The 112,631-nt window shown below is 69.0% G+C and carries 100 protein-coding genes and 1 tRNA gene (2 of these 101 running past the window's edge); 54 read left to right on the forward strand and 47 right to left on the reverse strand.

Features of this window, described 5'->3' with window-relative positions:
* Positions 1-898: the 5' portion of an IlvD/Edd family dehydratase gene (locus ABFG95_RS25555; protein ID WP_068949884.1), read on the reverse strand. 878 nt of this gene lie to the left of the window's left edge; the window shows 898 of its 1,776 coding nt (coding positions 1-898); it begins with the start codon at positions 896-898; its stop codon lies beyond the left edge, outside the window.
* A gap of 219 nt (positions 899-1,117) precedes the next feature.
* Between ABFG95_RS25555 and ABFG95_RS25560 the strand changes: the two genes are divergently transcribed.
* Complete coding sequence (locus tag ABFG95_RS25560; RefSeq protein ID WP_049074687.1) at positions 1,118-2,113, forward strand: tripartite tricarboxylate transporter substrate binding protein; 996 nt, start codon at positions 1,118-1,120, stop codon at positions 2,111-2,113.
* A 312-nt stretch (positions 2,114-2,425) separates the two neighbouring features.
* On the forward strand, positions 2,426-4,423 hold the full coding sequence (gene pdeR / locus ABFG95_RS25565) for a cyclic di-GMP phosphodiesterase (protein ID WP_059269921.1): 1,998 nt from the start codon (positions 2,426-2,428) through the stop codon (positions 4,421-4,423).
* Between the two features lie 21 nt (positions 4,424-4,444).
* Here the strand turns inward: pdeR and ABFG95_RS25570 are convergent, their stop codons facing one another.
* The gene (locus tag ABFG95_RS25570) at positions 4,445-5,329 is read right to left on the reverse strand and encodes a crotonase/enoyl-CoA hydratase family protein (protein WP_049074682.1); all 885 of its coding nucleotides are present in this window, start codon (positions 5,327-5,329) and stop codon (positions 4,445-4,447) included.
* 435 nt (positions 5,330-5,764) lie between these two features.
* Here ABFG95_RS25570 and ABFG95_RS25575 point away from each other — a divergent pair, with 435 nt between their 5' ends.
* From ABFG95_RS25575 to ABFG95_RS25585, 3 genes are all read left to right on the forward strand, one after another.
* A complete protein-coding gene (locus tag ABFG95_RS25575; RefSeq protein WP_348995055.1) occupies positions 5,765-7,864 on the forward strand; it encodes a TonB-dependent siderophore receptor in 2,100 nt (699 codons plus the stop codon).
* Positions 7,865-8,045: 181 nt separating this feature from the next.
* On the forward strand, positions 8,046-8,390 hold the full coding sequence (locus ABFG95_RS25580) for a type II toxin-antitoxin system RelE/ParE family toxin (protein WP_348995056.1): 345 nt from the start codon (positions 8,046-8,048) through the stop codon (positions 8,388-8,390).
* Complete coding sequence (locus ABFG95_RS25585; protein ID WP_024068535.1) at positions 8,371-8,691, forward strand: transcriptional regulator; 321 nt, start codon at positions 8,371-8,373, stop codon at positions 8,689-8,691. The genes ABFG95_RS25580 and ABFG95_RS25585 overlap by 20 nt, the downstream gene beginning before the upstream one ends.
* Positions 8,692-8,706: 15 nt before the next feature.
* Here ABFG95_RS25585 and ABFG95_RS25590 read toward each other — a convergent pair whose 3' ends face one another.
* From ABFG95_RS25590 to ABFG95_RS25605, 4 genes are all read right to left on the reverse strand, one after another.
* Positions 8,707-9,690 carry a tripartite tricarboxylate transporter substrate binding protein gene (locus tag ABFG95_RS25590; RefSeq protein ID WP_068979709.1) on the reverse strand — a complete coding sequence of 328 codons (984 nt, stop codon included), beginning with the start codon at positions 9,688-9,690 and terminating at the stop codon, positions 8,707-8,709.
* 159 nt (positions 9,691-9,849) lie between these two features.
* Positions 9,850-10,794, reverse strand: a complete 945-nt coding sequence (locus ABFG95_RS25595; RefSeq protein WP_059269925.1) for a LysR family transcriptional regulator — start codon at positions 10,792-10,794, stop codon at positions 9,850-9,852.
* A gap of 73 nt (positions 10,795-10,867) precedes the next feature.
* A complete protein-coding gene (locus ABFG95_RS25600) occupies positions 10,868-12,019 on the reverse strand; it encodes a CoA transferase (RefSeq protein WP_348995057.1) in 1,152 nt (383 codons plus the stop codon).
* On the reverse strand, positions 12,016-12,810 hold the full coding sequence (locus tag ABFG95_RS25605) for an enoyl-CoA hydratase (protein ID WP_054416227.1): 795 nt from the start codon (positions 12,808-12,810) through the stop codon (positions 12,016-12,018). The genes ABFG95_RS25600 and ABFG95_RS25605 overlap by 4 nt, the downstream gene beginning before the upstream one ends.
* Before the next feature lie 204 nt (positions 12,811-13,014).
* On the opposite strand from ABFG95_RS25605, the gene ABFG95_RS25610 reads away from it, so the two are divergent.
* The gene (locus tag ABFG95_RS25610; RefSeq protein ID WP_167352785.1) at positions 13,015-13,896 is read left to right on the forward strand and encodes a dienelactone hydrolase family protein; all 882 of its coding nucleotides are present in this window, start codon (positions 13,015-13,017) and stop codon (positions 13,894-13,896) included.
* A 63-nt stretch (positions 13,897-13,959) separates the two neighbouring features.
* Here the strand turns inward: ABFG95_RS25610 and ABFG95_RS25615 are convergent, their stop codons facing one another.
* The gene (locus ABFG95_RS25615) at positions 13,960-14,547 is read right to left on the reverse strand and encodes a YiiX family permuted papain-like enzyme (RefSeq protein WP_254597055.1); all 588 of its coding nucleotides are present in this window, start codon (positions 14,545-14,547) and stop codon (positions 13,960-13,962) included.
* A 155-nt stretch (positions 14,548-14,702) separates the two neighbouring features.
* Positions 14,703-15,446, reverse strand: coding sequence for an SDR family oxidoreductase (locus tag ABFG95_RS25620; RefSeq protein WP_049074672.1), 744 nt, complete (start codon positions 15,444-15,446; stop codon positions 14,703-14,705).
* A 126-nt stretch (positions 15,447-15,572) separates the two neighbouring features.
* On the opposite strand from ABFG95_RS25620, the gene ABFG95_RS25625 reads away from it, so the two are divergent.
* Positions 15,573-16,493 carry a LysR family transcriptional regulator gene (locus ABFG95_RS25625; RefSeq protein ID WP_063569025.1) on the forward strand — a complete coding sequence of 307 codons (921 nt, stop codon included), beginning with the start codon at positions 15,573-15,575 and terminating at the stop codon, positions 16,491-16,493.
* Here ABFG95_RS25625 and ABFG95_RS25630 read toward each other — a convergent pair.
* Both ABFG95_RS25630 and ABFG95_RS25635 read right to left on the reverse strand, forming a co-directional pair.
* Positions 16,472-17,866, reverse strand: coding sequence for a GntP family permease (locus ABFG95_RS25630; RefSeq protein ID WP_175145552.1), 1,395 nt, complete (start codon positions 17,864-17,866; stop codon positions 16,472-16,474). The two genes, ABFG95_RS25625 and ABFG95_RS25630, sit on opposite strands and share 22 nt — an antisense overlap.
* Positions 17,867-17,985: 119 nt before the next feature.
* A complete protein-coding gene (locus ABFG95_RS25635; RefSeq protein WP_278992779.1) occupies positions 17,986-20,145 on the reverse strand; it encodes a TonB-dependent siderophore receptor in 2,160 nt (719 codons plus the stop codon).
* 138 nt (positions 20,146-20,283) lie between these two features.
* Between ABFG95_RS25635 and ABFG95_RS25640 the strand changes: the two genes are divergently transcribed.
* The gene (locus ABFG95_RS25640) at positions 20,284-21,042 is read left to right on the forward strand and encodes a helix-turn-helix transcriptional regulator (RefSeq protein ID WP_049074666.1); all 759 of its coding nucleotides are present in this window, start codon (positions 20,284-20,286) and stop codon (positions 21,040-21,042) included.
* 55 nt (positions 21,043-21,097) lie between these two features.
* Here ABFG95_RS25640 and ABFG95_RS25645 read toward each other — a convergent pair whose 3' ends face one another.
* The 3 genes from ABFG95_RS25645 to ABFG95_RS25655 all read right to left on the reverse strand — a co-directional run bounded on the left by ABFG95_RS25645 (position 21,098) and on the right by ABFG95_RS25655 (position 22,806).
* Positions 21,098-21,349: a hypothetical protein gene (locus ABFG95_RS25645; protein WP_175145732.1), complete on the reverse strand. Its 252-nt coding sequence runs from the start codon at positions 21,347-21,349 to the stop codon at positions 21,098-21,100.
* 150 nt (positions 21,350-21,499) lie between these two features.
* Positions 21,500-22,309, reverse strand: coding sequence for an aminoglycoside phosphotransferase family protein (locus ABFG95_RS25650; RefSeq protein ID WP_238908685.1), 810 nt, complete (start codon positions 22,307-22,309; stop codon positions 21,500-21,502).
* Positions 22,310-22,359: 50 nt separating this feature from the next.
* Positions 22,360-22,806 (reverse strand): NUDIX hydrolase, encoded by a 447-nt coding sequence (locus tag ABFG95_RS25655; RefSeq protein WP_175145545.1) that lies wholly within the window; start codon positions 22,804-22,806, stop codon positions 22,360-22,362.
* Positions 22,807-23,093: 287 nt separating this feature from the next.
* On the opposite strand from ABFG95_RS25655, the gene ABFG95_RS25660 reads away from it, so the two are divergent.
* The 4 genes from ABFG95_RS25660 (at position 23,094) to ABFG95_RS25675 (ending at position 26,914) form a co-directional block, all read left to right on the forward strand.
* On the forward strand, positions 23,094-23,969 hold the full coding sequence (locus ABFG95_RS25660) for a LysR family transcriptional regulator (RefSeq protein ID WP_049074654.1): 876 nt from the start codon (positions 23,094-23,096) through the stop codon (positions 23,967-23,969).
* A gap of 186 nt (positions 23,970-24,155) precedes the next feature.
* Positions 24,156-24,935 carry an aldolase gene (locus ABFG95_RS25665; protein ID WP_049074652.1) on the forward strand — a complete coding sequence of 260 codons (780 nt, stop codon included), beginning with the start codon at positions 24,156-24,158 and terminating at the stop codon, positions 24,933-24,935.
* A 43-nt stretch (positions 24,936-24,978) separates the two neighbouring features.
* Entirely contained in the window at positions 24,979-26,307 is a 1,329-nt protein-coding gene (locus ABFG95_RS25670; RefSeq protein WP_116793352.1) for an MFS transporter, read from the forward strand.
* 7 nt (positions 26,308-26,314) lie between these two features.
* On the forward strand, positions 26,315-26,914 hold the full coding sequence (locus tag ABFG95_RS25675; RefSeq protein ID WP_238908684.1) for a 2-hydroxychromene-2-carboxylate isomerase: 600 nt from the start codon (positions 26,315-26,317) through the stop codon (positions 26,912-26,914).
* A gap of 112 nt (positions 26,915-27,026) precedes the next feature.
* Here the strand turns inward: ABFG95_RS25675 and ABFG95_RS25680 are convergent, their stop codons facing one another.
* The 4 genes from ABFG95_RS25680 to ABFG95_RS25695 form a co-directional block, all read right to left on the reverse strand.
* On the reverse strand, positions 27,027-28,322 hold the full coding sequence (locus tag ABFG95_RS25680; protein ID WP_211485722.1) for an ABC transporter substrate-binding protein: 1,296 nt from the start codon (positions 28,320-28,322) through the stop codon (positions 27,027-27,029).
* A 150-nt stretch (positions 28,323-28,472) separates the two neighbouring features.
* On the reverse strand, positions 28,473-29,216 hold the full coding sequence (locus ABFG95_RS25685; protein ID WP_049074647.1) for a GntR family transcriptional regulator: 744 nt from the start codon (positions 29,214-29,216) through the stop codon (positions 28,473-28,475).
* A gap of 12 nt (positions 29,217-29,228) precedes the next feature.
* Positions 29,229-30,836 carry an AMP-binding protein gene (locus ABFG95_RS25690; protein WP_336728907.1) on the reverse strand — a complete coding sequence of 536 codons (1,608 nt, stop codon included), beginning with the start codon at positions 30,834-30,836 and terminating at the stop codon, positions 29,229-29,231.
* Between the two features lie 4 nt (positions 30,837-30,840).
* Positions 30,841-31,875: a cyclase family protein gene (locus tag ABFG95_RS25695; protein WP_348995058.1), complete on the reverse strand. Its 1,035-nt coding sequence runs from the start codon at positions 31,873-31,875 to the stop codon at positions 30,841-30,843.
* A 158-nt stretch (positions 31,876-32,033) separates the two neighbouring features.
* Here ABFG95_RS25695 and ABFG95_RS25700 point away from each other — a divergent pair, with 158 nt between their 5' ends.
* Both ABFG95_RS25700 and ABFG95_RS25705 read left to right on the forward strand, forming a co-directional pair.
* Positions 32,034-33,038 carry a tripartite tricarboxylate transporter substrate binding protein gene (locus ABFG95_RS25700; protein WP_063580526.1) on the forward strand — a complete coding sequence of 335 codons (1,005 nt, stop codon included), beginning with the start codon at positions 32,034-32,036 and terminating at the stop codon, positions 33,036-33,038.
* Positions 33,035-33,757, forward strand: coding sequence for an SDR family oxidoreductase (locus ABFG95_RS25705; RefSeq protein WP_348995059.1), 723 nt, complete (start codon positions 33,035-33,037; stop codon positions 33,755-33,757). The genes ABFG95_RS25700 and ABFG95_RS25705 overlap by 4 nt, the downstream gene beginning before the upstream one ends.
* Positions 33,758-33,799: 42 nt before the next feature.
* Here ABFG95_RS25705 and ABFG95_RS25710 read toward each other — a convergent pair whose 3' ends face one another.
* On the reverse strand, positions 33,800-34,180 hold the full coding sequence (locus ABFG95_RS25710) for a hypothetical protein (protein WP_348995060.1): 381 nt from the start codon (positions 34,178-34,180) through the stop codon (positions 33,800-33,802).
* Positions 34,177-35,169, reverse strand: coding sequence for an AraC family transcriptional regulator (locus tag ABFG95_RS25715; protein ID WP_080977450.1), 993 nt, complete (start codon positions 35,167-35,169; stop codon positions 34,177-34,179). Before ABFG95_RS25715 ends, ABFG95_RS25710 begins: the two co-directional genes overlap by 4 nt.
* On the opposite strand from ABFG95_RS25715, the gene ABFG95_RS25720 reads away from it, so the two are divergent.
* Entirely contained in the window at positions 35,164-35,868 is a 705-nt protein-coding gene (locus tag ABFG95_RS25720; protein ID WP_063580529.1) for a DJ-1/PfpI family protein, read from the forward strand. The genes ABFG95_RS25715 and ABFG95_RS25720 overlap by 6 nt on opposite strands.
* Here the strand turns inward: ABFG95_RS25720 and ABFG95_RS25725 are convergent.
* Positions 35,825-36,307, reverse strand: a complete 483-nt coding sequence (locus ABFG95_RS25725; protein ID WP_054416050.1) for an Lrp/AsnC family transcriptional regulator — start codon at positions 36,305-36,307, stop codon at positions 35,825-35,827. The genes ABFG95_RS25720 and ABFG95_RS25725 overlap by 44 nt on opposite strands.
* A 135-nt stretch (positions 36,308-36,442) precedes the next feature.
* Here ABFG95_RS25725 and ABFG95_RS25730 point away from each other — a divergent pair, with 135 nt between their 5' ends.
* Positions 36,443-37,072: a LysE family translocator gene (locus tag ABFG95_RS25730; protein WP_049074629.1), complete on the forward strand. Its 630-nt coding sequence runs from the start codon at positions 36,443-36,445 to the stop codon at positions 37,070-37,072.
* A gap of 65 nt (positions 37,073-37,137) precedes the next feature.
* Here the strand turns inward: ABFG95_RS25730 and ABFG95_RS25735 are convergent, their stop codons facing one another.
* The 3 genes from ABFG95_RS25735 to ABFG95_RS25745 form a co-directional block, all read right to left on the reverse strand.
* On the reverse strand, positions 37,138-39,036 hold the full coding sequence (locus ABFG95_RS25735; RefSeq protein WP_100508248.1) for an ABC transporter ATP-binding protein: 1,899 nt from the start codon (positions 39,034-39,036) through the stop codon (positions 37,138-37,140).
* A gap of 527 nt (positions 39,037-39,563) precedes the next feature.
* Entirely contained in the window at positions 39,564-41,456 is a 1,893-nt protein-coding gene (locus tag ABFG95_RS25740) for a TRAP transporter large permease subunit (protein ID WP_068950057.1), read from the reverse strand.
* Positions 41,453-42,466, reverse strand: a complete 1,014-nt coding sequence (locus tag ABFG95_RS25745; protein ID WP_348995061.1) for a TRAP transporter substrate-binding protein — start codon at positions 42,464-42,466, stop codon at positions 41,453-41,455. Before ABFG95_RS25745 ends, ABFG95_RS25740 begins: the two co-directional genes overlap by 4 nt.
* Before the next feature lie 235 nt (positions 42,467-42,701).
* Here ABFG95_RS25745 and ABFG95_RS25750 point away from each other — a divergent pair, with 235 nt between their 5' ends.
* The 6 genes from ABFG95_RS25750 (at position 42,702) to ABFG95_RS25775 (ending at position 48,237) form a co-directional block, all read left to right on the forward strand.
* Positions 42,702-43,529: an IclR family transcriptional regulator gene (locus tag ABFG95_RS25750; RefSeq protein WP_240317412.1), complete on the forward strand. Its 828-nt coding sequence runs from the start codon at positions 42,702-42,704 to the stop codon at positions 43,527-43,529.
* A gap of 44 nt (positions 43,530-43,573) precedes the next feature.
* On the forward strand, positions 43,574-44,746 hold the full coding sequence (locus ABFG95_RS25755; RefSeq protein ID WP_278992809.1) for an acetyl-CoA acetyltransferase: 1,173 nt from the start codon (positions 43,574-43,576) through the stop codon (positions 44,744-44,746).
* Positions 44,743-46,374 carry an acyl-CoA synthetase gene (locus ABFG95_RS25760; RefSeq protein WP_175203350.1) on the forward strand — a complete coding sequence of 544 codons (1,632 nt, stop codon included), beginning with the start codon at positions 44,743-44,745 and terminating at the stop codon, positions 46,372-46,374. Before ABFG95_RS25755 ends, ABFG95_RS25760 begins: the two co-directional genes overlap by 4 nt.
* Positions 46,375-46,458: 84 nt before the next feature.
* On the forward strand, positions 46,459-47,223 hold the full coding sequence (locus ABFG95_RS25765) for an SDR family oxidoreductase (protein ID WP_054416046.1): 765 nt from the start codon (positions 46,459-46,461) through the stop codon (positions 47,221-47,223).
* Positions 47,224-47,281: 58 nt separating this feature from the next.
* Positions 47,282-47,845: a DUF296 domain-containing protein gene (locus ABFG95_RS25770; protein WP_054416045.1), complete on the forward strand. Its 564-nt coding sequence runs from the start codon at positions 47,282-47,284 to the stop codon at positions 47,843-47,845.
* 2 nt (positions 47,846-47,847) lie between these two features.
* Positions 47,848-48,237, forward strand: coding sequence for a PPC domain-containing DNA-binding protein (locus ABFG95_RS25775; protein ID WP_049074612.1), 390 nt, complete (start codon positions 47,848-47,850; stop codon positions 48,235-48,237).
* Positions 48,238-48,298: 61 nt separating this feature from the next.
* On the opposite strand, the gene chrA is transcribed toward ABFG95_RS25775, so the two are convergent.
* The 3 genes from chrA to ABFG95_RS25790 all read right to left on the reverse strand — a co-directional run bounded on the left by chrA (position 48,299) and on the right by ABFG95_RS25790 (position 51,906).
* Positions 48,299-49,735 (reverse strand): chromate efflux transporter, encoded by a 1,437-nt coding sequence (chrA, locus tag ABFG95_RS25780; RefSeq protein WP_175203349.1) that lies wholly within the window; start codon positions 49,733-49,735, stop codon positions 48,299-48,301.
* 120 nt (positions 49,736-49,855) lie between these two features.
* Complete coding sequence (locus tag ABFG95_RS25785) at positions 49,856-50,824, reverse strand: chromate resistance protein ChrB domain-containing protein (RefSeq protein ID WP_348995062.1); 969 nt, start codon at positions 50,822-50,824, stop codon at positions 49,856-49,858.
* A 113-nt stretch (positions 50,825-50,937) separates the two neighbouring features.
* On the reverse strand, positions 50,938-51,906 hold the full coding sequence (locus ABFG95_RS25790; RefSeq protein ID WP_348995063.1) for a LysR family transcriptional regulator: 969 nt from the start codon (positions 51,904-51,906) through the stop codon (positions 50,938-50,940).
* 150 nt (positions 51,907-52,056) lie between these two features.
* On the opposite strand from ABFG95_RS25790, the gene ABFG95_RS25795 reads away from it, so the two are divergent.
* On the forward strand, positions 52,057-54,660 hold the full coding sequence (locus ABFG95_RS25795; RefSeq protein WP_348995064.1) for a penicillin G acylase: 2,604 nt from the start codon (positions 52,057-52,059) through the stop codon (positions 54,658-54,660).
* On the opposite strand, the gene ABFG95_RS25800 is transcribed toward ABFG95_RS25795, so the two are convergent.
* The gene (locus tag ABFG95_RS25800) at positions 54,626-58,246 is read right to left on the reverse strand and encodes an ABC transporter ATP-binding protein (RefSeq protein WP_348995065.1); all 3,621 of its coding nucleotides are present in this window, start codon (positions 58,244-58,246) and stop codon (positions 54,626-54,628) included. The two genes, ABFG95_RS25795 and ABFG95_RS25800, sit on opposite strands and share 35 nt — an antisense overlap.
* Before the next feature lie 93 nt (positions 58,247-58,339).
* Here ABFG95_RS25800 and ABFG95_RS25805 point away from each other — a divergent pair, with 93 nt between their 5' ends.
* The 3 genes from ABFG95_RS25805 (at position 58,340) to ABFG95_RS25815 (ending at position 61,306) form a co-directional block, all read left to right on the forward strand.
* Positions 58,340-59,350, forward strand: coding sequence for a LysR substrate-binding domain-containing protein (locus ABFG95_RS25805; protein ID WP_278992806.1), 1,011 nt, complete (start codon positions 58,340-58,342; stop codon positions 59,348-59,350).
* 162 nt (positions 59,351-59,512) lie between these two features.
* Positions 59,513-59,965: a DUF4952 domain-containing protein gene (locus ABFG95_RS25810; protein WP_175146694.1), complete on the forward strand. Its 453-nt coding sequence runs from the start codon at positions 59,513-59,515 to the stop codon at positions 59,963-59,965.
* 153 nt (positions 59,966-60,118) lie between these two features.
* Positions 60,119-61,306, forward strand: a complete 1,188-nt coding sequence (locus ABFG95_RS25815) for an FAD-binding oxidoreductase (protein ID WP_348995066.1) — start codon at positions 60,119-60,121, stop codon at positions 61,304-61,306.
* A 37-nt stretch (positions 61,307-61,343) separates the two neighbouring features.
* Here the strand turns inward: ABFG95_RS25815 and ABFG95_RS25820 are convergent, their stop codons facing one another.
* The 3 genes from ABFG95_RS25820 to ABFG95_RS25830 all read right to left on the reverse strand — a co-directional run bounded on the left by ABFG95_RS25820 (position 61,344) and on the right by ABFG95_RS25830 (position 64,259).
* Entirely contained in the window at positions 61,344-62,354 is a 1,011-nt protein-coding gene (locus ABFG95_RS25820) for a LysR family transcriptional regulator (RefSeq protein ID WP_068958531.1), read from the reverse strand.
* Between the two features lie 25 nt (positions 62,355-62,379).
* Entirely contained in the window at positions 62,380-63,180 is an 801-nt protein-coding gene (gene hutG / locus ABFG95_RS25825; protein WP_336728934.1) for an N-formylglutamate deformylase, read from the reverse strand.
* Between the two features lie 119 nt (positions 63,181-63,299).
* A complete protein-coding gene (locus ABFG95_RS25830; RefSeq protein ID WP_063580815.1) occupies positions 63,300-64,259 on the reverse strand; it encodes a LysR family transcriptional regulator in 960 nt (319 codons plus the stop codon).
* Positions 64,260-64,467: 208 nt separating this feature from the next.
* Between ABFG95_RS25830 and ABFG95_RS25835 the strand changes: the two genes are divergently transcribed.
* Complete coding sequence (locus tag ABFG95_RS25835; protein ID WP_348995067.1) at positions 64,468-65,661, forward strand: MFS transporter; 1,194 nt, start codon at positions 64,468-64,470, stop codon at positions 65,659-65,661.
* 45 nt (positions 65,662-65,706) lie between these two features.
* On the opposite strand, the gene ABFG95_RS25840 is transcribed toward ABFG95_RS25835, so the two are convergent.
* The 4 genes from ABFG95_RS25840 to ABFG95_RS25855 form a co-directional block, all read right to left on the reverse strand.
* Positions 65,707-66,915 carry an MFS transporter gene (locus ABFG95_RS25840; RefSeq protein WP_054416030.1) on the reverse strand — a complete coding sequence of 403 codons (1,209 nt, stop codon included), beginning with the start codon at positions 66,913-66,915 and terminating at the stop codon, positions 65,707-65,709.
* Positions 66,916-67,000: 85 nt separating this feature from the next.
* Positions 67,001-67,591, reverse strand: a complete 591-nt coding sequence (locus ABFG95_RS25845; RefSeq protein WP_348995068.1) for a TetR/AcrR family transcriptional regulator — start codon at positions 67,589-67,591, stop codon at positions 67,001-67,003.
* 212 nt (positions 67,592-67,803) lie between these two features.
* Positions 67,804-68,184 (reverse strand): DUF4180 domain-containing protein, encoded by a 381-nt coding sequence (locus ABFG95_RS25850; protein WP_336728940.1) that lies wholly within the window; start codon positions 68,182-68,184, stop codon positions 67,804-67,806.
* A gap of 132 nt (positions 68,185-68,316) precedes the next feature.
* Positions 68,317-69,357, reverse strand: a complete 1,041-nt coding sequence (locus ABFG95_RS25855) for a substrate-binding domain-containing protein (protein ID WP_063583880.1) — start codon at positions 69,355-69,357, stop codon at positions 68,317-68,319.
* Positions 69,358-69,497: 140 nt separating this feature from the next.
* Here ABFG95_RS25855 and ABFG95_RS25860 point away from each other — a divergent pair, with 140 nt between their 5' ends.
* Positions 69,498-70,838: an MFS transporter gene (locus tag ABFG95_RS25860; protein WP_064523665.1), complete on the forward strand. Its 1,341-nt coding sequence runs from the start codon at positions 69,498-69,500 to the stop codon at positions 70,836-70,838.
* Positions 70,835-72,217, forward strand: coding sequence for an amidase (locus tag ABFG95_RS25865; protein WP_348995069.1), 1,383 nt, complete (start codon positions 70,835-70,837; stop codon positions 72,215-72,217). Before ABFG95_RS25860 ends, ABFG95_RS25865 begins: the two co-directional genes overlap by 4 nt.
* On the opposite strand, the gene ABFG95_RS25870 is transcribed toward ABFG95_RS25865, so the two are convergent.
* Complete coding sequence (locus ABFG95_RS25870) at positions 72,214-73,611, reverse strand: lysozyme inhibitor LprI family protein (RefSeq protein WP_348995070.1); 1,398 nt, start codon at positions 73,609-73,611, stop codon at positions 72,214-72,216. The two genes, ABFG95_RS25865 and ABFG95_RS25870, sit on opposite strands and share 4 nt — an antisense overlap.
* Before the next feature lie 183 nt (positions 73,612-73,794).
* Between ABFG95_RS25870 and ABFG95_RS25875 the strand changes: the two genes are divergently transcribed.
* Genes ABFG95_RS25875 through ABFG95_RS25885 form a run of 3 tightly spaced genes read left to right on the forward strand, consistent with a single transcriptional unit; the run spans position 73,795 to position 75,741 of the window.
* Positions 73,795-74,493 (forward strand): MarC family NAAT transporter, encoded by a 699-nt coding sequence (locus tag ABFG95_RS25875; protein ID WP_080977447.1) that lies wholly within the window; start codon positions 73,795-73,797, stop codon positions 74,491-74,493.
* Positions 74,477-75,541, forward strand: coding sequence for a DUF4105 domain-containing protein (locus tag ABFG95_RS25880; RefSeq protein WP_049074567.1), 1,065 nt, complete (start codon positions 74,477-74,479; stop codon positions 75,539-75,541). The genes ABFG95_RS25875 and ABFG95_RS25880 overlap by 17 nt, the downstream gene beginning before the upstream one ends.
* Complete coding sequence (locus ABFG95_RS25885; protein ID WP_054416025.1) at positions 75,538-75,741, forward strand: hypothetical protein; 204 nt, start codon at positions 75,538-75,540, stop codon at positions 75,739-75,741. The genes ABFG95_RS25880 and ABFG95_RS25885 overlap by 4 nt, the downstream gene beginning before the upstream one ends.
* Here the strand turns inward: ABFG95_RS25885 and ABFG95_RS25890 are convergent.
* A complete protein-coding gene (locus ABFG95_RS25890) occupies positions 75,729-76,430 on the reverse strand; it encodes a YoaK family protein (RefSeq protein ID WP_047992824.1) in 702 nt (233 codons plus the stop codon). The two genes, ABFG95_RS25885 and ABFG95_RS25890, sit on opposite strands and share 13 nt — an antisense overlap.
* A 123-nt stretch (positions 76,431-76,553) precedes the next feature.
* Positions 76,554-77,579 (reverse strand): sulfite exporter TauE/SafE family protein, encoded by a 1,026-nt coding sequence (locus ABFG95_RS25895; protein WP_236747468.1) that lies wholly within the window; start codon positions 77,577-77,579, stop codon positions 76,554-76,556.
* Positions 77,580-77,655: 76 nt separating this feature from the next.
* Here ABFG95_RS25895 and ABFG95_RS25900 point away from each other — a divergent pair, with 76 nt between their 5' ends.
* The 7 genes from ABFG95_RS25900 to ABFG95_RS25930 are packed head-to-tail and all read left to right on the forward strand — an operon-like array spanning position 77,656 to position 82,676.
* On the forward strand, positions 77,656-78,645 hold the full coding sequence (locus tag ABFG95_RS25900) for a methyltransferase (protein WP_063583877.1): 990 nt from the start codon (positions 77,656-77,658) through the stop codon (positions 78,643-78,645).
* 31 nt (positions 78,646-78,676) lie between these two features.
* Positions 78,677-78,931: an acyl carrier protein gene (locus ABFG95_RS25905; RefSeq protein ID WP_049074555.1), complete on the forward strand. Its 255-nt coding sequence runs from the start codon at positions 78,677-78,679 to the stop codon at positions 78,929-78,931.
* Between the two features lie 19 nt (positions 78,932-78,950).
* Positions 78,951-79,844: a diiron oxygenase gene (locus ABFG95_RS25910; protein ID WP_049074553.1), complete on the forward strand. Its 894-nt coding sequence runs from the start codon at positions 78,951-78,953 to the stop codon at positions 79,842-79,844.
* Positions 79,845-79,857: 13 nt separating this feature from the next.
* Positions 79,858-80,814 (forward strand): nitronate monooxygenase, encoded by a 957-nt coding sequence (locus tag ABFG95_RS25915; protein WP_059269986.1) that lies wholly within the window; start codon positions 79,858-79,860, stop codon positions 80,812-80,814.
* 58 nt (positions 80,815-80,872) lie between these two features.
* Positions 80,873-81,658 (forward strand): hypothetical protein, encoded by a 786-nt coding sequence (locus ABFG95_RS25920; RefSeq protein ID WP_054416018.1) that lies wholly within the window; start codon positions 80,873-80,875, stop codon positions 81,656-81,658.
* Positions 81,659-82,042, forward strand: a complete 384-nt coding sequence (locus ABFG95_RS25925; protein WP_063580805.1) for a hotdog domain-containing protein — start codon at positions 81,659-81,661, stop codon at positions 82,040-82,042. It begins immediately after the preceding gene.
* A complete protein-coding gene (locus tag ABFG95_RS25930) occupies positions 82,017-82,676 on the forward strand; it encodes a hypothetical protein (protein ID WP_348995071.1) in 660 nt (219 codons plus the stop codon). Before ABFG95_RS25925 ends, ABFG95_RS25930 begins: the two co-directional genes overlap by 26 nt.
* 143 nt (positions 82,677-82,819) lie before the next feature.
* Here ABFG95_RS25930 and ABFG95_RS25935 read toward each other — a convergent pair.
* The 4 genes from ABFG95_RS25935 to ABFG95_RS25950 all read right to left on the reverse strand — a co-directional run bounded on the left by ABFG95_RS25935 (position 82,820) and on the right by ABFG95_RS25950 (position 85,603).
* Positions 82,820-82,895: transfer RNA gene (locus ABFG95_RS25935), tRNA-Ala, on the reverse strand.
* Positions 82,896-82,965: 70 nt separating this feature from the next.
* Positions 82,966-83,748: an exodeoxyribonuclease III gene (gene xth / locus ABFG95_RS25940; protein ID WP_068951276.1), complete on the reverse strand. Its 783-nt coding sequence runs from the start codon at positions 83,746-83,748 to the stop codon at positions 82,966-82,968.
* A 166-nt stretch (positions 83,749-83,914) separates the two neighbouring features.
* Entirely contained in the window at positions 83,915-84,691 is a 777-nt protein-coding gene (locus ABFG95_RS25945; RefSeq protein WP_278992417.1) for a 3-oxoacyl-ACP reductase, read from the reverse strand.
* A 108-nt stretch (positions 84,692-84,799) separates the two neighbouring features.
* Positions 84,800-85,603: a FadR/GntR family transcriptional regulator gene (locus ABFG95_RS25950; RefSeq protein WP_049074539.1), complete on the reverse strand. Its 804-nt coding sequence runs from the start codon at positions 85,601-85,603 to the stop codon at positions 84,800-84,802.
* Between the two features lie 336 nt (positions 85,604-85,939).
* Here ABFG95_RS25950 and ABFG95_RS25955 point away from each other — a divergent pair, with 336 nt between their 5' ends.
* Complete coding sequence (locus tag ABFG95_RS25955; RefSeq protein WP_100508378.1) at positions 85,940-87,373, forward strand: aldehyde dehydrogenase family protein; 1,434 nt, start codon at positions 85,940-85,942, stop codon at positions 87,371-87,373.
* Positions 87,374-87,483: 110 nt separating this feature from the next.
* The gene (locus tag ABFG95_RS25960; RefSeq protein ID WP_100502500.1) at positions 87,484-88,188 is read left to right on the forward strand and encodes a riboflavin synthase subunit alpha; all 705 of its coding nucleotides are present in this window, start codon (positions 87,484-87,486) and stop codon (positions 88,186-88,188) included.
* Between the two features lie 169 nt (positions 88,189-88,357).
* Here the strand turns inward: ABFG95_RS25960 and ABFG95_RS25965 are convergent, their stop codons facing one another.
* Both ABFG95_RS25965 and ABFG95_RS25970 read right to left on the reverse strand, forming a co-directional pair.
* Positions 88,358-89,851 (reverse strand): M81 family metallopeptidase, encoded by a 1,494-nt coding sequence (locus ABFG95_RS25965; protein WP_348995073.1) that lies wholly within the window; start codon positions 89,849-89,851, stop codon positions 88,358-88,360.
* An 18-nt stretch (positions 89,852-89,869) separates the two neighbouring features.
* Positions 89,870-91,171: an MFS transporter gene (locus ABFG95_RS25970; RefSeq protein WP_348995074.1), complete on the reverse strand. Its 1,302-nt coding sequence runs from the start codon at positions 91,169-91,171 to the stop codon at positions 89,870-89,872.
* A gap of 249 nt (positions 91,172-91,420) precedes the next feature.
* Here ABFG95_RS25970 and ABFG95_RS25975 point away from each other — a divergent pair, with 249 nt between their 5' ends.
* Positions 91,421-92,335, forward strand: coding sequence for a LysR family transcriptional regulator (locus ABFG95_RS25975; RefSeq protein WP_059269996.1), 915 nt, complete (start codon positions 91,421-91,423; stop codon positions 92,333-92,335).
* A 226-nt stretch (positions 92,336-92,561) separates the two neighbouring features.
* Positions 92,562-93,146 carry a spermidine N1-acetyltransferase gene (gene speG, locus ABFG95_RS25980; protein WP_049074529.1) on the forward strand — a complete coding sequence of 195 codons (585 nt, stop codon included), beginning with the start codon at positions 92,562-92,564 and terminating at the stop codon, positions 93,144-93,146.
* A gap of 170 nt (positions 93,147-93,316) precedes the next feature.
* On the opposite strand, the gene ABFG95_RS25985 is transcribed toward speG, so the two are convergent.
* Positions 93,317-95,476: a heavy metal translocating P-type ATPase gene (locus ABFG95_RS25985; RefSeq protein WP_348996063.1), complete on the reverse strand. Its 2,160-nt coding sequence runs from the start codon at positions 95,474-95,476 to the stop codon at positions 93,317-93,319.
* A gap of 421 nt (positions 95,477-95,897) precedes the next feature.
* Between ABFG95_RS25985 and cadR the strand changes: the two genes are divergently transcribed.
* Positions 95,898-96,332, forward strand: coding sequence for a Cd(II)/Pb(II)-responsive transcriptional regulator (gene cadR / locus ABFG95_RS25990; RefSeq protein WP_006386392.1), 435 nt, complete (start codon positions 95,898-95,900; stop codon positions 96,330-96,332).
* 125 nt (positions 96,333-96,457) lie between these two features.
* Positions 96,458-97,051 (forward strand): nitroreductase, encoded by a 594-nt coding sequence (locus ABFG95_RS25995; protein ID WP_054415999.1) that lies wholly within the window; start codon positions 96,458-96,460, stop codon positions 97,049-97,051.
* A gap of 123 nt (positions 97,052-97,174) precedes the next feature.
* Here the strand turns inward: ABFG95_RS25995 and ABFG95_RS26000 are convergent, their stop codons facing one another.
* On the reverse strand, positions 97,175-97,501 hold the full coding sequence (locus ABFG95_RS26000; RefSeq protein WP_175146706.1) for a hypothetical protein: 327 nt from the start codon (positions 97,499-97,501) through the stop codon (positions 97,175-97,177).
* Between the two features lie 247 nt (positions 97,502-97,748).
* Between ABFG95_RS26000 and ABFG95_RS26005 the strand changes: the two genes are divergently transcribed.
* The 7 genes from ABFG95_RS26005 to lpdA all read left to right on the forward strand — a co-directional run bounded on the left by ABFG95_RS26005 (position 97,749) and on the right by lpdA (position 106,970).
* The gene (locus ABFG95_RS26005; RefSeq protein WP_348995075.1) at positions 97,749-98,261 is read left to right on the forward strand and encodes a sigma-70 family RNA polymerase sigma factor; all 513 of its coding nucleotides are present in this window, start codon (positions 97,749-97,751) and stop codon (positions 98,259-98,261) included.
* Positions 98,258-99,229: a FecR domain-containing protein gene (locus ABFG95_RS26010; RefSeq protein ID WP_348995076.1), complete on the forward strand. Its 972-nt coding sequence runs from the start codon at positions 98,258-98,260 to the stop codon at positions 99,227-99,229. The genes ABFG95_RS26005 and ABFG95_RS26010 overlap by 4 nt, the downstream gene beginning before the upstream one ends.
* A 61-nt stretch (positions 99,230-99,290) precedes the next feature.
* Positions 99,291-101,681: a TonB-dependent siderophore receptor gene (locus ABFG95_RS26015; protein WP_348995077.1), complete on the forward strand. Its 2,391-nt coding sequence runs from the start codon at positions 99,291-99,293 to the stop codon at positions 101,679-101,681.
* Positions 101,682-101,921: 240 nt separating this feature from the next.
* A complete protein-coding gene (locus tag ABFG95_RS26020; RefSeq protein WP_006386387.1) occupies positions 101,922-103,154 on the forward strand; it encodes a 3-methyl-2-oxobutanoate dehydrogenase (2-methylpropanoyl-transferring) subunit alpha in 1,233 nt (410 codons plus the stop codon).
* 3 nt (positions 103,155-103,157) lie between these two features.
* On the forward strand, positions 103,158-104,201 hold the full coding sequence (locus ABFG95_RS26025; protein ID WP_049074516.1) for an alpha-ketoacid dehydrogenase subunit beta: 1,044 nt from the start codon (positions 103,158-103,160) through the stop codon (positions 104,199-104,201).
* Between the two features lies 1 nt (position 104,202).
* Positions 104,203-105,564 (forward strand): dihydrolipoamide acetyltransferase family protein, encoded by a 1,362-nt coding sequence (locus ABFG95_RS26030; protein ID WP_059270008.1) that lies wholly within the window; start codon positions 104,203-104,205, stop codon positions 105,562-105,564.
* A gap of 2 nt (positions 105,565-105,566) precedes the next feature.
* Positions 105,567-106,970 (forward strand): dihydrolipoyl dehydrogenase, encoded by a 1,404-nt coding sequence (gene lpdA, locus ABFG95_RS26035; protein WP_049074512.1) that lies wholly within the window; start codon positions 105,567-105,569, stop codon positions 106,968-106,970.
* A gap of 394 nt (positions 106,971-107,364) precedes the next feature.
* Here the strand turns inward: lpdA and ABFG95_RS26040 are convergent, their stop codons facing one another.
* Positions 107,365-109,404 (reverse strand): PEP/pyruvate-binding domain-containing protein, encoded by a 2,040-nt coding sequence (locus ABFG95_RS26040; RefSeq protein WP_348995078.1) that lies wholly within the window; start codon positions 109,402-109,404, stop codon positions 107,365-107,367.
* Positions 109,405-109,597: 193 nt separating this feature from the next.
* On the opposite strand from ABFG95_RS26040, the gene ABFG95_RS26045 reads away from it, so the two are divergent.
* Positions 109,598-110,017 carry a type II toxin-antitoxin system HicB family antitoxin gene (locus tag ABFG95_RS26045; protein ID WP_348995079.1) on the forward strand — a complete coding sequence of 140 codons (420 nt, stop codon included), beginning with the start codon at positions 109,598-109,600 and terminating at the stop codon, positions 110,015-110,017.
* An 88-nt stretch (positions 110,018-110,105) separates the two neighbouring features.
* Here ABFG95_RS26045 and argH read toward each other — a convergent pair whose 3' ends face one another.
* Positions 110,106-111,527, reverse strand: a complete 1,422-nt coding sequence (gene argH / locus ABFG95_RS26050; protein WP_020927273.1) for an argininosuccinate lyase — start codon at positions 111,525-111,527, stop codon at positions 110,106-110,108.
* Positions 111,528-111,788: 261 nt separating this feature from the next.
* Here argH and ABFG95_RS26055 point away from each other — a divergent pair, with 261 nt between their 5' ends.
* A protein-coding gene (locus ABFG95_RS26055; protein ID WP_054504113.1) for a mechanosensitive ion channel domain-containing protein crosses the window boundary here: on the forward strand, positions 111,789-112,631 show its 5' portion. Its footprint extends 489 nt past the window's final position; 843 of the gene's 1,332 nt are visible here — the first part of the coding sequence; the start codon lies at positions 111,789-111,791; the stop codon falls past the right edge of the window.

Below are 112,631 nucleotides of genomic sequence, written 5' to 3' on the forward strand. Positions count from 1 at the left end.
TGGCGGTCAGGTGCACGATGCCGTTGGTCGAGCCGCCGATGGCCAGCAGCACGCGCAGCGCGTTCTCGATGGACTTGCCGGTGATGATGCGGTCGGGCGTCAGGCGCGCGGCCGCCATGGCGACGGCGGTGGCGCCGGTGCGCTCGGCCACGCGCACGCGGTCGGCGGTGACGGCGGGGGCGGACGCGCCGCCGGACACCATCATGCCCATGGCTTCGGTCAGGCAGGCCATGGTGCTGGCGGTGCCCATCACCGAACAGGTGCCGACGCTGGCCACCAGCTGGTTGTTGACGTCGGCGATCTCGGGCGCGTCGATTTCCTCGGCGCGGTAGCGGCCCCAGTAGCGGCGGCAATCGGTGCAGGCGCCGACCCGTTCGCCGCGATGCGAGCCGGTCAGCATCGAGCCGGTCACCAGCTGGATCGCGGGCACGCCGGCGGACGAAGCGCCCATCAGCTGCGCCGGCACGGTCTTGTCGCAGCCGCCGATCAGCACCACCGCGTCCATCGGCTGGGCGCGGATCATTTCCTCGGTGTCCATCGACATGAGGTTGCGCAGGTACATGCTGGTGGGCTGCGAGAAGCTCTCGTGCACCGAGATGGTGGGGAAGTCCATCGGCAGGCCGCCGGCCAGCATCACGCCGCGCTTGACCGCCTCGATCAGCTGCGGCGCGTTGCCATGGCACGGGTTGTAGCTGCTGCCGGTGTTGACGATGCCGATGATGGGACGCGCCAGCGCGTCGTCGGACAGGCCCGCGCCCTTGATGAAGGCCTTGCGCAGGAACAGCGAAAAGCCGGTGTCGCCGTAGTTGGTCAGCCCGCGCGCCACGCCGGTGCTGCGCGCGCCATCGCTGTCGAAGGGGCCCTTGGCGGGCTTGCCGCCCTTGGTCTCGTCCGTCATTTTTGTTCCCGATAATATTATTGATAATCCAGGCCGAAGATCATATACAGCCTGGGAAACGCCCGGCAAGCGCTTTTGCATAAATATTTATTGATCTTCAAATAAGATCAGTCGATAGAAAAATTCTGATTCATCAATCAAGATTGGCCTCCTACACTGGCGCGGTTGACGAGCCGGGCGTCCGTTCCATTCCTATACCCATCCCGGCAGGAGACCTACATGTCAGACCTGCGTCTGCGGCCCCGCCGCGCCTTGCTGCTTTCCCTGTTGGCCTTGTGTACCGGCGCCGCGGCGCCCGCCGTGGCCGCCGACGCCTATCCCGACAAGCCCATCCGCCTGATCGTGCCGTACCCGCCCGGGGGCGCCACCGACGTGATCGGCCGCGTGCTGGCGCAGGAACTGACCGGCGCGCTGGGCCAGTCGGTGATCGTCGAGAACCGCGCCGGCGCCGCCGGCAACATCGGCGCCGACCAGGTCGCCAAGGCCCAGCCCGACGGCTACACGCTGCTGATGGGCGCGCTCACCAGCCATTCGATCAACGCGGCGCTGTACCGCGGCCGCGTCACCTACGACGTGGAAAAGAGCTTCGCGCCGGTGTCCATCGTCGGCACCGTGCCGCTGGTGTTCGTGGTCAACCCGTCGGTGCAGGCCAATGACCTGAAGCAGCTGATCGCGCTGGCCAAGTCGCGCCCGGGCTACGTCACCATGGCCTCGGCCGGCAACGGCTCGCCGCAGCACCTGGCCGGCGAAATGTTCAAGCGCACGGCCGGCGTGGACATCCTGCACGTGCCCTACAAGGGCAGCGGTCCGGCCATGACCGACCTGATGGGCGGGCAGGTGCTCAGCATGATCGAGACCGTGCCGGCCTCGCAGGCCAGCATCAAGGCCGGCAAGCTGCGCGCGCTGGCGGTGACGTCGGCGCAACGCGTCGAGGCGCTACCGGAGGTGCCGACCGCGGCCGAGGCCGGCCTGCCCGGTTTCGAGGTCAGCTCCATGTTCGGCATCGTGGCGCCGGCCGGCACGCCGGCCCCGGTGATCGAGCGCCTGAACGGCGAGCTCAAGAAGATCCTGGCCAAGCCGGCGGTGAAGGCCTCGCTGCTTAACCAGGGCGCCATCGCCGAGTGGACCAGCCCGGCCGATGCCGGCGCCCGCGTGTCGGCCGAGCTGGCGCGCTGGACCAAGGTGATCGACGAGGCCGGGGTCAAGCCCGAGTAAGCCTTGCGGGCGAGGGGCGCCGAGGCCGGCGCGCCCCGCCCCGGTGCTTCATTTGCGCCACACCAGGGAAATGGTCACAAATTTTCGACGTTATTGTTTGCATGGCAGATACCGGCAGGCGCAATACGCGTGAAGTCATCGTTCTCCCCGCGAATCATCCATAGCGCGGGGGGCGGGGCGCGCGCCACGGTTGCCGAACGAGATGAAATAATCCGCAATACAGCCCAAACGCTGTTCACGCAGGTGGTTGACCCCGAACTGCCTAAGCCGTAATGTTTCCGGCAGGCCTTCCTAGGACGGCGGGGGATACCAATGACTCAGACTCAGGACGACAAATCGATCCTGTACCTGCATTTCGGTACGTCGAGCCCCTATTGGAGGCTGCCGGCGGATAGCGACGCGATCGAGCTGTCCGCCGTCAAGGGCGCCACCAATATCGCGATGGCGCTCAAGCCCGAGCAGGCGCAGGCCATCCGCGCCCTGACTGGCATCACCGCCAGCCTGCGCATCGACATCGTCCTGTACGGCGACCCGATACAGCTGCGGCTGGTCGGCCGCAAGATCAATCCCAACGAATGGGCCGGCACGGCCTCGGCGCATACTGACACCGATTCGGTGGCGCGCGACCTGGTCGAGGGCCTGTCGTTCGCCGAGACCGTGGTGTCCGAAGCCAATTCGGTCATCGTCATCGTCGACCAGCACGGGCGCGTGCAGCGCTTCAACAAGGTCAGCGAGGAATACACGGGTAAGCGCGAGCAGGACATCGTCGGCCGCAGCGTGTTCGACATGTTCATGACGCGCGAAGAGGCCGCCGCCTCGCGCCGCAACATCGCCGAGTTCTACAAGCGCGGGCAGTCGTACGAGGTCGAGCGCCTGATCAACACGGTCAAGGGGCCGCGCCTGTTCCTGTTCCGCAACAAGTTCGTCACCAGCGGCAGCGGCGAAAAGCGCGTCTACCTGATCTGCTCGGGCACCGACATCACCGAGGAACGCCAGGCGCAGGAACGCCTGCGGGTGCTGGCCAACACCGACGTGCTGACCAACCTGCCCAACCGCCACGCCATCACCACGCGCCTGAAGGCGGCGCTGGCCGAAGGCGAGGGTGCCCGCGGCGGCGTGCTGTTCCTGGACCTGGACAACTTCAAGCGCATCAACGACCACTATGGCCATGGCTTTGGCGACCGCCTGCTCAAGTCGGTGGCGATCGCCATTTCCAGCTGCCTGGCGCCCGGCCAGACGCTGGCGCGCCTGGGCGGCGACGAATTCCTGGTGTTGCAGGAACACGCTGAAGCCTGGCAGCTGGAGGCCACCGCGGGCCGCATCATCGACCGCCTGCGCGAGCCGTTCCGCCAGGAACTGATCGAGGTCTACACCAGCTGTTCCATCGGCATCGCCATGTACCCCGAACACGGCGACGACCTGGACAGCGTGGTGCGCAGCGCCGACATCGCCATGTACGTGGCCAAGGAGGCCGGTCGCCATACCTATCGCGTGTTCCAGCCCGAGATGGACCGCCGCAACGCCGACTACGTGTGGCTGGACACCAACCTGCGCAAGGCGCTGGCCGAGGGCCACCTGATGCTGTACTACCAGCCCAAGCTGGCCGGCCGCGGCGGCGAGGTCGACGGGGTCGAGGCGCTGCTGCGCTGGCGTTCGCCCGAACGAGGCATGATCTGCCCCAGCGTGTTCATTCCCTACGCCGAGGAATCCGGCCTGATCTCGCAACTGGGCGTGTGGGTGATGCGCGAGGCCGCGCGCCAGGCCGCGGCCTGGAAGCGCGAGGGCCTGAACCTGCGGGTGGCGGTGAACGTGTCGGCGCGCCAGCTGGACGACAAGGGCGTGGTCAGCGAATTCATGCGGGCGGTCAACGACGCCGGCCTGGATCCGTGCCTGCTGGACATCGAACTCACCGAAAGCTGCCTGATCGAGGACGAGGTCGCCGCGATCGAGCTGATGAAGCAGTTCCGCCAACTCGGCGCGCGGGTCCACCTGGACGACTTCGGCACCGGTTATTCGTCGCTGTCGCAACTGGCCCGCATTCCACTGGACGCGATCAAGCTGGACGCCAGCTTCGTGCGCGGCGTCAACGAGAACCCCGTGTCGCAGGCCCTGGCGCGGGCCATCGTGGCGGTGGCCCGCACGCTCGAACTCCAGGTGATCGCCGAAGGCGTCGAGACCCAGGAAGAAACCGCCTTCCTGGACACGCTGGGGGTGGACGCCAAGCAGGGCTATCTGTATGCCAAGCCCATGCCCGCGGCGGAACTGAGCACCTGGCTGGCGCAGCGGCGCCGGCTGCATCTGATTGCCTGAGGCGGCCGGCGCGCGCCGGCCTCAATGCATGGTGGCGTCCATCAGCCCGTCGGGGCCGGCGGGCGAACGGCGGTTCTGCGCCATCACCAGTCGTTCCATGTAGGCGCGGTCCTTCGGGTCGATGTTGAAGGCGGCCTCGACCCAGTCCTCGGTGATGTCCATCAGTTCGGAGCGGGTCAGTTGCAGCACGCGCTGGCGCGCCCGCAGCATGGCGCGCATGCCGTTGAGCTTGGGCCGCATCACGTCGATGAAGGTGCGGGTGGCCTTGTAGGCGTCGCCCGGCTCGAACAGCACGTCCACCAGGCCGCGCGCCTGGAACCATTCGGCGGTGTGCGATTCGCCCGTGCCGATCAGTTCCTCGGCCAGCTTCATGCCCGAGCGCCGCGCCACCAGCGAATAGCCGCCCATGCCCGGGAACAGGTTGAAGGCCATTTCAGGGAAGCCCATGCGGGCGTTGTTCTGCGCCAGCACGAAGTGGTGCGCCAGCGCCGCCTCGAAGCCGCCGCCCAGCGCCGTGCCCTCGATCATGGCCAGCGACACCGCGCCGGTATCGAAACCCCGTGTGGCCGCGTGCACGCAGTCGACGCAGGCGCGGGCGTAGGCGCGCAGCGCCTCGCGGCGACCGGTGCGAATGGCCTCGGCGAAGAAGTTGAGGTCGCCGCCGACGTTGTAGATCTGCGGCACCAGTGAACCCGTGACCCAGAAGTCGATGGGCAGGCCGGAGTCCTTGGCGGCGCGCGCCAGGGTCATGATTTCGTCGATCAGTTCATGGTTAAAGCAGGGGCGCGGCTGGGCGCGCAGCATCATCCACATGACACGTCGTCCTTCCTCATAGAACGCGGAGACTTGCTTCAGGTTGCCTGCGGCGGTAAAGGGATGGCAGTCCGGATGAATGAGTTGATTCATTTGCTTTCGTCCAATCGATCAAGGTGAGTCGGAGTACTGCCGGGCCAGCCTAATACAGCGACAGCCCTGTCCCTCTCATGCAAAGCTCGTCCGACTGGCCAGACTTGTCCGTAGTGCAAACATCGGAGTGATTGTTTGGAAAACATGACGCCGGGGGAGGGCGCGTCGTGCCGTTGGATGAGGCCGGCATCGTCGACTTGGACGATGAACCTCGCAGATTCGCGAGGATTCGGACCGCCCCGATCGGGATGACGGCGTCATGCAAATGTCGGGGGCCGGGGGCGGGCAGGGCGCGCGCAGGGGCGCGGCGCAACGGGCGCGTTGTCGCCCCGCAACACAAGCACGGGTGTGGAGGTAAATGAGAATAATCTCATATACAAATGAGATTCATTGTCGATATGATCGCGGCTCGATAAAACTTACAGATAGCTTGCGATGCCTGTTTTTCCTGTTCCGCGTACCCTGACCGTGGCGATTGCGCTGGCCGCGATCGCGCCCCTTGCGTCCGTCCACGCTGAACCCGCGCACCTTTCCCCGATCAGCGTGGAAGGCGTCAGCGTTGACGATCCGCGGGTGCCCGAGGTCACCACCGCCACCCGCACCCAGACCCCCGCGCGCTACGTGCCGCAGGCCATCGACACGGTCAAGGTCGAGAGCCTGCAGAACTATGGCATCAGCACGCTGGGCGAGGCGCTGTCCGGCATTCCCAACGTCAGCAATGCGTCGGACACCCGTTTCGATTCGCTGCGCATCCGCGGCTTCGACGCCAGCAACGACTTCTACCTGGACGGCATCCGCGACGACAGCCAGTACGTGCGCGACCTGCACAACATCGAGCGGATCGAGGTGCTCAAGGGGCCCGCCGCGGTGCTGTACGGCCGCGGCAGCCAGGGCGGCATCGTCAACCGCGTCAGCAAGGCGCCGCAGCCGGGCCGCGAATCCACGCTTGAAGCCCAGGCCGGCAGCTGGGACCTGCGCAGCTTCTACGGCGACCTGAGCGCCGACCCCGGCGAGCACGTCAGCGTCCGCCTGAACATCGGCCAGGAAGACAGCAACAGCTTCCGTCACAAGATCGGCGGCACCCGTCAACTGGTGGCGCCGTCGCTGAACTGGCGCATCACGCCCGACCTGGACTGGCTGGTGCAGTACGAGTACAGCCGCTACGACCGCACCCCGGACCGCGGCATCCCCAGCGTCAACGGCCGGCCGGCCGACGTCGGCCGCTCGACCGTCTACGGCGACCCGGACCGCGACTACATCGACGACCGCGCGCAATCATTCCGCTCGCGCCTGGCCTACGCGCTGGCGCCGGGCTGGCAGCTGCGCTACACGCTGGGCGTGTTCGCGCTGGACAGCAAGTTCGACAACACCTACCTGACCGGCTACAGCGCCGCCACCGGCAAGGTCACGCGTACCCGTTGGCAGCAGGACCTGAGCACGCGCAGCATCAACAACAACCTGGAAGCCGAGGGCCTGTTCCATACCGGCGGCGTCGAGCACCGGGTGCTGTTCGGCTTCGAGTTCGCCAACCAGGAGCGTTCGCCCGATCTCTACAACATGCTGGCGCGCGGCGCGGGCGCGCAGGCCATGCCAGCGCTGGACCTTTACGATCCGGACCTGTCGCGGCAGCACGAAGGCGCCATGACGCTCAGCAGTTCGGCCCGGCACAAGACCCGCAGCCAGGGCTATTACGTGCAGGACCAGATCAAGCTGGACGACGCCTGGCAGGTGCTGCTGGGTCTGCGCATGGACCGCTTCAATGTCGAGTCGACCAATCGCATGCTCGACCTCTCGGCCCGCCGCGACAGCCGGGGCGTGAGCCCGCGCGCCGGCGTGGTGTGGACGCCGCTGCGCGACCATTCCGTGTACGCCTCGTACAGCAAGACCTTCTCGCCCGTGGGCGGCAGCCTGATCGGCATCACCCCGAACGCGCGCGGCAACACCAATGACGTCGACCCCGAGCACACGCGCCAATACGAAGTGGGCGTCAAGAGCGACTGGCTCGACGGCCAACTGAGCACCACGCTGGCGCTGTACCAGCTCGAACTCTACAACCGCCGCACCACCGATCCGGTCGATCCGACGCTTGTGCTGCTGACCGGCAAGCAGCGTTCGCGCGGGATCGAGCTGACGGCGGCCGGGCGCCTGACGGGCAACTGGTATCTGCGCGGTGGCATCGGCCTGCAGAACGCCTCCATCGTCCAGGACAACAACGGCCTGGCCGGCAACCGCGTCAGCAATGTGGCGCGGCGCAACGGCAGCGTGTTCCTGACCTACAAGCCGGCCGAAGGCCTGTATGGCGAGACCGGCCTGACCTTTGTCGGCCAGCGCTACGCCGACAACGCCAACACCGCGGTATTGCCCGGCTATGCCACCTGGGACGCGCTGGTCGGCTACCGCGCCGGCCAGTGGGACTGGCGCCTGGCGGTGCGCAACATTACCGACAAGACCTACTACGCCTCGGCCACCAGCGCCGGCCAGATCCGCGTGGGCGAGCCGCGCACGGTGATCGCCACGGCGCAGTATCGGTTCTGACGGGTAGGCAGGATCCAGGCAGGACGGACGGGCGCTTTGGCGCCCGTTTTTTGTTGGGAGAAGGCATGAGTGGGGGAGGAAAAGATCACGCACCGTCCAGCAGGAACCAAGGGAGTGTCCTATCTTGTTGGCGAACGGACTGCACTGACTTGACTGAAATTCGTCTATGGACGAATATCGGATGTACCGAATCGAACACTACCTCACCCCTGGAAAACTCAAGGATTCTTATGCCACCTGGCTACGCGGCCTGCGCGGCCTGCGCGACAAGGTGGCGGTCATCCGCCGTGTAGCGCGTCTGGCATCGGGGAATTTCGGCGATCACCGGTTCTGCCGCGAGGGCGTCTGGGAATTGCGTATCGATACGGGGCCGGGCCTGCGCGTCTACTACGCGCTGTCCGGTGAACGGCTGGTGTTGTTGCTGGCTGGAGGCAGCAAGCGCACGCAGGATGCCGACATCCGCCGCGCGGTGGAATATTGGCATGACTGGCAACGGAGAACGGATGATGAGAAGCAAGCCCCATGATGAAGCAATGGTCGAGGTCTATCGCAGCGACCCCGCCCTTGCGCTGGAGACGATCAACAGCATCCTGGCCGATGGCGACCAGGGCGAACTGCTGGTGGTGCTGCGCCAGATGACCCAGGCGTTCGGCGGCATGCAGGCCGTGGCGGAGCAGGCGCGGCTGAACCCGACCCAGCTCTACCGCACGCTGTCGCCCAAGGGCAATCCGTCGCTGGCCAGCCTGCTGGCGATTCTCAAGGCGATGGGCCTGCGGCTGGCCGTGATGCCGCTGGCCAATGCGGCCGCCCCGGTCCGGATGGGCTGAGGCCGCCGGGCGCGTTTATTGCGGCTCGATCTTCGCGTCGATCGCGCGCTGGGTCCAGATCTGGCGCTGCGACTGGGCAAAGGCCTGGTGTTCGGCCAGCGTGTTGGGCGCGACCTGCATGCCCAGCGTCTCGAACTTGGCGATGCTGTCGGGCTCGCTCAGGATGCGCGTGATCTCGCCGTTCAGGCGCTCGACCACCGGCGCCGGCGTGTCCTTGGGCGCGGCTACGCCCACCCACACCACCAGGTCGAAATTCTTGTAGCCCAGTTCGGCCAGCGTCGGCACGTCGGGGAAGTCCTTCGAGCGCGCCTGGCCGGTGAAGGCGATGCCCTTGAGCTTGCCGCTGTGCATGAACGACGTCACCACCGACAGGTCGGCGAACAGGTAGTCGACGTGACCACCCAGCAGGTCGGTGACGGCGGGCGGCTGGCTCTTGTAGGGCACGGCGTTGGCGGCGGCGCCGGCGACGCTGTTGAAGGTGGCCCCGGCGATCTGGCTGGTGGGCGAGCCGTAGGCATAGTTCAGCGGCCTGGCGCGGGTGGCCTGCACCAGCTGCGACACGGAGCCGTAGGGCGAATCGGCGCGCACCACCAGCATCATCGGGATGGTGGCGATGCGGATGACGTGGATGAAATCGCCGGTGGGATCGTACGGCAGCTTGCGGAACAGGGCCGGCGTGGCCGAGTGCGTCGAGCTGCTGGTCAGGATCAGGGTGTAGCCGTCGGGCGCGGCGCGCGCCGCGGTCGAGGAACCGATGGTGCCGGACGCGCCGGGCTTGTTCTCGATCACGATCGGGACCCCCAGGCGCGGGCCGAGCTTTTCGGTCAGGATGCGGGCGCTGGTGTCGGTGGCGCTGCCGGGCGAGAACGGCACCACGATGGTGATGGGCTTGTCGGGGTAGGCGTCGTTGGCCTGCGCGGCGCCGGTGGCGGCGGCCAGGGCCAGGGCGCAGCTGGCGGCGAACTGGCGCGTGCGGCTGCGTTGCGGGGATCGGGTCATGAAAGTCTCCTGTGTTTTTCTGCGGCCGCGATGGCAGGTGGCGGCCGCGATTTCCGCCATCATGCGGCCGCGCGGCTTATCGCAACAAGGGACTAATTTTCATAGACCTATTCCGTATCCGGATAAGTCCCGCGCCGTGCGCCTCGGTCCGGCGCGGCCTCACTGGCCGGCGGCGTCCTCGTCGTAGCGGGTGGGGTCTGGGGCGGCCTCGCGCGCGCGCAGTGTCTTTTCCAGGTCGGCCAGGAACGCGTCCGCCGCCCGCGACAGGCGCGCGTTGTGGCGCTGGATCAGCCACAGCGCGTGGCCGCGCTGGCCGGCGCCGCCGATGGGCGCGGTGACCAGGCCCAACTGGCGCGCGAAGGCGCAGACGTAGCCGGGCACCACGGTGATGCCCAGGCCGGCGCGCACCAGATTCAGCACCGAGGTCAGCATGCCGGCCTCGATGCCGGACTGGAATTGCAGGTCGAGTTCGCCGCTGATGCGGTCCACCGCGCGGCGCACGCTGTAGACGTTGCGCAGCGTAATGTGTTCGTGGGCGGCCAGGTCGGCCCAGCGCACCTGCTTGCGGCGCGCCAGCGGATGGCCGGGCGCGAAGGCGGCATGCATGGTGTCGCGGTAGATGACGCGCGCGGCCAGTTCGTCGCCCTCGATGTCGGTGGAGACGATGCCGAAATCGGCGCGCCCGTGGCGCACGTGCTCGATGGTCTCGTCGGTGTTCAGTTCGAACAGGTCCAGCTTCACGCCCGGATGGCGCCGGTGGTAGCGCGCGATCACCCCGCCCAGCAGGCCGACCATCATCATCGGCGAGCAGGCCACGCCGACCACGCCGCGCTCCAGCGAGCGCAGGCCGGACATGCTGCGCTCGGCCGCTCGCACCGTGCCCAGGATCTCCTGGGCATAGGCATAGAAGTCGGCCGCGCCCTCGCACGGCGTGACGCTGCGGGTCGAGCGCTCAAATAGCGGCTGGCCGACCTCGGCTTCAAGTTCGGCGCACAGCTTGCTGACCGCCGATTGCGTGACGAAGGCGGCGCGGGCGGCGGCGGTGAAGCTGCGCAACTCGTAGAGCGCGCAGAACACGCGCAACTGCTTCAGGGTGATGTTCATGATCGGGACGGAAAGGGGGCGGGCGCCCCGGGGGCCGGCGCGCGCAAGCCCGCATCCGCCGCGTCCCGGGGAATCAATCCGGATCGAGCATATCGCGATCCGCGTCCTGACGTGGCGCCAGGCGGCGGATCGACCCGGGCGTGCGCGAGAAGCGCACCGGGATCGCGGTGGCCGTGAGCGCGCCCTCGGTGGGATGCTCGACCCGCTGGAAAAAGCCGGTGGCGGCCAGGTGCGGGTCGTCGAACAGCGCCTCGGGCGGGTTGACGCGCGAATGAGGAATGTCGGCGTCCGCCAGCAGCGCCAGCCAGTCGTCGGTGCCGCGCAGCGCGACGATGGCCGCCAGGTCGGCGTACAGCGCGTCGAAGTGGCGGGCGCGGGTCCGGGCGCTGGCGTAGCGCGGGTCGGCGGCCAGGTCGGCGCGTTCGGCCAGGGTGAAGAAGCGTTGCCATTGCGCGTCGGTATACGGCAGCAGCGCCAGGAAGCCGTCGCGGGTGCGGTAGGGCCGGCGCTCGGGCGACAGCACGCGGCTGTAGCCCATGCCGCCGCGCGGCGGGTCGAAGGTGCGCCCGCCCAGGTGCTCGATCAGGGTGAAGGACACCAGCGTCTCGAACATGGGCACCTCGATCGCCTGGCCCTGGCCGGATTTCTCGCGCTCGTACAGCGCCATCGGGATGGCGTAGGCCAGCGTCAGCCCGGCCACCTTGTCGGCCATGATGGTGTTGATGTAGGCCGGCGCGCCGCTGTTGCGGCCCTGCAGGTCGGCCAGGCCGCTCATGGCCTGGATGATGTCGTCGAAGGCCGGCCGGGCGGCGTAGGGGCCGTCCTGGCCGAAGCCCACCGCCGAGCAATAGATCAGGCGCGGGTTGCGCGCGCGCAGGCTGGCGGCGTCCAGGCCGATCCGCGCCAGCGCGCGCGGCCGCACGTTGGAGATGAAGACGTCGGCGCCGTCGACCAGCCGCAGCAGCCGTTGCCGGTCGTCCGCGTCCTTGGCGTTCAGGGTGACGCTGCGCTTGTTGCGGTTCAGGTTCAGGTAGACCGCGCCCATGCCGGGCGAGGCGGCCGGCGCCGAGGCGCGGAACACGTCGCCCTCGGGCGCTTCGACCTTGATGATCTCGGCGCCCATGTCGCCCAGGATCTGGGTGGCGTAGGGGCCCATGCCGACCGAGGTCATGTCGACCACCCGCACGCCGGCCAGCGGGCCGGTGGCCGCGGCCGCCGCCGTCATTGCGCCTCCCGCGCGCGCTTGCGGGCCAGGAACGGCGCCATGTAGCGGCTCGGCTCGTCGGTGGTGAAGGCGGCGCCGAAGGCGTCCACACTGCGGTCCAGGCCGGCCTCGACCGTGGACGTCTCCCAGTAGCGCAGCAGCGCTTTCTGTGACCGCACCGCCAGCGGCCCGCTGTGGGCGATGGGCGCGACGGTGCGCTCGACCAGCGCGTCCAGCTCGCCGGCCTCGCACAGGAATTGCAGGAAGCCCCAGCGCAGCGCCTGCTCGGCATCGACCGTGGCGCCGGTCAGCAGCAGCCAGTGGGTGGCGCCCGGGCCGATCAGTGACGGCAGCAGCACGGCGTGGATCACCGATGGAATGCCGACCTGCACTTCGGGCATGCCGAAGACGCCGTCGCGTGAACCCAGGCGGATGTCGCAGGCCGCCGCCAGTTCCATGCCGGCGCCCAGGCAGAAGCCGGGCAGGCGGGCGATGGTCGGCACCGGCACCGCGCGCACCGCTTCGCACAGGTCGCGCAGGCGGGTGATGAAGGCGCGGCCGCCGTCCGGATCCAGCTCGGCCATTTCATAGATGTTGGCGCCGCCGACGAAGGCCTTGTCGCCGCTGCCGCGCAGCACCAGCGCGCGGGCGTCGGCCTGCGCGGCGATCCAGCGCACGGCGGCGGTCAGGCCCAGCGTGACCGGCGAGGCCAGGATGTTCAGGCTCTTGGCGTCGTCGATCCGCAGCGTGTAGACGCCGCGCGCGTCGCGTTCGATGTGGCTGTGGGGAAAGGCGGGAATCGGGGCGCTCATGGGCTTGCTGTCTCCGTTGGAATCGTGGGCGATGCCGGTCATGCTAGGCCCGGTCGTTGATCACGACAAACAAGTAATTTTCATGGAATGAGTCCGGCCTGGAATAAATCGCCGCGAGCCGGGTTCGCGACGATGGCGGGGCGGGCGCGCTCGGAGTATCTTGCGCTCACCCGGGCGGCGAGCCTATTCCTGACGAGGGGCAACATGGGTGTTCTGGCAAGAATCACGATGATCGGCGGACTGGGACTCTTGACGGCGTGCGCCGCGCCGCCGCCCAAGCTGGCCGCCAACGAAAGCGTGCAGAAGGTGCCGGTGCGGGTGGCGCTGGAGAACGGCGGCACCGCCACGGGCGAAGTCGTGGTGACCGTCTTCACGCCGGCCGGCGAGGGCCGTCATCCGCTGATCGTGATCAACCATGGCCGGGCCGGCGACGCCGCCGGCCGCGCCAAGCTGGGACGGGCGCGCTACGCGGCGGCGTCCAGGTTCTTCACCGATGCCGGCTTCGTGGTCGCGCTGCCGGTGCGCCTGGGCTATGGCGTCACCGGCGGGCCGGACCTGGAGAACAGCGGCCCCTGCGGCGAGCGCCGCTTCACCCCGATGTTCGACCGCGCCGCCAGCCAGATCGACCAGGTGCTGCGGGTCATGGCGCAGCGTCCGGACGTGGACCCGGCCAGGGTGGTGGTGCTGGGGCAGTCGGTGGGCGGCGGCTCGACCGTGGCGCTGGCGGCGCAGAACCCCGCCGGGGTGAAGACCGCCATCAACTTCGCCGGCGGCTCGGGCGGCGATCCGGTGCGCTCGCCCGGCAAGCCGTGCGGCCCCGAGCGCCTGCAGGCCACGTACGCGGGCTATGGCCAGGCCACGCGGCTGCCGATGTTGTGGATCTATACCGAGAACGACCTGTACTGGGGGCCGGACTGGCCCAGACGCTGGGTCGAAGCCTACAACCAGGCCGGCGGCCACGCCACCTTCGTGCCCATGGGGCCCGACGGCGAGAACGGCCACAGCCTGTTCACCCACGCGCCGCAGAAGTGGCAGCCGGTGGTGGCCAAGTACCTGCGCGAGCAGGGCTTCGACATGCCGCAATAGGCGTGGCCCGGGCGGCCGGTGGCGCCGCCGCCGATTGCGCGACCGGTCGCGCCACCCGCCGCGTCAGCGGTCCGGGACCGTGGCCAGCAGTGGCGAGTCGAACATCGCGGCCGGGGAGATGATGGGTTCCTCCCACGGGATGTCCTTGCCATAGCGCGCCTGCATCGTGGCGCGCACGGTGGGCGAGCTCAGGTCGAACTGCTTCAGGGGTTGCAGCGCGCCGATCTGCAGGCCCAGCGTGCGCTGGTAGATCTTCCAGACCAGCTCGGAGCAATAGATCCGGTCGTCCGACCAGCCGAAGGCCGCATCGTACGGCTTGCCGAGATAGCGCGCGCCGGTGCTGGCCAACTGTTCGCGCGTCTCGGGCGTCAGCCGCGACGCGTCGCGCAGGCGCTTGACGACGTATTTTCCGTTTTCGCCCTGCGCCGCCCATTGGGCCAGCGGCGTGTAGCTGACCGTGGCGGCGGCTTCCAGCACATAGGGCGCGCCCTGGCGCATCACGATCATGCCCATGTGGCTGTAGGGCGAATGGGTGGCCTGCTGGATCGCCTGGCTTTGGGCGGAGCGGGATTGCTGGAAGATCAGGTCGCCGGTGCGCACGTCGGGCGCGGCCAGCGCGGCCAGCGGGGCCAGGCACAGTGCCGCGGCCACGACGGCGCTGGCCCGCGGGCCGGCCGCGGGGCGGCGAGCGCCGCGCCGGGCGTTTTCTGGATGGGGAGCGCGGATTGCGCGGAGCATTGTCGTCGGGTCCATTGCGTCGATTCCTGGCACAGACGCAACAGTAGCATCCGCGCCGGCCCGGCGCGTCAGGCGATGCCGCCGTTGGCGCGCAGCACCTGGCCGTTGATCCAGCCGCCGTCGGCCCCGGCCAGGAATGACACGATGCCGGCGATGTCCTCCGGTTCGCCCAGGCGTTCCAGCGGCGGCATCTTGGCGTAGTGCTCGATCAGCTCGGGGCTCTTGCCCTGCTTGAACAGGTCGGTGGCGACCGGGCCCGGCGCCACGGCGTTGACCGTGATGCGGCGGCCGCGCAGTTCCTTGGCGAACACGCGGGTAAAGCCTTCCACCGCCGCCTTGCTGGCGATGTAGAGGCCGTAGGTGGGCAGGTTCAGCGCCAGCGTGGTGCTGGAGACGTTGACGATGCTGCCGCCATCGGCCAGCCGCGTGCCGGCCTCGCGCAGGGTGTTGAAGGTGCCGCGGGTGTTGATGTCGAAGGTCTGGTCGTAGACCTCGTCGGTGGCTTCGGCCAGCGCCTGCAGCTTCAGCACGCCGGCGCTGTTGACCAGCACGTCGATGCGTCCCAGGCCGGCCTCGACCTGGTCGAACATGGCGCGCACCTCGGCGGCTTTGGACACGTCGGCCCGCACCGCCAGCGCCCGGCCGCCCGCGGCGCGGATCTCGCCGGCCAGGGCGTCGGCTTCGGCCGCGCTGGCGGCGTAGTTGATGGCGACGGCGAAACCGTCGGCGGCCAGGCGGCGCGCGATCGCGGCGCCGATGCCGCGCGAAGCGCCGGTGACCAGGGCGACGCGTTGGGAAAGCTGCGAATTCATGGAGACTCCTGGAGGGATGTAAGACGGCTCATGGGGGTGAGGCGAATCATGGACTATTCCAAGGCAAAGATAATTACCCGTGTTTTGCTAACATAATTTCATTGGCATTAATAATAGGGCGAACGCATGGATCGCTTCCAGGAAATGCAGGTATTCGTCCGCATCGCCGAACGGCGCAGTTTCTCCAAGGCGTCGGAAGACCTGCGGATTCCCCGCGCGACCGTCACCAACCTGGTCAAGCGCATGGAAAAACGCCTGGGGGCGCGGCTGCTGGAACGCACCACGCGCCAGGTGCGGTTGACCCATGACGGCGAGGCCTATTACCGCCGCTGCGTGCGCCTGCTGGCCGACCTGGAGGAAGCGGATGGCGCCTTCCTGAACACCGCGCCCAAGGGCCTGCTGCGGGTCAACCTGCAAGGCACGCTGGCGCGGGTGTTCGTCATGCCGGCGTTGCCGGGCTTCCTGGAGCGCTATCCCGATCTGGTGCTGCACCTGGGCGAAGACGACCGGCTGGTGGACCTGGTGCGGGAGGGCGTGGACTGCGTGCTGCGCGCCGGCGCGCTGCAGGATTCGTCGCTGGTGGGCCGCCAGATCGCGCTGATGCCGCAGGTCACCGTCGCCAGCCCGGCCTACCTGGCGCGATACGGCGAGCCGGCCACGGTCGACGACCTGGAAGGGCACCGCGCGGTGGATTACGTGTCGTCTTCCACCGGCCGCAGCGTGCCGCTGGATTTCATGGTGGACGGGCGCAATGTGCTGGCTCGGCCGGGCTCGGTCGTCAGCGTCAATGGCGCCGAACTCTATGCCAGCGCGGCGCTGGCCGGCCTGGGGCTGATCCAGGTGCCGCGCTACCGGGTGGCCGACGACCTGGCCGCCGGGCGGCTCAAGGAGGTGCTGCCGGGGGCGCCGCCGGCGCCCATGCCGGTGTCGGTGCTGTACCCGCAGAACCGCCAGGTGTCGGCGCGGGTGCGGGTGTTCAGCCAGTGGCTGGCCGAGATCTTCGGCCAGGCCTTCGGGCCGGCCGCTCAGACGATGCCGGTCAGGTAGTACACGGCGATCACCAGGAACACCGATAGCGTCGAGATCAGCGTGATGGCGAAGATGTCGCCGTAGGACTGGCGATGGGTCAGGCCGGTGACGGCCAGCAGCGTGATGACGGCGCCGTTATGCGGCAGCGTGTCCATGCCGCCGCTGGCCATGGCGGCGATGCGGTGCAGCACTTCCATGGGAATGCCGGCCGCCTGGGCGCTGTCGATGAAGGTCTGCGCCATGGCCGCCAGCGCAATGCTCATGCCGCCCGAGGCCGAGCCGGTGATGCCGGCCAGCGAGGTCACCGCCACCGCCTCGCCCACCAGCGGGTCCGGAATCGCCTTGAGCGCGCTGGCCACCATCAGGAAGCCGGGCAGCGCCGCGATCACGCCGCCGAAGCCGTATTCAGCGGCGGTATTCATGGACGCCAGCAGCGCGCCCGAGACCGCGCTCTTGCTGCCCTCGGCGAAATGCGCCTTGATGTGCGAGAACGAGAACAGCAGGATGGTGACGATGCCGGCGATCAGCGCGCCCATCACCGCCCACAGCGCCACCTGGTCCTGGGCGTTGACCGGCATGGGCTGCGGCAGGCCGGGCAGGTCGACCTGCGAGCCGGCCGGGTACCAGCCGGGAACCCAGCGCGTCAGCAGGTAGTTGGCCACGCCCACCACCACCAGCGGCAGCAGCGCGACCAGCGGGTGATGCTCGCGTCCGCCGGCCGGCGTGTCCGGCTCGTTGCGCAGCTCGGTGCCGTAGCCTTCGCCCGCCAGCGCGGCGCGCTTGCGGCGCCATTCCAGGTAGGCCACCCCGACGGTCAGCGTGAAGGCCGCGCCGATCAGCCCCAGCCAGGGCGCGGCCCAGGTGGTGGTCTCGAAGAAGGTGGTGGGGATGATGTTCTGGATCTGCGGCGTGCCCGGCAGCGCCGTCATGGTGAAGGTGAACGCGCCCAGCGCGATCGCGCCCGGCATCAGCCGCTTGGGAATGCCGCCCTGGCGGAACATCTCGGCCGCGAACGGGTAGACCGCGAACACCACCACGAACAGCGACACGCCGCCGTAGGTCAGTACCGCGCACACCAGCACGATGGCGATGATGGCGCGCTCGGCGCCGATCAGCCGCAGCACCGCCTGCACGATGGCGCGCGAGAAACCAGACAGCTCGATCAGCTTGCCGAACACCGCGCCCAGCAGGAACACCGGGAAATAGAGCTTGGCGAAACCCGCCATGCGCTCCATGAAGATGCCCGAGAACACCGGCGCCAGCGCCGACGGGTCGGTCAGCAGCACCGCGCCCATGGCCGCGATGGGCGCGCACAGGATGACGCTGTAGCCTCGATACGCCGCCAGCATCAGGAATGCCAGCGCCGCCACCACGATAATCAATCCGGTCATTCATTACTCCAGGAATGAAGGGTTAAGGGGTGTGGGGCTACACCTTAACCGATCAATCCCGGCGGCCGTTTGACAGGGCGGAGCGCCGGCCCGTTGTCGGACCGGACCCCATGCGCGCGTCAGTACGTGGCGCGCAGCGTCAGCATCACGTTGCGCGGTTCGCCGTAGATGCCGTAGAAGTTGGACGGCACGCGGGCGTAGTAGTGGCGGTCGAAGACGTTGTTCAGCGTCAGCGAGGCGTCCAGGTTGCGGTTCACCTTGTAGCCGATCTGCGCGTCGACCACCGCGTAGCCGCCTTGCCAGGAGACGTTGTTGCGGCTGGTGCGGCTCTGCGTGCGCACGCCGCCGCCGACGCGCCAGCCCGGCAGCACGTCGGGCGTGAAACGATAGGTGGTCCAGACCTTGAACAGATGCTTGGGCGTTTCCGGGTTGACGATCTGGCCTTCCTGCGTCGGGTCGGACAGGTAGCGGGTCTGCAGGTAGGTGTAGCCGGCGTACAGGTCCCAGTTGGGCAGCAGGCGGCCGCTGACCTCGGCCTCGACGCCCTGGCTCTGGGCCTCGCCCTGCGCCAGGTAGCGGCCCGGATTGGCGTCGTCGGGCACCGCGCGGTCCTTGTCGCGGATGCGGAACAGCGCCAGCGAGGCATTGGCCGCGCCGTCCAGGAACTGGCCCTTCAGGCCGATCTCGTACTGCTTGCCGGTGCGCGGCTTGAGCGGCTTGCCGTCGGCCGTCATCTGCCAGGCTTCCGAGAAGGCGTAGATGTCCGAATAGCTGGCGTAGGCCGACAGCCACGAATTCAACTGCGCCACCGCGCCGTAGTAGGGCACGAACTTGCGCACCTCGGGATCGCGCTGCGTGTCGCCGGCCACCGGCAGGATGGCCTGGGTGGCGTTGCGGTACCAGCTCTGGCGTCCGCCCACGATCAGCGTCAGCGGGTCGGCCACGTTGAAGCTCAACTGGCCGTAGACGCCCATCTGGCTGGACTTGGAGTTGTCGCCCGAGGTGTAGGGCAGGTCCGGGTTGGGCACGTCGATGTCATGGATCGACACGTTGCCGAGGCTCATGCCGCCAGAGCGGCTGTCCTGGCGCCGTTCGGCGTAGTTGGCGCCGATCATGGCCTGGTGGGTGCGGCCCAGCAGGCTGAAGGGGCCCGAGGCATGGGTGTCGAAGCCGATCCAGCGGATCTGGTCCTTCTGCGTCTGCAGGCGGTAGCCGGCGCGATCGTTGGCGGGATTGACCGGGCCGTTGACGTAGCCGTAGCGGCTGTCCATGTCGGTCGAGCGGTAGTTCATCGACACCTGGCCGGTCCAGCCATTGGCGAAGCGGTGGCTCAGCTCCGAATAGATTTCCGACAGGGTGGTGTCGCCGCGCGACCAGTCGGTGCCGTAGAAGCCCTTGCGCGGCGAGTCGATGATGTGGCCGTTCGAGTAGATCGACAGGCCGTAGTCGAACGGCGCCTCGCGCTGGCGCTGGTAGGCCGCCGACAGCGTCAGGGTGGTGTTGGCGGTCAGATCGAATTCGAGCGAGCCGTAGGCCAGGCCCTGGCGGTTGTGGGCCTTGTCGAAGAAGAAGTCGCGGTCCTGCGCGGCGAAGCCGGCGCGGGCGCGCACCCGGCCGTCGGCCGTGATGGGGCCGGTCGCGTCCAGCTCGGTGCGGTAGTTGTTCCACGAGCCGGCCATTACCGCGCCGGTCAGGCTGAAGGTGTCCAGCGGCCGCTTGCGCTCCAGGTTGACGGTGCCGGCCGGGCTGCCGAAGCCCTGCAGCAGGCCGGCCGGGCCGCGCAGCACCTCGACGCGGTCGTACAGCGCCAGGTCGAACTGGGGCAGGTATTGCAGCGCGCCGTTGGCGGGCACGCCGTCGAACTGCACGTCGGTCTCGTAGCCGCGCGCGGTGAAGTAGGCGGTGCCGTCGCCATAAGTCATGGCGCTGACGCCGGTGGTTTCGCGCAGCGCGTCCTCCACCGTGACCATGTTCTGGTCGTCCATGCGCTGGCGCGTCACCACCGACACCGAGTTGGGGATGTCGCGCACGTTGGCGCCGGTCTTGCCGACGGTGACGGTATTGGCGGTGTAGGACTGGGAACCCTCTGTCTGGCCGGGATCCGAGAGTTTCTCGGCCGCGCCGGTGACCCGCACGGGACTCAGTTGCGGGACATCGTCGGCGGCGCGGGCCAGGACGGGCAGGCCGGCCTGGGCCAGCAGGGCGGCGGCGAGGGTCAGGCGGAAGGCGGGAAGGCGGCGTGGGACAAATGCGACAGGGGGAAGTGCGGCGGGCGTCATTTTCTTTTGAAAACAATGGGAATCATTTGCATTAATGATAAAAAGCAAGTTCCCTGTTTGCTGGACAGAAAATGTCGAAAAACGGACATAACTGGCTGGATTGCGGTTCTCTCAACCCTTGCTATCGAAATCCCGCCAATGCGTGAGTTTCCCGTCGAGGCGCCGCCGGTGGTGGCGCGCTCGTTCCACTACGAAGATGGCCAGCGGCAAGAGCCGCATTCGCACGAGCGCATCCAGCTGATGTATTCGCCCACCGGCATCATGCGCGTCATGACCGAGGACGGCGCCTGGCTGCTGGCGCCGATGCGCGCGCTGTGGATTCCGCCCGGCGTGGCCCACGAGGTGCGCATGGTCGGCCAGGTGACGATGCGCTCGGCCTTCATCGCGCCGGACGCCGCGCCCTGGCTGTGGAAAGATACCTGCGCGCTGGACGTGGCGCCGCTGATGCGCGAACTGATCCTGGCGCTGAACCAGCCGGCGGCGCGCCACGGGCCGGTGCAGCGGCTGAGCGCCGAGCTGCTGCTGAACCTGCTGGCCGGCACCGAGCGGCAGCATCGCCAGTTGCCGCTGCCGTTCGACCGGCGCCTGCGCAAGGTCTGCGCCGCCGTGCTGCAGGCGCCCGGCAACGACGACACGCTGGAGCAGTGGGGCGAACGGATGGGCGCCAGCGCGCGCACGCTGGCGCGGCGCATGAAGGACGAGACCGGCATGAGCTTTCACAACTGGCGCCTGCAGGTGCGCATCGACGAAGGCATCTGCCGGCTGCTGCAGGGGCAGTCGGTGGTGAGCGTGGCGCGGGCGCTGGGATATGCCAGCGCCAGCGCCTTTGTCTACATGTTCCGCAACGTCATGGGCGTGTCGCCGACCCGGTATCTGGAGCAGATCGCGGGCGGATGAGCCTCGGGCGGGACGGACGCGGCGTGACCGGCGCGCTCAGGGGGGCGGGCCCGGGTCAGTTGGTGTTGATCCATTCCTGCGTGTCGCGGATGAACCAGGGCAGGTTGAGCCGTTCTCCCTCGCCGGACTGGATGGTCAGGCGCTGGTCCGATGCGCCCGGGGCGCCCGCCGCGCCCTGCGCCTGCGGGGCCGGCCGACTGCGGTATTGCAGGTCGGTCTGCGCGGGCGTCCGGCTCGCGCACGCGGTGATCGACGCGCAGGCGATCACCGCGAGGAGGGGCCGCAGTGTTGAACGTAGGGTATTTATGATTCGGGTTCCTGCTGGCGGCACCGGCCGACGTGCCAGGCAATCAAGGCCGCTTTTCCATACCCTACTCGCAATACGCGCCGGATCACACCGGCTGGTCGTTTCATCGTATTTCCGCGCCGGCGGCGCGCGCGTCCTTGACGGGCCGCGCTAGCCTTCCAGCAACGACAGCGCCTGCCGCGCGATCTCCAGGTCGATGGCGGCGTCGTCGCCGTCGCCCATGTACCAGGCCGCCGAGAGCCCGCACCAGGCCACCACCCATTGCAGCAGCCGGCGGCGCTCCAGTCCCGACTCCTCCAGCACGATCCCGAGCCTGCGTTCGAAACGGCCCGGCACGATGGCCACGGGCGGCTCCGGGTCGGCCAGGTCGGGGTTGCAGAAGATGTTGGCGTAGTCGAAGGCGCGCTCGCCATGGAGCCGCTTGGGGTCGATCACCAGCCAGCCGCGCGTGCCGAAGTCGAGGATGTTGTCATGGTGCACGTCGCCGTGCAGCACCACCGGGTCGCGCGGATCGTCCAGCAGCGCGCGGGCGTGGCGCGCGCTGTGCGCCAGGATGCCGCCGCGGGCCCGCGCCATCGGCCACAGTTCGACGAACCATTCCTCCAGCGGCCGCAGCGGCGGCAGCGGCCGGGCGCGCGGCGCGTGCAGTTCGCGCAGCACGCCGCAGAGGATGCGGGTGGCCTCGTCGTCGCGGCCGTTGCGGGCGTACTCGGCGAGCGAACGCGTGCCCGTGGCGCGTTCGAGCAGGATCGCGTCGCCCTCGTGCGCCAGCACTTGCGCGGCGCCTTGGCCGTCCCACCAGGTCATCAGCACGCCGCCCTGGCGCTCGTCTTCCTCGACCGCGACCTTCAGCATCGCGGGCACGCCGGCCTGGCGCACTGGCAGCAGCCGGGCGGCATGGGTCGTGATGGGAGCGCCGTCGGGCACGAGGTTCCAGCGGGACAGGTAGGGTTCGAACATGGGGCGGACGCGGAGGGCGCCGGATCGTCGGCAACGGAACGGCTACGGTATCAGAGAATGCCGGCCTCCGCGGCCAGCGCCGCCGCCTTGCGCGCCAGCGCCGCTACGCCGAAGCTGGTGGCCAGGGTGTGGCCGTCCAGTTCAGCCAGCGGCACCCAGCGCGCGTCCATCGCATCATCGCCGGCCACCGGCTCGCCGGCCTGCCAGCGGCACAGCACCGCGATCAGGATGTAGTGCCGCCGCAGCGCGCCGGCCTCGTCATGGTCGAACACGTCGACCGCGTCGAAGACTTGCAGCGGCCGCGCGCGCACCCCGCATTCCTCGAACAGTTCGCGCGCGGCGGCATCCTCGAGCCGTTCGGCGGCTTCGATCTTGCCGCCGGGAAAGGCCCAGCGGCCCTGGTCGGGCGGGTTGGCGCGCCGCACCAGCAGCACATGGCCATCGCGCACCACGGCGGCGATGGTGGCGGGGATGGGACGCGAGGCGGGGGTTGTCATGTCGGTTGTCCTTGGGCGTGGGCCGTTGGCGCTGGGCGGGGAGCCCCGCCGTCCACGCCCACTTCGTCGAGGCATTCGAGCGCGTTGGCGGTGGCGGCATCGCGCTGCGATTGGGCCATGAACGTTCCGGCCCGGCTTGATGAATTATGCCTTCCTGCCCGGCTGAACAGGCGTTAGCGCAAATCCCGGTAGTGGCGGCGCGGCCCTTGATGCACACTGTCTCTGCCGCGCCGATTCGAGCGCGATGAATAACGACAGGGCCCGCGCGGGCCCGCAGGGGAAGCAGCATGGACACGCCGGACCGGCAATTGCGCTATTTCGTGCGCATTGCCGAATTGAAATCGCTCTCGCGCGCCGCCGAGGACCTGGACCAGACCCAGTCCGGCCTGAGCCGGCAGTTGGCGGCGCTGGAGGCCCACGTGGGCAAGCCGCTGTTCGTGCGCACCGGCCGCGGGGTCGAGCTGACCGAGGCGGGTGCGCGCTTGCTGCAAGGCATCCAGCCCGCCTACCGCGCCATCGACCAGGCGCTGGAGGCGGTGCGCCAGCGCGAGGGCGTGACGCAGGGATCGGTGCGGCTGGCCACCGTCCACACGCTCAGCTACTACTTCATGGCCGACGTGGTGGCGCAGTTCGTCAGCAGCCGCGAGCACGTCAACCTGTCGGTCATGGGCCGCAGTTCGCCCGAGGTGGTGACGCTGGTGGAAAGCGGCAAGGCCGACATCGGCTTCGTCTACGACGCCGCCGTGGCGTCGGATGCGCTGGCCTCGACGCCGCTGTTCGACGACGACATGTGCCTGATCGTGCGCGACGGCGTCGCGGCCGAGGACGGCGTGGACCTGGGCGCGATGGCGCTGCGGCTGGTGGGCTTTCCCTCGCACTACGCGCTGCGCAAGATGATCCACAGCGCCGGGCTGCAGCCGGAATTCGTGGCCGAGGCCGAGACCATCGACGCCATGCTCAAGCTGGTGTCCTCGGGGGTGGGCGCCTGTATTCTGCCCTCGCGCATCCCGCAAAAGCTGCTGACCGATTACGGACTGCGCCAGGTCGCCATTGGCAGCCCGGTGCTGCGCCGGCGCGTGGTGGCCATCACGCTGGCGCAACGCCAGCCGCTGCCGCTGGTGCGCGAGCTGCTGGACTGCGCCCGCCGCATCGCGCGGGGCTGAGTCCACGGGGCTGATCCCGCGGCCTCCTCGTTTACCCTCGGGCGGCGCGCTCGGCCCGGGGCGCGGCCGCGTCGAATAGCTGCTATGAGCCCGCCTGCATGGCTCGATGCGGGGGCGCTTTCCATACTGTGCGGCAAGGCGCGGCATCCGTCCGCGCCATCCCGAACCGCATCAGGAGGCGGCAGCATGGACAACACCCTGCGCGAAAAAGCGTACTTCGACACCCGCGCCACCCAGGAGATGGCGCAGCACCTGCGCGCCGTGCCGCGCAGCATCCAGGAGACCATGGCCTACGCCTGCCGCATCCTGGCGATGACCGAGCAGGAGGCCGGCCTGGCCGGCCAGATCAGCGTGCGCTCCGAGCGCCCCGGCGCCTACTGGACGCTGCGCTTCGGCCTGGGCTTCGACGAGGCCACGCCCGCCGACTTCATCGAGGTCGACCGCGACCTGCACACGCTCACGGGCGAAGGCATGGCCAATCCGGCGACGCGTTTCCACCTGTGGGTCTACGAGGCGCGGCCCGACGTGCAATCCATCATCCACACCCATTCGCCCTGGGCCTCGGCGCTGGCGGCGGCGCGCCAGCCGCTGGTGATCGCGCAGATGGACATGACGCCGCTGCACGACGACTGTGCCTTCCTGGGCGAATGGCCCGGGGTGCCGATCGCCGACCAGGAGGGCGTCATCATCTCGGGCGCGCTGGGCGCCAAGCGCGCCATCATCCTGGCGCACCACGGCTACCTGACGGCCGGCGCCAGCTGCGAGGAGGCGACCTACCTGTCGGTCTACCTGGAGCGCGCGGCCCGCATGCAGATCCGCGCGCAGGCCTTCGGTCCGCTGACGCCGGTGGACGACGCGCTGGCGCGCGAGGCGCACGACTACCTGCTCAAGCCGTCGATCGTGCGCGCCACCTTCGACTACTGGTGCCGCCAGACCCACGGCATCGCGCCGCTGCCGGCCCGCTGATACCCAGCCGTACCCATAACGATACTTTCAAGGGGAAGTCACGATGATGACGACCAAGACGCCGCGCGCGCGTTCGCGCCGGGACTACGTAACGGCCGGCCTGGCCAGCATGATGGGCACCACCATCGAGTGGTACGACTTTTTTCTCTACGGCACGGCCGCCGCGCTGATCTTCAACAAGATCTTCTTTCCGTCGTTCGATCCGCTGACCGGCACGCTGGCCGCGTTCGCCACCTATTCGGTGGGCTTTTTCGCGCGGCCGCTGGGCGGGGTGATCTTCGGCCACTACGGCGACAAGATCGGCCGCAAATCGATGCTGCTGATCACGCTGCTGCTGATGGGCGTGCCCACCATCCTGATCGGCCTGATTCCCTCCTACGACCAGATCGGCTACTGGGCCGCGGTGCTGCTGGTGCTGATGCGCTTCCTGCAGGGCATCGCGGTGGGCGGCGAGTGGGGCGGGGCGGTGCTGATGGCGGTCGAGCACGCGCCCGAGGGCAAGAAGGGTTTCTTCGGCAGCCTGCCGCAGGCCGGCGTGGCGCCGGGCCTGATCCTGTCGTCGCTGGCGATGGGCGCGGTGGCCGGCTTGCCGGAGCAGGACATGCTGTCCTGGGGCTGGCGCCTGCCGTTCCTGGCCAGCGTGGTGCTGCTGGCGGTGGGCTGGTTCATCCGCGTCAAGGTGGCCGAGTCGCCCGACTTCGAGCGGATGCGCGAGCAGGGCGCCAAGGTCGAGGTGCCGGTGGCCGAAGTCCTCAAGCACCACCGGCGCGCGCTGTGGACGGTGGTGGGCGCGCGGCTGGCCGAAGTCACCTGGTTCTATACCGTGGTCACGTTTTCGCTGGCGTACGCCACCGGCACGCTGGGCATCCCCCGTTCGGTGATGCTGGACGCCACCATTTGGGGCGCGGCGCTGGCGTTGTTCACCATGCCGCTGTTCGGCATGCTGGGCGACCGCGTCGGCCACAAATGGGTGTTCATGGCCGGCTCGGTCGGCATCCTGGCGTGCGCGCCGCTGTTCTTCCAGTTGCTGGCCACGGGCCAGACCGGCTGGATCATCGTCGCGGTATGCCTGGCGGTGGGATTGGTCTACGCTTGCCTGTACGGCCCGGAGGGCACGCTGTTCTCCAGCCAGTTCCCGGCCGAGGTGCGCTACACCGGCATTTCGCTCGCGGTGCAGGTGTCGGGGGCGATCGGCGGCGGCCTGGCGCCGATCGTCGCGACCTGGCTGCTGGCGCGCGCCGGCGGCGATCCGAAATACGTGGTGTGGTACCTGAGCGCGCTGGGCGTGATCGCGGTGTTCAGCGCCTGGCGCATGCGCGGCGATGCGCCGGCGCGGGCCGAGCTGGGCCTGCCGGCCGGCGCGCGGACCTGAGGACGACATGAAGACCATCGACTATTACTTCTGGATGAATTCCGACTGGGCCTATCTGGGCGCAGACCGGCTGGAGGCCCTGGCGGCGCGCCACCAGGCGCGCATCCGCTACCTGCCGGTGGACCTGCCCGATGTCTACGCACGCACCGGCGGCGTGCTGCTGGGCCAGCGCGCGCCCGAGCGCCAGGCCTACCGGGTGACCGAGCTGGCGCGCTGGTGCCGCAAGCTCGGCATCCACGTCAATCCGACGCCGGCCTACATGTGCCCGGACGCGGGGCTGGCCTCGCGCCTCGTGATCGCGGCCGATGCGCGAGGCCTGCCCGTGGCGGCCTTGTACAAGGCCATCCTGGCGGCCGAATGGTGCGAGGACCGGGATATCTCGTCGCCGGACACGCTGCGCGCCGTCCTGCGGGAACACGGGCTGGATGCCGAGGCGCTGATGGCCGCCGCCGAACAACCGGCGGCGCATCAGGCCTACCGCGACAATACCGACGCGGCGGTGGCGGCTGGCGTGTTCGGTTCGCCGTCGTACATGCATCGCGGCGAACTGTTCTGGGGGCAGGACCGGCTGGATATGCTGGAAGAGGCGATCGCCCGGCCGGCATGAGTCGCGCGCCAGCCCGCCACGCGGTCGCGGCGCGGGCCCGGGCGCGCGGGCAACCGTGTCGGCGCCAGCGCTTCGGGCGGGCCGCCGCCGCGATGGCGGCGCCCGCCGTCGTTCACTTCGCCGCCGCTTTCACCAGCGGGCAGGTGGACTTGGACAGCGGCATGAAGGCCTCGTCGCCCGGCAGCGTCGCCACCAGCTTGTAGTAGTCCCAGGGCCGCTTGGATTCGGCCGGGGTCTTGACCTCGAACAGGTACATGTCGTGCACCATGCGGCCGTCCTCGCGGATGCGGCCGTTGGTGGCGAAGAAGTCATTGATCGGCATGGCCTTCATCTGCTTCATCACCGCGTCCGGCGCGTCGGTGCCGGCCGCCTGCACCGCCTTCAGGTAGTGCATCACCGAGGAATAGGTGCCGGCCTGGCTCATGTTGGGCATTTTCTTGAGCTTGTCGTAGTAGCGCTGCGACCAGGCGCGGGTCTGGTCATTCATGTCCCAGTAGAAGGCCTCGGTCAGCATCAGGCCGGCGGCCGCGTCCAGGCCGATGGCGTGGATGTCGTTGATGTACAGCAGCAGGCCGGCCATCTTCTGGCCGCCTTGTGTCAGGCCGAATTCGCGCGCCGCCTTGATGGCGTTGACCGTGTCGCCGCCGGCGTTGGCCAGGCCGACGACCTGGGCGCGGCTGGCCTGCGCCTGCAGCAGGTACGAGGCGAAATCGCTGGTGCCGAGCGGGTGGCGCGCCGCGCCCAGCACCGTGCCGCCGCGGGCCTTCACCACTTCGGTGGCCGAGGCCTGCAGGGTGTGGCCGAATGCATAGTCGGCGGTCAGGAAGTACCAGCTCTTGCCGCCGCGGTCGACGGTGGCGCGGGCGGTGGTGTTGGCCAGCGACCAGGTGTCGTAGGTGTAGTGCACCGAATAGGGCGAACACAGGTCGTTGGTGATGCGTTCGGTGCCGGGGCCGCTGAAGACCACGATCTTCTTTTTCTCGCGCGCCACCTCCAGCACCGCCAGCGCGGGCGCCGAGCCGGCCACGTCCAGGATGGCGTCGACCTTCTGCGTGTCGTACCACTCGCGGGCGCGGGCGGCGGCGATGTCGGCCTTGTTCTGGTGGTCGACCGCCAGCAGCTCGATCTTCTTGCCCAGCACCGTGCCGCCGAAGTCGTCGATGGCCATCTGCGCGGCGGTGGCGCTGCCCTTGCCGGTCACGTCGGCGTAGACGCCGCTCATGTCCAGGATCAGGCCGAGGCGGACGATGTCGTCGGAGATGGCGGCGGGCGCGGCCTGCGCCAGGGCCGCGCCGCTGAACAGCAGGCTGGCGCCGCAGGCGGCGGCCACGGCTGCCAGGGGTTTGGCCAGCGGGAGGCGGGTTGTCGGGTTACTGCGTTGCTGCGAAATCCGGGGCATGGGGGTCATGGTTGTCTCCATTTATGGTTATGCCGGATGCTTGCGGGTACTGCGGCGCTTGGCTGGAGGGCGGCGCTTTTATAGTGGGATGATCGGATGGCGCGCGGGCAAAGCCGAGGTGTCCGCGCGGCCGCCTGGTGCCTCTGGTTGCGATGCGGCCTAGCGCTGGCTCAACAAGTCGAACTCCATGCGCACCTTGCGGAACGGGAATTCCAGCCGCGCGAAATACACCACGCGGCCGTCGATGCAGGCGTAGCGGCGCAGTTCGGCCACCGGCGAGGACACCGGGATGCGCAGCGATTCGGCCGATTCCTGGCCGGCCTCGATCACGTTGAGCACCTGGCGCGCCTCGCTGATGCGGGCGCCGTAGAACTGGTCCAGCACCGGCGCCACGGTGCTTTTCTGGATGCGGGCGCGGTGCTTGCGAAACAGGCTGCTTTCCAGGAATACCTCGCTGTAGCAGAACGGCCCGGCCTCGGTGGTGTGCACGCGCCGCAGGTACTGGAAACGGCCGCCGCGGTCCGCCGCGCACGGCATGCCCAGGGTGTCGGGCAGCGGCGAGTCGGCGCTCGACTCCACCAGCGATACCGTGCCGAGCTGGTTGCTCAGTTCGACGGTTTCGGCCCAGGTCTTGGGAATCAGCAGCGTCGGCGTCTCGGGCAGGTCGGCGTTGACGAAGGTGCCGGAGCCGCGCGAGCGCCGGATCAGGCCGTCCTGTTCCAGCTGGCCGAGGGCCTGGCGGATGGTGGCGCGCGAGATGCCATAGGTTTCCATCAGCGCTTCCAGCGGCGGGATCTGCTGGCCCGGCCGCCAGGTGCGGTTCTGGATATGGCTGCGAAACAGCGCCGCCGCCTGCAGGTAGAGCGGCTGGGGGCTGTGCGAGAAAAGCGGGCGCGCGGGCATGGGTCGGATCGGTCAGGAGGTGGCGGGGGCGGCGAGCAGGGCGTCGGCCATCTCGCGCAGCCGGTGTTTCTGGATTTTGACCGAATTGGCGCTTTCCACCGAGGGGAACGCGTCCAGCACCGTGAAACCGGCCGGCACCTTGAAGCCGGCCATGGCCTGTCTGCAGGCCGCCGTCCAGCCGGGCGCATCGGCGCTGGCGCCGTCCCGCAGCAGCACGAAGGCGTAGGGCACGGTCTTGCCGTCGCGGATGGCGCCGACCACCTGGCAGGCGCGCACGCCGGGCAGCGACTCCACCATCTGCTCGATCTCGACCGGGTTCACCAGGAAGCCGGACAGGCGCAACGAGTCGCCCATGCGGGTCTGGAACACGAACTGGCGCGGGTTCAGGGTGTAGCCCAGGTCGCCGGTCTTGAAGTAACCGTCGTCGGTGCAGGCGCGGGCGGTGGCCTCGGGGTTGTCCAGGTAGCCGCGCATCAGGCTGGGCGACAGGATTTCCAGTTCGCCCGATTCGCCGTGCGGCAGCACCTGGCCGCTGGCCGGGTCGCGCGCCCGCACGCGGGCCTCGGGATAGATCAGGGTGCCGCCGGGCTGGTGGCGCGCGGCCACGTCGCCTTCGGCGGGGTCGCGCGGCTGGCCGGCGACCAGGGCGATCAGTTCGCTTGACCCATACAGCCCGGTCAGCGGCACGCCGGCCTCGCGCGCCAGATCCAGCATGTGGTCCAGCGCCGGCGTGAAGCTGGCGAAGCCGAACAGCCGCGCCGAGGCGAACGCGCCGGGCGCGCCCGCCCGCATCATGGCGACCAGCGCCTCGTTGTTGGCGTAGGTGTGGGTGACCCGGTGGCGCTGGATCGCGGCGGCCGATTCGGCCGCGTCGAACACCGGCGCGCATACCACCGGCGCGCCGTGCGCCAGGCCGCCCGCCAGCGTGGCAAAGCCGAAGGCGCCGCAGAACGGCGCGCTGGCCAGCACGCGGCTGTGGTCGTCATAGCCGAAGGCGCGCGCCACCGCCGCGCCGTGGCGCAGCAGGGTGCGCTGGTCGTGCAGCACGAACTTGGGCTGTGAGGTGGTGCCGGACGTGGTGAAGCACAGCACGCCCGCGTCGGGCTGGGGCGGCGGGGGCGTGTCGGCGCAGGCGCGCAGCTCGGCGTAGCGGTGCACCGGCTTGCCGCGCAGCGAGGCGGCGATGGGCTCGTCCGTCTCGGACACGGCGACGATGCCTTGCAGCCGCGCCAGCGATTCGGGCGTGACGTCGTCCAGGATGCCCTGGAAGTCGATGCCCTTGAAGCCGGGCCAGAACACCAGCCAGTCGGCGCCGCCGCGGCCCAGGATGTCGGCCAGTTCCCGCGCGCGAAAGCGGGTGTTGACCGCCAGCACTAGCGCGCCCAGGTGGGCGCAGGCCAGGAAGGTCTCGACCCACGCGGCGCAGTTGGGCAGCCATACCGCCACGCGCTGGCCGGGCCGCACGCCGATGCGCGCCAGGCCGGCGGCCAGGGCGCGGCTGCGCGCGCGCAGGTCGGCGTGGCTGATGGCCTGATCGCGGTCGATCAGGGCGGGGCGGTCGGGGTGGTGCGCGGCCAGCGCGTCGAGGTGCCGCGAAAACAGGGCGGGGAGCGACGTCATGGGCCTACACCGTGGCGATGGGGGTCACGGGCGAGCCCACCGCGCCCGGCAGGCGCAGCGGCGGCGCGGTCAGCAGGAAGCGGGTGCGGCCCTGCGCGTGCAGCCAGTCGGCCAGCGCCTTCAGGTACCACAGCTCGGCCAGCGGCACGCCCAGCTTGAACAGGCAGTGATGATGCAGCGGCAGGATCGAATGGCCGGGGCCGGCGGTGCGGGCCGGATAGGCCTCGACCGCGTAGTTGTCGGCGCAGATCGCCGCGATGCCGCTGTCGGTGATCCAGTCCAGCAGCGCCGGATCAGCGCCGTCCAGCACCGCGCCGGTCTGCTCCAGGCGGTGCGGGTCGGGCTGGCCGGCCATCTCCACCAGTGTCTCGGCGAAACCGGTGCGCAGCACCAGCATGTCGCCCGGCTCGACCACCACGCGCTGCTCGCGCATCGCCGCCTGCAGCTGGGTATGGCCCACCAGGGTGCGGCCGGGGCCGAAGGCGCGCGCCAGGTCGACCAGCACGCCGCGGCCCTGCATGCCTTTCTCGGCGTAGCGGTTGATGCCGAGCTTGCGCGCGTACGAGCCGCCCGGCGGGCAGCAGGCGTCGGGCGCGGCATCATCGCCGCCGAACACGTCCACGCCCGCGGCATAACCGTTGTAGTAGACGCGGCGGGCCTGGCCGTCGCCCTGGATGTCGAACTGCGCGCCGACGTGGCACAGGCCGTCCCACTGGGTCGAGTATTGCAGGCTGAGCGTGACCTGGTCATCCGACAGCACGTCGACGGCCTCGGGCTGCAGGCGCGCCATGGCGAAGTTCAGGTAGGGCGTGCCGTCGCGGAAGGTCGGCTTGAGTTGCGGCGGATGGCGGCGCGGGTTGAGCACGTTGCCGCCGGGCAGGTCCAGCGGCAGCGACAGGCAGAAGACCTTGCCGGCCCGCACTTCGCGCACCGCTTGCAGCACTTTCTCTTCGGTCAGCAGGTTCAGGCGGCCGATCTCGTCGTCCGGCCCGAAGTCGCCCCAGGTCGATCCCTCGGGACGGCGCGTCCAGCGTTTCATGGTCTGTCTCCAATGTGTTTTTCGTGTTCTTGTGAATATAGTACGTATTTACGTACTATAGGAAGTGTCCGCATCCCGCGGACGCCCATCGACAGCATCCGCCCCCAGGCGGAGCCAGAAGAAATCCGCCCCGAGCGGATTCGCGAGGAGACAGATCCATGACGCATTCCCTGCACAGGCGCGCCGGGCGGCGCGCGCTGGCCGCTGCGGCGCTGGCCGTGCTGGCCGCCGCCTCGATCCCTGCGGTCCAGGCGGCCGGTTATCCGGAGCATCCCGTCACCGTGGTCGTGCCGTATCCGCCGGGCGGCGGCGCCGACATCTTTGGCCGCGCCATCGCCAACGCGCTGCAGCCGGCGCTCAAGCAGACCGTGCTGGTCGAGAACAAGCCGGGCGCGGGCGGCAACATCGGCATGGCCTACGTGGCGCGCGCCAAGGCCGACGGCTACACCCTGGGCCTGGGCACCATCGGCACCCAGACCATCAACCAGTTCCTCTACAGCAACATGACGTTCGACCCCGAGCGCGACCTGGTGCCGATCGCGCTGGTGTCGACCACGCCCAACGTCATTGCCGTCAGCGCCAAGTCGCCCTACAGGACGGTGGCCGACGTGATCCAGGCGGCGCGCCAGTCCAGGGACAGGAAGCTGACCTACGCCTCGCCGGGCGTGGGGTCGTCGGTGCACCTGACCGGCGCTTATTTCGAGGCCATGGCTGGCGTGACGATGCTGCACGTGCCGTTCAAGGGCACCTCGGCGTCGCTGCCGGCGGTGGCCGGCGGCCAGGTCGACCTGCTGTTCGACAACCTGCCCGGCGCGCTGGCGCAGATCAAGGACGGCAATCTGGTGCGCGGCGTGGCGGTCACGTCGGCCGCGCGCGATCCGTCGCTGCCGGACCTGCCTACCGTGGCCGAGTCCGGCCTGCCGGGTTTCGACGTGACGGCGTGGTTCGCGCTGTACGCGCCGCGCGGCACGCCCGAACCGGTGGTGCGCCAACTGATCGAGGCGGCGCGCAGCGGCCTGGCCACGTCCGCCATCGCCACCAATTTCGCTACCATGGGCGCCCGGCCCGGCACGCTGTTCGGCGCGGATCTGGCTGCGTTCGAGCGCCAGGAGCGCGCCAAGTGGGGCGGCCTCATCAAGGACAAGGGAATCACCGCGCAATGACAACCCCCCTCGCATTGGTCACCGGCGGCAGCCGGGGCATCGGCCGCGCCATCGTCGCGCGTCTGTTGCAGGACGGCTTCGAGGTCGTCAATTTCAGCCGCCGGCCGCCGGCATCGGCGTTGCCCGGCGAGCGCTTCCAGTCGGTGGACCTGGGCGACGCCGCCGCCACGGCCGCGGCGGCCACCGCGCTGGCGGCGGCGCGGCCGGTGCTGCACCTGGTCAACAACGCCGGCATGATCCAGGTCGCCGACATCGAGGCCGTGACCCAGGAGGAACTGGCGCGCATGGTGGCCGTGAACCTGACCGCGCCGCTGCTGTTGATGCAGGCGCTGCTGCCCGGCATGCGTCAGGCCGGCTACGGCCGGGTCGTCAACATCGGCAGCCGCGCCGGCCTGGGCAAGCCGGGCCGCACGGTCTACGGCGCCACCAAGTCCGGCCTGGTGGGCATGACGCGCACCTGGGCGCTGGAACTGGGCAAGGCCGGCATCACGGTCAACACCGTGGCGCCCGGGCCGATCGCCACCGAGCTGTTCGACCAGTCCAACCCGCCGGGCGACCCCAGGACCGTGGCGCTGGAAGCCGCCATTCCGGTCGGCCGCATCGGCCGGCCGGAAGACGTGGCGCACGCCGTGTCCTCGTTCCTGGACCGGCGCGCCGGTTTCATGACCGGGCAGGTGCTGTATGTCTGCGGCGGCATGTCGGTGGGGCTGGCGGGGTAGGACCTTGGCGCGGGCGGGGCGGACCCGGCGGGCGGCCTCGCGTCAGTCGCGCGGGTCCAGCGGCCAGCGGAAAGGCGGCGTGATCTCCACCTGCAACCCCGCGCCGGCCAGCACGGCATGCAGTCGGATGACCTCGAGCGCCAGGACGTTCTCGGCCACCGGCAGGCCCTGGGCGATCAGCGCGCGCGCCTGTTTGACGCCGATGCCCAGCGCCACCGCCAGGCGGGCGATGGCGCGGGCCGGGGCCAGGTCGCCGGGCCGCGCGCGCAGCGTGTAGCGCGTGCAGTCCATGATCGGGTGGTTGGGGTTGGTGGTCGCCACCATCCAGCCGCAGCTGCCGCAGCGCGCGATCAGGCTCAACCCCTGTTCGGTGATGACCTGGGGCTGGCCGCATTCGGGACACGGGGAGGCGGATGCGTTCATGGCGTGCGAGCCGATCCCGGCGGCTGGCCGGCGCTCCCGAGCGCATGGCGCAGGACCTTGCCCGAGGCCCGGCCCGCCGCGCGCAGCGCGCCGTCCCGTTCGCGCCGCAGCTGGCGCAGCACCTCGCTCGGCGTCACGCCGAAATGCGCCGCGAACTTGCGCTGGAAGGTGCGGCGCGACATATGGCAGGCATCGGCCATATCGTCGACGGACCAGCGCGCCGAGAGGCTGGCCTCGATTTTCTCGACCAGATCGCGAAACGGCGCCGCCAACCGGTCCTGCAGGCGCAGTGACTGGCTGTACTGGCGCTGGTCGCCGTCGCGGCGCATGAAGACCACCAGCCGGCGCGCCACATCCTGCGACACCTGGGCGCCCACGTCGCGCTCGATCAGGGCCAGCGCCAGGTCGATGCCGGCGGTCACGCCGGCCGAGGTCCAGATGGCGCCGCTCTCGATGTAGATGCGGTCGTCTTCCACCTTCAGGCCGGGATGCCGCTGGCGCAGGCGGTCCGCGGAGCGCCAGTGGGTGGTGACGCGGCGGCCGTCGAGCAGGCCGGCCGCGGCCAGCAGGAAGGCGCCGGTGCACACGCTGCAGGTGCGGCGCGCCTGCGGGCTGCGGCGGCGCAGCCAGGCCAGCGTCTCGCCGTGCGCGGCGGCCTGGTCGATGCCGGGGCCGCCCGGCACGAACAGCATGTCGATCGGCGCGTCGTCGTCGCTGGCGAAGGTGGCGTTGACCTGCATGCGCAGGCCCTGGTCCCAGGTGCCGACCACCGGCGTGGCCGCGACGGTGCTCAACTGATAGCCGGCGCCGCCTTCATCGTTGGCGCCGCTGAAGGCCTGCCAGGGGCCGGCCAGGTCGAGCGGTTGGAAACCGTCGTACAGCAGGAAGACAATGCGTTTTGGCGCGATCGCGCCCGCATTTGGCGCACGCGCGCCGGCGTGTCGGTCTACGCTGGCGGTTCCGATCCGTGAAGGAGCATCGTCGTGCATGTCAATATTCTCTTGTTCGAAGGGCTGACCCAGCTCGATATGACCGGGCCTTACGAGGTGCTCGCCGCCGCGCCCGGGTTCAGCGTCGATTTTGTCGCAAAAACGCCCGATCCGGTACGCAGCGACCGCGGTCTGCGTTTCGTGCCGACCCAGACCCTGGCGTCGGCGCCGCCCTGCGATCTGCTGGTGGTGCCCGGCGGGCCGGGGACGGATGATGCCATCCTCGACCCGGACTGGGTAGCCTTCACGCGCCGGCAAGCGTTGGGCGCGCGCTACGTCTTCGGCATCTGCACCGGTTCGCTGCTGCTGGGCGCGGCCGGCCTGCTGCGCGGCAAGCGCGCCTCCAGCCATTGGCGCGCGCGCGAACTGCTGGCGCATTTCGGCGCCGTGCCGACCGATGCGCGCTTGTGCGTGGACGGCAACGTCTTCACCGCCGGCGGCGTCACCTCGGGCATCGACATGGCCCTGAAAGTGGTGGCCACGCTGTGCGGCGACGAGGTCGCCAAGCTGATCCAGCTGCAGATCGAATACGACCCCGAGCCGCCATTTCCCGGCGGCACGCCCAGGACCTCGGAACCGGCCATCGTGCAGCGCTACCTGGCGCAGTCGCAGGCGCGCTTCGAACAGCGCAGCGCCAAGGTGCGGCAGGCGGCGCTCAATGTCCCAGGTGGTCCAGCGGCAGCGGACTCTGTGGCTTGACGGTCTGGATCGCGAAGTTGCTGCGGATGTCCTTGACGCCGGGCAGCTTGAGCAGCGTGCCAAGCAGGAAGCGTTCGTAGGCGCGCAGGTCGGGCAGCGCCACCTGCAGCAGGAAGTCGGATTCGCCCGATACCAAATGGGCCGCCACCACTTCCGGCAGGGCGCGGACTTCCTTGCGGAACTGCTCGGCGTCGCGCTCGTGGTGGCGCTCGACCTTGACGCCGACGAACACCGTCAGGCCCAGTCCGACCTCGTCCGGCGCCAGCCGGGCCTCGTAGCCCTGGATCACGCCGGCCTCCTCCAGCAGCCGCACCCGCCGTAGGCAGGGCGAGGGCGACAGGCCGATCTGTTCGGCCAGCTCGACGTTGGTGAGGCGGCCGTTGTGCTGCAGGGCCTCGAGAATGCGCCGGTCATAGGCGTCCAATTGGCGTTTTGGCATGAAATTGGAATTAGGAAGCGTTGATTGGTTCAGTATGCCAATCATGTTATTCCGGTTGGTATGAATAGCAAGCACATGCCGAGGCCTTTTCCCTAGAATGATCGCCATTTCCCGCAGCACGGAGCGTGGCGCATCATGGCCGATATGGCGTTGTTTCTTGGGGCATTGTTGATTGTCTATGTGGTGCCCGGGCCGGACATGATCCTGCTGCTCGAAACCGGGGCCCTGCGCGGGCGCGGTCAGGCGCTGGCGGTGGCCGGCGGGCTGGCCGTGGCGCGCGCCGCTCACGTGACGCTGGCGGCGTTGGGGCTGGCGGCGCTGTTCAAGGCCCATCCCTGGGCTTTCGATGTGGCGCGCACCGTGGGCGGGGGCTATCTGATCTGGCTGGGCGCGCGGTTGCTGCGCGCCGGACCGCTCTCTTATGGCGTGGCGCAGGCCGCGCAGGCGGCCGCGCATGGGCCGGGCCTGGGCGCGGCGTTTTTCAGCGGCGTGCTGACCAACTTCCTCAATCCCAAGGCATTGCTGTTCTGCTCGGTGCTGCTGCCGCAATTCATCTCGCCGGCGCAAGGGCCGATCGGCCGGCAGTTCGCGCTGCTGGGCGTGATCCTGGTGAGCCTGGGCCTGGCGTTCGACGTGCTGTGCGCCTTGGCGGGCGGCTCCTTGGGTCGCTGGATGCAAGCCCATCCGCGCGTGCAGAAGTGGCAGGGCGCCGTGTTCGGCGGCGCGCTGATCGCCTTCGGCCTGCGGCTGACGCTGAACCGCTGAGGCGGGCCGGCGCGCGCGGCGCGGCAACCATGAAAAAAGGGCCTGACTCGCGTCAGGCCCTTGCCTTATTTGCCGAAGGCGAAAGACGTTTCGTCCTCGTCCTGATCCTCGTCGTCGGCACGCGGCGGCAAGGCGCGCGCGCCGTCGGCCAGCATCTCCGCCTGCGTCAGGCCCTTGGTCAGCTCCAGGGCCTGGCGCTCGAACAGGCGCCGGTACAGGCCGCCCTTCAAGCGGATCAGCTGGTCATGGCTGCCTTCCTCGATGATGCGGCCGCGGTCCATCACCAGCAGGCGGTCCAGCGCGCGCACCGTCGACAGGCGATGCGCCACCACCAGCGTGGTGCGCCCCACCATCAGGCGTTCCATGGCCTGCTGGATCAGCACCTCGCTTTCGCTGTCCAGACTCGACGTGGCCTCGTCCAGGATCAGGATCGGCGCATCGGCCAGGAAGGCGCGGGCGATCGCCACGCGCTGGCGCTCGCCGCCCGACAGCTTCACGCCGCGCTCGCCCACCAGCGTCTCGTAGCCCTTGGGCAGCGCCATGATGAAGTCATGCGCGCTGGCCAGCCGCGCCGCCTGCTCGATCTCGGCCTGCGTCGCGCCGGGGCGGGCGTAGGCGATGTTCTCGGCCAGCGTGCGGTGAAACAGCACCGGCTCCTGCTGCACGATCGCGATCTGGCTGCGCAGCGACGCCTGCTTGACCTGGGCGATGTCCTGACCGTCGATGGTGATGCGGCCGCCGTTGACGTCATACAGGCGCTGGATCAGCTTGATGAACGTGGTCTTGCCCGAGCCCGAATGCCCGACCAGGCCGACCCGCTCGCCCGGCGCGATGCGCGCCGAGAAGCGGTCATACAGCGCCGCCTCGTGTCGGCCATAACGGAAGGTCACGTCCTCGAAGCGGATCTCGCCGGCCGTGACGCGGATTGCGCCCGCGCCAGCGCGATCGTCCACGCCCAGCGGCTGTTTCTCCAGCGCCACCAGTTCCTCCATGTCGTTGACCGAGCGCTGCAGATTGCGGATATGCATGCCCACGTCGCGCAGGTGGCCCTGCAGCATGAAGAACATCGTCAGCGCGAAGGTGATGTCGCCGACGCTGGCCTGGTTGCGCGACCACAGCAGCAGCGACGCGCCCAGGATGCCGGCCTGCATCGCCACCAGCATCGCGCCCTGGATGCCGCCGTTGATCGTGGCGCGAATCCAGGTGCGGCGCGTGCGGCGGCGCCACTTGTCGACCACGCGCCCCAGGCGCGCTTCCTCGCGCGTCTCGGCGCCGAAGGCCTTGACGACCGGGTTACAGCTGACCGCGTCGGCCAGCGCGCCGCCCATGCGCGTATCCCAGGCGTTGCCCAGCCGCGCCGCCGGGGCCACGTAGCCCAGCGACAGCGCCGCCGTCACCGCGATGTACAGCACCGAACCCAGGCCCACCACCAGGCCCATCACCGGCCAGTACACGCCCAGCAGCACGGTGGCGCCGACCAGCATCACCACCGAGGGCAGCAGCGCCACCAACAGCGTGTCGTTCAGCACGTCCACCGCCCACATGCCGCGCGTGATCTTGCGCACGGTCGAGCCGGCAAAGCTGTTGGCATGCCAATCGGTGGAAAAGCGCTGCACCCGGTAGAAGGCGTTGGAGACCATGCCGTTCATCATCTTCAGGGTGAAGACGATGATGTTCTGGAACACGCCCTGGCGCAGCAGCGTGCTGCCGATGCCCAGTGCGATCAGCAGCCAGAACGCGGTGACGGCCGCGCCCCACACCTGGGCGTCGGACGAGGCGCCGGAGGCCACCGCGTCGACCAGCCGGCCCGCGTACAGCGGTGTCAGCACGTCGGCCACGGCCGACAGCAGGGCCAGCGCGACGATAAGAGCGGTGCGCCAGGGCTGGGCGCGCCAATAGCGGAAGGTAAAGCCGAGGACGTCCTTGAAGGCTTGTCCTCGCAGATCGATTTTTGTTCGATTCATTGCGATCGCCCGGCAACGCGAAGGCGCCGGTTTCCTTGTGGGAAGAAGGTGATACGACCTGCGCCTCACGGCGCGGGCATTGCGTTCAGGGGTTTGGGGCGGGCACGGCGGACCAGTCGCCAGGTAGTCTGGCGATGGGGCCGCGCGGGCGACGACTTAATGGCGTCGCGGAGATACGCGCGGGATGGCGGTATGCGGATTCATCATCTTGCGCCTCCCAGGTGTAGGTGAAGGGAAAAAAGAATGGGCACAGGCCCGAATTGAAGATTCTATAGAAGTGGTGTAGGTGGATCAACCGCGCGGGCGGTGGGGGATTGCGGGCGTGTGGGTTTTTCCCCACGGCGATGACGGGGCGCGCGTGGCGGGCGGCGCGGCCGTCGTGGGGAGCACGGGCGGCGCGCCGGTTGGCGGCGGAGCGCGGGCCGTCCGCCTTGAAGGAAGGAGGTAAAGGGAGGGGTAGAGAAAGGGGGATAAAGGAAGGGGGGAATGGCCGGCGCGCCACGAAGGCGCGGCGGCCGGCCACGTGGTTACTTCAGGAACCCTGTCGAGATCCACGGCACCGCGGCGATGACCACGATGCCGACCGCCATCGAACCCAGGTAGCCCAGGATGGGCCGGATGCCGGCTTCGGGCGCGACCCGGCCGATGGCGCAGGCGGCGTAGTAACCCACCCCGAACGGCGGCGCGAACAGGCCCAGGCCCATCGACAGGATCACCACCATCGCATAGTGCACCTCGTGGATGCCCATCTGGTGCGCGATGGGGAACAGTAGCGGACCGAACAGCACGATGGCGGGGATGCCTTCCAGCACGCTGCCCAGGATGACGAACGCCACGATCGACACCGCCATGAAGGTGGCGGCGCCGCCGGGCAGGCCGGCCATGGCTTGCGCCAGCTGGGTCGAGAAGCCCGATTGCGTCAGGGCCCAGGCCATGGCGGTGGCGGTGCCGATGATCAGCAGGATCGAGCCCGACAGGCAGGCCGTGTCGACCAGCATGGGCTTGAGCCGCTTGACGTCAAAGCAGCGGTAGACCAGCAGTCCGATCAGCGCGGCGTAGACGATGCCGATGGTCGAGACCTCGGTGGCGGTGGCCACGCCCTCGACCACCGCCGCCCGGATCACGAACGGCAGCGCCAGCGCCGGCAGCGCCACCAGCAGGGCGCGGCCGATCTGGCGGCCGCTGGCCTTGCGCACCGCGCTCAGGTCTTCGCGGCGGTTGCGCCACCAGACCACCAGGCACAGCATCACGCCCAGCACCAGCCCGGGCAGCAGGCCGCCCGTGAACAGCGCCGTGATCGACACGCCGGTGACCGAGCCGATGGTGATCAGCACCAGGCTGGGCGGCACGGTCTCGGTCTGCGCGCCGGTGGCCGACAGCAGCGCCACCAGGTCGCCCTCGTCGGCGCCGCGCTCGCGCATTTCCGGGAACAGCACCGGCGCCACCGCCGCCATGTCGGCGGCCTTGGCGCCCGAGATGCCCGAGACCACGTACATGGCGCCGATCAGCACGTAAGACAGGCCGCCGCGCACGTGCCCCAGCAGGCTGGCCAGGAACGCCACCATGCGCTTGGCCATGCCGGTCATCTCGATCAGCACGCCCAGGAACACGAACAGCGGCACCGCCAGCAGGATCAGGTGCGACATGCCTTCGTCCATGCGCCCGACCACCACCATCATCGGCACGTCGGTGGTCAGCGACAGATAGCCGAAGGTGGCCAGCCCGAACGAGAAGGCGATCGGCACGCCCGCGAACACCGTGGCCGCCACCACGCCGACGAAGAAGATCAGCAGGTTGAGGTTGCCCAGTCCCGCCAGTACCGGCTGCAGCGCCGTCAGGGCGGCCACCACGCCGCCGACCAGCAGCAGCGCCAGGCCGGTGACGCGCCACTGCGCGCGTTCGACCAGCCGCAGCAGCGCGATCAGCAGCATCAGCGCGGTGCCCACTGGCAAGGCCGCGGCGCGCCAGGCGTTGGGGATTTCCAGCGCGGCGGTGGTGACGTACTGTTCCTCCGAGGCGTACTCGTAGCCCGGCGCCTGCAGCAGCAGCAGGAACGCCAGCGCCGCCGCCACGGCCACCATGTCCAGCAGCGCGCGGGTGCCAGGCGAGGCGCGGTTGACCAGCGCGCCCATGCGCATGTGCTCGCCACGGCGAAAGGCGATCACCGCGCCCAGCATGGCCAGCCACAGGAACAGGATCGAGGCCAGTTCGTCGGACCACACCAGCGGCGTGTGCAGCACGTAGCGCGCCACGATGCCCGAGAACAGGATGACGATTTCCGCGACCACCAGGATGGCCGCCGGAATCTCCACCAGGTGACCCAGGGCGTTGTCCAGCGTGATGGCCCAGGGGCGGCGCGCGCCGGGCGCCGGGCCCGCCTCGGCCCGCAGCGCCGCCGGATGCGTCAGCGCAGCCCTCATGACAGACTCCCGGCCGCCTGCTCCAGCAGGCCCCAGGCCTTGTCGCCGTACTTTTCCTTCCAGCTGGCGTAGAAGCCGGCGCGGCGCAGCGCGTCGCGGATGGGGGTGGGGTCGGGGGTGTTGAAGGCCAGGCCCTGCTCGGCCAGCTTGGTCTGCAGCTGATTGTTGAGTGCCAGCACGTCGGCGCGCTCGGCCATGCCGGCGGCGTTGATGTGTTTGGCGACGACCTCGCGGATGTCGGCCGGCAGCTTTTCCCAGGCGCGGCGGTTGCCCAGGAACCAGAAGCCGTCCCACATGTGGTTGGTCATCGAGCAGTATTTCTGCACTTCGTACAGCTTGGCGGTCTGGATGATGGCCAGCGGGTTTTCCTGCGCGTCCACCACGCGGGTCTGCAGGGCGGAATAGGTTTCGTTGAAGTTGATGCTGGCCGGCGACGAGCCCAGCGCCTTGAACATCGAGGTCCACAGCGGGCTGACCGGCACGCGGATCTTCAGGTCGCGGAAGTCGTCCGGGCCGCTGATGGCGCGCGAGCTGGTGGTGACCTGGCGAAAGCCGTTGTCCCAGATGCGGTCCATGACGAACAGGCCCTTGCCATTGATGTCGGCGCGGATGTGGGCGCCCAGGTCGCCGTCCATGGCCTTCCAGACCGAGGCGTAGTCGGGAAAGGCGAAGCCGACGCCGCTGATCGAGGCGCTGGGCACCAGGGTCGACAGGATCAGCCCCGACAGGGTGAAGAACTCGACGGCGCCGGCGCGCAGCTGGCTCAGGGTGTCGGTGTCGGAGCCCAGCTGGCTGCTGGGGAACACCGCCAGTTCGAAGCGGCCGCCGGTGTCCTTGAGGATGTTCTGCGCGGCCTCGTTGGCGCGCAGGTTCATCGGGTGCGAGGGCGGCAGGTTGTTGGCGTACTTGTAACGGAACTGGGGCGCCGCCAGCGTGCGCTGGAACGGGGCCAGGGCGAGCAGCGCGCCGCCTCCCGCGGCGCGCATGAGGTTGCGTCGAGTCGTGTTCATGCTGTCTCCTTGGTTATGAGATCCGGCCGCCGTCGAGGACGGCCGGATAAAGCGCCTTGCCAGGCCTGTTGCTTTATCTTTGCATGAGGTCCATTATGTGGACCTACGTACTACCCTTAAATTTATTTAATCACATTGATTCACTAGCGTAAATCAATAAAACTGGTGCAGAATGAAAAAACAAAATCAGGTTAATGGTCCACAAAATGGACCTGATGAAAACACAGGCGGAGACGTGACGGAGACCTCATCCCAGGTCGGTGGCGCCCAGGCGATATCCCGCGCCATGCTGGTGCTGCGCGCGGTGTCGCGCACCCGCGGCGAAGGCGCGGGCCTGCTGGCGTTGACGCGCGACACAGGCATGAGCAAGCCCACCGTGCACCGCATCCTGGCCGCCCTGGCCGCCGAAGGCATGGTCGAACAGGACCTGGCCAGCCGCCGCTACTTTCTGGGCCCCGAATGCCACGTGCTGGGCAACATCGCCAGCGAGCGCTTCGGCATCAACCGCCTGGCCGCGCCGGTGGTGGCGCGACTGGCGCACGAGTGCGGCGATTCCGCCTTCTTTTCGCTGCGCCGCGACGTGTTCGCGGTCTGCGTGCTGCGCGAGGACGGCGACTATCCGCTCAAGACCCACGTGCTGCTGCCGGGCGACCGGCATCCGCTGGGCATCGGCGCCGGCAGCCTGGCGATCCTGGCGGCGTTGCCCGACGACGAGGTCGACGCCTGCCTGCAGGCCAATGCGGCCCTGATCGAGCGGCGCTATCCGCATTACTCCGTGGCGCTGATCCGCACCCTGGTCGATGAGGTGCGCGAGCAGGGCTATGCCGTCAACCGCGGCCTGGTGGTGCCGGGCTCGTGGGGCATCGGCATGCCGCTGCGCGATGAGCAGGGCCACGTGCTGGGCGCCCTGAGCATCGCCGCAGTCGAATCGCGCATGGACGAGGAAAGACAGTTCCAGCTGGCCAAGCTGTTGTCACGCGAGGCCAAACGCCTGCTTGCGCAGGCCAACCCGGCAGGCCGCGAGGCGCGGGCGCGCCCGCAGGCCGCCAAGCCCAGGCCCTGATCCGCCGTGCCGGCGGGGCGGGGCTGCCAACAGAGGAGACAGCAATGAGCAAGCGTGCCGTCATCGTGGGGTGGTCGCACACCCCGTTCGGCAAACTCGACGACCCCGACACCGAAAGCCTGATGGCGCGGGTATCCGGCGCCGCGCTGGAGCATGCGGGCATCAGCCCGGAGGCGGTGGACGGCATCTATGCCGGCGTCATGAACAGCGGTTTCCAGAAACAGGATTTCCAGGCCGCGCTGGTGGCGCTGTCCGACCCGGCGCTGGCGTATGTGCCGGCGACGCGGCTGGAGAATGCCTGCGCCACCGGCTCGGCCGCGCTGTACGCGGCCATGGATTTCATCGAGGCCGGACGCGGCCGCGTGGCGCTGGTGGTGGGGGCCGAGAAGATGACCGCGCGTTCCACCGAGGACACCGGCGACATCCTGCTCAATGCCAGCTACCGCAAGGAAGAGGCCAACCTGCCGGGCGGCTTTGCCGGCGTGTTCAGCCGCATCGCCACCGCCTATTTCGAGCGCCATGGCGACCACGGCGAGGCGCTGGCCCGCATCGCGGCCAAGAACCACGCCAATGCGCTGGACAACCCTTACGCGCAGATCCGCAAGGACCTCGGCTTCGCGTTCTGCAATACCGTCTCCGAGAAAAACCCTTATGTGTCGGCGCCGTTGCGCCGCACCGATTGCTCGCCCATTTCCGACGGCGCGGCGGCGCTGGTGCTGGCCGACGCGGAAACCGCGGCGGGCCTGCGCCGCGCCATCGGCTTTCGCGCCCGGCGCCACGTCAATGACTTCCTGCCGCTGAGCCGGCGCGATCCGATCGCGTTCGAGGGCGCGGCGCGCGCCTGGCGCGAGGCGCTGGCCGATGCCGGCGCGACTCTGGACGACCTGAGCCTGGTGGAGACGCATGACTGCTTCACCATCGCCGAACTGATCGAGTACGAGGCCATGGGCCTGGCGCCGCGCGGCCACGGCGTACGGGCGCTGCGGGAGGGCTGGGTGCAGAAGGGCGGACGCCTGCCGGTCAACCCGTCGGGCGGACTCAAGGCCAAGGGCCATCCGGTGGGCGCCACCGGGGTGTCGCTGCACGTCATGGCGTGTCTGCAACTGGCCGGCGAGGCCGGCGCCATGCAGGTGCCGGACGCGACGCTGGCCGGCGTCTTCAACATGGGCGGCGCGGCCGTGGCCAATTACGTCAGCATCCTGGAGCGCGTCAAATGAGCGGCCCGCTGGAGCAGGCCCTGGCGCCGCCGGGCGGGGTGGCGCCGGTGTCGCGCCGGGCCATGAACCTGGCGCATTTCCTGGTGCAGGCGGCGCGCCGCCACCCCACGCGCGCAGCGCTGGTCTGCGGCGAGGCCCGCCTGAACTGGCGCGAGCTGGACACGCGCACGGCCGCCCTGGCGCGGGCGCTGGCCGAGCGCGGCGTGAGCAAGGGCGACCGGGTGCTGGTGCACGCGCGCAACAGCTTCGCGTTCGCCGAAACCCTGTTCGCCGTGCTGCGGCTGGGCGCGGTCTGGGTGCCGACCAATTGCCGCATCTCGCCGGACGAGGCGGTCTATCTGGCGCGGGCGGCCGGGATCAAGGCTTTCCTGTGCGAAGGCCAGTCTCCCGGGCACGCGGCGGCCGTGGCGCAGGCCATGCCCGACCTGGCCTTGCTGGCGCGGCTGGGCCCCGGCGAGTTCGGCGAGGCCGACACCGCTTCCCTGATCGCGGCGCATCTGGATGACGCGCCGGCGGCCTGCGCCGACGTGGACTATGACGATCCCTGCTGGTTCTTCTTTACTTCCGGCACCACCGGGCATCCGAAGGCGGCGGTGCTGACGCATGGCCAGATGGCGTTCGTGCTGACCAACCACCTGTGCGACCTGATGCCGGGCACCACCGAGCACGACGTCAGCCTGGTGGTGGCGCCGCTGTCGCATGGCGCGGGCATCCATTTCCTGACCCAGGTGGCGCGCGCCGCCGCCACCGTGCTGCCCGAGGGCGAGCGCTTCGACCCGGAAGAGGCCTGGCGCCTGGTGCAGGCGCACCGGGTGACCAACATGTTCACCGTGCCGACCATCGTCAAGCTGCTGGTCGAGCATCCGGCGGTGGACGCCTTTGACCACTCCAGCCTGCGCTACGTGATCTACGCCGGCGCGCCCATGTACCGCGAAGACCAGAAGCGCGCGCTGGCCAAGCTGGGCCGGGTGCTGGTGCAGTACTTCGGGCTGGGCGAGGTCACGGGCAACATCACTGTGCTGCCGCCGCAACAGCACCATGACGGCGACGGCCCCGAGGCGCGCGTGGGCACCTGCGGCTACGAGCGCATCGGCATGCAGGTCAGCATCCAGGACGAGGCCGGCAATCCGTTGCCGGCGGGCCGGACGGGCGAGATCTGCGTCTGCGGGCCGGCGGTGTTCGCCGGCTATTACGACAACCCGGGCGCCAATGCCAAGGCCTTCCGCAACGGCTGGTTCCGCACCGGCGACCTGGGCTACCTGGACGACGCGGGCTACCTCTACATCACCGGCCGCGAATCCGATATGTACATCTCGGGCGGCTCCAATATCTATCCGCGCGAGGTCGAGGAGAAGGTGCTGGCGCATCCGGCGATCGCGGAGGCGGCCGTGCTGGGGGTGCCGGACCCGGTGTGGGGCGAGGTGGGGGTGATGGTGTGCGTGCTGCGACCCGGCGAGACACTGGAAGAGGAGGCCCTGCTGGCCTGGCTCGGATCGCGCATGGCGCGCTACAAGCTGCCGCGCCAAGTGTTCTTCTGGGATGCGCTGCCGCGGTCGGGCTACGGCAAGATCACCAAGAAGCTGGTGCGCGAGGCCCTGCGCGAGCGGGGCTGCCTGGCGCCCGCCTAGGAAACGGCGCCGCCGCGCGGCGGCCGCCCAAGAGGGTGCGGACATCGCGAACACATCGCGAGCACACAACGAGGAGACCGAATCATGGATGGAGCGCAGGAAGCGGTGCTGGTCACGGGGGGCGCGTCGGGCATTGGCCTGGCCGTCGCGCGTGGCCTGCTGGGCGCGGGACGCCGGGTGCTGGTGGCCGACGTGTCGCAGGAACGGCTGGACGAGGTGCGAGGCCTGGCGCCGGCGGATCGGTTGGGCTGCGTGCGGATGGATGTGTCCGACGAGGCGCAGGTGAGCGAGGCGATCGCGAGGCTGGAGTCCGACTTCGGGCCGATCGCCGGGCTGGTCAATTCGGCGGGTATCGGCCGCGACGTGCCGTTCCTGGAGACGGACACGGCGTTGCTGCGGCGGATCCTGGAAGTTAACCTGGTGGGGTCGTTCGTGGTGGCGCGCGAGGCGGCCCGGCGCATGCGCGATCGCGGCCGCGGGTCGATCGTGAACATCGCGTCCGTGTCGGGCATCCGCGGCAACGCGGGCCGGGCGGCGTACGGCGCTTCCAAGGGAGGCGTGGTGACGCTGACCCGGGTGATGGCGGTGGAGCTGGCCGCCTACGGCATCCGCGTGAACGCGGTTGCGCCCGGGCCGATCGAGACGCCGCTGGTGAGCCAGATGCACACGGATGAGGCGCGCGCGGCCTGGCGCCGGGTGGTGCCGCAGCATCGCTACGCGGCGCCGGAGGAACTGAACGGCACCATCGGCTGGCTGCTGGACGAGTCGCAGTCCAGCTACGTGACCGGGCAGGTGATTTGTGTGGACGGCGGCTTCACCGCGGCGGGCATGCTGCCGGCGGTGCATTGACGCCCGCGTTTTCAGCTTTCATTCCCATCTTGCGCCACAAGCGCACGGAGTGCACATCATGCGAACCACCACCGTGGATCGTTCGTTGCGGGGATCACCGGTATTGCCCCGCCCCAGGACGCTGATACACCCGGGAGCCTTCAACCCGGTCCGGATACACAGCCGCTGCGCGCGGCGCGGCCGCCATGTCCGGCTGGCGCTGCAGCCCGGCGCCAGTCTGTTCGAGGCGCTGGTCAATGGCCTGGCGCCGCTGGGCGTGGAGAACGCCTCGATGACGCTGCTGAGCGGCGAATTCAGCCATCTCGACTACTGCACCGCGCCGCCGGACCCGGCGCATCTGCGGGTGGTGGCGTACACCGCGCCGATCGCGGCGGGCGCGGCCACGCTGATCTTCGGCAACGCCACGTTGGGCAAGGGCGACAACGGCGAGCCGCTGGTGCACTGTCACGCGGCGTTCTGCGATCAGGGCGGGGCGCTGCTGGGCGGCCACCTGATTCCGCAGACATCGATCGTGGGCGCGGGGCCGGTGACGGTACTGGTGACGGCGCTGGAAGGCTTCGAACTGCGCGCCACTTATGACCCCGAAACCAATTTGCGGCTATTGCAGCCGCGGGAGATCTGACGATGATGCCGGCCGAGGTCGAAAGCGGAAGCATGGGGCGGGTGGCGTATGCGCGCATCGGGCCCAACGAGGATCTGGTGCAGGGGGTCGAGAAGCTGTGCCTGGCGGAGGGGTTTCGCAACGCCTTCGTGCGCGGCGCGCTTGGGAGCCTGGTGGATGCCTGCCTGTATGCGCGGGGCGGGGAGGTGCGGCAGCTGGAGGGGCCGGCGGTGGAGATCGTGAGCCTGGCGGGAGAGGTGCGCGCGCAGGCGGACGGGTCGGTGGTGGCCTCGTTGTCGGGGGTGGTGGCGGACCCGGCGGGGCGGGTGCACGGCGGGGTGTTCGTCCCGGGGGCGAACCCTGTCTGCATGACGTTCGAGGTGACGTTGGAGGAGTGGCTGCCGGACGGGTGATTTGCGCGCGGGGTTGCTGCCGCCATTGGTCTTGCTGGCCGCCAGACGAGGGGGAGACGGGCTATGCCGACCATCCCAGCAGATGGATGGCGATACCCGCCACGCAACACACGCCTAGCGTGGCCATCATTCCCGCCTTGAAGCGAAAGAGCATGAACATGGCGACGGCGGCCAGCAGCAAGGACCACGGGTCCAGGCTTGCCAGGACGGGAATCTGCAGCGTGAAGCCATGCGCGTGCCTGACCTCGACCTGCCCGAACAAGGTGTGCAGGGCGAACCAGATCGCCAGGTTCAGGATGACGCCGACCACGGCGGCGGTGATGGTCGAGAGCGCCGCGCTCAGCGCCTTGTTGTTGCGCAGCGACTCCATGTACGGGGCGCCAACGAAGACCAGCAGGAAGGAGGGGGCGAACGTCGTCCATTTGGCGAGCACCCCTCCCAGCGTGCCCGCGAGGGCCGGATCGAGGGCGCCGGGCTGGCGGTAGGCGGCCATGAAGCCCACGAACTGCACCACGCTGATCAACGGGCCGGGCGTGGTTTCGGCCATGCCCAGGCCGGCCAGCATTTCCCCGGGCGCGAGCCAGTGATAGTGCTCGACCGCCTGTTGCGCCACGTAGGAGAGAATCGCATAGGCGCCGCCGAACGTGACCACCGCCATCTTGCTGAAGAACGCGGCGATTCGCGTATAGACGTTGTCGGTTCCCAGCAGCGTCACCAGGACGGCCAACGGAGCCAGCCAGGCGACCAGGTTGATGGCGAGAATCTTGATCGCCCGGGCCAGAGAGGGCTTTACGTGTTCCGGAACTTCGATGGCGAAGGCGGCGTCGATGGCGGCCGTCTGTCCTTCGTCCTTCGCGGCGGCGCCGTGGCCAGCCCCCGCCTTGATGCCCTGCCATCCCAGCGCGTTGCCGGCCAGGCCTGTCGCCGCGGCGGCGGCGATGATGAGGGGGAAGGGCGCGGCCAGGAAGAAAATGGCAATGAACGAGAGCCCCGCGACGCCCACCATCGTCCGCGTCTTGAGGGCTCGACGCCCCACCCGCTGGACGGCTTCCAGCACCACCGCCAGCACGGCCGCCTTCAAGCCGAAGAACAGCGCCTGGACCACGCCCACATCGCCGTAGCTCGCATAGATCCAGCTCAGGACGCCCAGGGCGATCAGGCCCGGAAAGATGAACAGAATGCCCGCGACCAACCCACCGCGGGTGCGGTGCAGCAGCCAGCCGATGTATACCGCCAGCTTGTGCGCTTCAGGGCCGGGAAGCAGCGTGCAGTAGTTCAGGGCGTGCAGGAATCGCGTTTCGCTGATCCAGCGCTTTTCCTCGACGAGAATCCGGTGCATCACCGCGATCTGCCCGGCAGGGCCGCCAAAGCTCAGGGCCGCGACGCGGCACCAGACCCAGAACGCCTCGCGGAAAGACACGCCGTGACGCTCGTGCGCCGGAACCCGTGGTTTTGTGGAATCGCCTGCGTCGAGCGGCTCGGCCGTTTTGGCTTGCATCTTTTCACCTGCTTGTTCTGTTCGTTGCCCGGTTTTTTCGGTGGGTCGTTGACTATGGGATATCGGCCAGGCGGTTCATGGCGGTTTCCGGCAGATAGCCCGCCGCGCCGATCGGTCGCGCTAGGTCTTGTGGCCGGTGGCGAAGTGGGCATAGAGGGAGTCCAGCACCGCGCCGATTTCGGCCAGCAGGGCATCATCGTCATCCTGAATGCGCTTGCGGGCGCCGGCCAGCATGGCTTCGAAACCGGCCGCTTCCGGCACCGGCGTGCCGCCGACGTCCAGGGCGTGCACCAGTGCGCCCAGGCGCGCCAGGCCGCGGTTCCCGTCCAGCCCAAAACTGGCGAGCAGGACCTCAAAGGAGACCCGATCGCCCACGTGGGTGAATGTCGCTCCATCGAAATCGAAGCCCAGCGCGTCGTGCGGGCAATCGGAGGGCGTTTCCAACCATAGGAAGCGAGCGGCCGGATCGATGAACCGCTGGATCAGCCACGCGGACGCGACACGGTCGACCCAGAGATGACGCCGGGTCGCCCATAGGCGCCCTCGGTAATGGGTCGGATCGCGGCGCGCAATGCTTGCATCGACGGCGCGAGGTTCGCTGGGCGACAGGAGGGACTCGATGGCGTGGGCGAAGTCACGCCATTGCGCTTGCGCGCGCAGGGAGGCTTCGTTGGGGAAGAAATCCATCCGCCGCAGCGCCTGGAAACTGCGCTCGTGCCGGCGCGCCAGCCGATTCAATTCGGCGGGCTGCAGGGCAGGCAAGGTGGTGCGGCCCTCCGACAGTTCGGCCAGCCAGCTTTCGTAGTCCTGGGTTCGGTCAAAACGTGAGACGAACGCCTCGGATTCCTCGGCATCTTTTGGCTGGACCTTCAGAAGCCAGGCTTGCCCGCCTTCATCTCGGGCCTCGGCGGCCAGGTCGGAAAGCTGGAAGGCCTGCTCGGCATGGGCGGGCAACAGGTAGGCCCCATCCCGCAACGCGGCGCAGCCCAGGGCTTTGACGGCTCGCCAGATCCGCATGCGCGCGGTGGCGCTGTCGGTCGGCAGGCTGACAATGAGGAGAAGCCAGGCAGGGGGGTGCGGCGCGTTCATGACGGCAGAATATGGCCGGATCGCGATCTCTGCAATGATGTAGAGATCGCTACAAAGACTGCTTCGTTCGCCGGCATCGCCGCCCGGCTACCGCACGGGCTTGCACGCTTGCGCTAGGGCCTTGCGCCCCTGGCCGCTGTTTCCGTTTTCGCCAATGCCGGCTGTTTGGGGCGGAAGCTGGCGAAATCCGCCCAGCGCTGCTGTGTGTAGCTGTAGAGCGCGTCCTGCGCCTTCAGCGGGCTGCGGCCGGCGAGGCGGGCGAGAACGTAGTGGCCCTGGCGCTGGGGGTCGGCAGGAAGAGGAACTTCGACCAGGTCGCCGGCCTGCTGCTCCTGGCGGGTGACGCAGATGACGCCCAGCAGCAGGGTGTCGGTGGCGAGGGCCAGGTGGACCAGGGGAGCCAGGCTTTCGCAGCGCACGCTGACCATCTGCTCGGGGGCGCCGGCGGGGCCGAGGGTTTCGGCCAGGCGCAGGGCGACCTCGGGGCTGAGGGTGCTGGAGGCGACGGGGTACTGGCGGATGTGATCGATGGTGGGGCGGCGGTGGGCCAGGATGGGGTGATCCTTGCGACAGACCATGCCGGCGCGCAGGGGCGCGAGGGGCCGGGTCTCGATGTCGGCGGCGCCGTACAGCATGCGGGCGTCGCAGACCATGGCGTCGATGCGTTCGGCGCGCAGCAGATCGAGCAGGGTGGCGGTGGTGCCGAGTTCGGCCGCCACGCGCACCTGCGGATGGCGAGCGGCCATGTGCGCCAGGAACGGCGTCAGCAACAGCGAAGCGGGGGTGGGACTGAGTCCGATAGACAGGGTGCCCGATTCGCCGCCGGCCAGCGTCTTGAGCTCGCGCCGCAGCTCGGCTTCTTCGTAGCGCATGCGGCGGGCGCGTTCCGCGACGCAGGCGCCGTAGGGCGTGAGGCGCACCTGGCGGGTGCCGCGGTCCAGCAGCGGCAGGCCAAGCTCGGCCTCCAGCGCCTGGATGCTGCGGCTGAGCGCGGGCTGGGACAGGTTGACCTTGTCGGCGGCGCGCGAAAAGGTGCCGTGTTCGACCACGGCGAGCAGATGCTTGAGTTTCTGGAAGTCCATGTTCCAACCGCATGAATCATATGAATCAAATGCATTGGAATTATAGATTGGGCCTCCGTATCATGGTCCGCGGACGGCGCCCGGCAGAGGCGCCGCCATCGCCCGCGGCCGGCTCGCGGCGCGGTCCCATTCGATACGGAGACAGATTCAATGAAGCAGCATGTGTTGTCGGCCGCCCTGTTGGCGGCCAGTTCGTGCCTGCCCGCGATGGCGGCGCAGGCCGTGGCGCAACCCGTGGCGCCCGCCGCCGGACAGGCCGCCGAGGCCGTCGCGGCGGCGCCGCGGGGCGCCGATGGCAAGGTCACGATCCGGCGTGACGCCTATGGCATGCCGCACATCTATGCGGACACGGTGTACGGCATCTTCTATGGCTACGGCTACGCGGTGGCGCAGGACCGGCTGTTCCAGATGGAGATGGCGCGCCGCAGCACCCAGGGCCGGGTGGCCGAGGTGCTGGGCGCGTCGATGGTGGGGTTCGACAAGTCGATCCGCGCCAATTTCTCGCCCGAGCGCATCCAACGCCAATTGGCGGCGCTGCCGGCCTCGGACCGCCAGGTGCTGGACGGCTACGCGGCCGGCATGAACGCCTGGCTGGCGCGGGTGCGGGCCGAGCCCGGCACGTTGATGCCCAAGGAGTTCAACGACCTGGGCTTCGCGCCGGCCGACTGGACCGCCTACGACGTGGCGATGATCTTCATCGGCACCATGGCCAACCGCTTCTCGGACGCCAACAGCGAGATCGACAACCTGGCGCTGCTGACGGCGCTCAAGGACAGGCACGGCGACGCCGAGGCCATGCGCATCTTCAACCAGCTGCGCTGGCTGACCGACAGCCGCGCGCCGACCACGGTGCCGCCCGAAGCGGGCAGCTACCAGCCGGCCGTGTTCCAGCCTGAAAGCGCGGACAAGCTGGCCTACGCGCTGCCGCGCTACGACGGCACGCCGCCGATGCTCGAACGCGTGGTGCGCGATCCGGCCACGCGCGGCGTGGTCGATGGCGCGCCCGCCACGCTGCGGGCTCGGCTGGCCGAGCAGTACGCGCAATCGGGCCAGCCGGGCATCGCCGGCTTTCCCACCACCAGCAACATGTGGATCGTGGGGCGCGACCATGCCAGGGACGCCCGTTCGATCCTGCTGAACGGCCCGCAGTTCGGCTGGTGGAACCCGGCCTACACCTACGGCATCGGCCTGCACGGCGCCGGCTTCGACGTGGTCGGCAACACGCCGTTCGCTTATCCCGGCATCCTGTTCGGCCACAATGCGCACGTGGCCTGGGGCTCGACCGCCGGTTTCGGCGATGACGTCGACATCTTCGCGGAAAAGCTCGATCCGGCCGACCGCACCCGTTATTTCCACGACGGGCAATGGAAGACGCTGGAAAAACGCACCGACCTGATCCTGGTGAAGGACGCGGCGCCGGTGACGCTGGACGTGTACCGCAGCGTGCACGGCCTGATCGTCAAGTTCGACGACGCGCAGCACGTGGCCTACGCCAAGGCGCGCGCCTGGGAAGGCTTTGAACTGCAATCGCTGATGGCCTGGACCCGCAAGACGCAGTCGGCCAACTGGGAACAATGGAAGGCGCAGGCGGCGCGCCACGCGCTGACCATCAACTGGTACTACGCCGACGACCGCGGCAACATCGGCTACGCCCATACCGGCTTCTATCCCAAGCGCCGCCCGGGCCACGACCCGCGCCTGCCGGTGCCGGGCACGGGCGAGATGGACTGGCAGGGCCTGCTGCCGTTCTCGACCAATCCGCAAATCTACAACCCGCGCCAGGGCTTCATCGCCAACTGGAACAATCAGCCGATGCGCGGCTACCCGTCCACCGACCTGTTCGCCATCGTGTGGGGCCAGGCCGACCGCTACGCCGAGATCGAGACGCGCCTGAAGGCCATGACCGCCAACGGCGGCAAGGTCAGCGCGCAGCAGATGTGGGACCTGATCCGCACCACCAGCTACGCCGACGTCAACCGCCGCCACTTCCTGCCGTTCCTGCAGCGCGCGGTGCAAGGGCTGCCGGCCGACGATCCGCGCGCGCGGCTGGTGGCGGGGCTGGCGGCGTGGGACGGCATGGCGACCAGCGAGCGCGAGCCGGGCTACTTCGACAACGCCGGTCCGGCGGTGATGGACGCCTGGCTGCGCGCCATGCTCAAGCGCACGCTGGCCGACGAGATGCCGGCCGAATTCTTCAAGTGGTACAGCGCCACCGGCTACCCGACGCCGCAGGCGCCGGCCACCGGTTCGCTCAACCTGACCGCCGGCGTCAAGGTGCTGTTCAACGCCCTGGCCGGCCCCGAGGCCGGGGTGCCGCAGCGCTATGACTTCTTCAATGGCGCGCGCGCCGATGACGTGATCCTGGCGGCGCTGGACGATGCGCTGGCGGCGCTGCGCCAGGCCTATGGGCAGGATCCGGCCGCGTGGAAGATCCCGGCGCCGCCGATGGTGTTCGCGCCCAAGAACTTCCTGGGCGTGCCGCAGGCCGACGCCAAGGCGGTGCTGAGCTACCCGGCCACGCAGAACCGCGGCACCGAGAACAACATGACGGTGTTCGACGGCAAGTCGGTGCGGGCGGTGGACGTGGTGGCGCCGGGGCAAAGCGGCTTCGTCGCCCCGGACGGGACCCCGTCGCCGCACACCCGCGACCAGTTCGACCTGTACAACACCTTCGGCAGCAAGCGGGTGTGGTTCACGGCGGACGAGGTGCGGCGCAACGCTACGTCGGAAGAGACGTTGCGCTACCGGCGGTAAGGTCGCGCGCGCCCTGGTGGCTGGCAAGCCGGGCGTACACGCCTTGCTTGCGCAGCAACTGGTCGTGGGTGCCGGCCTCGGCCAGGGTGCCGTTGTCCAGCACCAGGATCAGGTCGGCGTCGCGGATGGTGGCCAGGCGGTGCGCGATCACCAGCGTGGTCCGGTGCCGCATCAGCACGTCCAGCGCACCGCGCACCTGCATCTCCGACAGGGTGTCCAGGTGCGAGGTGGCTTCGTCCAGGATCAGCACTGGCGCGTTCTTCAGGAAGGCGCGCGCGATCGAGATGCGCTGGCGCTGGCCGCCCGACAACTGCATGCCGCGCTCGCCGACGCGCGTGGCCAGGCCCTCGGGCAGGCTGCGCACGAAATCGCCGAGCGCGGCCTGTTCCAGCGCCCGCGCCAGTTCCTCGCGGCTGGCGTCGGGGCGCGCCAGGCGGATGTTGCCTTCCAGCGTGTCGTTGAACAGGTAGGTGTCCTGCGTCACCAGCGCGACGCGTTCGCGCAGGCCGTCCAGCCGCAGCTGGCGCACGTCCACGCCGTCGAGCTTGACCGCGCCCTGGCGCGGATCCCAGAAGCGCAGCAGCAGGCTGGCCACGGTGCTCTTGCCCGCGCCCGAGGCGCCGACCACGGCCACGGTGGCGCTGGCCGGCACGGTGAAGCTCAGGTCGCGCAGCGTGTCCTGGCTCTTGCCGGGATAGATGAAATACACGTGGTCGAACGCCAGCGACAGGCCGTGCGGCGCCGCCGGCGGCGGCAGCGGGCCGTCGGTGACCGGCTCGGGTTCGTTGTTGACCACGTGCAGTCGGCGGGTGGCGGCGATGGTGTCGGCCAGTTGGCGGCTGACCTGCGAGATCTCCGAGACCGGCAGGAAGGTGGCCAGCGCGATCAGCACCAGCAGCGGCAGCATGCTGGCCGACAGCGCGCCGGCCGACACCTGCAGCGCGCCGACCACGGCCACGGCCAGGCCGCCCAGGCCCATGGCGGTCTCGAACCAGGCGGTCTGGCGCGACAGGTCGCGCAGGATGTCCAGGCGGCGCACGCGGTACTGGTCGGCGACCTTGAGGAATTCCGCGCGGCGGCGGCCGGTGGCCTGGAAGGCGGTCAGGTCGGCCAGGCCCTGGATGGTGTCGGTGGTGTGCGCGCTCATCTCGCCCAGGGCGTGGCGGGCGCGGTCGCCGAGCGCGTCGACCTTGCGGCGGCCGCGCACCGGCGACACCAGCGCATAGGCCAGGAACGGCAGCAGCGCCAGCGCCACCGGCCAGCTGTAGAAGGCCAGGAAGCCCAGCACCGACAGCGGCACCAGCACCGAGACGATGGCCGGGGCGATGGTGTGGGCGTAGAAGTACTCGACCATCTCCACGTCCTGCGTCGCCAGCGCCACCAGGTCGCCCGAGCGGCGTTGCAGCAGATAGGCGGGCGCCAGCCGCTCCAGCTTGTCGTAGAGCTTGACGCGCATGTCCGCCAGCAACTGGTAGGCCATGGCGTGCGCCAGCCACGATTCGAGCCAGTGGAACAGCGCGGCCAGCGGCGCGGCGATCAGCAGGCCGATGATCAGCGCCGACGTGTCGCGGCCGTCGCGGATGGCGGCCACCACCAGCGCGCTCAGCACGCCGACGCCGATGAAGGCGGCCACGCGCGCCACGCCCAGCAGGATGGTGGCGATCAGGGTGCCGCGCCACGGTTGCACCACCGATAGCAGCGTGGCCAGCGTGGCGCGCCAGCCGACCTGTTCGGCGTCGGCGTCCAGCGGGCGCAGCGCCGGGCCCTGGCCGCCGGATTCATCGTCAGTGGCGTGCGCGGCGGGCGTGGTATCGCGCGCCGTGGCGGCGGACGGCGCGTTTGGCGTGTTCGGCGCGCTCAAGGCCAGGGCCTGTTCGTGCATCAGGCGGTAGTACAGGCCATGCTGGCGCATCAGCGCATCATGCGGGCCTTGCTCGACCACGCGGCCCTGGTCCAGCACCAGGCAGCGGTCGGCGCCGATCACGCTGGCCAGGCGGTGCGCCAGGATCAGCGTGGTGCGGCCGGCCATGAGGCGGTCCAGCGCCTGCTGGATCAGCGCTTCGTTCTCGGTGTCAACCGACGACAGCGCTTCGTCCAGGATCAGGATGGGCGCGTCGCGCAGCAGCGCGCGGGCGATCGCCACGCGCTGGCGCTGGCCGCCCGACAGTTGCAGGCCGCGTTCGCCGATGCGGGTGGCGTAGCCCTGCGGCAGCGCCATGATGAAGTCGTCGATATTGGCGGCGCGGGCGGCGGCGCGCACCTGTTCGTGGCTGGCGTCGGGCCGGCCCAGCCGCAGGTTCTCGTCGATGGTGCCGTGGAACAGCGTGATGTCCTGGCTGACCAGCGCCATCTGGCCCAGCAGCGTCTGCGTGTCGAGCTGGTTGACGTCGTGGCCGCCGACGCGGATGGCGCCGGCCTGCGGCACGCATTCGCGCAGCAGCAGGCGCACGATGGTGGACTTGCCGGCGCCGCTGGGGCCGACGATGCCGACGCGTTCGCCAGCGGCGACGCGGAACGACAGGCCCTGGTGCGCCGGGCGCTGCGGCGAATACGAGAACGCCACCGCGTCGAATTCGATGGTGGGGTCGAGCCGCGCGGGGGCGGCGCCCGCCCGCACGGCGGGGGCGGCGGTCAGCGGCTGCGCATCCATCAGCGCGTGGATGCTGGCGGCGGCCGATTGGCCCAGCATGCCCCGGTGCAGCACGGAGCGCAGGTCGCGCAGCGGGCGGAAGATCTCGGTGCCGGCCATCAGCACGATCAGCAGCGCTTCCACGCTCATGTCGCCGGCGGCCACGCGCCAGGCGCCGACCGTCAGCGCCAGCGCGGCGCCCAGCGCCACGCCCAGGTCGCTGATGCCGCGCGTCAGCAGGCTCACCGACAGCACCCAGAAGGTGTTGTCCGACAGGGCGCGGGCGCGCGCGGCCAGGCGCTGGCCAAAGGTCTTGCCCTGGCCATACGACTTGAGCGTCGGCAGGCCCTGGACGGCGTCCAGGAATTCCTCGCCGAACTCGTTCAGCGAGCGCGTGCGCGCCAGGCTGGCGCGGCGGTCGAGCATATGCACGGCCATCGGCCCGAACAGCGCGAACAGCGCCGCCACCAGGAACACCAGCGCGGTCGGCACGTCCCAGAAGGCGATGACGGCGAAGATGGCGAACGGCGCGGCCGCGGCGATGGCGACCTGCGGCAGGTATTGGCCGAAGAAGGTCTGCAGTTGCTCCACGCCGTCCACCACCGTCAGCATCACGCCGCCGGTGCGCTGGTTGGCGAACCAGGCCGGCCCCAATGCCACGATGCGGTCGTAGAGCCGCGCGCGCAGCGTCTGCTGTACCTGGGCCGAGCAGCGGTTGGCCTGCACCGTGCGCAGGTGGTCGAGCAGGGCGCGCAGCAGCACCATGGCGCCGGCGCACAGGGCCGGCGCGAGCCAGTCCTGCCAGGACGCGCCGTCGAACACCCTTGCCAGCAACTGGCCCAGGAACACATAGCGGGCGATGCCCGCCGCCAATGCCAGCAGGCCGAGGAAAATGCCGCCCGCCATGCCGGCGCGCAGCCCCGCGGTCAGTTGCCAAAGCCTCGAATCGAAATACATATCAATGCTCCCTCCAGAGCCTGCATGGTCACGCATCCGGCGCGCTGGCGATAGCGATAGTTATTCAATCATGGGTTGAGATAAACTCAACCCATGCCGACCCTGCCCACCCATATGCCGCCGCTGGCGGCGCTGCGCGCCTTCGAGGCGGTCGCCCGCCTGGGCAGCCTCAGCCGCGCCGCGGCCGAACTCAATGTCACCAAGAGCGCCGTCAGCCACCAGTTGCGCGCGCTGGAGGCCGACCTGGGCGTGAGCCTGCTGCGCCGGGGCGGCACGGTGCGCCGCGCGGAAACCACCGAGGCCGGCGCCGCCTTGCTGGTTTCCGTACAACAGGCCTTGACCCTGCTGGAGACCGCCTGCCGCAACGCGCGGGCCAGCGCGCGCGGCACGCGGCGCTACAACCTGAACGTGTCGGCCAACCCGTCGCTGGCGGCGCTGTGGCTGGCGCCGCGCATCGGCCGCTTCATCGAATTGCACCCGGACATCGACATCCAGGTGTTCCTGCACGCCAGCCAGGACCCGGCCTGGAAGGCCCAGGACATCGACCTGGCGTTCCTGCACGTGCGCGCCCTGGGGCCGCACCTGGCCGCGCCCGGCGACATTCCGCTGATGACGGAAACCGTGGTGCCGGTGTGCAGCCCGGCGCTGGTCGCGCCTGACGAGCGCGACGATCCCGCCGTCTTCACGCGCCACCGCTGGCTCGAGGAAAAGCACATCGACAGCCCCGAGACCGACTGGCGCACCTGGCGTCCACGCCTGGGCCTGGCGGAAAGCGCCGGCCAGGATCCGCTGGTGCTGAGCGGCCTGAGCACGGTCGTGGCGGCCGCGGCGGCCGGCGTCGGCATCGCGCTGGGACGCGCGCCGCTGATCGACGAGGAACTGGCCAGCGGCCGGCTGGTGGCGCTGACGCCGGGCCTGCGCATGCCGGGCTCGTGGGGCTACGTGATGCGTATCCACGCCAATCGGCCGATGGACGCGTCGCTGCCGGCGCTGGTGGAATTCCTGGCGGAAGAAGGGCGTGGCGCGACGCTGTCTTGGCGCCAGCCGGCCGCGGCGCCGGCCCGTGGGGCGGCGAATGCCGAGGAGCCTGGCGCGCGCGGTTGAGCGGCCGCCGGTCGGACGCGACCGGCGTTCACCGCAGGCTTGAGGGATCGCGCGCCGGCTGCCATACTCCGATGGCCACGACGCGGCGACACCACAAAGGAAAGCGATGGGCGCGACGAATTCGGATGGATCGGCCGGTGTCATCGCCATGATGGAGCGCCCATGATGTCCCTGGCCCGCCGTGCGCGCCTCCTGCTGTTGCCGCTGCTCCTGCCCCTGATCATGCTGTTGCCCGCCGCCGCGCTGGCGCAGGCCGCGCCCACGCCGGGCTGCGAGGATTTCCTGGCCGCATGGGGCGACAAGCCGGCCGCCATCGAATACCAGGGGTGCCGCCAGGAGTTCGGCCAGGGCAGGCCGTTGGTGGCGCGCTACCGGTTGGACGGCGCCGCGGCGGCCGAGGTCGAGCGCTACCTGCAACGGCGCTTCGGCATCGAGGCCCTGCGGTTCCGCTGCTGTGGCTGGGAGGCGCCGCCCCATTCGTGGCGCGACCCGCGTACCGGGCACAACTACCTGATCGGCTTCGGCTCCGAGGAAACGCTGGTGTCCTCGCGGGCGCAGTGGGATCGCATCGACAACTTCCACATCCGCGTCGAACGGTTCACCGAGGATAGCTAAGGGCGCGCCGCCGCCCGCTGGACGGCGCCATGGCGTCGTTTTCCTTCCGTCGCCACCACGCTAGCGCTTCTACTCAATATTCGCCGCGCTGATATACCGCGCGCCGGGTCGCGCCCGCGCCACACTGCCGCCATTCCCATCTGGAGCATGGCCATGAAAAGTTATGACGTGATCGTGATCGGCGCGGGCGTGGTCGGCAGCTCGGTCGCCTTCCACCTGGCCGCCCTGGGCGCCCGCGATGTGCTGGTGCTGGACCGCGCTGCCATCGGCGCCGGCACCACGGCGCAATCGTCGGGCATCCTGCGCACCCATTACTCGGTGCGCGAGAACGTGGAACTGGCGCGGCGTTCATGGAGCGCCTTCAACGACTTCGCCGCCTATGTGGGCGATGACGACGCCGCCAGCGGCCTGGTCCGCTGCGGCTACCTGATCGCCGCGGCCGATGACGACAAGCGCGCGCCGCTGGCCGATGCGCTGGCGCAGCAGCGCGCGCTGGGCATCCCGGTGCACGAACTGGACGCGGCGCAGGCCCGCGAACTGCTGCCCATCGCCGACTTCGGCGACGCCGCGCTGATCGGTTTCGAGCCGGAGGCCGGCTTCGCCGACGCCTATCTGGTCGCCACCGGTTTCGCGCGCGCCGCGCGCCGGCGCGGCGTGACGATCCGCGAGAACGTCGCCGTGCGCGGCCTGCTGATGCGCAACGGACGCGTGGCCGGCGTGGCCACGTCGGAAGGCGATTACGCCAGCGCGGTGGTCGTCAGCACGCAAAACATCTGGACCGCCGAGCTGGCCGCCTGGACCGGGGTGGCGATGCCGCTGGCGCCCGAGCGCCACGCGGTGCTGGCGCTGGCGTGCGCCGCCGCGCCCTATGCCTACACCATGCCGGTCTTCAAGGACCTGGCCTCGCCCGGCATGCTCTATTGCCGCAGCTATGGCGGCAACCAGATGCTGGCCAGCGAAGGCACGTCGGGCGAAACGCTGGCGCCGGGGGAGGCCGAGCAGGGCGACGTGCCGCTGGACTACGTGGCCGACGTCGGCGCGCAGGTGGCGGCGCGCTTTCCGGCCTATGCCGAGGCCGGCCTGGCCGCGTCATGGACCGGCGTGTACGACGTCACGCCCGACTGGAATCCCGTGCTGGGGCGCATCGCGCAGGTGGAGGGGCTGGTGGCCGGCTTCGGATTTTCCGGACACGGCTTCAAGCTGTCGCCGGCGGTGGGACGGGTGCTGGCGCAGGAAGCGCTGGGGCTGGCGCCCGATGTGTCGTTGGCGCCCTATGCGCTGTCGCGTTTCGAGCGCGGCGCGCTGCTGACGGGACGCTATGGGCGCGGCGCGGTGTCGTGATGGCGGTGGCGCGCGCGACCAGGTCGCTCCGACGGAGTCAGCGGCGCAGGCTGCGCCACAGGGTGGCCGCTGGCAGGCCCAGCGCGGGCGCCACCTCGTGCTGCATCAGTCGTTCGACCGCCATCAGGATCACGTTGCGCGCCTCGGCCGGCAGCTTGCCGGCCTCGTGGGGCCGCGACGCGAGGTAGAAGGCGCGGGCCAGGTCGGGCGCGTCGGCGCGGGTCTTGTCCAGGCAGGACGCCAGCGGCAGCACCCGCAGCTGGTCGACGAAATGGCGCGATTGCCAGATGCACAGCGGCGTGCTGATCGCAAAGCCCAGGCCTGCGGTCACCAGGCTGAGCAGCGGATCGGTGTTGTCGAATTCGAAGGTGCGCTCGATGAAGATGCCGCGCGATTCCAGCAGCCGGTCGATGGCGGCGCCGATGTGCGAACGCGCGCTGTAGCGGATGAACGGGCTGCGGCGGGCCAATTCCGCCAGCTGGCCCGCCTGCGGCGGCGTGGCGCGTGGCAGCACCAGCAGGTAGGGTTCGCTGAACAGCCCGAGCTTGCGGATGGCGGGAGGATCGGCGGCGGCGCTGGTGCTGATGACCAGGTCCAGCTGGCGTTCCTCCAGCTGTTTGTCCAGGACCGGGGTGATGCCGGACCACAGCCGGATCTGGCGCGAGGCGCCGGACAGGCCATGGATCAGCGTCGGCCCCAGCGTGCCGGCGAACGAATCGACGCAGCCGAAGCGCACGATGTTGCGCCGCGCGCGACTCAGGTTGCGCACGCTTTCGGTCATGTCGCCGGCCTGGGCCAGGAGGCGCGAGGCATGGTCGAACAGCAGCTCGCCGGCCGGCGTTGGACGCGCCGGACGGGTGCTGCGGTCCAGCAGTTCGGTCGACAGCGCGGCCTCCAGCTGCTTGACCCGCTGCGACACCGCCGCCTGCGACAGTCCCAGCAAGCGGGCCGCGCCCGACACCGAGGCGGCCTGCACCACCGCGACCCAGGTCAGCAGCAGGCTCCACTCGGGATAGGCATCCGCGTCGCGGTGGGGCAGGCGGTTCATCGGGCGGCCCGGGGCGGCGGCCGGATCAGCGCTTGCGCGCCAGCGTCTGCGCCAGCGCGGCGCGCACCATGCTTTCGACCACCGGGATGACCTTGGCGGCCGCGTCGGTTTGGTAGGCGTAGGGATAGGTCTCGTCCATATAGGTGGACTGGCACATCTCCAACTGCACCGCATGGATGTCTTCGGCCGGCGATCCGTAGTGGCGCGTGATGTAGCCGCCTTTGAAGCGGCCGTTCACGGCGCTGGTGTAGCCGCAGCCGGGCAGGCGTTCGGCCAGCGCGTCCAGGATGTCGGGCGCGCAGCTGGCGCCGTCGGCGGTGCCCAGGTTCAGGTCGGGCAGCTTGCCTTCGAACAGGCGCGGCAGCACGCTGGCGATCGAATGGGCTTCCCACAGCAGTACCGTGCCGTGTTCGGCGCGGATGCGGTCGAGTTCCTCGCGCAGCTTGGCGTGGTACGGCTGCCAATAGGTCTGCAGGCGGTGCTCGCGTTCGTCGTCGGTCAGCGGCGCGTCGTTCAGGTACAGCGCCTCGCCCCGAAAGGTGTGGGTCGGGCACAGGCCGGTCTTGGTCTGGCCGGGGTACAGGCTTTCGTCGTTGGGCGGGCGGTTCAGGTCGACCACATAGCGCGAGTAGCGCGCGCCCAGCACGGACGCGCCCAGCGCGTCGGCGAACTGGTACAGGGTGTCCAGGTGCCAATCGGTGTCACCGGACTGCTGGCCGACGGCCGTCATGCGGGCGCGCTGCGTGTCGGGCAGCTGGCTGCCCAGGTGGGGTATGGAGATCAGCAGCGGCGCGGTGCCGCGGCTGAAGTGATAGATGTCGCTCAAGAAAAACTCCGGGGTAAGGCGGGCCAGACAGGCGCGGCGCGCGGGCTGGCTCAGTGCCGCGCTATGCTAGGCAGGCGGCCGGGCGCGGACATTTGCATCGAAAGTCACGATGCTGATCATCATGATATCTGATTCAAGTTGCGTGCCGGCCCGGCCTTGTCCCAGGGCGCCCCGTGTTGCCAGCGCGCGGCGATGTCGTCAATCAGCCGGCGCACCTTGGGAGCCAGGTGACGCCGGTGCGGATACACCGCGCAGACCGGCGCGCCGGGCGGCGCGTAGGCTTCCAACAGCGGCACCAGGCGGCCTTCCCGCAGGTCCGCGCCAACCAGGAAGGCGCCCAGCTGCACGATGCCGGCGCCATCGAGCGCGGCGTCGCGCAGCGCTTCGGTGTTGCCCAGCCGCAGCCGGCCGGCCACGGCGACGCCGCGGTCCTGGCCGTGGCTGGCGTAGCGCCAGGGCACCGGCGTGCCCATGTGGGTGTAGGCCAGCGTCTGGTGGCGCGCCAGTTCGTCGGGCGAGGCCGGCGCGCCATGGCGTGCCAGGTAGGCAGGCGCGGCGCAGGTGACGAGCCGGTGCGGCGCCAGCACGCGCCGCACCAGCCGGCTGTCTGCCTCGCCGCCGATGCGGATGGCGACGTCGATGCCGTCGCGCACCAGGTCGCTGTAGTCGTCGGTGAAGCTGATGTCGGCCTCGACCTCGGGCCATTGCCGCAGGTAGTCGGCCACCAGCGGCATGATGTGCAGCCGGCCCAAGGCCACCGGCAGGTCGATGCGCAGGCGGCCGCGCGGCGCCTCCTGGCGGCTGGCCATGGCGCCGGTGGCGTTGTCGACCTCGGCCAGGATGCGTTGCGCGTGTTCGTAGAACAGGCGGCCTTCGTCGCTGAGGCTGACACTGCGCGTACTGCGATGCAGCAGCCGCGCGCCCAGGCCTTGTTCGAGCCGCGCGATGCACTTGCCGATGGCCGAACGCGACAGGCCCAGCCGTTCCGAAGCCAGGGTGAAGCTTTGCGCGTCGGCGACGCGGACGAAGGCGATGACGTCGCCGATATGGTCGATGCCGGCGGCGGAGAGAGGCGTCATGGGGCGATTTCCACAGCAGCGGGAACGTACGTCGGATTGGCGACGATTTGTCCCTTTTGTTTGTCTCATCGCCTACTTTATCAGCGAATTGGAAACAGTAGACTGGCCAGCACTGACACCCCCCGAGCTTCGATCACGCCGGCCGGCATGCCGCCCGGCGCCTGCCTCCGAGGGTGTTTTCCTTGTTCCTTCAGGCGAGAGACCTTCCATGACCCGCAGTATTGCCCTCGATCCGCGGCCTCCCACGGCCGCCGGCCATCCGCCCGCTGCCTGGGCCGGCGTGTCGGCCGCCGGCCTGGCGACGTTCTGCGTCGTTACCACCGAAATGCTGCCGGTGGGCTTGCTGCCGCCCATCGCCGCCAGCCTGGGCGTGTCGACGGGCCGCGTCGGCTGGCTGATGGTGGTGCCCGGCATCCTGGCCGCCCTGTGCGCGCCGCTGGTGGTAATGGGCGCGCGCGGCGTCGACCGGCGCCGCATCCTGTGCGGCCTGTTGCTGCTGCTGGCCGGCGCCAACCTGGGCAGCGCGCTGGCGCCGCACCTGTGGGGGTTCCTGGCCGCGCGGGTGCTGGTCGGCGTCTGCATCGGCGGCATCTGGGCGGTGGCCGGCGGCCTGGCCGGCCGGCTGGTGCCGCCCGCCGCCGTCGGCATGGCCACGGCCGTGATCTTCGGCGGGGTGGCGGTGGCGTCGGTGCTGGGGGTGCCGCTGGGCGCCTGGATCGGCGACGTGGCGGGCTGGCGCAGCGCGTTCGGCGCCCTGGCGGCGCTGAGCGCGGCGGCGCTGCTGTTCGCCGCGCTGGCCTTGCCACCGCTGCCGGTGGCGCAGTCGGTCACGGCGCGCGAATTGGGCCGGCAGCTGCGCAATCCGGGCGTGCGGCGCGGTCTGTTCATCACGCTGTTCCTGGTGGCCGGGCATTTCATGGCCTACACCTTCGTGCGGCCTGTCCTGCAGACCATGGCGGGGTTCGCGCCCGGCTGGATCGGCCCGCTGCTGTTTGCCTATGGCGTGACCGGCATCGCCGGCAATTTCCTGGCCGGCGGCGCGGCGGGGCGGCACCCGCGCGCGACCCTGCTGGGCATCGTGCTGGGCCTGCTGGCGACGCTGGCGTCGCTGCCATGGCTGGGCGACATGCGCGGCGCCGTGGTGGCGCTGCTGTTGCTGTGGGGGCTGTCGTACGGCGGTGTTTCAGTAGCGCTGCAGACCTGGGTGATGCAGGCGGCGCGCGGCGCCGTCGAGGCGGCGACGTCCTGGTTCGTCGGGGTGTTCAACCTGGCGATCGCGTTGGGGGCGCTGGCGGGCGGCGTCAGCGTCGATCACCGGGGCCTGCCCGCCACCTTGCTGGCCGCCGCGGCGTGCATGCTGGCGCCGCTGGCGGCGATTGCCTGGCGCGGCGGCCGCGGGTAGGGGCGGGTTGCCAAATGGCGCCCGGCGTCGCGCCGGTTCATGGCGCTAGCGCCGGCGTCCCGGCCGGAAAGCGTGGCCGCGTGCGCTCCAGGCTGCCAGCAGCGCAATCACGGCCAGCGCGGTCACCGTCCAGGCGAACGAGCCCGCGCCGGCGGTGTCGAGCAACGCGCCGCCCAGCACGCCGCCGCTGGCGATGCCCAGGTTGAAGATGGTGACCAGCATCGATTGCGCCACGTCGGAATGCTCGCCGGCGGTGTCGGCCAGGGCGGTCTGCAGCAGCGTCGGCGCACCGCCGAAGCTCAGGCCCCACAGCGCCACGCCGGCCATCAGGACGGCGGGGTGGGCACCCGCCAGGCCCAGCGCGCTGGCGGTCAGGGCGAACAGCGCCAGCGACAGCAGCGTCAGCAGGCGCAGGCAGCGATCCACCAGCATGCCCGTCAGCAACAGGCCGGCGACCGCGCTGGCGCCGAACACCAGCAGCACCGTATCGACGGAGGCCGGGCGGCCCAGGTGGATCAGGTAGGGCGCGATGTAGGTGTAGAGCACGTTGTGCGCCAGGATCCAGGTGAACAGCACGAACAGGATCGGCCGGATGCCGGGCAGCATCAGCGTCCGCGCGATCGGCAGGCGCCGGCGCGCGGTCTGGCCGGCAAAGTCCGGCACGGCGGCGCGCACCCAGATCACCAGCGTCAGCGACACCGCGGCCATCAACCAGAACACGCCGCGCCAGTCCATCAGGCTGCCCAGCCACGCGCCGGCCGGCACGCCCAGGCACAGCGCCAGCGGCTGGCCCGCGCCCACCACCGCCAGGGCCCGGCCTTGTTGGCGCGTCGCCACCATGCGGCGCGCGTAGCCGGCCAGCAGGCCCCACAGCAGGCCGGCCGCCATGCCGCCTCCAAAGCGCGCCGCCAGCGTCAGCACGTAGTCGGTGGACAGCGCGGTGATCACGTTGAACAGGCACAGGCCGCCGATGGCCAGCAGCAGCAGGGGACGACGGTTCCATCCGCGGGTGGCGGCGATGATTGGAATCGCCGCCAGCACCGAGCCGGCCGCGAACAGGGTGACCAGTTGCCCGGCCAGCGCCTCGGACACGCCCAGGCCCTGGCCGATCTGCGGCAGCAGGCCGGCGGGCACGGTCTCGGTCATGATGGTGATGAAGCCTGCCAGCGCCAGGGCCAGCAGCTTGCCCAGCGGCAAACCTTCGGTGTGGTCCAGGGGACAGGCGCCGGCGGGCAGGGGTGGGGTGCAGCTCATGCGGAAACTCCGATTGCGATTGAATTGGAATGATCATTCCAAAAAAGAACAAAAAAAACGCGGCATGGACAGGCCGCGGCATGCCTCATGTCTTCTGGATCGAGCCCAACGTCACCGAGATCACGTCACCCAGCCACTGGCGGCGTTCACGGGCATTGCTGCCCTTGGCGACCACCCGCAGGCCCTGGATGGTGGTGACGATGAAGCGGGCCAGCGCGCGCGGCGACTTGCCGCTGTCGATCTCGCCGTTGGCCTGGCCTTCGGCCAGGATCTTCTCCAGCGCCTTTTCCAGGCGTTGGAAGTTACGTCGCACCAGTTCGGCCACCACGTCATCCTGACCCGCCATTTCCAGCGAGGCATTGGCCACCAGGCAGCCGCGCCGGCTGGCCTCGCGCAGTTCGTCGTCGGCGATGAAGTCGAGCAGCCGGGCGATGCGCTCGCGCGCATTGCCGGGGCGGGCGAGCAGGTCGATGTTGGCGGCCGTCAGTTCGTGATAGCGCCGCAGCGCGGCTTCGTACAGGCCCTGCTTGCTGCCGAAGGCGTTGTAGAGACTGCCGCGTCCCAGCCCGGTGCCGTCCACCAGGTCCTGCACGGAGGTCGCGGCGTAGCCGCGACGCCAGAACACCTGCATGGCGGCGTCGGCGACGTCGTCGGGTTCGAAATCCTTGGTACGCATGGCGTGGTTTTTGGAATGATCGTTCAAATAACGATACGGTCCGCGGCGGCTCGGCGTCAAGCAAGACCGTTCGCCCGGAAGGGGCTTTGCGCATTGGGCGGGTCTTGGCGGCTTTCCTTGAACTTCCGCTTTATCCATGCCAGTCATAACCGTTAGCCGCGTCACGGGCTCGCCGGCCGGGGGCCACGCCAGACAGCCGGCCTATGACCCGTTCAGCCCTGGCTTGCCGTCAATCGCGCGGTCAACGCCGCCATGTCATCCAGCATCCAGAACACGCGGCCGCGGTTGGTCTCGTAGGCGAAGTCGCGCAGCGACTTGCTGTCCGCCAGATAGGCCGAGATATCGCCCACCACCGCGCAATGCAGGCGGTAGTTGACGAACTTCTGGATCAGCTCGCCGGCGATGCGCGTTTCCAGGCGGAAGAAATCGGGATGCACGCGCGCGGCGGGCAGCGCCAGCCATTCGGCCTCGTGCTCCCAGGCGGCGCTGATCAGGTCGTTGGTGTCCTGGCCGGTGGCCAGGGCGGGGCCGGTCGCGTCGAATTGCAGGATGCGCTTGCCGCCGATATCGACGAGCGTGGAAGAATTGATCATGGCGTGGATGGCAGTATTGGCATGTGTTGTCTTGGGGCGAACATGATATCCCTGGTGCCCACGAAGACCGCCAGCCACGGTCGCCCGGGCCGAACCGCGGCCACGGTCGGGGCCTCGGCCCGCAGGCGCGGTTCAGCCCGGTATCGGCCGATCGCTGCTGCCGCGCACCACCAGCGACGGCGCCAGCCGCACGCTGCGCGGGGCGCCGCCGTCGATCTTCTGCAGCAGCAGTTCCAGCCCCAGCCGCCCCATCTGGTGCATGGGTGAATGGATGGTGGTCAGGCCGATGGGCAGGGCGCCCGCCAGCGGCGTGTCGTTGTAGCCCACCACGGCCACGTCGCGGCCGGCCTCCAGGCCATGCTCGCGCGCCGCGCCCATCACCCCCACCGCCAGGAAATCGTTGACCGCGAAGATGGCGGTGGGGCGGTCGGGACCGGCCAGCAGGCGGGCGCCGACCAGGCGGCCGGCGTCGGTATCGAACGGGCTTTCGATGCGCCATTGGGCGGGCACCTGAACCCCGTGCCGCGCGCAGGCCGCGAAAAAGCCCGCCGAGCGGTCGCGGCCCGTGCTGGTGAAGGGTTCGCCCACCATCACCGCGATGCGCCGATGGCCCATCGCCAACAGATGCTCCGCCGCCAGCCGTCCGCCTTCGAGATCATCGCAGGTCACGGCGCAATGGTCATCGGCGTGGCGGCTGACCAGCACGAACGGCACGTCGCGTTGCGCCAGGTCGGCCAGCAGCGGATTGGGCGCCGCGCCCTCGTGGCTGTGGGCGTCGCCCAGGATCAGGCCGTCCACGCGCCGCGCCAGCGCCATGTCGATCAGCTTGCGCTGCTTGTCGGGCGCATCCTGGGTGTTGGAAACGAAGGTCAGGTAGCCGTGTTCGGCGGCGGCTTCGTCGATGCCTTCGTAGATGGTGGCCAGCACCATGTCCGACAGTCTCGGCACCAGGACGCCGATGGTGCGGCTGCGGCGCGTCTTGAGGCTGGCTGCGTGCGGATTGGTCCGATATTGCAACTCGGCGGCGAGCGCCCGGACCCGTTTGACCGTGTCGGGCGCGGCGGCGGCGCGCGCGTCATCCTCGGAACCGTTGAGGACGCGGGAGACGGTCGATACGTTCAGACCGAGCTGCCGCGCCAGGCTTTGCAGCGTGACAGGGCGGGATTTGTTCATGGGGCTGGAGGATACACGCACGAATACCGTCTCAGGGCCTTTGGCGGCAACCTAGGGTTTACACGGTGTCGATTTTTGTTTTCCGACCCCTTAGCATTGCGCAACCCAAACGTTTGGGTAAATCGACTGGATGGATCGCAATGACGCTTGAATCCCGGAACTCGCGGTTCCGTTACCGAATTTTCACCATGGTCGTGCTGCTGGCACTGATCAACTACATCGACCGCGGCGCCATGTCCTATGCCGCCGCCCACATCACCGGCGAATACGGCCTGGATCGTGGCGACTGGGGCGCCGTGCTGGGCTACTTCGGCTACGGCTACATGGTCGGCGCGCTGTTTGGCGGCATGCTGGCCGACCGTTTCGGCCCGCGCAAGGTCTGGATCGTGGCCGGCGTGACCTGGTCGATCTTCGAGATCGCCACCGCCTGGGCCGGCGACTTCGGCCTGGCCTTCCTGGGCGGCTCGGCGCTGGCGGGCTTTGCCACCATCCGCATCCTGTTCGGCGCGGCCGAGGGCCCGGCGTACTCCATCATCAACAAGACCATCGCCAACTGGGCCACCCCGCGCGAACGCGGCTTCGTGGTCGGCTTCGGCCTGCTCAGCACGCCGCTGGGCGCGCTGCTGACGGCGCCGGTGGCGGTGGGCCTGCTGAGCCTGACCGGCAGCTGGCGCGCCATGTTCTACATCCTGGGCGCGGCCGGCCTGATCGTGCTGGTGCTGTTCATGCGCATCTTCACCGACCGCCCCGACACCAACCCGCGCGTGTCCCCGGCCGAACTGCGCGAGATCCAGGCGGCGCGCGCCGAGCAGGCGGCGGCCGGGCAGGGCGGCGACGCGCCGGCGCTGCCGTGGTGGAGCTTCTTTCGCAGCAAGACCCTGCTGCTGAACACGCTGGGCTATTTTTCGTTCAACTACGTCAACTTCCTCTTGCTGACCTGGACCCCCAAGTACTTGCAGGACACCTTCGGCTACAGCCTGTCCTCCCTCTGGTACATGGGCATGATCCCCTGGACCGGCGCCTGCGTCACGGTGCTGCTGGGCGGCCGCATTTCCGACATGCTGGCCAGGCGCACCGGCAACCTGAAGATCGCCCGCAGCTGGTTCGCCGCCGGCTGCCTGCTGGCCACCACGCTGTGCTTCCTGATGGTGTCGCAGGCGCAGTCGGTGTTCGCCGTGATCGCGCTGATGACGCTGGCCAATGCCCTGAACGCCATGCCGAATTCGGTCTATTGGGCCGTGGTGATCGACACCGCCCCGGCCAGCCGCGTCGGCACCTTCAGCGGCCTGATGCACTTCTTCGCCAATATCGCTTCGATCCTGGCGCCGACGCTCACCGGCTATCTGGCGGCGCGCCATGGTTATTCCGTGATGTTCGTGGCCGCCTCGGTCGCCACCGCCGTCGGCATGATCGCCATGCTGCAGGTGCGTCCGGGCGTCGGCCCGCGCCTGCCCGCCAATTACCAGGGAGCCACCCGATGAATCCGCAATCAAACCCCATTCCGGCGCTGGCCGTCGAACCCGGCTTTTTCGCGGGCCGCACTGTCGCCGAGCTGCAGGACGCCATGCGCCAGGGCGCGCTCGACGCCGAAGCGCTGGTGCGGCACGCGGCGGCGGCCATCGAGCGCCTGAACCCGCAACTGAACGCCTTCGTGCACGTGGACGTAGACGCCGCCCTGGCCGCCGCCCGCGCGCTGGACGCCGAGCGGGCCCGTGGCCAGCTGCGCGGGCCGCTGCATGGCATCCCGGTCGCCATCAAGGACAACGTCGACACCGGCGACATGCCCACCACCATGGGCGCGGCGCATTTCCTGGGGCACCGGCCGGCGGCCGATGCCGAGTGCGTGGCCTTGCTGCGCGCGGCCGGCGCCATCGTCATCGGCAAGACGCTCACGCACGAATTTGCCTACGGCCCCACTGGCGACCGCAGCGTCCAGGGCGCGGCGCGCAATCCGTGGCGCACCACCCAGATCACCGGCGGTTCCAGCGCGGGCAGCGGCGCCGCGGTGGCCGCCGGCATGGTGCCGCTGGCGCTGGGCACCGATACCGGCGGCTCGGTGCGGGTGCCCGCCGCGCTGTGCGGCGTGGTCGGTTTCAAGCCGACCCACGGCCGCGTGTCGGCGCGCGGCGTGTTCCCGCTGGCGCCCAGCATCGAGGATGTCGGTGTGCTGGCCAACAGCGTCGAGGACGCGCAGGCGTTCATGCAGGCGGTGTCCGGCGGCGCCATCGGCGCTTATGCCGACGCGGCCGATCCCGGCCTGGCCGCGCCGCGCATGATGTGGGTGCCGAACGCGCCGTTCGCGATCGACGAGGCGGCCGTCACGGCGCGCGTCCGCGCCGCCGCCGAAGGCTTTGGCGGCGAGCTGGTGGATGGCGCCGAGGTCACGCGCCACGCCCGCGCGCTGCAGGCGGCGCTGGGCGCCATCCAGCGTTCGGAAGCCTACGCGGTGCATGCCGAGCGCGTGGAGGACGAGCCCGGCAAGTTCGATCCCGAAGTGCTGGAGCGCCTGCGCGCTTCGCGTCCGGTGCAGGGCTGGGAATACGTCCGAGCGCGCAATACGCGCGAGCAGTTGCGGGGCGTGTTCGCGGGCCTGTTCGAGCGGGTCGACGTGCTGGCGTTGCCGGCGGTGGCGATCACCGCGCCGGCGCTGCAACAGCGCAGCGTGGCCGGCCCGGGCAGCGCCGCCGTGCGCGAAACGCTGCTGGGCTTGACCAATCCGTGGAACCTGCTGGGACTGCCGGCCATCGCCTTGCCGGCCGGCTTCGTCGACGGCCTGCCGGTGGCGCTGCAACTGGTGGCCGCCGAAGGCGCCGACGCGCGCCTGCTGGCGCTGGCGGCGCGGCACTGGCGCCGGCCCTAGACGCCGTTGTCGCCCTGCACCGGGCCGATCGACGTCTCGATATCGACCGCGCGGCGTTTGCCGCGCAGGTCGAACGCGTCCTGCTTGCCGGCGGGATCGTCCGGATCGCGGATCCACAACTGGGCGGACAGGCCGTTCTTGGCGCTGTAGTCGCCGAACCAGTCCACCACCCGGCCCACATAGCAGCGCGCGCCGATCCGCACCGTCAGGTCGCCGACCGTTTCGTAGCTGTAGTGGCCGGGTCCGTAGCCGTTGTAGGTCTCGCGCTGGTCCAGGCTGGTGCCGGCCGGCACCGGGCACAGGGGCTCGTCGCCGGGGGCGTCGCCCTTGGCCGGGCCCGCCGGCAGGCCGGCCAGCGCATGCGACAACGCCGCGTGCAGCGTGTCGTCCAGCGTCCTCGGCGCATTCGTATCCGGCCGCTTCTGCTGCCGGGGCACCGACAGGTCGTAGTGGTAGCGCACGGTCAGCGTCGGCACATCGCCCGCGCGGTATAGCGGCCGCAATAGATACAGGCGGTCCTCGCCGTACGCGCCCACCCGGTAGGTGGCGTAGATGCGGCCGCGCAGGCGGATCCAGTCGCCCGACTGATTGGCGCCCCGGCCGTTGATCGTGTAAAGCGAGCCGCCCGCGTCGGGCGCTCCATTGGCATCGGCTGGGGCGAAACGCGCGCCGTCGCGGCGCAGGACGCCGATGTCGGAAAACAGGCCGGTGCCTCCGATGTAGGTGTCGACCACCAGGTCGCGCCGGCCGTCGCCGTCCAGGTCCAGCAAGGTGTAGGAGACGTTGCCGCCTTCGGCGTCGCTGTCGCCGTCCAGGCCGGACGCCAGCACGGCGCGCCATTCGTCCTCGGTCACGCCCGGCGGCCGCTCGGCGGGCAGGCGGGCCGGGTCATCGCCATCGGCGGCGCGCACATTGGCGAACGTGGTCGCTCCCGCCTTGACCGAAAGCGCCGCCAGCGCGGTTTCCAGCGGCATTTCGGGATCCTTCAGGCGGGCCGCGGCCACCGCCTGGCGCAGGTCTTGCAGCGCCAGCCTGTCGGTGGCGTCCGGCTGGTAGCCCTGGGCCCGCCGCAGCTGCCCCTGCAATTCGGCCGCCCGCGCCTCGTAGCGCTGGCGCAGGCAGTCGCCATCGGCGCCGCACAGGTCGCGCTGTTTCAGCCAGTCGCGCTGCGACTGGCGCAACGCATCGCGCTGCCCGGGCAGGGCCGCGCGCAGCCGGGCATAGGTCGCGCCCAGTTCCTCGTCCAGCCGGTACAAGGCGGGATCGGCGCACAGGGTTTTTTCGGTTGGCGTGCGCGCCAGCTTGCAGTCCATGCCGGCCTGGGCGGGCGCGGTTGGCAGCGCAAGCAGCAGGGGCAGGGCGGCGAACCAGGCTCGCGGGCGAAGGACAGTCACTGCGCATTTCCTTTCTGGTGTCGTGGCCAGCGGCCACTCGGACGGCATGGTAACGGAGCGGGGGACAGGGTAAATACGGAGGTTTTCCTTTGCTTACATTACACTGTGCGGTGTAGCGCAGTCGACGACCCTGGACGAATGCGTTGCACGTCCATCCCGACCCGCCGCTTTTCCTCCACCGCGATGATTGATGATCTGGTTCAACTGGGCAAGCTGGTCAGCCTGGGCCTGGCGCTGATGCTGCCGCTGGCCAATCCCCTGACCTCCATGACCATGCTGCTGTCCCTGGGGCAGCACATTCCCTATAAAGAGCGCGAACGCCAGATCCGGCAGGCCGCCTGTTATGTCGTGGGCATCATGCTGGTGACGTACTACGCCGGCGCCTGGATCATGGCCACGTTCGGTATCTCGATCCCGGGTCTGCGCATCGCCGGCGGGCTGATCGTGGTCAGCATCGGCTTCACCATGCTGTTTCCGGCGGCGGCCAGCGCCGCCAGCGACGAGCGCGAGGCTGACGTGGCCGCCGATGTCGCGATCCATCGCCAGGTGCCGAACATCGCTTTCGTGCCCTTGGCGCTGCCGGGCACGGCGGGCCCGGGCACCATCGCCATGATCATCAGCGCCGCCTCGACGGTCGGCAGCCAGGCCGCCAGCGAGTATCCCGCCTGGACCATCGCGGTCACGCCGATCATTGTCTTTTCGCTGCTGGGCCTGTTGTTCTGGATCTGCCTGCGTTCGGCCGGCCGCATTGTCGCCCTGATCGGCAACGGCGGGGTCGAGGCCATCTCGCGCATCATGGGGTTCCTGCTGGTGTGCATGGGCGTGCAGTTCGTCATCAATGGCGTGCTGGAAATCGTGAGTCAACATGGCGCCGGGGCCTGACCGCGAACGCGCCGGCTGGGCCTGGCGCTGCCTGCGCTTGCTGGGGCGCCTGGCGCTCAGCCTGCTGATGCTGTTCTCGATGGCATGGGCCTGCCTGGCGTTCTGGTATCAGGGGCCGGGGGCCGTCTGGGCCAAGGCGGTGCTGATGCTGGCATGGGTCGCCCTGGGGCTGTATGCGCTGCTGCGCCTGTGGCATGGCGTTGGCCGTCTGCGGCGCCGGCCGGCGCTGTGGGCCTATCTGTTGGCAGTGATCGCGCTGGCGGCGTGGTGGCAGGGCATCGCGCCCTCCAACGACCGGGTCTGGGCCGACGATGTGGCCCGCACCCTGCGCGGCAGTGTCGCGGGCAGCATCGTCACGCTGGACAATGTGCGCGACTTCAAATGGCGTTCAGACAGCGACTACACGCCGCGTTGGGAAACCCGGGTCTACGACCTGAACGACCTGCGCTCGGTCGACATGGTGCTGTCGTACTGGGACGGTCCGGCCATCGCCCACACCCTGGTCTCGTTCGGCTTCGCCGATGGCCGCCATGTGGTGTTCTCGGTCGAGATCCGCAAGGAACGCGGCGAACAGTTCTCCGAGCTGGGCGGCTTCTTCAAGAAATTCGAATTGAGCGTGGTTGCCGCCGACGAGCGTGACGTGCTCTACGTGCGCGCCGGCCCGCGCGCGGAGAATGTCTACATCTACCCGGTGCAGATGCCGGTCGATGCCATGCGCGCGTTGTTCCTGTCCTACGTGCGGACCGCCAATGAACTGGCCGACACGCCGCGCTTCTACCATACGGTCACCGCCAACTGCACCACGCTGGTCTATCGCATGGTGCGGGCCATCGTGCCCGGGTTGCCGCTGGACTACCGCATCCTGTTGTCGGGCTACCTGCCCGAATACCTTTACGAGCAGGGCGGACTCGATACCCGACAGCCCCTGCAGACGCTGCGCGAACGCGGCTTTGTCGGCATTCCGCCGATCCTGGGTGAAGACTCGATCGGCTTCTCGCGGTCGATCCGGCGGCACCTGCGCGCCGAACCGGCGGGAGGCACGCCATGATCTCGCTGCGCGCCGTATTGTGGCTCCTGTTGGCGGGCGTGCTGGTGTTTCTGCTGATGCGCACGCCCGGCGTGCGGCTCTATGACGCCATTGCCCGCCGCCTGCGCGGCCGGCGGGCCGGCCAGGCGCCACGCGATCCGCGCCCACAGGGCAAGGGCGCCCAGGCCCGGCGCGCCAGCCAGGCGCGTCAGCCGGGGTAGGGCCGCGCCAGCGCCTGTCCCGCCAGCGACACCAGCGGCGGCAGCACGAACGCCCACAATCCGATCGACACGTGCAACAGCGCCGCCGCGCCGCAACCGATCGCGAACGCCAGCACCGCCCGTCCCATGCGCCCCATGCGGCGCTTGACCGCTTCGTCGGCCTGGCCGCGTGCGGCGTCCGCCAGGTCCAGCATGATCTGCGTGGTGGTGCCAGTCATCAGCGTCGAGGGCGGCGCCGCGCCCAGGTGGACGCGGTGCACCGCATTCTGGATCGACATCGCCAGCACCAGCGTCATGCCGGTGGCGAACAGCCCCCAGCTGTCACCCATGGGAAACGGCCCCAACGCCAGGGCCAGCGCGGCCGCCACGCACAGCAGCAGCGTCTTGGCCGTGAGCAACCGCATGAACGCCGGCTTGCCCGCGTCGCGTCGCGCCTGGCCATACAGGCGCGCCAGGAACACGCCCAGGCAGAACATGGGCAGCGCCGCCAGCTTGGTCCAGGCGCCCGAGGCGCCGTTGCCGAGCGCATAGCCGATGGTCACGAAGTTGCCCGTCACGTGGGCGGAAAACAGGCCGTGCAGGGCGATGAATCCCAGGGTGTCGACGTAGCCCGCGTTCAGGCTCAGCAGCAGCGGCAGGCGTTCGCCAGCGGGGGCGGCAGGGGGAGCGGCGGTGGCGGGCGCGGGCATCGGTGTTCCATCCGGGTGACGGCAGAGTGCCTACCGTTGTATCGCAGTTGCGGCGTTCACGCACGCAGGATGATGTTCCGATGACGCCGGTGATACGCCCAGGCCGGCGATGGCGCGGGGCGTTCAGAACCAGTACTTCACCGCATAGATAACGGTCATGGCGGCGCCCGTGACGATCACGAACGCCCGGATGGCCGAAGCCGGCAGGACGCGTATCAAGTGGCCGCCCAGGTAGCCGCCCGCCAGCGCGCCGGCCAGCATGCATAGCGTGGCCGGCCAATGCACCGAACCCTGCACGATGAAGATGACGATTGCCGCGGCGGTGACAAACGTGGCCAGCAGGTTTTTCAGCGATTTGATGGCGCGCAGGTTTCCGGGATCCGTGATGGAAATCACCGCGGTCAGGATCACGCCCAGCCCGGCGCCGAAAAAACCGCCATACACGGAGGCCAGCGCGATCGGCAGCACGCCGCGCGCGGGGCCGTCCTGCGCCTGGCCGCCGCGTCGGCGCGCGCTCCAGGCCTGCACCTGGGGCGCAAAGGCAAACAGCAGGGTGGCAAACGCGATCAGGGCCGGCACGGGCAGGATGAAATAGGCGGGGGGAATGGCAAGCAGAATGAATGCGCCCAGCGCGCCGCCCGCGGTGGTGGCGATGGATAACAGCCAGAAGCGCCGATCGGGAGCGGGCAGGTTTTCACGATCCGCCAGCGCCGCGAGGATATGGCCGGGGGATATGGCTACCGCGCTGGAGGCATTGGCGATGACGGGCGGCAGGCCCGCCGCCACCATCGCGGGAAAGGTAATCAATGTGGCGCCGCCCGCCAGCGCATTGATGACGCCGCCCAGCGTGCCCGCGCCGGCCAGCAGTGCCGCGATGCTCCACTCCATGCCCACACCTCTTCGGTAAACCGCATTATGGTCCATATATTGGACCAATATATGGGGTGAAAATTTATTATTGCCTATTTTCCTCGCAGGTATAGAATGCTCGAAAATTAAAGAATAAATAATGGTCCAATATATGGACCATATAAAAACTCCGGCGACGCCTTTTAGCCGCCCCGCAAGATCGCTGTCAACTCCCAGGACGGCGCATGCGGCCGGATCCGCATCGGCTGTGCGTGCCCCGTCCTGATCGCTGGTTTCCAACTCCGTCCCCGGAGTTGTTGCGTGTTCACCTGTCTGGCCCTGCGGGCCATCACCGTTGAATCAGGAGGGAATCTCGATGGATGTGAGCTTCATGGCGTTTTCCCGGCTGGCATTCGGGCATTGGGAGGGGCAACCCTTGTATGCCCTGGCCGACCTTGGGATTGCCCAGCGTTTGGCCGAACCCCGTACCTGCGCCGAGCTGGCTCGGGAAATCGGTTGCGAATCCGAGCCGCTGGAGCGTTTGCTGGACTGCGCGGTCGCGCAAAAGCTGCTGGCATGCGACGGCGAGCGCTACGCCAATACCGATCTCAGTGCGCGTTTCCTCACCGAGGGCAGCCCCGAATCCCTGTTGTGCTGGCTGCGCGTCATGGCGCGCTGGAAGCAGCCCTGGACGCAGCTGGCCGAGGCGGTGCGGCGAGGCGAGGCGGTGGACAACCAATCCAAGTGGCTGGGCGAGGATCCCCAGTTCATGCGCGACTTCATCCTGGGCATGCACCAGTTCGCGTCCCGTTCCGGCCCCGCGTTCGCGCAGGCGCTGAAAGACGTGCCCATTCGCCACCTGGTGGATGTGGGCGGGGGCGCGGGTACGTATTCGATTGCCTTGTGCGCGGCGCGGCCCGAGATAACCGCGCAGATTCTCGATCTGGCGCCGGTTGTTGAGATCACGCGCGAAACCGTGCGAGCGGCCGGCCTGGCGGACCGCGTCAGCGCCAGGGTGGCCGATTATCGACAGGACGGTTTTGGCGAGGCGGCTGACGCACTGCTTTTTTCAAACGTGCTGCATCAGGAAAGCGCGCAGGTTTGCCGATCGATGCTGGATCGCGCCAGGCAGGCCTTGCGGCCGGGCGGGGTCTTGCTGGTACAGGGTTACTTCCTTGCCGAGGATCGGCGCGCGCCGCTGTTCACCACGTTGCACAACCTGTCCGCGCTGGCGCTGTGGGACGGCGGGCGCAGTTGGACGGTGGGCGACATGCAGGCGCGGATCGCGGGTGCGGGGTTTGAGCGCCAGGCCGTGCTGCGCCAGGAGAGCAGCGGGTTCTGCCTGCTGTCGGCCGTCAAGGTCTGACGCGTTATCCACTTATTGAACCGGAGTCCCTATGTCCACACAGACCGTCACCGATACTGATACCGAAGCCGAAGTGATCGCCTGGCTGAAGGAAAACCGCAATGCGCAGGTGGAAGGCATCAAAGAGAAGAACCTGATCGAAGAGCGCATCCTGGACAGCATGCAGTTCCTGGATTTCATCATGTTCCTGGGCGAACTGGTGGGGCGTGATGTCTCGACCGCCATCACCGTCGACGACCTGCGCACGGTGGATGCCATCGTCGGATTCGTCCAGGCACAACGCTAGGCCGGGCGAGGAACGCACCATGACATTCGACTATTCAAGAATCGGCCGTCTGATGACGCTATCCAAAGGGCGCTCGCATGATCCCTACGAGCGTTTCGAGTGGCCCGCCCGTATTCCGGATGACCAGCCCTGGTGCAGCAATGACTTGCTCACCACCTATGGAACGCCCTTGCAGGAGCAATTGGACGCCGCCCAGCAGATACGGCTCAGCAAGTGGGAGGCGGTCAATTTCTTCAGCCTGAACGTGCATGGCATCAAAGGGGTGCTGAGCTTTGTCAGCCGCTGCATCTATGAAGAGCGCTATGCCGATGTCTCCGAATACCTGCATGTCTTCATGGGCGAAGAGAATTTCCATATGTGGTATTTCGCCAAGGCCTGCCTGGATTATGCGGGAAAGATATATCCATCCATTCAGTTGCAGGGCGATGCGCAGGCCGCCACGCCAGAGTTGGACGACTTGTACATGTTCGCCAGCACGCTGATCTTTGAGGAGTTCGTCGACTACTACAACCATAAGGTCGGCACCACGGACGGCATCACCGAGATCCTCAAGCAGATCAACTACCAGCACCATGTCGATGAATCCCGCCACGTGTCCTTCGGCCGGGAAATGGTGCCGCGCCTGTACCAGCTGGCCTTGGAGCGCGGCGGCGATCCCGATGCGACCCGGGCGGAGGTGGCGCGCACGGTAACGAATATGTTCCGGTACTTCATCAGCCTGATGTACAACCCCGCCGTCTATGACGACGCCAAGGTCTACGAGCCGCTGGGGTTTCGCAATGGCAACGCCATGCGCAACGCGCTGCGCTCGCATCCGGCGCGCAAGGCTATCCACGAGCAATGGTTCAAGCGCAGCGCCGCCTTCTTCACCAAACAGGGGCTGGTGACGGACTTGAATCTGGCTGCGCTATAGGCGGAGGTTCACCATGGCGCGGATTGCCAGCAGTCCCGAGGTGGAGGCGTTTTTTGGCGCGTGCTTGCCTGTCCTGCAGGCCGGCATGGGCGGCGTGGCGCAGCCGGAACTGGCGGCCGCCGTGTGCGAGGCGGGCGCGTTCGGCATGATAGGGCTGTATCGCCACACGCTTGACGAGATCGGCGCGTTGCTTGCGCGGACGGCTCAACTGACCCGCGCGCGCTTCGGCGTGAATCTGGTGCCCTTCGTCCTGGACGCGGACGCGTTGCTGGAGCGGCTCGCCTTTCTGGCGGACCGTCCGGAGCGGCCGGTCGTGACCTTCTTCGGCCTGCCGGATGCGTCCGTGCTGCGGGCCTTGCCGGCCGGCATGGAATATGGCGTGCAAGGCGGGACCTGGGACGAGCTGGAAGCGGGGTTCGATGCCGGCGCGCGTTTTGGCGTGTTGCAGACGACGGAGGCGGGCGGCCATCACCTGGGCTCGACTCCGCGCGGACAGGCGCTGGACCAGGCCGGCCGCCATGGCGTCGACAGGCGCATGGTGTTCCTAAGCGGCGGCATCAGCAACGCGGCGGAGTTGCGCCAGGTGGTGCAGGCCGGATTTTCCGGCGCGCTGTGCGGCACCGTATTCGCGGCCACCCGGGAGTCCGCCGCGCACGAGCGCTACAAGCAGGCGATCGTGAACGCCACGCCCGGCGATACCGTGGTCACCGACCGCTTCAGCATCGGCTGGCATACCCATCGCCACCGGGTCATCCGCAATGCCAGTTGCGAGCAGTCGCTGCCGGCAAGTGTCATCGGTTCCGCGCATTACTTTGGCAAGCGTTATCCCATCCTGCGTTACAGCGTTGCGGTACCCACCGTGCACACCGAGGGTTTGATCGAGGAAATGGCGTTGTATTGCGGCACGTCCTGCAAGGACACGCATTCCATCCGAACCGTCCGCCAGGTGCTGGCTGACCTGACGGCGTAGGGCCGGGTCGTGCATGCATTCACTCAAGTGCTTTCAGGGATTTTCAGGAGATTGAATCGTGATTATCGAAAAGCAATGGCACCAGGTAAAGAACGTGCTGCAGGCCAAACTGGACGACATATTCTCGATTGCGCCCGACGCCACCACCGAGTTCGACAGCTTGCTGGCCCATGAAGAGATCAATGCGCTGGGCTACGTGCGCAATTTCCCGCACCTGACCTGCGTCATGTGCTCGATAGAACAGGGGGAGTTGCTGGGGTTCGCGCGCGGCCAGCGCAAGCTGGACCAGGATTTCAAGGCGCTTCGCGCCGACGTGGCGCTGTTGCCGGCCACTTGCTACAAGGTCTACCTGGGGCTGCAAGGGCAGCACCTGGAAGACGCGCGGGTGGAGTCCTGCATCGCGCGCTGCTTCCGGCACGAGGACAAGGCGCTGGATCGCTACCGCGCTTTCAACTTCACCATGAAGGAATACGTGTACCTGGGCACCGCGCAGGGCGCGCAGGCGCACCTGGAAGCGGGGTACGACCGCCTGTTCTCCCTGTTCGCTCAGCTGGGAATCAGCGCGGGTTGTGAAGAAGCCAACGATCCCTTCTTTGATTCAGGCAGCGCCGTGGCGCGCCTGTCGGCGCTGACGCCCACCAAGCGTGAACTGGTGTTCGACGGCCACGCCGTGTCTTCGCTGAACTATCACCGCAACTACTTCGGTGAAAAGTTCGATATCCGCCTGGCCGACAGCTTCGTGCATACCAGTTGTGTCGCGTTTGGATTGGAGCGTTGGATCTCCATGTTCAAGGATCGTTTCGGCAATGCGGCGGATGCGCTCGCCGCGCTGGAGCGCGCCTAGATGGATGGCCCGACGCTACAGGCGCAGGCGCTGTTCGAGACGGGGCAGCAGTTCACGAAGACCTGCGTGGTCGATGCCGCCGCGAGCGCATTGAACTATGGGGGCGATCTGGACGTGCTGGCCACCCCGGTGATTGTCTATTGGATCGAGTCTTATGCGACCGAGTGCATCCGGCTGGCAGGCGACGGGCGCTGCGGGTCGGTCGGGCATGCGATCAGCGTGCGGCACGTGGCGCCCGCGCATCCGGGCAGCGCGGTGCGGCTGACGATCACGGTGGCGGCGATGTTCGGCAATTCCCTGCGGTTCAGTGCCCGCGCCGTGGCGGGCGAGGCCGACACCCTGATCGCGACCGGCACGCATGACCGCACCCTCGTCGACCTTTGACGTCACGGTAGTGCTGGGCCCTCCCGACCCGGTGCTGGCCGGGCGGACCGCGCGCGCTCCGACCCTGCGCACCCGGTTGGGCAAGCCGTACCTTCCCGGCCTTGCCGGTTTCGGCGTGAGCCACAGTGCCGGCGTGCAGGCGCGGCTATATGCCAATCGCAAGTACGTGGGCATTGATATCGAGCATCTGGACCGGCCCGACCTGGCCGCCCGCCAGCGCCGCCTGGCGGCCTGGCTGGCGCGGCGCGACCTCGTCGCCGTGGACTTCCTGGCCGGCTGGGTGGCCCGCGAGGCTTGCGCAAAAAGCGTGGGGCTGGGGCTGCTGCACGCGCTGCCGCGCTTGTCCATCGCCTGGGCCCGGCCTTGCGGCCAGGACGGGGCGCAAGAAATCGGCCTGGTATTGAGCCGCTGGCGATTCGTCGCGCGGTGCGAGCGGGTCGGCAGGGTGCTGCTATGCGTGTGTTATCGGCAGGACTATGGCCAGCCCGCCCTATCCTTGCTGCGGCCCGGCCTTGGCGCGGCCGGCGCCGTGGCCGCCAGCCCCGTGGCCGCCAGCCCCGTGGCCGTCAGCCTTTCAGTCGCCAGCCTTTCCGTCTGGGGTACGGGCCGGCTCTTGCGGGGCGGCTGGAAATAGTCAGGCCAAACGACCAGGCAAAACAACCCGGCAAAAACAGTGTCCAGACAAAAACAGCGCCCAAACAAAAACAGCGCCCAAACAAAAACAGCGCCTTTTAAGGCGCTGTCCTGGACTTGCCCAGATCACTCTGGAGCTTGAAGTGGTGGAGCGGAGGAGGATCGAACTCCCGACCTTCGCATTGCGAACGCGACGCTCTCCCAGCTGAGCTACCGCCCCAAATCAAGCAAGAACGCAACTATACAGGAATTTGCGCGCGCCGTGCAAGCTGGCGAACAAGATTCTTCGCTCAATCGAACGTCAGCGTGGCCACCACCGGCGCGTGGTCGGACGGCTGCTCGTTGCGGCGCGGTTCCTTGTCGATGACGCAGGCAGTGCAGCGCTTGACCAGCGGCGCCGACAGCAGGATGTGGTCGATGCGCAGGCCGGCGTTGCGGCGGAACGCGAATTGGCGGTAATCCCACCACGAAAACGATTTCTCGGGCTGCTCGAACAGGCGGAAGGAGTCGGCCAGACCCAGGTCGATCAGGTCGCGCAGCGCCTGGCGCTCGGGTTCGGAGACCAGCACCTGGCCTTCCCATTTCTCGGGGTTGTGCACGTCCTCGTCGGCCGGCGCGACGTTGTAGTCGCCCAGCACCGCCAGGCGCGGGAACTGCTTGATCTCGTCGGCCAGCCAGGCGCGCATGGCGGCGAACCATTCGAGCTTGTAGGCATACTTGTCGGAACCGACCGATTGGCCATTCGGGCAATAGGCGCAGACCACGCGCACGTCGCCGTCGGCGCTGGGGAAGGTCAGGGCCAGCACGCGCTGCTGCGGATCCTCGTAGGTGGGCAGGTTGCGCACCATGGACGTGCCCGGCACGCGCGACACGATGGCGACGCCGTTGTAGGTTTTCTGACCGGCCCAGGCGGCGTGGTAGCCGGCTTCCTTGAAGGCATCCTCGGGAAACTTGTCGTCGGTCAGCTTCAGTTCCTGGATGCACAGCACGTCGACGGGATTGGCGGCCAGCCAGTCCAGCACTTGCGGCAGGCGTACGTTCAGGGAGTTGACGTTCCAGGTGGCGAGTTTCATGTTGCGTGTCCGACCGAATATTGTTGCGGCTGGCCGTGCCGGACGCCTGGCGGCGCGCTGGCGGACGGCGCGTGACGGCGTCCCATAAAAGTCTGATACGGGGGGAGCCGCCGTTATCTGGGCCAGATGATACCGTGCCCGGCGGGCGCACCGCGCGGCGCTGGCATCACCCCTTGACCAGCCCTCCATCCACAATCAAATTCTGCCCCGTCACCGCGCGCGACCACGGGCTGGCGAAAAACAGCACCGCGTCGGCGAACTGTTCGGGCGTGGTCACTTCGCGCAGCGGCGTGCTGGCGGCAATCAGGTCGAACACCGCCGCCGGCGTGGCGGCCGAGGCGTCGGTGGTGCGCAGCAGCCCGCCGGACACCATGTTGACGGTGATGCCGTCCGCGCCCAACTCGTGCGACAGCGTGCGCGTGAACGCCAGCAGCGCGGCCTTGGCGGCGGTGTAGTCGTGGTACGGCACCACCGGGTTCTGGACCAGGTTGGTGCCGACGTTGATGATGCGGCCGCCGCCAGCGGCGCGCATCGACGGCAGCACGGCCTGGGTGGTGTTGAGGGCGGCGCGCACGCTGCCCTCCAGTTGCGCGTTCATCCGCGCCCAGTCGAGCGTGTCGGCGTGGGGGCGGGCGTCGCCGTCGAATTGGAAGGCGGGCAGGGCGTTGTTGACCACGGTGCCGACCGGCCGGCCGAAATGCTCGCTGGCGTGCGCCACCATGGCGGCAACGGCCTCGGCATCGCGCACATCGGCCCGCACGGCCAGCGCGCGGTGCGGGGCGGTGGCGGCCAGTTCGCGCGCCGCGACGTCGCTGTTCAGATAATTGATGACCACCCGCGCGCCTTCGCGCAGAAAGGCGCGGGCAATGGCCGCGCCCAGGCCGCGGCTGGCGCCGGTGACGATGACGAGTTGCTGGTCCAGGGGGAGGGGAAGGCTGGGCATGGTGGGGAATCAGGCGGAAATCAGGCAGTGAATCGGGTCAGGAAAAATGCGGTGGCGCCGGACGGGCCGCGTGAGCCGCCGCGCGGACGGGGCAGCGCCGGCGCCGCCTCAATGTTCCGAGCCGCTGTTGAGCATGCGGCTGCGGGCTTTTTCGATATGCGCGCGCATGATGTTGCGGGCGCCCTCCGCATCCTGTTCGCGGATCAGGCGATAGATCTGGCGGTGTTCGTCGATGGCGGCGCGGGTGCGCTTCCAGGGTTCGCTGTGGACCAGGTGGCGCATCATGTTGACGGCGTGGCTGACGTCGTACTCCAGCGATTTGAGCACCTGCACGAAGCGCTGGTTGCCGGTGGCCGCCGCGATCGCGCGGTGAAAGCCATAGTCGTGATGGTGGGCGATGGCGCCGGCGGCGTCGGCGGCTTCGTAGCCGGCCAGCATGCGGTCCATTTCCAGCAGGTCGTCGTCGGTGCGGCGCAACGCGGCCAGGTAGGCGCATTCCGGTTCGATCACCATGCGCAATTCCAGCCCTTCCAGGATGTGGCCGACGCGGCGCGCGGGGTCGACCGCGGGCATGCCGCCCATCAGGTCGGGCTTGGCGCGCACGTAGCTGCCCGAACCGCGCACCGACTCGACCAATTGGTCTTCACGCAGGCGGTCCAGCGCCTGGCGCACCACCGGACGCGATACTTCGAACAGCGCGGCCAGTTCCAGCTCGGTTGGCAGCTTGGCGCCCGGCGCGATCTTGCCCGTGGCGATGGCGTAGAACAGGCTTTCGTAGACCCGTTCGGCGAAGCGTTCGGCGCGCACGTAGCCCAGGCCCGAGGCCACTTCGGCCAGCACGTCCAGCTCCGGCCGCGGCCGGCTGGCCGCGGTAAGCAGCTTGTCCAGCTGCGGATCGCGCAGTTTGCTCATGGCCTTGTTCCTGTGGCGCGCACGCCAGGTTTGTTCTCTGTCATGACAAATCGAGCCGGGGTGTTCCGCGCTGAGCGAACGCTTTGACGGCCTTGAATTCCTAGGGATAACCCGAATCGGACGAAAAATATCCTGAAGCTTGGGACGAAAGCTGTCAATTCAATTGACAAGTTGTGGAGCGCTCCCTTACCTTGGCTGAATCCCGTTACGCCCCAAAACCACACCGCGCGCATTCGACGCCGGGCGGCGCGCCGATTCCCCCGGCCGCGCCAGGAGACCCAGCATCCGCGCGCGTTCCGCAACCGGCCAGCCGGCCGCTACTTTACTCCGCACATCGTGACTCAGAAGAACTTTATCGCCAATCAATGGGTGCCCGCCGCCAGCGGTGAAACCATTCCTGTCCTGAACCCGTCCGATGGCAAGGTATTCGAAGCCATCGCGCGCTCGGGCGAACAGGACGTGGACCGCGCCGTGATCGCCGCGCGCGCGGCCTTCGAGGGCGAGTGGGGCCAGATGGCCCCGGCCGCCCGCAGCCGCCTGCTGATGCGCATCGCCTTCGCGCTGCTGGACCGCCAGGAGGAACTGGCGCAGCTGGAATCGGCCGATACCGGCAAGCCGATCAAGCAGGCCCGCGCCGACGCGGCCGCCGTGGCGCGCTATTTCGAGTTCTATGCCGGCGCGGTCGACAAGCTGCACGGCGAGACCATTCCCTATACCCCGGGCTTCACCGTGCTGACCGTGCGCGAAGCGCATGGCGTGACCGGCCACATCGTGCCGTGGAACTATCCGCTGCAGATCTTCGGCCGCAGCGTCGGCGCCGCGCTGGCCGCGGGCAACGCCTGCGTGGTCAAGCCGGCCGAGGACGCCTGCCTGTCGCTGCTCAAGGTGGCCGAGATCGCCGCCGAGGCGGGCCTGCCGGCCGGCGCGCTGAACATCTGCACCGGCTACGGCCACGAGGCCGGCGCCGCCTTGTCGGCGCACCCGGGCATCGACCACATCTCGTTCACCGGCTCGCCGCAGACCGGCAAGATGGTGGCGCACGCCGCCGCCGAGAACCACGTGCCGGTGACGCTGGAGCTGGGCGGCAAGTCGCCGCAGATCGTGTTCGACGACGCCGACCTGGACGCCGCCATGCCGGTGCTGCTGGCCGCCATCATCCAGAACGCCGGCCAGACCTGCTCGGCCGGCAGCCGCGTGCTGATCCAGCGCGGCGTCTACGAGAAAGTGCTGGCGCGCCTGGGCGAGGCGTTCGCGGCCACCGTCACCGGCCCGGCCGCGCAGGACCTGGACGTCGGCCCGCTGATCAGCGCCCGCCAGCACGACCGCGTGCGCGGTTTCCTGGCCGAGGCCGAAGCCGAGGGCCTGAAGGTCGCGGCGCGCGGCAAGCTCAAGGACGGCGCGCCGGACAGCGGCTTCTACCAGCCGCCGGTGTTGTTCCGCGACGTGCCGCCCAAGAGCCGGCTGGCGCAGGAAGAAGTGTTCGGCCCGGTGCTGGCCGCGATGGTGTTCGACACCGAGGAAGAAGCGCTGGAAATCGCCAACGGCACGCTCTACGGCCTGGTGGCCGGCGTCTGGACCCGCGACGGCGGCCGCCAGCTGCGCCTGGCGCGCAAGCTGCGCGCCGGCCAGGTGTTCGTCAACAACTACGGCGCCGGCGGCGGCGTGGAACTGCCGTTCGGCGGTTCGCGCCAGTCGGGCTACGGCCGTGAAAAGGGCTTCGAGGCGCTGTACGGCTTCACCACCCTGAAGACCATCGCCATCCGCCACTGATCCGGCGGCGGCCGGGCGTGCCGCCCCGACAGGGGCGGGCGCCCGGTGGCAAAATATCGGTTACCTTTGATGTTTTGCCAGGGGCGCCACGCCCCGTATCCAGGATCAGCATGTTCACCGGTATTGTCCAAGGCACCGCGAAGATCGCGAAAATCGCGGACCGCGAAGGCCTGCGCACGTTTACGCTGGCGTTTCCCGACGGCTTCTGCAAGGACCTGGCGATCGGCGCCAGCGTCTCCACCGACGGCGTCTGCCTGACGGTCACCGAAATCCTCGACGCCAACCAGGCCACCTTCGATGTCATGCTGCAAAGCCTGGCCATCACCACGCTGGGCAGCTACCAGGAAGGCGACCGCGCCAACGTCGAGCGCGCCGCCAAGGATGGCGCCGAGATCGGCGGGCATCCGCTCTCCGGCCACGTCGATTTCACCTCGGAAGTGGTGATGGTGAAGTCCTCGGACACCAACCGCCTGATGCGCTTCAGCATCCCCGAGGCCTTCCGCAAGTACGTGTTCGCCAAGGGCTACATCGCCATCAACGGCGCCAGCCTGACCGTGTCCGAGGTCAACCGCGCCGAAGGCTGGTTCGAAGTCTGGCTGATCCCCGAGACCCGCCGCATGACGGTGTTCGAGGACAAGCAGGTGGGCGACCACGTCAACATCGAGATCGAGCGCAGCACCCAGGTGGTGGTGGACACCGTGCGCGAGACGGTCCAGGAAAGCCTGGGCAAGCTGCAGCCGCTGCTGGAAGCCATCCTCAAGGAAAAAGGGCTGACGCTGGAAGATTTCGTCAGCCCGCAGGGCAAGCTCAAGTAGGACGCGGCCGTCCGCGTTCCATCCGCGTTCCGTTCAAGACCCGCTCCCGCGCGCCGGCCCGCGTTCGCGGGGGCCGGCGTGTCTGTATGAGGGAGCCCGGTCAGGCCTCGAACTCAACGAGCAAACTCAAGGCGCGAACTCAAGGCGCGAATTCAATCAAGGCGCGAATTCAAGCCGCGAATGCCGGCCCCAGCGGCTTGATGCGGATGCCCGGTTGCAGTCGGGTCCAGGGCAGGTCGGCGGGATCGGCCTGCATCGGGCCCGGGGCCTTGGCCACCAGCACCTCATGCGCGATCGGCTGGAAGTCGGCGCGGAAGTGCACCGAGCTTTTCACCACCAGGATCGCCATCTCCTCGGGCTGCACGCCGCCGACGCGGAACAGGTTGCGGTCCAGCATCTGCGACTTGGTGGCGCTGACCACCACGCGCACGCCACCCAGGCGCAGCCCGGCCACCGCCTCCAGGTCCACGTCCATGCCGTTCATCATCGGGCCATCGAAGCGCAGCTTGCCCGGCGACAGCGTCTCGACCACGAATTCGCCCTCGAACGGCGCGTCGCCGGCCACGCCGGACTGGCCGCCCAGGCGCAGCTTCAACTTGCTGCCGATGCCGGCGGCGGTCGCCTGGCGCACGGCCTCGGGATCGTAGAACAGGCCCAGCGCGGCGTTCTGCGCGTCGGCCTCGACCAGCGCGCGCAGCATGCCGGTGGTGTTGGCGTCGCCGCCCGCGCCCGGATTGTCCTGGGTGTCGGCGATGACCACGGGGCGCGACGCGCCCGCCGCCAGCGCCTGGGCCCGCCTGACGGCGTCGGCCGGCGCCAGGAAGTCGGGCGACCATTGCGGTTCCAGTTCCAGCACGCGCTGGTACAGCGCCTCGGTCACGCGTTCGACCGCGTCGGCGTCGGTGCCGTAGGCCCACACCACCGGGCCGCATTCGGGAAAGTCGGCCGCCGGAAAGCCCGGCGCGAACGAAATCGAGGCCACGCCCGGCGTCCGCTCCAGGCGTTCGAGTTCTTCGTACACGCCCTGTGACGGCTGCAGCATCGTGCACATGCCGTTGATGGGAATCAGGAAGGGCAGGCGGCGTTCGGCGCGCACCCACTTGTCGCCGGCCGCGACGCGCGCGGCCAGCAGGCGCGCGGCATGCTCGCCGGTCACCGCCATGTCCACGTGCGGGTAGGTGCGGAAGGCGGCCAGGCCGTCGGCCTCGCGCAGCATCCGCGCGGTGACGTTGGCGTGCAGGTCCAGGCTGCCGACCACCGGCACGCCGGGGCCGACCAGGGCGCGCACCCGCGCCAGCAGTTCGCCTTCGCCGTCGTCCAGGTGCTCGGCCACCATGGCGCCGTGCAGGTCCAGGTAGATGGCGTCGAAGCCGCCGGCGCGCGCCGCGTCGACGATCTCGCCGGCGATGCGTTCGTAGGCATCGCGGGTGACGTGGGCCGACGGGCTGGCGCCGGCCCAGATCACCGTGCGCACGGTGTGGCCCTGCGCCAGCGCGGCGTTGATGAAGCCGCCGGCGGGGATGTTGACCTCGCGCAGCGCCAGCATGTCCTCGCCGCGCACCATGGCGGGAAAGCCCTCGCCGCGCACGAAGTTCTCATAGGCCGCCTTGGACGGCGCGAAGGTATTGGTCTCGTGCTGGAAGCCAGCCACCAGAATGTGCATGATCGATTCCTTTGAGCGTCAGGCGCGCGCGGGCGCGGATTGGGCGGGACGATTCACCAGCAACAGCAGGGCGCCGGCCACCAGCAGGGCGGAGATCGCATACAGGCCGCCAGCCAGGCTGCCGGTGGATTCCTTGACCCAGCCGATGATGGACGGGCTGAGAAAGCCGCCCAGCAGGCCGATGCTGTTGATCAGCGCGATGCCGCCCGCCGCGGCTTCCCCTTGCAGGTACTGCGACGGAATCGCCCAGAATACCGTGTAGGCGGCCCACATGAAGCCTGTGGCCAGCGTGATGGCCGTCAGGGATAGCGCGAATTGCGTCGGCGCCGCGGTGGCGATGCACAGCGCCACGCCGGCCAGCAGGGCGGGCACCAGCGTGTGCCAGCGGCGTTCGCGCATGCGGTCGGAACTGCGCGCGAACCACAGCATGAAGACCGCCGCGGCCACGTAGGGGATCGCCGAGTACAGGCCGATCTGCATGGTGTCCTGCACCCCGCCCAGCTTGAGCAGCGTCGGCAGCCAGAAGCTGACTGCATAGATGCCGCAGATCAGGCAGAAGTAGGTCAGCGCCATGCCGTAGATGGCGGGGTCGCGCAGCACCTGGGCGAAGGCGTGCTTCTTGTGCGCGCCGCGGCTGTCCAGGTCGGCGGCCAGCAGCGCCTTTTCCTCGGCGCTGAGCCAGCGCGCCTCGGCCGGCTTGTCGTCCAGGTAGCGGAAGGCGATGACGCCCAGCAGCACACAGGGCAGGCCTTCGAGCAGGAACATCCATTGCCAGCCATCCAGCCCGTGCGCGCCGGAGAAGGCCGTCATGATCCAGGCCGAGACCGGCCCGCCGACGATGCCGCCGATCGGGCCGGCCAGCATCACCACCGCCATGACGCCGGCCATGCGCGACTGCGAGTACCAGTAGGTCAGGTAGAAGATCATGCCGGGGGCGAAGCCGGCCTCGAATACGCCCAGCATGAAGCGCAGGACGTAGAAGCTCCATTCGCCCTGCACGAACAGCATCGAGGCCGAGGTCAGGCCCCACAGCACCATGATGCGGCTGATGGTGCGGCGCGCGCCGATGCGCGTCAGCAGCAGGTTGCTGGGCACCTCGAACATCACGTAGCCGAGAAAGAAGATGCCCGCGCCCAGGCCGTAGACGGCATCCGAGATGCCGATGTCCTGCTGCATCTGCAGCTTGGCGAAACCGATGTTGATGCGGTCCAGGTAGGCGAATACATAACAGAGCAGCAGGAACGGCAGCAGCCGCCAGGTGATCTTGCGGTATAGCGGAGCCAGGCGCGGATCGGCGCCTGGCGTGGCCTGATGGGGCATTGCGTGTCTCCTCGCGGGCGGATCTGCGCCCGCCGCGGTGGTTGGGATGGCGGCGGTCCCCGGGGCGGGTCCGCGCGGCGTCCATATTGCGAGCACGCAGTGTTCGAAACAATGACCTGAGTGATAAATTATCGTTGCCTTCAGGGCAACATACGGCAACGGAAAAGACGCCGGCCATGTCCCGGCCTCCATGACAAACCATGGCGGGCGGCGGGTTCCTGCCGCCGGACGTCCATAAAAGGGGAAACCATGGCGGAAATCAGCCAGACGCGGCTGAGGTATTTCAACGAGGTGGTGGCCTGTGGCTCCATCCGCGGCGCGGCCGACAAGCTCGGCACCGCGCCGTCGGTCATCAGCCGCCAGATCCAGTTGCTGGAAAAGGAACTGGGCGTGGCGCTGTTCGAGCGCCGCGCGCGCGGACTGACGCCGACCGAGGCCGCCGACATGCTGCTGGAATACCATCGCGCCTGCCGCGCGCAGCAGGAACACCTGAACACGCGCCTGCAGGAACTGCGCGGCATGCGGCGCGGCAACGTCCACCTGATGATCAGCGAAGGCTTCATCGACAGCCTGATGGAGCACGTGGTGGGGCCGTTCTGCATCGAACACCCGCGCATCAACGTCAGCGTCAACGTCGGCTCGGTCAACGAGGTGGTCGAGGCGGTGGCCTCGGATGCCGCGCACATCGGCCTGGCCTACAACCCGCCGGTCGATCCGCGGCTGCGCTGCCGCGCCAGCCGCAAGCATCCGGTCTGCCTGCTGGCGGTGCCCGGCCATGCGCTGGCGCGGCGCCGCGCGCCGCTCACCATCGCCGACATCCTGCCGTATCCATTCGCGCTGATGTCCGCGCCGTATGGCTTGCGTCAGGCGGTCGACCTGCTGGAGTTCACGGAACGCATCCACCTGACGCCGAGCCTGACCACCAATTCGCTGCGCGTGCTCAAGCAGTACGCGATCAGCGGCGCCGGGGTGACGCTGATGCCGAACCTGGGCGTGCACCACGAATTGGCCAGCGGCGAACTGGTGGCGCTGCCGATCGCGCATCCGATCCTGAGCGCGCCCGAGTGCCAGATGCTGCTGCGTCTGGGGCGGCCGCTGTCATCGGCCGCCAACGAGGTGGTGCGTCGCATCGAACAGCGCCTGCCGGCATTCGCGGCGCCGTAATGGCGGCATGTGTGCCGAGGGTAGGGGGGCAATGCCCGGCCCGGGCCGCGGGTGGATTTCGTTACGGATGGCGGCGCGTGAATATTGAAAGTTCCAGTATTCATGCGCTTTTTCAGCCATTTTTCTGCTGTAGGTCAATAAACAAGCCATTCTTCTGGTGAAATCGCCATGCAATGGTCTTTTCAGGGCGATGTCAGCTACAATGACAGCACTTTCGGAGGTTTCTATGTCGGTAATATCCGATATCAAAATACGCCCCCTGGAGCGCGGCGACCTGCACTTCGTGCACAAGATCAACAATAACGACGTCATCATGCGTTATTGGTTCGAAGAGCCCTACGAGGCCTACGACGAACTGGTCGCCCTCTATGACCGCCACTTGCATGACCAGAACGAGCGGCGCTTCATCATCGAGCACGACACCGGCCAGCCGGCCGGCCTGGTGGAACTGGTGGAAATCGACTACATCCACCGCCGCGCCGAATTCCAGATCATCATCGCGCCCAGCTACCAGGGGCGCGGCTACGCCAAGGCCGCCACCCGCATCGCGGTGGGCTACGCCTTCCGCGTGCTGAACCTGCACAAGGTCTACCTGGTGGTGGACAAGGACAACCGCGCCGCCGTGCACATCTACGAGCGCTGCGGCTTCCAGATCGAAGGGCTGCTCAAGGAAGAGTTCTTTTCCAACGGCGCCTACCGCGACGCCTACCGCATGGCGCTGCTGCAGCACGATCACCTGCGCGAGGTCGGGCCGGGCGCGCCGGATGCGCCGGTGCTGCGCGACTGGCCGCAGGAAGAACAGACGGGCTGACGCGCGGCACGATCGGCGTTGCATCCCCGCATGATCGAGGCGGCCCCGGCCGCCTTCCCGGGCAGTGCGCCTTGAACGATCGGACGGCGCGGGACCGCGGCGCCGCGCCGATGTGGAAAAACGCCCCGGCAGGAGATTCCTGCCGGGGCGTTTCGCATCAGGGCGCCGCTTCAGTTCGCCGCCGGGGCGGCCCGCAGCAGCCGCAAGCCGTTGGCCACCACCAGCAGGCTGGCGCCGACGTCGGCGAACACCGCCATCCACAGCGTGGCGTTGCCGGTCATCGCCAGCGCCAGGAACACCACCTTGATGCCGAGCGCCAGCGCGATGTTCTGCACCAGCACGCGGTGGGTGGCGCGCGACAGACGCAGGAAGGTGCCGATCTTGCGCAGGTCGTCGTCCATCAGCGCCACGTCGGCCGTTTCGATGGCGGTGCCGGTGCCGGCCGCGCCCATGGCGAAGCCGATATCGGCGCGGGCCAGGGCCGGGGCGTCGTTGATGCCGTCGCCGACCATGCCGACTTTGCCGGCGGGCGCCAGCTTGCTTTCGATGGCGGCCAGCTTGTCCTCCGGCAGCTGGTCGCCGCGCGCTTCGTCGATGCCGACCTGGCGCGCGATGGCTTGCGCCGTGGGCGTGTTGTCGCCCGTCAGCATCAGGGTGCGCACGCCCAGCGCGTGCAGGTCGGCGATGGCGGCCGCGCTGGTGGGCTTGACCGTGTCGGCCACCGCCGCCAGCGCCAGCACGCGCTGGCCATCGCCGAGCGCGATGGCGCTCTTGCCCTGCTGTTCCAGTTCGTCGAAACGGGCTTCCAGCCTGGCGTCCGACACGCCCAGCTCGCGCATCAGGCGGCGGTTGCCCAACTGGAACAGCACGCCGTCCACCTTGCCGCTGACGCCGCGGCCGGGCAGGGCGGTGAAGTCGTCCACGTCCAGCAGCGTCTTGCCGGCGTCGCGCGCGGCGTTGGCCACGGCCAGCGAGACCGGGTGGTCCGAGCGCGCCGCCAGGCTGGCGGCAATCCGCGCAGCGGGCTGGCGCGTCAGGTCGGAGACGTCCCAATCCTGCAGGTCGGTCTGCACCGGCTTGCCATGGGTCAGCGTGCCGGTCTTGTCCAGCGCCAGCCACTGCAGGTTGCGGCCTTCTTCCAGGTACACGCCGCCCTTGACCAGGATGCCGCGGCGCGAGGCCGCCGTCAGGCCGCTGACGATGCTGACCGGCGTGGAGATCACCAGGGCGCAGGGGCAGGCGATGATCAGCAGCGCCAGGGCGCGATAGATCGCGTCGAACCAGGGCTGCGCCCACAGCAGCGGCGGCAGCACCGCCACCAGCACCGCCACGCCCACCACGGCGGGCGTGTAGATGCGCGAGAAACGGTCGATGAAGCGCTGGGTCGGCGCGCGCGCGCCCTGGGCCTGTTCGACCGCGTGGATGATGCGCGCCAGCGTGGTGTTGCCCGCCGCCGCGGTGACGCGGTAGTCGAACGAGCCGGCCGCGTTGACGGTGGCCGCATACACCTGATCGCCCTCGGCCTTTTCCACCGGCAGGCTTTCGCCCGTGATGGGGGACTGGTCCACCGCCGAGCGGCCGCTGACGATGATGCCGTCGGCGGCGATGCGTTCGCCGGGCCGCACGCGCACCACGTCGTCGATCCGCAGTTGCGCCGCCGGCACCGATTGCCAGCTGCCGTCGGCCTGGCGCACGGTGGCGGTTTCGGGCGCCAGGTCCAGCAGGCCGCGGATGGCGTTGCGGGCGCGGTCGAGCGAACGGGCCTCGATCAGTTCAGCCACATTGAACAGGAACATCACCATGGCCGCTTCCGGCCACTGGCCGATCAGCACCGCGCCGGTGACGGCGATGCTCATGAGCGCGTTGATGTTCAGGTTGCCATTGCGCACGGCGATCCAGCCCTTGCGGTAGGTGCTGATGCCGCAGGCCAGGATGGCGGCGACCGCCAGCGCGGCGGTGACGCCCCAGTGCATGCCGGCGAAGTGCGAGGCTTCGGACAGCGCGGCAAGCACGCCGGCGCCGCCGATGGCCCACCAGTTCACGCGCGCGGCGGCCGGGGCCGGCGTGCGCGGCGCGTCGTCGGCCAGCGGTTCAGGCGTCATGCCCAGCGACTTGATGGCCGCCGTGATGCGCTCCAGCGCGCCCTCGGCGTGCACCACCGTCAGGATGCGCTGCATCAGGTTGAAGTCCAGCGCGTGCACGCCGTCGACGCTGTCGAGCTTCTTGCGGATCAGCGTTTCCTCGGTCGGGCAGTCCATCTGGCCGATGCGCAGGCGCGCCAGCAACTGGCCCGGGCCGGCCTGCAGCACGGCCGCGCCGCCGGCGGACATCTGGATGTTGCCGGCATCGTGGCCGCAGCAGGCCGAGGCGCCGTGGTCATGCGCCGGCGCATGGGCATGGCCGTGATCGCGGTCGTGGTCGTGGTCGTGGTCGTGGCTGTGATGGTGATCGTGATCGTGGCCGTGATTGTGGGCATGGCCGGCGCCTTCGTGGCGATGGCCGTCGGCCGCGGCGGCCTTGCCTTGCGCGGGGCCGCAGCATCCGCCGGCGGCGTGGTCATGCCCGCCGGACGCAGCCGGGGCCTTCGTGCCGCAGCAGGCGTCCGGCCGTCCGGAAGCGGTGGGATCGGTATGTTTGTTCGTTGCGCAAGACATTCGCGTTGCCTTTTCGTTATCCATTGGCGGTATTCCACACCTTGGAGTTACTATAGGGTCAACCCCTTGAATCCATCGGATGCGTCCGGGAGGCACGATGCGTATCGGCGAATTGGCCACGGCGGCCGGCACCACGGTCGAAACCGTCAGGTATTACGAGAAGGAAGGGCTGCTGCCCGCCCCGGAACGGGGCCTGAACAACTACCGCAGCTACGGCCAGCCCCACCTGGAGCGCCTGCGGCTGATCCGCAACTGCCGCGCGCTGGACATGACGCAGGACGAGATCCGCGCCATCCTGTCGCTGGCCGACAATCACCAGGCAGGATGTGGCCCCATTAATGAACTGTTCGATGAGCACATCTCCCACGTGGACGAGCGCATCGCCGAGCTGACCCAGTTGAAGACGCAATTGACCGATCTGCGCCAGCGCTGCCTGTCGGCGCGGCCCGACGCGGAAGACTGCGGCATCCTGCACGGCCTGTCGGAAATGCAGGTCGAGGAACGCCAGGAACGCCATACCCACCTGGGTTGAATCCGCCAGTCGCCATGCGCCGGGCAGGGGGATAGCCGTCCCCCGCGCGGCCATGGCGTAATATGAGAACCCTTCTCTTTCCCATTTGGGAAGCCGCCAGAATCCTGTTACCTGTGCCTGACTCCATGACCCAGACCGCCACCGCCACGCCCCTGCATGCCATCACCTCGCGCCGTTCCGTGAAGTTCCTGCGGGGTCCGGCGCCCAAACCCGCCGAGCTCGAACAGATCCTGCAGGCCGCCATGTCGGCCCCCGACCACGGCGCGCTGCGCCCGTGGCGCTTCGTGGTGATCCAGGGCGAGGCCATCGGCAAGCTGGCCGACGTGGCGCTGGAAGCCGTCAAGCGCAGCGGCGATCCGCGCATGACGCCGGAAAAGGAAAAGTCGGTGCGCGAGTGGATGGCCGGCGTGCCGCTATTCGTCGCCGTGGCGCAGAAGATCGCCCACGACAACACCAAGATCCCCGAGGCCGAGCAACTGCTGGCCACCGGCTGCGCCACCATGAACATCCTGAACGCCGCCCACATGCTGGGCTACGGCGCGTTCTGGAGCACCGGCATCGGCACCTACGTTGAAGACGTGCAGGCGGCGCTGGGCCTGGATTCGCTCGACTACCGTTTCCTCGGCTTCCTGGCCATTGGCACCCCGGCGTGCGCGGTGCCGCCGGCCAACCGCCCGGACTACCGCGAGTTCGTCACCGAGTGGACCGGTCCGGCCTGAGGCGCGTCGCGCTTCGAAAAAAGAACTGGGCCCTCAATACACTGACCCCCGAAGGTTGGATCAAGTCCAACACTCGGGGGTCAGTTCACGCTGGCCGGGTTTTTGCTTTGCGGGTGCCGTTGCCTACCGTTGCGACGCGATGGGCCGGAAGGCCGCGCGCACCAGTTTCTCCAGGCCCCAGCCCACGAAATAGAAGAGGGCCAGCGTGGGCAGCCCGATCAGCAGGTAGCCGCCGGTCCACGACAGGTCGCCCAGCAGCCGGTCCAGGTTCAGGTCGTGCAGCAGCGCAAGCTGAAAGGCCAAGGGCAGTTGCAGCAGAATGAAGCGGCCCTTGTCGTCGCCGTCGGCCGACAGCGCGCCGGCGATGCAGAGGATGACGATGGCGAGGTAAAGCGCGGCAAACACAATGCCGGTCCAGCTGAACCATTTCGAGGTGGTCAATCGAGGCACGTCGGTTTCCAGGGGAATCGGAAGCCGCAAGTATAGAGGTGGGCCAGATGCGGTCCAGCGCGCCAAGCCACCGAGCCAAGCTGCCCCGCCAAGCCACCCCGCCAAGCCACCCCGCCAAGCCGCCCAGCCAAGCCGCCCAGCCGCGCCGACGTTGCTCGCCGTCCGGCTGCACCGGGCAGGCTTGCGCGGCCATCAATAAATGACAATAATTCTTATTGTTGATTAGCCTGCCCTCCCATTCCCCGCCATGTCCCATCCCGCGCAGCCGACGCCGCACCCCGCCGCCCAGCTGTACGAGGCCCATCATCCGTGGCTGCTGGAATGGCTGCGGCGCCGGTTGGGTTGCCGCCATGACGCCGCCGACCTGGCGCACGATACCTTCGTGCGGGTGCTGGCCGGCCGCCCGACCGAGCCGATCCACGAACCCCGCGCGTTCCTGACCACGCTGGCGCAGCGCACGCTGTATACCTTCTGGCGCCGCCGCGAGCTCGAGCGCGCCTATCTCGACAGTCTCGAATCCCTGCCGCAGGCCTGCGCGCCCAGCGAGGAACAGCGCGCGCTGGTGGTCGAGGCCCTGATGCAGATCGACCGCGCCCTGCAACGCCTGCCGGCGCGCACCCGCCACATATTCCTCCTGAGCCAGTTGCACGAACTGACCTATCCGCAGATCGCCGAGCAGCTCGGCGTGTCGGCCATCACCGTCCGGCGCGGCATGAAGCAGGCCATCACGCTGTGCGTGGCCGCGCGCTTGGCCCCATGAGCGCGCCCGCGCTGCCGGCCGCCGTCGAGGCGGCGGTCGACTGGATGGTGCAGCTGTCGTCGGGCGAGGCGAGCGCCGCCGACCGCGCCCGGTTCGAGGCGTGGCACCGGACCGACCCGCGCCACGCCGCCGCCTGGGACCTGGTCACCGGCGCCCTGGACAGCACCTTTGCGCCGCTGGGCGAGGGCGCCTCGTCCCGGGCGGCCGGCGCGGCGCTGCTGGCGCCGACCTCGCGCCGCCGGGCGCTGCGCAATGCCTTGATGCTGGCGCTGGCGGCCGGCGGGCTGGCCGCCCTGGTCGATCGCCAGACGCCGTTGCGGACCCTGGCCGCCGACCTGCGCACCGGCACCGGCGAACGCCGCGCCTATCCGCTGCCGGACGGCAGCGTGGTCACCCTGAACGCGCGCTCCGCCGTCGACCTGCAATTCGATGACCGCGCCCGCGTGCTGCGATTGCGCGAGGGCGCGGTCTACGTGCGGGTGGCGGCGGACGCCGCGCGGCCCTTCATCGTCGCCAGTCCCGATGGCGAGGTGCAGGCCTTGGGCACGGTGTTCGGGGTGGCGCGCGATGCGCGGGGCAGTGTCGCCTGTGTGATCGAGCACAGTGTCGAAGTCCGCGCGGCGGGCCAGCGGCGCGTCCTGGCGGCGGGCGAGGGCGCGCGCTTCGGCGCGCACGGCATCGGCGCGCCGGACGCCGCGCTGGCCGAGGCCGCCGCCTGGCAAGACGGCATGCTGGTGGTGCGCGACCAGCCTTTGGGCGAGGTGGTGGCGGCATTGCGACCGTACCGGCGCGGCTTCCTGCGCATCTCCGCCAAGGCCGCGCGGCTGCGGGTGCTGGGCGCGTTTCCGCTGGACGATACCGACCGCGTGCTCGAATCCCTGCGCCAGACGCTGCCGATCGAGGTCGCCACGCTGGGCGGCTGGCTGGTCAGCATCGACCTGCGCGCCGATGCCGCCAAAAAAAAATGATCGCTCGCGGCGGGCTCGCTGGACATACCTCCTGAAGCACCCCCTTGTCGCAGGAGATTCCATGTTCCCCGTTCGTCCCGCGCCGCAGCTGGCGGCCGCGTTTCTCATCGCCCTGGCCGCGCCGGCCGGTATCGCCCAGGCCCAGGCGGGCGCGCCCATGGCGCAGCGCTACGATCTGCCCGCCGCGCCGCTGGCCGAGACCCTGACCCGTATCGCGCGCCAGAGCGGCCAGGCGGTGTCGGTCGATCCGGCGCTGGTGGCGGGCCGCCAGGCCCCGGCCGTGGCCGGCACCTACACCGCCGAGCAGGCCTTGCGCCAGGCGCTGGCGGGCAGCGGCCTGGAGTTGCGCATCACCGCCAATGGCACCTTCAGCGCGCGGCCCGTGCCGCTGGCGGGCGATGCCACGCTGCTGGAGCCGGTGCGCGTGACCGGCGCGGCCGAATCGCCCTCCGGCCCGCTGCATGGCTACGCCGCCCGCGTCAGCGCCACCGGCACCAAGACCGACACGCCCATCATCGAGACGCCGCAGTCGATCACGGTGGTCGGCGCCGAGGAAATCGAGACGCTCAAGGCGCAGAGCCTGCAGGACGCGCTGGGCTACGTGGCGGGCGTGAGCCGCGCGGAAGGCCTGGACCGCACCTCCGACAGCGTATTCTTGCGCGGCTTTCGCGGCAGCCAGGGCAGCTACTATCGCGATGGCACGCTGTACACCGTGAACATCTACAACGGACGGCAGGAACTGTACGGGCTGGAACGGGTCGAGTTCCTCAAGGGCGCCGCCTCGGTGCTCTACGGCGCGGCGCCGCCGGGCGGGGTCATCAACACGGTCAGCAAGCGGCCCACGACCGAGCCGCTGCATGAACTGAACGTCGAGGCGGGCAACTTCCGCCGCAAGCAGATCTCCGGCGACTTCGGCGGCGCGCTCGATGACGAGGGTAAATGGTCTTACCGCCTGACCGCCTTGAAGCGGGACAGCGACACCTTCATCGATCACGTGCCGGACGACCGGACCTACGTGGCCCCGGCCCTCAAATGGCAACCCAGCGATGCCACTTCGCTGACCCTGCTGGCGGAATACCAGGAGGACCGCACGGCCTACGTCTACGGCCTGCCTGGCCAGGGCACGGTCCTGCCCAATCCCAACGGCAGGATTCCCCGCAATCGATTCACCGGGGAACCTGGCTTCGACAAGTTCATCATGAAGCGCTATTCGATCGGCTACCTGTTCGAACACGCGTTCACGGACCAGCTCAAGCTGCGCAACAGCGTGCGCTACTTCCACGCGGACAGCACCTATTTCTCCACCGACATCTGGCAGCTACAGGCCGACCAGCGCCACACCGCCGATCGCGGCGCGATGCCGCGCTGGGATCGGTCTTCGGCGGTTGTGGCCGATACATCGCTGCAGTACGACGCCATCACCGGCCCGCTGCGCCACACGCTGCTGGCGGGCCTGGACTACTCGTTGCCCAGGCACGAGACCGAGCGCTACCTGCGCAGCAACACCAACATCGATCTCTATGACCCGGTCTATGGCGTCCCCCTGGGACCGGCCACGCCGTTCCCGTGGTCGTCCTCGAAAACCGACCTGAAGCGCCTGGGGGTGTACCTGCAGGATCAGGTCAAGATCGCCGATAAGTGGGTGGTGCTGCTGGGTGGACGGCACGATTGGGTCACGGTCAACGAACGCAATTTCTTCACCGGCGAAAAGATCGCGGACAATGAAAAGAGCCAGGCCTTCACCGGCCGCGCCGGCATCGTCTACCTGGCCGACAACGGCCTGGCGCCGTTCCTGAGCTACAGCGAATCGTTCGAGCCGACCAGCGGCCAGGATCGCCAGGGCAGCCGTTTCAAGCCCACCACCGGTCAGCAGTACGAAGCCGGGGTGCGCTACCAGCCGGCGGGGGCGGACACCATGCTGTCGGCGGCGGTGTACCAGCTCACCCGCAAGAACGTGAACGTGACCGACCCGTTCGACACGAACTACGAGATCCAGGCAGGGCAGGCGCGCACCCGCGGATTGGAGCTGGAAGCGCGCACCCGCCTGGGCCGCCACGCCAACCTGATCGCCGCCTACGCCTACACCGATGCGCGCACCCTCAAGGCCAGCCCGCTGCAACCGGACGAGGTCGGCAAGCGCCTGAACTCGGTGCCGTTCAACCAGTTCTCGGTCTGGGGCGACTACGGCTTCGGCGCCTTCGGCCTGCCGGGGCTGCGGGTCGGCGCGGGCGTGCGCTACGTCGGCAGCACGCGCGGCCTGGCGCACGGCACGGCGGTCGAGGTGCCATCCTTTACGCTGTTCGACGCCATGGTCAGCTACACCTCCGGGCCATGGCGATTCGCGCTCAATGCCACCAACCTGGCCGACAAGACCGACATCGGCAACTGCACCTATGGTTGCTTCTACGGCGAGCCGCGCCGCGTGATCGGCACGGCGACCTACCGCTGGTGATAGCGGGCCGGCAGGGGCGTGCAACCCCCTGCCGCGCGCGCCGGCCGGCCCCCGAACCGCGCGGCCAGCAAGGCCCGGCGCGGCCCCTGTCTCGGGGCCGCGCCCTGTGCTACTCTGGCTCCCGGCCGTGCATGTTTATCCCTTTGCACAGGCCGACGATGGCAATGTCCGAGGTCACCCCCCCGGGCAGTGTCTTGGTAAGAAGAATGCGCATGACACGATCAAGCGTGGAGACAATTCATGAGCCAATACGGGCCGCTGAAGTTGCACGTCCCCGAGCCCACCGGGCGTCCGGGTTGCAAGACCGACTTTTCCTACCTGCGCCTGTCGCCGCCCGGCGAGGTGCCCAAACCCCCCATTGATGTCGCCGCGATCGACACCGGCAGCCTGGCCTACAGCCTGGTGCGGGTCATCGACGACGACGGCCGCGCCGTCGGCCCGTGGGCGCCGGAGATCAGCGACGAGCTGTTGCGCCGAGGCATGCGCACCATGCTCAAGACGCGCATCTTCGACGGCCGCATGCTGACGGCCCAGCGCAAGAAGAAGATCTCCTTCTACATGCAGAGCCTGGGCGAAGAAGCCATCGGCTCGGCCCACGCGCTGGCGCTGGAGCAGGGCGACATGTGTTTCCCGACCTACCGTCAGCAGAGCATCCTGCTGGCGCGCGACGTGTCGCTGGTGACCATGATGTGCCAGCTCATGTCCAACGAGCGCGACCCGCTCAAGGGGCGCCAGTTGCCGGTCATGTATTCCGACCGCGAGAACGGTTTCTTCACCATCTCGGGCAACCTGGCCACGCAGTTCATCCAGGCGGTGGGCTGGGGCATGGCCTCGGCCATCAAGGGCGACACCCGCATCGCGTCGGGCTGGATCGGCGACGGCGCCACCGCCGAGGCGGACTTCCATACCGCGCTGACCTTTGCCCACGTGTACCGCGCGCCGGTGATCCTGAACGTGGTCAACAACCAGTGGGCCATCTCGACCTTCCAGGCCATCGCCGGGGGCGAGGGCGCCACCTTCGCCGGCCGCGGCGTGGGCTGCGGCATCGCCTCGCTGCGGGTGGACGGCAACGATTTCCTGGCGGTCTACGCCGCCTCGCGCTGGGCCGCCGAACGCGCCCGCCGCAACCTCGGCCCCACCCTGATCGAATGGGTGACCTACCGCGCGGGCCCGCACTCCACCTCCGACGATCCCTCCAAGTACCGCCCCGGCGACGACTGGAGCCACTTCCCGCTGGGCGACCCGATCGAGCGCTTCAAGAAGCACCTGATCCTGCGTGGCATCTGGTCCGAGGCCGAGCACGACGCGGTGCGCGCCGAGCTCGACGCCGAGATCCAGGCGGCGCAGAAGGAAGCGGAAAGCTACGGCACCCTGGTGGACGGCCACGTCCCCAGCGCCGCCAGCATCTTTGAAGACGTCTACAAGGACATGCCGGAGCATCTGCGCCGGCAACGTCAGCAGCTCGGAGTGTGAGTCATGGCTATCGATAACAATGTTGGTCCGGCGTCCGCGCCGATGACCATGATCCAGGCTTTGCGCTCGGCCATGGATGTGATGCTGGAGCGTGACGGCAACGTGGTGGTGTTCGGCCAGGACGTGGGCTATTTCGGCGGCGTGTTCCGCTGCACCGAGGGCCTGCAGGCCAAGTACGGCAGCTCGCGCGTGTTCGACACGCCGATCTCCGAAGGCGGCATCGTCGGCGTGGCGGTGGGCATGGGCGCCTACGGCCTGCGGCCGGTGTGCGAGATCCAGTTCGCCGACTATTTCTATCCGGCTTCCGACCAGATCGTGTCGGAAGCGGCGCGCCTGCGCTACCGCTCGGTGGGCGAATTCATCGCGCCCATGACCATCCGCATGCCCTGCGGCGGCGGCATCTACGGCGGCCAGACCCACAGCCAGAGCCCCGAGGCCATGTTCACCCAGGTCTGCGGGCTGCGCACGGTGATGCCGTCCAACCCCTACGACGCCAAGGGCCTGCTGATCGCGTCCATCGAAAACGACGATCCGGTCATCTTCCTGGAACCCAAGCGCCTGTACAACGGCCCGTTCGACGGCCACCACGACCGTCCCGTGACGCCGTGGACCGGCCGCCCGGGCAGCGTGGTGCCGACCGGCTACTACACAGTGCCGCTGGACTCCGCGGCCATCGTGCGCCCCGGCAACGCGCTGACGGTGCTGACCTATGGCACCACGGTGCACGTGTCGCTGACCGCGGCCGAGGAAACCGGCATCGACGCCGAGGTCATCGACCTGCGCAGCCTGTGGCCGCTGGACCTGGAGACCATCGTCAACTCGGTCAGGAAGACCGGCCGCTGCGTCGTGGTGCACGAAGCCACGCGCACCTGCGGCTTCGGCGCCGAACTGATCGCGCTGGTGCAAGAACACTGCTTCCATCACCTCGAAGCACCCGTCGAGCGCGTGACCGGTTGGGACACTCCCTATCCGCACGCGCAGGAATGGGCGTATTTCCCCGGCCCGCGCCGGGTCGGCGAAGCGTTCAAGCGCGCGATGGAGGTGTGAGATGGGGATTCATGTCATCAAGATGCCCGACATCGGCGAAGGCATTGCCGAGGTCGAACTGGTGGGCTGGCACGTCAAGGTGGGCGACACGGTCGCCGAGGACCAGCCGCTGGCCGACGTCATGACCGACAAGGCCACGGTCGAGATCCCGTCGCCCGTGGTCGGCCGCGTGGTCGCGCTGGGCGGCGAAGTCGGCCAGGTCATGGCCGTGGGCGGCGAACTGATCCGCCTGGAAGTGGAAGGCGAGGGCAACGTCAAGGGCGAGGCGGCGGCGCAGACACCGCAGGCCGCGGCCGCGCCGGCTCCGGCGGCGAGCGCGCCGGCCGCCGCACCGGCGCCGGCCAAGGCCGACAAGGCCCCGGCCGGCGGCGTTGCCGGCCAGATCGCCGCGTCGCTGCAATCGTCCGCCGCCGCGCCGCAAGCGCCCTCCGCGCCGCCCAGCCGTCCGGCCGCCGCGCGCCAGGCGCCCGCCGCGTCCCGACAACCCGGCGAAAAGCCGCTGGCCTCGCCGGCGGTGCGCAAGCGCGCCTGGGACCTGGGCATCGAGCTGCGCTACGTGCACGGTAGCGGCCCGGCCGGCCGCGTCATGCACGAGGACCTGGACGCCTATCTGCAAGGGCAGGGCGCGGCCACGACCGCGCGCGGCCCGGCTTACGCCGAGCGCAACGACGAAGAGCAGGTGCCGGTGATCGGCCTGCGCCGCAAGATCGCGCAGAAGATGGCCGAGTCCAAGCGCCGCATTCCGCATTTCAGCTACGTGGAGGAAATCGACGTCACCGAGCTCGAGGACCTGCGCGTCAGCCTGAACGCGAAGTTCGGCGAGTCGCGCGGCAAGCTGACGCTGCTGCCGCTGCTGGCGCGCGCCATGGTGATCGCGCTGCGCGACTTCCCGCAGATCAACGCCCGCTATGACGACGAGGCCGGCCAGGTGACGCGCTACGGCGCCGTGCATATCGGCATCGCCACGCAGAGCGACGGCGGCCTGATGGTGCCAGTGATGCGCCACGCCGAAACCCGCGACCTGTGGTCGATGGCGGCCGAGATCGGCCGGCTGGCGCAGGCGGTGCGCGCCGGCAGCGCCGGACGCGACGAGCTGTCCGGTTCGACCATCACCATCACCAGCCTGGGGCCGCTGGGCGGCATCGTCACCACGCCGGTCATCAACCATCCCGAGGTCGGCATCGTGGGCGTGAACCGCATCGTCGAGCGGCCGGCCTTCCGCAATGGCGCCGTGGTGGCGCGCAAGCTGATGAACCTGTCGTCCTCGTTCGACCACCGCGTGGTCGACGGCATGGACGCGGCCCGCTTCATCCAGGCCGTGCGCGCGCTGCTGGAACAACCCGCGCTGCTTTTCGTGGAGTAAGCATGAGCCAGACTACCAAGACGACAACCCTGCTGGTGATCGGCGGCGGGCCTGGCGGCTATGTGGCCGCGATCCGCGCCGGGCAACTGGGCGTGCCCACCATCCTGGTCGAGGGCGACCGGCTGGGCGGCACCTGCCTGAACATTGGCTGCATTCCGTCCAAGGCGCTGATCCACGCTGCCGAGGAATTCGACAAGGCGCGGCATTACGCCGGCCAGTCGGCGCTGGGCATCTCGGTGTCGGCGCCCGCCATCGACATCGGCCGCACCGTGGCCTGGAAGGACGGCATCGTCGGCAAGCTGACCGGCGGCGTGGGCGCGCTGCTCAAGAAGAACGGCGTGCAGGTGGTGCACGGCTGGGCCAGCCTGCTGGACGGCAAGACCGTCGAGGTCGAGAGCGCCGACGGCAGCCGCCAGCGCATCCAGTGCGAGCACCTGCTGCTGGCGGCCGGCTCCGAGCCAACGCCGCTGCCCTCGGTGCCGTTCGGCGGCATGGTGGTGTCCTCGACCGAGGCGCTGTCGCCGGCCGACATCCCGAAGAAGCTGGTGGTGGTGGGCGGCGGCTACATCGGCCTGGAGCTGGGCACGGTGTACCGCAAGCTGGGCGCCGAGGTGGCCGTGGTCGAGGCGCAGGACCGTATTCTGCCGACCTATGACGCCGAGCTGACCAAGCCCGTGGCCGCCGCGCTGGCCAGGCTGGGCGTCGAGTTGCACCTGGGCCGCAAGGTGCTGGGGCTGAATGGCGCCGGCACCGCGGTGCGGATCCAGGACGCCAGCGGCGCCGAGACCGCGCTGCCCGCCGACCGGGTGCTGATCGCCGTCGGCCGGCGTCCGCGCACGCAGGGCTGGGGCCTGGAAAACCTGCAGCTGGACCGCAAGGGCAACGCACTGCGCATCGACGACCAGTGCCGCACCTCCATGCGCGACGTCTGGGCCATCGGCGACATCGCCGGGGAGCCGATGCTGGCGCACCGCGCCATGGCGCAGGGCGAGATGGTGGCCGAGCTGGTGGCGGGTAAGCGTCGCCACTTCCAGCCGGCCGCGATCCCGGCGGTGTGCTTCACCGATCCCGAAGTCGTGGTGGCCGGCCTGTCGCCGGCCGAGGCCGAAGCGGCCGGGCTGGACTGCCTGGCGGCGTCGTTCCCGTTCGCCGCCAATGGCCGCGCCATGACGCTGGAGTCCACCGACGGTTTCGTGCGGGTGGTGGCCCGTCGCGACAACCACCTGATCGTGGGCTGGCAGGCGGTGGGCCGGGGCGTGTCGGAACTGTCGACGGCGTTCGGCCAGTCGCTCGAAATGGGCGCGACGCTGGAGGACGTGGCGGGCACGATCCACGCCCATCCGACCCTGGGCGAAGCGGTGCAGGAAGCCGCGCTCAAGGCGCTGGGGCACGCGCTGCACATCTGATCCGTTACGGTGGATCCGCAGCCGCGGTGGCGGGCATCACGCCCGCCACCGCGGTTTTTTTTGCCGCCGGGCCGCCCCAAGGCAAAAACGCCCCCTTGGGGGGCAGCGACCGCGCAGCGGCGGAGCGTGGGGGCTATTTCTTCCGCCGGGCCGCCCCAAGGCAAAAACGCCCCCTTGGGGGGCAGCGACCCGCGCAGCGGCGGAGCGTGGGGGCTATTTTTTCCGCCGGGCCGCCCCAAGGCAAAAACGCTCCCTTGGGGGGGGTAGCGACCCGCGCAGCGGCGGAGCGTGGGGGCTATTTTTGCCGCCGGGCCGCCCCAAGGCAAAAATGCCCCCTTGGGGGGCAGCGACCCGCGCAGCGGCGGAGCGTGGGGGCCTTTTCCCTCTGGGTCCGCTAGCGGCGCGCGTCGATGTAGGGCCGCGCCTGCAGAATGATGATCTTGTCGCCGACCACCGCCCATTCGATGTCCTGGTCGACCTGGCCCAGGCGCTGCTTGACCTGCCGGCCCACGGCGGCCAGCCGCGCCACCAGCGCGTCGTTCAGCACCTGGCGCGCGTCCGGCGCGATCGGCACTTCGCGCACGCCGCCGGCGATGTCGGCCACCAACTGCGTGTCCTCGGCCGAGCGGCTCAGCACCTGCACCGCCTTGGACCAGCTCGAATACATCACCTGCTCGGCCTGGCGCTTGCCTTCCACCACCTTGATGCCCAGGCCGCGCTTGGCCGAGATGTAGGTCACGTAGCGGCGGCTGGCGTCGAACGGATCGCGCGTGATCATGACGCCGGAACTGTCGGACGGCGCCGCCAGCTGCACCAGCACGGCCATCACCACCGCGTCCTGGGGGATGCCTGCCGCGCGCCGCGCCTCGTAGGCGTCGAAGTTGTAGACGGAGGCCCATACCGTCTGCACCGCCTTGGCCAGCGCGTCCGGCTGGGTGACGTTAGGCACCGTGGTGTACAGCCCGGCGCCGCTGAAGCCGGGCAGGTCCTCGGAATTGGACGAGCTGCGCACGAACACGCCCGCGCCCTTCAGGCGCGATTGCCACAGCGCGCGCCAGGATTCAGCCTGCGCCGGGTCGACGGCGGCCTGCATGATGTCCTGGCGCAGGGCCGCCAATTCCTTGCGCCGCACTTCGGCGTCGGCCATGAAGTCGGCGCGCTGTTCCAGCGCGGCCACCCGTTGCGCCACGTTCAGCCGCTGCATGAAGGCGGCATATTGCGCGAACGGGATACAGAAGCCGTCCGGCACGCTGGCGGCCGGCGGCAATGCGGAGCGGAGCGCGCCCAGGTTGGCGGCCTTGACGCCGCAGTGGCGGCTGTCGCGCACGGCCAGGGCATCGAGCGGCTTGAGCGCCTGTACGGTCAGGTCCGGCTTGGGCAGTTGCGCGCGCGGCTTGGGCGGCGTGGCCGGCGGTTGGCTGGCGGGCTTGTCGCTGGGCCGCACCTGGTAGTCGTTGCCGCTGACGGTCAAGGTGACCCATTGACCGTCGTACTGGCGCAGCGCGGTGGTGGCGTCGCGCACGTAGGCGTTGGGAATGCCCCAGCCCTTGGCCAGCAGGTTGACGTGCGACAGCAGCGTGGACGGGCGCTGCGTGATCAGGCCGGCCACGGGTGGGATGGCGATCGGCACTTCGTCCAGCACCACGATGTCGTCGCGCTTGAGGTCGGGCGTGGCCTCGACCGAGGCGACGATGCGCAGCCGGCCCTGCGCGGTGCCGGCGTTCAGCGGCAGGAAGGCTTGTTCGCGCAGCAGCGTTTCCTGGGTCACGAAGGTCAGGCCGGCGGTAGCGGCGGCCTGTTCGTGCAGCGTCGAGTTGGTCTTGAAGCGGACCGGGGCATAGAAGCTTTTGGCGACTACCTCGTCGGCCAGCTTCAGCAGCTCCGGGGTGAGGCGGTCGCCTTCCCAGAATTCATAGGTGTAGCCGGGCAGGTCGCGCTGCCAGCTGAGGGTGCCGAACAGCAGGCGGCGGTTCGGATCCTTGTATTGCGCGGTCAGCGCGGCCTTGTCCTTGCCGGGCAGCAGGCGGCGCTCGCGCGCGAAGGTCTCGTGCAGGCCGTAGCGCGGCGTGTCCAGGTAATGGATGCGGTTGCCGCGCTGGCGGTCGATCACGAACAGCACGTGCGGGATTTCCAGCGGCGTGCCGGCGTTGTAGACGCGCGCCAGCTGGCGGAACGCGGCCTCGTCGTCGATGCGCGCCATGAAGGCGGGACCGCCGCGGCGCGCGTCCTCGGCCTTGCGCGCCGCGATCTCCTCGGGGGTCAGCGGCCGCGGCGCCTTGAAGGGCTCGATGACGTTGTTTTCGTACGGCGACGGCTTGCGCGCGGTCTGCGCCTGGGCGGCGGGGAGGGCGGCAAGCGCCAGCAGGCAGGCGGCGGTCAGAACGGCCGGTTGGGACAGGGGCGACGGAAACCAGGACGCGCGCAGGGCTGGCATGGGGCAGGGGCTGAGTGGAAAAGCGCCCATCATAGCGAACCCGTCCCCGCCGCCTGTGCGAGATCCGAAACGAGGAATGACACGCCGTGACAGGTAATTTGTTCCGGTAAGCGTCGCCCAATTCACTGGCATGCCCAACCAGCGGATACGCTCCGAAAGTCCGTCATGGCAGCAGCTAGTGAGGACAACATTCATGCTGACCTATCCCTACACCCTGACGCTTGATTCCAATCGCACCTGGTTCGTCCGATTTTCAGATATTCCGGAAGCGTTGACAGTGGGTGATGACCAGCAAGAGGCTGCGATCAACGCCCGCGAAGCGCTTGAGGCTGCGCTGGAAATCTACTTCGACGCGCGCCGGCCCATTCCCCTGCCGTCGCCCGTGCTGGCGGGGCAGGCGTCGGTGACCTTGCCGGCGCTGGTGACCAGTAAAGTGTTCCTGTCCAACGAGATGATCCAGCAAGGGGTGCGCAAGGCGGAGTTGGCTCGCCGCATGGGCGTGCACATGCCGCAAGTGGATCGCCTGCTGGATGTGCGGCACGCCTCCCGGATCGATCAGGTCGAGTCGGCGCTGGAGAAGCTTGGACGGCGCTTGGAGGTTTCGCTCGTCTGACGCTCCGTTTGGCGCACACGGCGGCGATTCATGAAAAACGGCCCCGGAAATCCGGGGCCGCCTGTTTTCGAGCGAGGGAACCGCGGGCTTACTGCGCCGCCGTCTCCTGCAGCACGCGGCGGGCTTCCTCGGCCACGCGTTCGGGGGCGGTGCCGCCCACGTGCTTGCGCGCGGCGACCGAGCCTTCCAGCGTCAGCACCTGGTGCACGTCGTCGCCGATGGTCGGGTGATAGGCCTTGAGCTCATCCAGCGACAGGTCGGCCAGGTCGCAGCCGCGCTGTTCGCAGTCGCGCACGGCGTGGGCCACCACTTCGTGGGCGTCGCGGAACGGCACGCCGCGCTTGACCAGGTAGTCGGCCAGGTCGGTGGCGGTGGCGAAGCCCTGCAGCGCGGCGGCGCGCATGTTGTCGGCCTTGACCTTGATGCCGGCCGCCATGTCGGCGAAGATCGTCAGCGTGTCGCGCACGGTGTCGACGGTGTCGAACAGGCCTTCCTTGTCTTCCTGGTTGTCCTTGTTGTAGGCCAGGGGCTGGCCCTTCATCAAGGTCAGCAGGGCGACCAGGTTGCCGTTGACGCGGCCGGTCTTGCCCCGCGCCAGTTCGGGCACGTCGGGGTTCTTCTTCTGCGGCATGATCGAGCTGCCGGTGCAGAAACGGTCGGCCAGGTCGATGAAGCCGACGCGCGGGCTCATCCACAGCACCAGTTCTTCGGACAGGCGCGAGACGTGCGTCATGATCAGCGCGCCGGCGGCGCAGAACTCGATGGCGAAGTCGCGGTCGGAGACGGCGTCGAGCGAATTGCGGCAGACGCCGTCAAAGCCCAGGGTCTTGGCGACGCGTTCGCGGTCGATCGGGAACGAGGTGCCGGCCAGGGCGGCGGCGCCCAGCGGCAGGCGGTTGACGCGGCGGCGGCAGTCGGCCAGGCGCTCGGCGTCGCGGCCGAACATCTCGGCGTAGGCCAGCAGGTGGTGGCCGAACGTGACGGGCTGGGCCACCTGCAGGTGGGTGAAGCCCGGCATGATGGTGGCGGCGTTGTCCAGCGCCACCGTGGCCAGCGCGTGGCGCAACTGGCGCAGCAGGTCGATCAGCGTGTCGATCTCGCCGCGCAGCCACAGGCGGATGTCGGTGGCCACCTGGTCGTTGCGCGAACGGCCGGTGTGCAGGCGCTTGCCGGCATCGCCGACCAGCTCGACCAGGCGCTTCTCGATGTTCAGGTGCACGTCTTCGAGGTCGAGCAGCCACTGGAAGCTGCCGGCGTCGATTTCCGACAGGATCTGGGTCATGCCGCGCTGGATGTCGGCCAGGTCCTGGGCGCCGATGATGCCCTGGGCCGCCAGCATGTCGGCGTGCGCCAGCGAACCCTGGATGTCGACGCGCGCCAGGCGCTTGTCGAAGTCCACGGACGCCGTGTAGCGTTTGACGAGTTCGGAAACCGGTTCCGAGAACCGGGCGGACCAGGCCTGCGCCTTGTTGGCGAACTGGTTTTGATCGGGGGAGGGAGTGTTTGCCATGATGGCGGGGATTATAGGGCCTGCCTCGGGCGCCTGACGAATCCGGCGCCCCGCTGTTGCGGCTGGAAACGCGCGGCGGCGCGAGTTGTCGGATAATTCAGGGTCATATCCGGCGGTCTACGGCGTTTTTCCATCGCCGAGCCGCCTCGGGATGAAACACGCCCCTCCGGGGGCGGCACGCCCAAGGCGGCGGGGCTTTCCCCGGCGGCTGTCGGCGCCTTCCCACTTAGTCACCTGAAAGAGAGCACACGACCTATGCCCATGGAATGGGAACAGCTGGCCACCGAACTCGATACCTATATGCCGCACCAGCCGTGGGCGCAGACGCTGGTCGGCATCGGCGTGCTGATCCTGACGGCGCTGTTCGTCCAGTGGGTGGTCGCGCGGGTGGTGCTGCTGCTGGCGCACCGGCTGCTGGTGGTCAGCGGCCACGAGGACTGGGACAAGGCGCTGCAGCGCCGCCGCGCCTATCAGAACCTGTGGTACGCGGTGCCATTCGCGGTGGTGTCGGTGGGCATCGAGCTGGTGCCGCACGTCGAGAAGGCGGCCACGCTGGTCGGGCGCCTGGCCCACGCCGGCGCCTGGATCTGCGTGTTCGTGGCGTTTTCCGGGGTGCTGAGCGCCTGGCAGGACACCTATTCGGCCACCACCCGGGCGCAGACCCGCTCGATCAAGGGCTATATCCAGATCAGCAAGCTGATCCTGATGGCGGTTTGCACCGTGTTGGTGCTTTCCATCCTGATCGACCGCTCGCCGCTGTGGATGATCTCCGGCCTGGGCGCGCTGTCGGCGGTGCTGCTGCTGGTGTTCAAGGACACGCTGCTGTCGCTGGTGGCCAGCACCCAGCTCACCAGCAACGACATGCTGCGCATCGGCGACTGGATCGAGATGCCGCAGTCCAACGCCGACGGCTTCGTCAAGGACATCGCGCTGCATACGGTCAAGGTGCAGAACTGGGACAACACCGTCACCACGGTGCCGACCTATAAGCTGTTCTCGGAAAGCTACCGCAACTACCGCCACATGTTCGAGTCGGGCGGCCGGCGCATCAAGCGCACCCTGCGCATCGACGCCAGCAGCGTGCGCTTTCTGACCGATGAGGAA

Source organism: Achromobacter sp. HNDS-1, from assembly GCF_040084795.1.
GTDB lineage: Bacteria > Pseudomonadota > Gammaproteobacteria > Burkholderiales > Burkholderiaceae_B > Achromobacter > Achromobacter ruhlandii.

Bases quoted from the DNA above. Each gene is read 5' to 3' on its own strand.
- ABFG95_RS25560 (WP_049074687.1), top strand. From the start codon at position 1,118: ATGTCAGACCTGCGTCTGCGGCCCCGCCGCGCCTTGCTGCTTTCCCTG.
- pdeR (WP_059269921.1), top strand. From the start codon at position 2,426: ATGACTCAGACTCAGGACGACAAATCGATCCTGTACCTGCATTTCGGT.
- ABFG95_RS25570 (WP_049074682.1), bottom strand. From the start codon at position 5,329: ATGAATCAACTCATTCATCCGGACTGCCATCCCTTTACCGCCGCAGGC.
- ABFG95_RS25575 (WP_348995055.1), top strand. From the start codon at position 5,765: ATGCCTGTTTTTCCTGTTCCGCGTACCCTGACCGTGGCGATTGCGCTG.
- ABFG95_RS25580 (WP_348995056.1), top strand. From the start codon at position 8,046: ATGTACCGAATCGAACACTACCTCACCCCTGGAAAACTCAAGGATTCT.
- ABFG95_RS25585 (WP_024068535.1), top strand. From the start codon at position 8,371: ATGAGAAGCAAGCCCCATGATGAAGCAATGGTCGAGGTCTATCGCAGC.
- ABFG95_RS25590 (WP_068979709.1), bottom strand. From the start codon at position 9,690: ATGACCCGATCCCCGCAACGCAGCCGCACGCGCCAGTTCGCCGCCAGC.
- ABFG95_RS25595 (WP_059269925.1), bottom strand. From the start codon at position 10,794: ATGAACATCACCCTGAAGCAGTTGCGCGTGTTCTGCGCGCTCTACGAG.
- ABFG95_RS25600 (WP_348995057.1), bottom strand. From the start codon at position 12,019: ATGACGGCGGCGGCCGCGGCCACCGGCCCGCTGGCCGGCGTGCGGGTG.
- ABFG95_RS25605 (WP_054416227.1), bottom strand. From the start codon at position 12,810: ATGAGCGCCCCGATTCCCGCCTTTCCCCACAGCCACATCGAACGCGAC.
- ABFG95_RS25610 (WP_167352785.1), top strand. From the start codon at position 13,015: ATGGGTGTTCTGGCAAGAATCACGATGATCGGCGGACTGGGACTCTTG.
- ABFG95_RS25620 (WP_049074672.1), bottom strand. From the start codon at position 15,446: ATGAATTCGCAGCTTTCCCAACGCGTCGCCCTGGTCACCGGCGCTTCG.
- ABFG95_RS25625 (WP_063569025.1), top strand. From the start codon at position 15,573: ATGGATCGCTTCCAGGAAATGCAGGTATTCGTCCGCATCGCCGAACGG.
- ABFG95_RS25630 (WP_175145552.1), bottom strand. From the start codon at position 17,866: ATGACCGGATTGATTATCGTGGTGGCGGCGCTGGCATTCCTGATGCTG.
- ABFG95_RS25635 (WP_278992779.1), bottom strand. From the start codon at position 20,145: ATGACGCCCGCCGCACTTCCCCCTGTCGCATTTGTCCCACGCCGCCTT.
- ABFG95_RS25640 (WP_049074666.1), top strand. From the start codon at position 20,284: ATGCGTGAGTTTCCCGTCGAGGCGCCGCCGGTGGTGGCGCGCTCGTTC.
- ABFG95_RS25650 (WP_238908685.1), bottom strand. From the start codon at position 22,309: ATGTTCGAACCCTACCTGTCCCGCTGGAACCTCGTGCCCGACGGCGCT.
- ABFG95_RS25655 (WP_175145545.1), bottom strand. From the start codon at position 22,806: ATGACAACCCCCGCCTCGCGTCCCATCCCCGCCACCATCGCCGCCGTG.
- ABFG95_RS25660 (WP_049074654.1), top strand. From the start codon at position 23,094: ATGGACACGCCGGACCGGCAATTGCGCTATTTCGTGCGCATTGCCGAA.
- ABFG95_RS25665 (WP_049074652.1), top strand. From the start codon at position 24,156: ATGGACAACACCCTGCGCGAAAAAGCGTACTTCGACACCCGCGCCACC.
- ABFG95_RS25670 (WP_116793352.1), top strand. From the start codon at position 24,979: ATGATGACGACCAAGACGCCGCGCGCGCGTTCGCGCCGGGACTACGTA.
- ABFG95_RS25675 (WP_238908684.1), top strand. From the start codon at position 26,315: ATGAAGACCATCGACTATTACTTCTGGATGAATTCCGACTGGGCCTAT.
- ABFG95_RS25680 (WP_211485722.1), bottom strand. From the start codon at position 28,322: ATGACCCCCATGCCCCGGATTTCGCAGCAACGCAGTAACCCGACAACC.
- ABFG95_RS25685 (WP_049074647.1), bottom strand. From the start codon at position 29,216: ATGCCCGCGCGCCCGCTTTTCTCGCACAGCCCCCAGCCGCTCTACCTG.
- ABFG95_RS25690 (WP_336728907.1), bottom strand. From the start codon at position 30,836: ATGACGTCGCTCCCCGCCCTGTTTTCGCGGCACCTCGACGCGCTGGCC.
- ABFG95_RS25695 (WP_348995058.1), bottom strand. From the start codon at position 31,875: ATGAAACGCTGGACGCGCCGTCCCGAGGGATCGACCTGGGGCGACTTC.
- ABFG95_RS25700 (WP_063580526.1), top strand. From the start codon at position 32,034: ATGACGCATTCCCTGCACAGGCGCGCCGGGCGGCGCGCGCTGGCCGCT.
- ABFG95_RS25705 (WP_348995059.1), top strand. From the start codon at position 33,035: ATGACAACCCCCCTCGCATTGGTCACCGGCGGCAGCCGGGGCATCGGC.
- ABFG95_RS25710 (WP_348995060.1), bottom strand. From the start codon at position 34,180: ATGAACGCATCCGCCTCCCCGTGTCCCGAATGCGGCCAGCCCCAGGTC.
- ABFG95_RS25715 (WP_080977450.1), bottom strand. From the start codon at position 35,169: ATGCACGACGATGCTCCTTCACGGATCGGAACCGCCAGCGTAGACCGA.
- ABFG95_RS25725 (WP_054416050.1), bottom strand. From the start codon at position 36,307: ATGCCAAAACGCCAATTGGACGCCTATGACCGGCGCATTCTCGAGGCC.
- ABFG95_RS25730 (WP_049074629.1), top strand. From the start codon at position 36,443: ATGGCCGATATGGCGTTGTTTCTTGGGGCATTGTTGATTGTCTATGTG.
- ABFG95_RS25735 (WP_100508248.1), bottom strand. From the start codon at position 39,036: ATGAATCGAACAAAAATCGATCTGCGAGGACAAGCCTTCAAGGACGTC.
- ABFG95_RS25740 (WP_068950057.1), bottom strand. From the start codon at position 41,456: ATGAGGGCTGCGCTGACGCATCCGGCGGCGCTGCGGGCCGAGGCGGGC.
- ABFG95_RS25745 (WP_348995061.1), bottom strand. From the start codon at position 42,466: ATGAACACGACTCGACGCAACCTCATGCGCGCCGCGGGAGGCGGCGCG.
- ABFG95_RS25755 (WP_278992809.1), top strand. From the start codon at position 43,574: ATGAGCAAGCGTGCCGTCATCGTGGGGTGGTCGCACACCCCGTTCGGC.
- ABFG95_RS25760 (WP_175203350.1), top strand. From the start codon at position 44,743: ATGAGCGGCCCGCTGGAGCAGGCCCTGGCGCCGCCGGGCGGGGTGGCG.
- ABFG95_RS25765 (WP_054416046.1), top strand. From the start codon at position 46,459: ATGGATGGAGCGCAGGAAGCGGTGCTGGTCACGGGGGGCGCGTCGGGC.
- ABFG95_RS25770 (WP_054416045.1), top strand. From the start codon at position 47,282: ATGCGAACCACCACCGTGGATCGTTCGTTGCGGGGATCACCGGTATTG.
- ABFG95_RS25775 (WP_049074612.1), top strand. From the start codon at position 47,848: ATGATGCCGGCCGAGGTCGAAAGCGGAAGCATGGGGCGGGTGGCGTAT.
- chrA (WP_175203349.1), bottom strand. From the start codon at position 49,735: ATGCAAGCCAAAACGGCCGAGCCGCTCGACGCAGGCGATTCCACAAAA.
- ABFG95_RS25785 (WP_348995062.1), bottom strand. From the start codon at position 50,824: ATGAACGCGCCGCACCCCCCTGCCTGGCTTCTCCTCATTGTCAGCCTG.
- ABFG95_RS25790 (WP_348995063.1), bottom strand. From the start codon at position 51,906: ATGGACTTCCAGAAACTCAAGCATCTGCTCGCCGTGGTCGAACACGGC.
- ABFG95_RS25795 (WP_348995064.1), top strand. From the start codon at position 52,057: ATGAAGCAGCATGTGTTGTCGGCCGCCCTGTTGGCGGCCAGTTCGTGC.
- ABFG95_RS25800 (WP_348995065.1), bottom strand. From the start codon at position 58,246: ATGTATTTCGATTCGAGGCTTTGGCAACTGACCGCGGGGCTGCGCGCC.
- ABFG95_RS25805 (WP_278992806.1), top strand. From the start codon at position 58,340: ATGCCGACCCTGCCCACCCATATGCCGCCGCTGGCGGCGCTGCGCGCC.
- ABFG95_RS25810 (WP_175146694.1), top strand. From the start codon at position 59,513: ATGATGTCCCTGGCCCGCCGTGCGCGCCTCCTGCTGTTGCCGCTGCTC.
- ABFG95_RS25815 (WP_348995066.1), top strand. From the start codon at position 60,119: ATGAAAAGTTATGACGTGATCGTGATCGGCGCGGGCGTGGTCGGCAGC.
- ABFG95_RS25820 (WP_068958531.1), bottom strand. From the start codon at position 62,354: ATGAACCGCCTGCCCCACCGCGACGCGGATGCCTATCCCGAGTGGAGC.
- ABFG95_RS25830 (WP_063580815.1), bottom strand. From the start codon at position 64,259: ATGACGCCTCTCTCCGCCGCCGGCATCGACCATATCGGCGACGTCATC.
- ABFG95_RS25835 (WP_348995067.1), top strand. From the start codon at position 64,468: ATGACCCGCAGTATTGCCCTCGATCCGCGGCCTCCCACGGCCGCCGGC.
- ABFG95_RS25840 (WP_054416030.1), bottom strand. From the start codon at position 66,915: ATGAGCTGCACCCCACCCCTGCCCGCCGGCGCCTGTCCCCTGGACCAC.
- ABFG95_RS25845 (WP_348995068.1), bottom strand. From the start codon at position 67,591: ATGCGTACCAAGGATTTCGAACCCGACGACGTCGCCGACGCCGCCATG.
- ABFG95_RS25850 (WP_336728940.1), bottom strand. From the start codon at position 68,184: ATGATCAATTCTTCCACGCTCGTCGATATCGGCGGCAAGCGCATCCTG.
- ABFG95_RS25855 (WP_063583880.1), bottom strand. From the start codon at position 69,357: ATGAACAAATCCCGCCCTGTCACGCTGCAAAGCCTGGCGCGGCAGCTC.
- ABFG95_RS25860 (WP_064523665.1), top strand. From the start codon at position 69,498: ATGACGCTTGAATCCCGGAACTCGCGGTTCCGTTACCGAATTTTCACC.
- ABFG95_RS25865 (WP_348995069.1), top strand. From the start codon at position 70,835: ATGAATCCGCAATCAAACCCCATTCCGGCGCTGGCCGTCGAACCCGGC.
- ABFG95_RS25875 (WP_080977447.1), top strand. From the start codon at position 73,795: ATGATTGATGATCTGGTTCAACTGGGCAAGCTGGTCAGCCTGGGCCTG.
- ABFG95_RS25880 (WP_049074567.1), top strand. From the start codon at position 74,477: ATGGCGCCGGGGCCTGACCGCGAACGCGCCGGCTGGGCCTGGCGCTGC.
- ABFG95_RS25885 (WP_054416025.1), top strand. From the start codon at position 75,538: ATGATCTCGCTGCGCGCCGTATTGTGGCTCCTGTTGGCGGGCGTGCTG.
- ABFG95_RS25890 (WP_047992824.1), bottom strand. From the start codon at position 76,430: ATGCCCGCGCCCGCCACCGCCGCTCCCCCTGCCGCCCCCGCTGGCGAA.
- ABFG95_RS25900 (WP_063583877.1), top strand. From the start codon at position 77,656: ATGGATGTGAGCTTCATGGCGTTTTCCCGGCTGGCATTCGGGCATTGG.
- ABFG95_RS25905 (WP_049074555.1), top strand. From the start codon at position 78,677: ATGTCCACACAGACCGTCACCGATACTGATACCGAAGCCGAAGTGATC.
- ABFG95_RS25910 (WP_049074553.1), top strand. From the start codon at position 78,951: ATGACATTCGACTATTCAAGAATCGGCCGTCTGATGACGCTATCCAAA.
- ABFG95_RS25915 (WP_059269986.1), top strand. From the start codon at position 79,858: ATGGCGCGGATTGCCAGCAGTCCCGAGGTGGAGGCGTTTTTTGGCGCG.
- ABFG95_RS25925 (WP_063580805.1), top strand. From the start codon at position 81,659: ATGGATGGCCCGACGCTACAGGCGCAGGCGCTGTTCGAGACGGGGCAG.
- ABFG95_RS25930 (WP_348995071.1), top strand. From the start codon at position 82,017: ATGACCGCACCCTCGTCGACCTTTGACGTCACGGTAGTGCTGGGCCCT.
- xth (WP_068951276.1), bottom strand. From the start codon at position 83,748: ATGAAACTCGCCACCTGGAACGTCAACTCCCTGAACGTACGCCTGCCG.
- ABFG95_RS25945 (WP_278992417.1), bottom strand. From the start codon at position 84,691: ATGCCCAGCCTTCCCCTCCCCCTGGACCAGCAACTCGTCATCGTCACC.
- ABFG95_RS25950 (WP_049074539.1), bottom strand. From the start codon at position 85,603: ATGAGCAAACTGCGCGATCCGCAGCTGGACAAGCTGCTTACCGCGGCC.
- ABFG95_RS25960 (WP_100502500.1), top strand. From the start codon at position 87,484: ATGTTCACCGGTATTGTCCAAGGCACCGCGAAGATCGCGAAAATCGCG.
- ABFG95_RS25965 (WP_348995073.1), bottom strand. From the start codon at position 89,851: ATGCACATTCTGGTGGCTGGCTTCCAGCACGAGACCAATACCTTCGCG.
- ABFG95_RS25970 (WP_348995074.1), bottom strand. From the start codon at position 91,171: ATGCCCCATCAGGCCACGCCAGGCGCCGATCCGCGCCTGGCTCCGCTA.
- ABFG95_RS25975 (WP_059269996.1), top strand. From the start codon at position 91,421: ATGGCGGAAATCAGCCAGACGCGGCTGAGGTATTTCAACGAGGTGGTG.
- speG (WP_049074529.1), top strand. From the start codon at position 92,562: ATGTCGGTAATATCCGATATCAAAATACGCCCCCTGGAGCGCGGCGAC.
- ABFG95_RS25985 (WP_348996063.1), bottom strand. From the start codon at position 95,476: ATGTCCGCCGGCGGCGCGGCCGTGCTGCAGGCCGGCCCGGGCCAGTTG.
- cadR (WP_006386392.1), top strand. From the start codon at position 95,898: ATGCGTATCGGCGAATTGGCCACGGCGGCCGGCACCACGGTCGAAACC.
- ABFG95_RS25995 (WP_054415999.1), top strand. From the start codon at position 96,458: ATGACCCAGACCGCCACCGCCACGCCCCTGCATGCCATCACCTCGCGC.
- ABFG95_RS26005 (WP_348995075.1), top strand. From the start codon at position 97,749: ATGTCCCATCCCGCGCAGCCGACGCCGCACCCCGCCGCCCAGCTGTAC.
- ABFG95_RS26010 (WP_348995076.1), top strand. From the start codon at position 98,258: ATGAGCGCGCCCGCGCTGCCGGCCGCCGTCGAGGCGGCGGTCGACTGG.
- ABFG95_RS26015 (WP_348995077.1), top strand. From the start codon at position 99,291: ATGTTCCCCGTTCGTCCCGCGCCGCAGCTGGCGGCCGCGTTTCTCATC.
- ABFG95_RS26020 (WP_006386387.1), top strand. From the start codon at position 101,922: ATGAGCCAATACGGGCCGCTGAAGTTGCACGTCCCCGAGCCCACCGGG.
- ABFG95_RS26025 (WP_049074516.1), top strand. From the start codon at position 103,158: ATGGCTATCGATAACAATGTTGGTCCGGCGTCCGCGCCGATGACCATG.
- ABFG95_RS26030 (WP_059270008.1), top strand. From the start codon at position 104,203: ATGGGGATTCATGTCATCAAGATGCCCGACATCGGCGAAGGCATTGCC.
- lpdA (WP_049074512.1), top strand. From the start codon at position 105,567: ATGAGCCAGACTACCAAGACGACAACCCTGCTGGTGATCGGCGGCGGG.
- ABFG95_RS26040 (WP_348995078.1), bottom strand. From the start codon at position 109,404: ATGCCAGCCCTGCGCGCGTCCTGGTTTCCGTCGCCCCTGTCCCAACCG.
- ABFG95_RS26045 (WP_348995079.1), top strand. From the start codon at position 109,598: ATGCTGACCTATCCCTACACCCTGACGCTTGATTCCAATCGCACCTGG.
- argH (WP_020927273.1), bottom strand. From the start codon at position 111,527: ATGGCAAACACTCCCTCCCCCGATCAAAACCAGTTCGCCAACAAGGCG.